This is a genomic window from Marivibrio halodurans, from assembly GCF_017963645.1.
GTDB lineage: Bacteria > Pseudomonadota > Alphaproteobacteria > UBA8366 > Aestuariispiraceae > Marivibrio > Marivibrio halodurans.
Genome location: NZ_JAGMWN010000003.1, coordinates 1 through 112,947, shown reverse-complemented (window position 1 = coordinate 112,947; position 112,947 = coordinate 1). Strand labels below are relative to the sequence as shown.

The following is a 112,947-nucleotide window of genomic DNA, read 5'->3' as shown; positions in this document are numbered from 1 at the left end:
TCGACCAGAGGGTGGCGTCGAATTGAAGCCGTAGCCGATCGGTGCGCGCCCCGAGATGCGCATCCGAGACGCGCATCCTAGACGCGCAAGGGGGCAGGGTCGCATGAGCGATGATGGCCAGTTTCCGGCTTCCCCGCCGCTGGTCCCCGGCGAGGATGACGAAGCGAAGCGCGCCCGGCGCCATTCCGGGGTGCTGGCGGTTTTCGCCTCTTGCGGGCTGGCGGCGCTCGCCATCGTGGGCATGGTGGTCGGCCAGTCGATCCTGTTGCCCTTCGTGATCGCCGTCTTCATCGTCATCCTTTTGGACAGCATGGCGGCACGCTTCTGCCAGCCCTGGCCGGGTGCCCCGCGCATGCCCTTCTGGGCGGGCATGGGGCTCGCCATCCTGATCGTGGTCGGCGGCGTGGTGCTGCTTGGCGATATCGTGGCGAGCAATATCGCCGATGTGACCGAGCGTGCCCCGAAATATCAGGAGAACGTTCAGGCATTGCTGCAAAAGGCGACCGTCCGGCTCGGCATCGACGCGTTGCCGAGTGTCCGGTCGCTGGCGCAGGAGGTGGATGTCGCGAGCGTTCTGCGCACGGCCGCGTCCCAGATCACGGCGGTGGCCGGCAACATCTTCACGATTCTGTTCTATGTCGTTTTCATCCTGTTGGAACAGGCGACCTTCCGGTCCAAGATCAACGCTCTGTTTCGCGATGGCCATCATGCCGACACGGTACATGATACGGTTCGCCGCATCGCCAGCGACATCCAACGCTATATCGGCCTCAAGACGCTGGTCAGCGCGATCACCGGTCTGGTCAGCTATGCCGTGATGGCGGCCGTCGGGGTTGATTTCGCCGGGTTTTGGGCGGTGTTGATCTTCGTGCTCAACTACATCCCCTATATCGGCTCGCTGGTGGGGGTCGCCTTCCCCTCGGTGCTGGCGTTGATCCAGTTCTCGAACCCGATCTATTTCGTGGTGACGCTCGGCGTTCTGGCGACGGTTCAGGTTACCGTCGGCAATGTGGTGGAGCCGAAGTTGATGGGGCGTTCGCTCAATCTGAGCCCGCTGGTCATTCTGCTGGCGCTCGCGGTCTTCGGCTCGATTTGGGGGATCGTCGGCATGGTGCTCTCCATCCCCTTCGTCGTGATCGCCATGCTGATCTGCGCCCAGTTCCGGCCGACCCGCGCGGTCGCGATCCTGTTATCCGCGGAAGGCAAGATCACTCCATCCGGACGGTAATACCAAATCTTGTTGATCATGCCCCATGGGGACGTCCCTTCCGGGTTCTCGGCTAGGAGCGCGGCTTGGACGATGCCCCGCATCGCCCGCGCGTCTCTTCCTGCCCGCCTCCGTCCGTTCAGGGGAAAGCCGAACGCGATCCTCATGGGGCGTGATCAACAAGATTTGGTATAAGGGCACGTTCCCCTCCGTGAGACGGGGAGGGGATACGTGACCCGCCCCTAAAGCGCGACCGCCGCCCCGTCGCTCCGCGGGTCGTTGGCGCCCTCGATCACGCCGTCGGGGCGGGTCGCAACCGCGCCGGCATGGCCCATGGTACTGGTGAAGGGGGGCATCAGTTCGATATCGTGCCCGGCCGCCTCCAATGCCGCCAGGAGGGCCCCGTCGAAGCGATCCTCCAGCTTCAGCGTCGTCGTCTCCGCCCCCCAGGTGCGGCCCAGGAGCCAACGCGGCGCCGTGATCGCTTCCTGCATCGGCTGACCGAACATCACGTGCCGGGTGAAGATGGCTGCCTGGCTCTGCGGCTGGCCCTCCCCGCCCATATTGCCATAGGCGAGGGTGCGCCCGTCCTTGAGCCGGGCCAGCGCCGGGATCAGCGTATGGAAGGGGCGCTTGCCCGGCTTCAACCGGTTGGCATGGCCTGGGTCGAGGCTGAAGCTCGCCCCCCGGTTTTGTAATGCGATGCCGGTACCGGCCGGCACGGTGCCGGAGCCGAACTCCCAAAACGTGCTCTGGATGAAGCTGACGACCCGTCCCTCGCCATCGGCGGCGCCCATCCAGATCGTGTCGCCGGGCAGGGCGGGCCGGGGCCAGGGCAGGGCCCTGGCCGGATCGATCGCGGCGGCCCGTTCGTCCAGGAAGTCGGGCGCGAGCCAGCCGGCCGCGTCGCGATCCATGTGGAACGGGTCGGTGACATGGGCGTCACGCAGAAGGAAGGCCTGCTTCGTCGCTTCCACGAGACCGTGGATGTGCGCGAAACTCTCCGCCTCCGCGACGTTCAGCCGTTGGAACAGGGCCAGGATCATCAGGGCGGAAACCCCCTGGGTCGGCGGCGGCATGTTATAGGCCGTGCCGACGTCGAGCGCTACGCGGAGCGGCGTTGTCTCGATCGCCTGGAAGCCCTCCAGGTCGGCGCGGCGCAGTGGGCTGCCGGCTGCCTCGGCGCCGCTCGTCAGAAGGGCGCCGAGGTCGCCTTCGTAGAAATCGCGCAGTCCCGCTTTCGCCAAATGCTCCAGGCTGGATGCCAGATAGTGTTGTTGCAGCAGACTCGCTTCCGCCGGAACGCCACCCTCGCGCGTCAAAAATATCTCCGCGAATCCGGGTACATCGCGCAGTTCGTCCAGCTTCTCCCGGGTCAGGTTTTCCTGGCCCGCCGTGACGGGGACGCCGCGAATGGCATGGTCGATCGCCGGAGCCAGCAACTCCGACAGCGGAAGCGCGCGGCCCCAGCCGGCGGCGCGCCGAAGCGCCAGACGCCAACCGTCGACGGTGCCCGGCACGGTCAACGCGGCCAGCGGCCCGCGCGGGGGAATCCTGTCCTCATATCCCTGATCGGCGTAGAAGTCGCGATTGGCCAGCACGGCCGCCGGGCCGGAAGCGTCAATGCCGACGGGGTCCTTGCCGGGTTCCGCGATGATCCAGAATCCATCGCCACCGATCGAGTTCATATGCGGATAGACGACGGCGATCGCCGCGGCGGCCGCCACCATCGCCTCTACCGCGTTGCCGCCCCGGCGCAGGATGTCGGCGCCGGCCTCGGCGGCCATGTGGTGCGGTGCGGTGACAAGGCCGTTCAGACCCCGGCGGGTATGGATCATCGATCATAGACTCCTGCAGGTCCCGGGGCGGAATCGGCCCCGAGGTTGATTCGTGGGCGGACTCATGCACATAACCGCCCCGACGAAAAGCCGGAGGTCGCCGCCCATGCCGACAAAAACCGCTTCCCCCGAAAGGCCCATCTATAAGCGCGTGCTGCTCAAGCTGAGCGGACAGGCGCTGGCCGGCGCCACCCAGAATGCGCTGAACCCGGATGCGATCGGGCATATCGTACGCGAGATCCTGTCGGTTCGCGATCTGGGGATCGAAATCGCGATCGTGGTCGGCGGCGGCAATATCTTCCGGGGGAATGTGTCCAAGGAATGGCATATCGAGCGCGCGGAAGCCGACAACATGGGCATGTTGGCGACCGTCATCAACGGCATCATGCTGCGCGCGGCGCTGACCGGCTCCTCCGATCATGAGGTCCGGGTCATGTCCGCCCTGCATACGCCGGAAGTGGCGGAGCCCTTCATTCGCCTGCGTGCCGACCGGCATCTGACCAAGGGATCGATTGTTGTCCTCACCGCCGGCATCGGCCAGCCCTATCTGACGACGGATTACGCCAGCGTCCAGCGCGCGATCGAATTGCGGTGCGATGCGGTGCTGGCGGCCAAGAACGGCGTCAGCGGCGTCTTCAACGCCGACCCAAAACAGGACCCGGATGCGAAACTCTATCGCTCGATCGGTCTCGGCGACGCGATCCGCCAGCAACTCGCCTTCATGGATCTGCCGGCCCTGGTGATGGCCCGGGACCACAGCAAGCCTATCCATGTCTTCGATTTCGATGCGCCGGGCGTGATGCGTCGCATCTGCCTGGGCGAGGAGGCGGGAACCTACCTCGCCAAGGGCGCGAAGACCAAGATCTACGAGCCGGACGAGGGCTGAGGGAAACCGCCGCCCACGGGTGCCGCCCGCCACCTGCCGCCCATAACCGCTATTCCGCCGTTTGGCCGTCGCCGGTATCGAGGATGGAGGGCGGGCGGGCCACGCCGTCCGGATATTCCGCGCGGCGCAGCATCACGATCGAGATTCGGCGGTTGAGGGCGGATGTCGGCTCCTCGGGAACCAGTAATTCGGTGGCCGCCTTGCCCTGCACGGTCTCGAACTTCTGGGGCGGCAGGCCGGTTTCCCGCAGGATGCGGCGCGCGCTGTTCGCCCGCGCGGCGGAAAGCTGCCAAGCCTCGCGCGGGGCCTCCTCCGCATCGGTATAGCCGGTGATGGAGATGCGATTCGGCAGACGCTCGATATATTGCGAGACGAAACGCAGGGCTTGGCGCGCATTCTCCGTCAATTCCGATGTACCGCGCACGAAACCGGACCGGCGCCGGTTGTCCAGGACCTGAATGCGCAGGCCGTCCTCGGTGATATCGACCTTGATGCTTTCCTTCAGGTCCTGAAGCTCGGGCGGCATCTCGTCGAGCGACTTCTCGATCAGATTCTTGGTCGTGTTGAAGGTCTTCTCCTCCGCCTCGAAATCGACCTCGCCCTCGCTGCCGGTACTGGTCTCGTCATTGGCGCCCTCGCCGGGATCGTTAGCGTTCAACTGTCCGGTGGCGGTTGAATCCTCGGTCAGGATCGACGTTTCCTGGTCCTGCTCCACCGGCCCCGGATTGGTGGCCGATGCGCCCCCGAACAACCCACCCGCGCCCGAACTGCCGGATTGCGTCAGGACGGTCGGGGTGAAGTAATTGGATATGCCGTCGAGTACTTCCTGCTCGGTCGCGTTGAGCAGCCAGAGCAGCAGGAAGAAAGCCATCATCGCGGTGACGAAGTCGGCGTAGGCGACTTTCCAGGCACCGCCATGGTGTCCCTCGATCACCACCTTCTTCTTCTTGACGATGACTTCCTGCTTGGCCGCCATGATCGGTTCCCTCGTCCTCGGACCTTATTCGGGCAGCGGCGGCGGAGCCGCCCCGTCCGGCGCGCGCGCGGGCGCCGATTCCTGGGCGCCGCCGGTTCCGTCGGGCCGGGTGGACCGTGGCCCGCCGGGCTCGGCGTCCGGGGCGGGACCGATGGCGGTGGAGACGGGTTGGCTCTCGCGTACGATCAGGATGCTTATGCGTCGATTGGTGGGATCGTTCGGGTCCTCGCGCAGGATCGGTTCGCTGTCCCCCTTGCCGGCGACGATGGCCACCTGCCGGTCCGCCAACCCCGCATCCACCAGCCACTGCCGCGAGGAGGCGGCGCGGTCGGCGGAAAGCTCCCAGTTCGTATAGTTCGGGTCGCCGCCGGGTGGTGGGGTTGCATCCGTGTGCCCGGTGATGGTGATGTCGTTGGGCAGCGTCGCCACGATACTGCCGATCAGCGCCAGCAACCGAACAGCCCGGCGGGTCAATTGGTCGGTCCCCTCCTCGAACATCGGCTTGTCCTGTTGATCGAGGATCTGGATACGCAGCCCCTCGGCCGTATTCTCCAGCATCAGATTCTGTTGAAGATCCGCCATTTCCGGCGAGTCCAGCACCGATTGCTTGATGCGCGCCATCGCCTCGTCGAGCATCTGCTGTTCCTCGAAGTCGGCGCTCGCCTGGCCGCTGTTGACGTTCTCCTCGTCGATGCTGTCGCGGGTCTCGCCGTCGTTCTCGCCCGCCTCCTCCTCGCCGAAGGATGGAATCGCGACGGAGATCGAGGGGCGCGCGGAATCGGAACGCATCGCGCCCTCGGCCGCCACCTGAAGGCCGGCCATCGCCTGTCCCAGACCCTGGTCGCTCTGCGCCACGCTACTCGGCGCGAAATATTGGGAAATACCGTTCATCTGCTCCTCGGTCGTCGCGTTGAGCAACCAGAGCAGCAGGAAGAAGGCCATCATCGCGGTGACGAAGTCGGCATAGGCGACCTTCCAGGCGCCGCCATGGCCGCCGCCCTCGATCTTGATCTTCTTGACCAGGATCAGCGGCGCCTGTTCTTCCTGTCCGAAAGCGTCCGACATCCTTGTCCCTTAACGTCGTTCCGTCGGCCGCGCCGTCCGCGTTCCCCGCGCCGTGATTCTACCGCATGGCCAGACCGGCGGGGATGCCCTTAGATCGGGGGTAGATTCGAGACCGCGTCCTCGACCTCGGTGAAGGTCGGGCGGTTGTGGTCGGCCAATACCTTGCGCGCGAATTCGACCGAGATCGCGGGAGCATAGCCTTGCATGTGGGCGATCAGGCCTGCCTTCATGCTGTTGAAATAGGTGGCCTCCTCCTCGATCAGGGTCTTCACGTGATTCGCGAAGGGCGCGAAGAAGCCGTAACACAGCAGGATGCCGAGGAAGGTGCCGACCAGCGCGCCGCCAATCAACTTGCCAAGAACCTCCGGCGGTTCGTTGATCGACCCCATGGTCTTGATGACGCCAAGCACGGCCGCGACGATGCCGAGCGCGGGGAAGCTTTCCGCCATGCCGGTCAGCGCATGACTGACCTGATGGTCCTGCATGTGCATCGCTTCCAGATCGGAATCGATCAGCGCTTCGATCTCGTGCGGGTTGTCCGTGCCCATGGTCAGCAGGCGCAGATAGTCGCAGAAGAAATCCAGCGCGTGGTGATCGTGGTGAAAGCGAGGGAATTCCTGGAAAAGCGTGCTGTCATGCGGGTTCTCCACATGTTGCTCGATCGCCAGGGCGCCCTTCTGCTTCATGAGCTTGAAAACCTGATACTGCATGGTCAGCAGTTCCAGATAATCGGATTTCTTGTATTTCGGTCCCTTGAAGATGCCGGCGATGCGCCCGAAACCGCCCTTGACCACGCGCATCGGATTGCCGACGACGAAAGCCGAGATACCGGCACCGAAAATGATCGTCACTTCGAACGGCTGATTCAGCACGGCGAGCTTGCCGCCCATCGCGACATAGGAGCCGAGCACACAGACGATTACACTGATGATACCGATAATGACGAACATGGATTTTTAACTGCTCTCCCCGGGACCTTCGACGGTGCCAGGATATTCTTATCCGTTGCCTTAAGTCCATGCCAATCCGGCTAGGGCCTTTGCCCGCCGGAGGAATGGACGCGAATCGGTGCGTACCAGAGATTGAGCGGCCGGCCACCGGTGCCCTCCGGTATGATCCGACGGTCGGGAGGATAGGCCGGGTCGGTAAATTCATTGCTAACGAGGAGCGCGCCCTCCCGTAACTCCCGCCGGGCCTTGGCCATGAGACGCGGCATGGGGGCCGGGCTCAGGAAGGCGTAGACGAGATCGAACGCGGACAGGTCGACCGACCAGATGGAGCGGCAGGCGACCGTCACCCGCCGATCCCCGGCGAGACGCGCCCGCGTCCAGGCGATCGCGAAGGGAAACGGTGCCGTCTCCACGCCCAGGAAGCGGCTGGCGGGATCGCGGTTGGCCGTGGCCATCGCCAACAGCGGACCGCCCAGCCCGCACCCCAGATCGATCGCCTGGATCGGACGGGCCGCGTCGACCAAGCCGCCGAGCGCCGTCCGGCTCGCCCGGCCCGTTAGATAGAGGGGGACCCGTTCACCCGCGCTGTTGTGGAGGGTAAGCAGCGCGGCGACCGCGAGCAGCGCGTAGCTCCAACCCGGCAGCGCCAGCGTTCGTGCGCCGACGAAGGCCGCCGGTGCCAGCGCCAGTACACCCCACCACCAGCGCGGCAAGCGGAAGAGCGCTCCGAACCCGGCGGCCCCCATGCCCGCGCCCACGATTTTCGACCAGAGCGGGGGATCGATTCCCAACCCCTGCCATAGGGCCTGGATCGCGGCCGCCGTCAGCGCGCCCGACAGCAGGAAGGCAAGCACCGCGCGCGATATCGGCGCGCGCGCGACGCGCACGATCGGGCCGGGTGGGGATGGGGCGCGGACCATGGGTGGAAAATATCCTTCGCTCTCGCCAGTTGGGGTCACATGCGCTAGATAGCCCCTCGAACGGGCCGGGGTAGCGTCAGGGCGTCCGGCACCGTCGGGGTCCGGGAGTATAAACGAGATAGTCTGGAAAGGCCGATATGGCGGAGGGTATGACCGACAGCCTGACCGACGAGGGCATCACCGAGGCGGCATTCAAGGCCGCCTGCGGGCGATATGCCACCGGTGTCGCCGTGGTGACGACGCTTGGCGCCGACGGCCATAAGGAGGGGCTGACGGTCAACAGCTTCACGTCGGTCTCGCTCGACCCGCCGCTCGTGCTCTTCTGTCTCGATCGCAAGGCCGGCAGTTTCCATGGCTTCACCGAAGCCGGCCGCTTCGCCGTCAATGTGTTGGGGGAAGATCAGGCCGAACTCTCCACGCATTTCGCCATGGCGGGGGTGCCGGACAAGTTCGCGGGCGTGCGCCACCGGGTCGATCCGGATGGTCTGCCGCTGTTGGACGATGTTCTGGCACGTATCGTCTGCGAGATCGAGCATCGTTATGACGGCGGCGACCATGTCATCCTGGTCGGTCGGGTCGCGCGCATCGATCTCGGCCGCGCGGATGGGCGGCCGCTCACATATTTCCGCGGGGCCTATGGACGTTTCGCCGACGGCGCATGAATAGCGCGCCCGCGCCCGGCGATGCGACGTATCAGGCCGGATAGGGGGGAACGTTCGACATTACCTCCGTTTCCGGCGGAATGAAGCCGCGCGCGCGGGGGTCGGGGATCGTCTCCGACGTGCGGTCATAGACCTGGAATCCCGCCTTTTGATAACCGGCCAGCGCCTTGGGGTGGTCGTGCGTGCAGGTGTCGAGGGTCAGGCGGCGCGGCGCCGGGTCGCGTTCCCACGCGCAGCGTATGCCCCAGTCGAGCAGATAGGGGCCAAAGCCCCGCCCGATGCACCACGGCATGAGGCCGAAGAAATTGATGTTCGCGACATCGGGGGTTCGGCGGAAGTCGAGTTCGATGAAGCCCGCCGGCGCGCCGCCGAGTTGCAGCAGATAAATCTCCACCGCTTCGTCCTTGATGATGTCGGCCAATTCCTCGTTGCTCATGGCACGGCGCGTCCACCAGAGCCAGGGATCGCCCACCGTATGGTGGATGAAGCGATAGTAATCCACGGGCGGATCGATCAGCCGAATGACGTTGACCGGCTTGTCCGCCATCGGCACGGGGCGCGCCGGACGCCTCGGCGGTTCCAGCATCTCCAGCCATGTGATGGTGACGTCGATCGTCGGAAGCGCGCGCGCCGACGGCTCGTCCTGGACGCTCGGCGGGTCGATCAGCCATTTACTGTAGAGGCGCCGCCGCTCCTCGCGATAGCCGATCGCCTCGTAGAAGCTCTGCACGGCCGTATTCTCCAGCCGGACGATCAATTCGACCTTCGGGCAGCCGAGATCGAGCAGATGCGCCTCGCAGGCCTCCGTCAGGGCGCGGCCGACCCCTTCGCCGCGCCGGGCCGGGTCGGCGGCTAGGTAGTAGAGCCAGCCGCGATGGCCGTCGAAGCCCGTCATGGCGCTGCCGATCACGGCGCCACTTTCCTCGTCCAGCGCGACCAGCAGGGCGGTTCCGGCGGTCGCGCGCGCCAGGTCGATATCCGCTGCCGGGTCGTTCCAGGGGCGCGTCAGCCCGCAGGCGTGCCAAAGGGCGATCACCGGCTCCTTGTCCGCGGGCTCGAAGGGGCGGATACGCATGGACGGACCTTTCGTTCGGAACTGCCGGTCGTTCGAAACTGCCGGAAAGGGGAAGGAAGGCGCGGCGTTAGCCGCCGGGCACGCCTGTTTCGACCGGGGTGTCGTCGCGCGCGCCCCATTCGGACCAACTGCCGTCATAGACGGCCACGTTCGTGTCGCCCAGCAGGAACAGTCCGAATGCCAGCGCGCAGGCGGTAACCCCCGACCCGCAACTGGTCACCACCCGGTCGCGGCCGAGTTCGATGCCCGCCGCCTCGTAGAGGGTCTGGAGTTGCTGGACCGTCTTGACCCGCCCCGTCTCCGGGTCGGTCAATTGGGCGGAGGGCAGGCTGAGCGAGTTCGGGATGTGGCCGGCGCGCAACTCGGCCCGTGGCTCCGGCTCCGTGCCGGCGAAACGCCCGGCCGAGCGTGCGTCGAGGACGGTGAAGGCGGACCCCGGCCCCTCCTTCAGATTGTCCAGCATATCGTCCACCCGGCGGACCAGTTCCGGGCGGAAGTGCACGGAAAGCGCACCCGTCGGAGCGTCCGGCGCCGGGCCGCTTTCGGTCGGATAGCCGCAGGCCTTCCAATGTTTCAGACCGCCGTCCAGTACCGAAACCCGGTCGAAGCCGAACAGCCGGAACATCCACCAAGCCCGCGCGGCGGACAATAGACCGTAGCTGTCATAGCAGACGACGGTACTATCGTCGGTGACGCCGAGGGCCTCGGCCGCGCGGCGGAAGGTTTCCGCGTCCGGGATCATGTGAGGCAGGGGATCGTTCGAATCCTTGATCTCGTCGATGTCGAAGAAACGCGCACCCGGAATCCGCTCCGCCTCGAACTCGCTTCGCGCATCGCGGCCCATCGTCGGCAGATGATAGGTCGCATCGAGAATCACGACCGACGGATCGTCGAGCGCGGATTTAAGCCAATCGGGGGAGACGAGGGGGAATGTCGTCATGGGTCGGTTGCTCTCCCGCAAAACCTTGTTGATACGGTGCAAGTCTAACCCGCCCGCCTTCGGAACGGCCAGCCCCGATGACGCCCTATGGCCCCACTGCGTGCGCGATAGTGGCGATTGCCAAGCTGGGTCGGCGGGCGCACTCTAGCCATCGTCATGAGCCATATACCCCCTTCGGAACGATCCTCTTCGATGACCGGGCCCGCGTCGGAAGCGCGCGGCTCCGGGCGCCTCGCGCTCGGCTTCAGCGCCGTCGGCCATTTCCTCTTCCATTATTTCGCGGCGATGTACTTCACCATCGTTCTGGCGATCGCGAAGGACTGGACGGCGAGCGACTACGAGACGCTGATCGCCCTGTGGACGCCGGCCTCCGCGCTGATCGGCCTGGCGGCGCTGCCGGCCGGCCGCCTCGCGGATATGTGGAGCGCGCCCGGCATGCTGGCCATAATGTTCCTCGGCATGGGGGTCGCGACGGCGGCCGCCGGTTTCGCGCCGGATACGGTGATGCTGGGCGTGATGCTGGCGGCGATCGGGCTGTTCGGCGCGATATATCACCCGGTTGGCATTCCTTGGCTGATCAAGACCTCGGCCGGCGCGACGGGGCAGAAACTGGCCGTGAACGGCATCTTCGGCGGCCTCGGTGCGGCGGCGGCCGGTGCCTTGACGGGCGTGCTGATCGACCTCGTCGGCTGGCGCATGGCCTTCATGGTGCCGGGGACGCTGTGCGTCGTGGTCGGCATCGCGCTTGTCTGGTGCATCATGCGCGGCCGGGTCGTGGACGGCACGGCCGCGGCGGGGGAGGCCGTCGGCGGGCGCGACGGGCGCGGGCGGCTCGCCGCCTTCCTGGCATTGCTGTTTCCGATGTTCGCGATCGGGCTGATCTACAATACCACCCAGACCGCCATGCCGAAGCTGTTCGAGGAGAACATGCTGGGCTGGCTCGGCGGCGATATCTCGCGCATCGGCTTCGCCGTCGGCGCGGTCTATACGGCCGGCGCGCTGATGCAACTCGTCGGCGGGCGGCTCGCCGATCGCTATTCCCTGAAGCTCGTCTACTTCCTCGGCTGGCTGCTTATGGCGCCGCTGTTGCTGGCCATGGCCCTTTTCGGGGAGGGCGCGCTGTTCCTGGCGGCGATCGGACTCGTGGTGGTCAACACCTCCGCCCTTCCGGCGGAGAACATGATGCTCGCCCGCTTCGCCCCGGCGAAGCATCAGGGGCTGGCCTTCGGGATCAAGTTCGTGCTCGCCTTCGGGGCGGGGCCGATCGGTGTGTTGCTGATCAAGTACGGGCGCGAGATGACCGGCGATTTCTCGGCCCTGTTGACCGGCCTCGCGGGATTGGCCGCCGTCGCCGTGCTGGTCGTGCTGCTGTTGCCGCGCGACGCGCGGGCACGCGACGCGGCCGCCGCCGGCGCGCCGGCGGAATAGACGGCGGAATAGACGGCGGAATAGACGAGGGACATGGTGGAGGGCGTCGATCTTTCGTTGATCCTGGGGGCGGCTCTTATCGCGTCGGCGAGCCCGGGCCCCGCGACCCTCGCCCTCGCGGGGACGTCGATGGCCGCTGGACGGGCCGCCGGATTGGCCCTCGCGGCCGGGATCATGACGGGATCGCTGATCTGGTCCTGCGTCGCGGCGCTCGGCTTCGGGGCGGTCATGCTCGCCAATGCCTGGATGTTGGAGATCCTGCGCTATGCCGGGGCGCTCTATCTGTTGTTCCTGGCGGTGAAGTCGGCGCGCGCGGCGCTGGGGGACGGCGCGCTCGCCACCCGCGCGATCCGGGCGCCGTCGCGTCCCGCGCTCTATGGCCGGGGGGTGTTGCTGCACCTCACCAACCCGAAGGCGATCCTTTTCTTCGGGGCGCTCTACGCCGTCGGTGTGCCCGCCGGGGCGTCACCCGCGACCCTCGTGACCGTCATCCTGGCGGTGGGGTTGCAGAGTTGCGTGATCTTCCACGGCTACGCGCTGCTGTTCTCCAGCGCCCGCGTCGCGGGGCTTTATCTGCGCCTGCGCCGGTGGTTCGAGGCGGTATTCGCGCTCGCCTTCGCCGCGGCCGGCCTCAAGATCCTGACGACGCGGCTGCACTAGAGCATGATGATATGGACCCGTCCGAGATCGTTTTCCGGGTTTCCGGCCCACGGCCCCATGGGGAGAGGGCGCGCGCGGCGCTCCTAGCCGGAAAACCGAAAGCGGCGTCTCGGATGGGGCCATATCATATCATCAGGCTCTAACGCGCCTTTGGGTCAATGCGCGCTGAGGTTCGATGCCTCGTAGGCCACGCTTTGCATGTTCCTGGCCATGTCGTTGCAGACCGTGCTCTGCTCCTCGACCGCATGCGTGGTGGAATTGACATAGTCGTGAACCGCATCCATCGCGCGCCGGATATCCGCGAGACTGCTCACGACATTGTCGGAGGCCGACCGCATGCCGCCGACATGCGCCATGATCTTCTCCGTCGCTTCCTTCGCCTGGGAGGCAAGGTTCTTTACCTCCGTCGCGACGACGGTGAAGCCCTTTCCGGCCGCCCCGGCACGTGCTGATTCGATCGTCGCGTTCAGCGCCAGAAGGTTGATCTGATAGGTGATCCTGTCGATCATATCGACCACTGAGGTCATGGCCTCCGCCGCTTCCGCCAAGGTGTGGGCGGACTTATCGGCGTCGACGACCAGCGTGAAGGCCTTGCTGGTGGTTTGCTTGGATTGCGACATGCTCTGCGTGATTTCCAGGACGGACTGGCTCAATTCGTCCGATCCTGCGGCCATGGAATCCAGAAGCTCGGAAATGCGTCGGCGCGCGCGCACCTGATCCGTCACGTCGGTCGCGTATTTCACGACCTTGACGGGGTTTCCGCTCATGTCGCGGATCGGATTGTAGGTCGCGACGATCCAAATGGGGTTTCCGTCCTTGCCGATGCGCTTGAACTCGCCGGAGTGGAATTCGCCGCGCCCCAGGCTCTCCCAGAACGCGCGGTAGTCGGCGGTGCCGGCCTGGGCCGGTTCCATGAATATGCGGTGGTGCTGGCCTTTCACCTCGTCCAGCCGATAGCCCGTGGCGGCGAGGAAATTCTCGTTCGCGTCGATGATCGTGCCGTCCAGTTCGAATTGAATGACGGCTTGGGATTTGCTGATGGCGTCGATCTGGCCGGCGAAATCGGCGTCGCGCCGTTTCCGTTCGGTCACGTCGCTCGCATATTTGACGACCTTGTAGAGGCGGCCGGCCGCATCGAAGATCGGATTATAGGACGCCTGAATCCAGATTTCCCGGCCGCCCTTGCCGACCCGCCGGAATTCCCCCGCGTGATAGTCCCCCCGAGAGAGCGCCGCCCAAAAGGCCTTGTAATCGTTCGATCGGCGGGTCGCCTCGTCGACGAACAGGCTGTGATGCTTGCCGCGAATTTCCCCCAGGTCATAGCCCATCGTCTTGAGGAAATTTTCGTTGGCCGTGATGATCGTGCCGTTCGGCTCGAACTCGATGACGGCCTGACTGCGGGAAATCGCTGCGATCTGGCCGGCGCGGTCGGCCTCGCGGCGTGTCTGCTCGGTGATGTCGGTGGCGAGCTTCATGACCCGAACCGTGTGTCCGTCGGCGTCGAGAACGGGGTTATAGGAAGCCTGGATCCATACCTCCGCGCCGGATTTCGCGAGACGCTTGAAGATGCGTGCCTGCGTTTCGCCGCGCGCCAGCCGGGACCAGAAATCGGCGTAGTCCGCGCTCTCCTGCTCCTCGGGATCGACGAACATGCGATGGTGTCGACCTTGGATTTCCTCCAGACGGTAGCCCATCAGCTCCAGGAAGGACGGGTTGGCATCGAGGATCGTGCCGTCGGGTTCGAATTCGATAATCGCCTGCGATCGTCCAATCGCGGTAAGCCGGGCCTCCAACTCGGCGACATGCTCATCCTGATTGTCACGCTTAGTGCCGCCGAAAAGCCCGTTCATGACCATTCCCCGATTTGTTCGACCGGCCGTCGACGCGTGTTTTTCCCGCACCATACGCGCCTTGATCGCGTCAGAGTGTCATGAACTTACTCAAAAAGGGTTAACGGTCGGACGGAATTGGGCCGAAAGGTCCATCCCATTGATGCCGGTGCATGATCACGGCTTCGGGACATCGGGGGCGGCGAGACGCGTTTCATCCTCCGCCCGCCGATAGAAGCAATTGCGATAGCCGACATGACAGCACCCGCCATCGCCGTTGGCGTGGACCTTCATCAGGATCGTGTCCTGGTCGCAGTCGGTGCGCAGTTCGACCACGCTCTGGGTCTGACCGCTGGTCGCGCCCTTGTGCCAGAGTTCCCCGCGCGAACGGGACCAGTAATGCGCCTCGCCCGTGCGCAGCGTCGCGGCGAGCGCGGCCGCGTTCATATAGGCCAGCATCAACACCTCTCCGCTCTCCGCGTCCTGGGCGATCGCCGGGATCAACCCTTCCGTATCGAACCGTGGCGCGAAACGGTCTCCCGTTTCCAGCGTCGCGCGGTCGAGGGTATCGGGATCGGTGAAGGGGCGGGTCATCGGGTCGGGCCTTTCGAAGAAGCGAAACCTGTCGAAGTCCCGTTTATACGTAGGTGCCGGCGAGGGTGAAAGGCTCGCCCCCCAGACCGTGCTTGAAATGCGCGGCGCCGCCGGCCTCGACCTCGTCCAGCCCGCCGAGGTCGAGGCGCCGAATTCCGTCCCGCTTGAGCATGAGAATGCCGCGCCAGAGCAGCAGGTTATGGGCGTGATGCGCGCGCCCGGCCTCCGATGTCCAGCCGACCTCGTAGGTCGCGCTCGCCCCGTGGCGCAGGAACAGGGTGCCGGCGACCGGCGTGTCCATCCCCTCCGCCCGGGCGATCAGGACGCGCATTTCCTCCAGCGGCACGGCGCGCAGCAGCGCCGGCGCCGGTCCGCCATAACGGCCGCCATGGCGGTGCTCGGCATGGCGGGCGATCAGCCAATCGCGGACCGCGTCGTCGCCTTCCTCGATGGTGAGGGGGGCTTCCTCCGCCCGGCTGAGCTGGTTTCGAAAATTGCCGCGTAGTCCCCGGCGCAGCAACCGCGCGTTGGGCGCGATGTCGAGCCAGGCGGAGCTGTATCCCGTCTTCACATGGATGAAGCCCGCCTCGCGCAGATAGCGATCGGCAAGCGGCCCGTCATCCAATTCCGGCGTCAGCGCAAGGACCCGTCCCCGGCTGGGTCTATACATCCGCCGCAACGCGCGCAGCACGAAGGGGGTGGCGATCGCCGTCGCCGCGCCGCTGATGAAGAGCGGCCCCCGGATCAATTGCGCGAAGGTGAGGGCGCCGAGCCAACGCCGCTCGCTCAACTGCAAGAGGCCGATCGGCCGCCCGTCCGCCAGGATCACGGCCCGGCGGTTCCTGTGCCCGTGGGTGACGGCGGTGGCGGCTCCCCAACTCCAGCTCTGGAAGGCGTTGGCGCGGGGGCAGTGGGCGAGCAGTGCCTGCCAACCCTCTTGACCCATGGCGGTTGGCCGGTCCCAATCGAGGCTGATCTCGGTCATCGGGGGGCGCCGTCCCCGCATGGGCGGCGAGGGGTGCGCGGGCGAAGGGGGTGACTGCCGGCATGGGAGAGAGCAAGCGCCGAGCCGCGGCCGATCCGAGCGACCGGCAAGGGGGCGACCGGCAAGGGGGCGACCGGCAAGAAGGCAACCGGCAGGACGGCAACCGGCAGGACGGCGGACGGGCGCGCGCAAAACGCCGCGCCCCGCGCCTGACCAAGCGCACGATCGCCTGGTTCCTGGGCGGGTGTCTGTTGTTGGATATCCTGCTGTGGGCCGTGTTCCATTTCGGGTTCGCCCGCTGCTACGGCATTCTGTGCCTGATCTAGACGGAGACGATGTCAGATCGCGCGTTTCTTCGCGGTGATCACCCGGCTGTTGATGCCATTCCAGCCAAGCTCGCCCGACAGGCGGGCATATTCGATCTTCGGACAGCGATTCATCACCACGCGCACGCCGGCGGCCTCCGCCCGCGCCGCCGCCTCGTGATTGACGACGCCGAGCTGCATCCAGATCACCTTCGGCCGCGGATCGAGGGCGAGCGCCTGATCCACGATCCCGCCGGCGGCCTCGGAATTGCGGAAGATATCGACCATGTCCACCGGATCTTCCAGGCCGGCGAGGTCGCCGACGACCGTCTCCCCCAGAAGGGTTTCCCCGGCGGCCCTCGGATTGACCGGGATCACGCGATAGCCCTTCTGCTGCAGATATTTCATCGCGAAATAGCTGGGCCGGTTCCAATTGGTGCTGGCACCGACCATGGCGATCACCCGCGTATCGCGCAGGATGTCGCGGATATAGGCGTCGGCATAGCGGTCGGCGGCGTGATCGACATCATCGGAGGTAATGGCGGGACCGGAAGCGGAGGCGAGCGTATCGGCCATCCCGGTCATTCCCCCGTCCAGACGGGTTTGCGTTTCTCAAGGAAGGCGCCGATCCCCTCATCCGCGTCGCGATAGCCCATATTCTCCACCATCACGCCGGCGGTGTAGTCATAGGCCTCGGCCAGCGGCATCTCGATCTGACGATAGAAAGCTTCCTTGCCGGTCTTGAGGACCTTGGAGGATTTGTCCGCCACCTTGGCGGCGAGCGTCGCGGTTTCCTCCTCAAGCGCCGCCGCGTCGCCCGGCACCACGCGATTGACGAGGCCGTGAGCCAGCGCCCGGTCGGCGGGAATCATGTCGCCGGTCAAAAGCATCTCCATCGCCTGCTTGCGCGGCACCGCGCGGCTGAGCGCCACCATCGGCGTCGAGCAGAACAGGCCGATATTGACCCCCGGCGTGCCGAACCGCGCATCGGCCGCCGCCACGGCCAAATCGCAACTGGCGACCAACTGGCAACCGGCCGCCGTCGCGATCCCATGCACCTTCGCGATCGTTGGCTGGCGCAGGCCGACGACGGCCTGCATCATGCGCGAGCAGAGATCGAACGTTCGCTCCCGGAAGGTGGTCGAGGGGTCGTCCTTCAATTCCCGCAGGTCGTGGCCGGCGCAGAATCCCTTGCCCGCCCCCTCGATCACCAGAACCTTGATGGCGGGGTCACGGTCGATCGCCTGCAACTCGGCCAGCACGGCCTCCATCAGCGCGACCGAGAGGGCGTTATACGCCTTCGGCCGGTTGAGGGTCAGGCGCGCCACGCCGGCGCCGTCCCGGCGCAGCAGCAGGGGCTCGGCGGTGTCCGGGGGGGTGGAGGTGTCGGCGGTCGCGCTCATGGAGGGGCTTCCTTCGGATTACGGGACTGCCGCTCACTCTAGTGTTCGCTATCTCCCACGTCGAGACGGGGGAGTAAGGAGACACTCACCACGGTCGCGTTCGTGAATGATTTGCACCCATTCCCCGGGGGCGCCAAAATCCGGCCGCCCGCGTCCGGCGCGGCTTTCCCGTATCGGAGGACCCCCAATGCCCGCCAAACTGACCCGTGCCGCCCTGGACCGCATCCTGGCCGAGGAGGCGCCCTTCGCCGACATGCATGGTTTCGTGGTGGAGGAAATCGGGGAAGCGACCGCCCGTTGCCGCTTGCCCTATTCCGATGTCTCCATCCGGCCCGGCGGGACGATCAGCGGGCCGGCGATGTTCGCGCTCGCCGATTTCACGCTGTGGATCGCGGTGATGGCACGGATCGGGCCCGTCCCGCTGGCGGTCACGACCGACATGACGATCCATTTCCTGACCAAGCCGGGGAAGGGGGACGACCTGATCGGCCAGGCGCGCCTGCTGAAGAACGGACGGCGGCTATGTGTCGGGGAAGTCACGATTTTCGGGGCCTCCGATCCCGCCGAAACACCGGTCGCGCATGTCACCGGGACCTATTCCATACCGCCCGATCCGTCCCGGTAAGTCGGAATTTTCTAGCCATATCAAGTGGCTATGGTGTTCTTTCGGCGAGGCGCATTTTTTTGCCGTGTTTCAGAAGGTTATTATCGCGGTAAAATAATACCGCAAACATAAAACATTGAAATTAATAAGAAATTATCGAATTTCGGTCGAAGAAATGAATTGACCGGCTGCGCGCCCGTCCGTATAACCCGCCCCGGTCGGACGGCATGGCCCTTGGCGTGCCGTCCTTTGCAGTCAAACAATGGGACACGGGAACGGGCGATGAAGACCTATTCCATGAAGGCGTCCGAGGTCGATAAGAAATGGTACCTCGTCGACGCCGAAGATCTGGTGCTCGGCCGCATGGCCGCCGAGATCGCCAAGATCCTGCGCGGCAAGCACAAGGCCGGCTTCACCCCGCATATCGATTGCGGCGACAATGTCGTCGTGGTCAATGCGGAGAAGGTGCGCCTGACGGGCCGTAAGCGCACGGACAAGACCTACTACTGGCACACCGGTTATCCGGGCGGCATCAAGAGCCGCACCGCCGAGCAAGTCCTCGACGGCCAGTTCCCGGAGCGGGTGATCGAGAAGGCGGTGGAACGGATGATTTCCCGCGGGCCGCTCGGGCGCCAGCAGATGAAGAACCTGCGGATCTACGCCGGCGCGGAGCATCCGCATGAAGCGCAGCAGCCCGAAAAGCTCGACATCGGCGCGCGCAACGCCAAGAACAAGCGGAGCTTCTGAGATGGCGGACGAACAGCAGACCCTGAATGATCTGTCGCAGCTGGGCGATGCCGTGAGCGGCACGCCGGCCGCCGGGGCCGAGGCCGCGCCCACTTACGAGCCCAAGATCGACGAGCATGGCCGCTCCTACGGCACCGGCCGGCGCAAGAACGCGATCGCCCGTGTCTGGATCAAGCCGGGCTCCGGCAAGATGACGGTCAACGGCAAGGAACTCGGCCAGTATTTCGCCCGGCCGACCCTGCAGATGATCGTGCGTCAGCCCTTCGAGACGGCCTCGCGCGCGGACCAGTTCGACGTGCTGTGCACCGTCTCCGGTGGCGGTCTCTCGGGCCAGGCGGGTGCCGTGCGTCACGGGATCAGCCGCGCCCTCGTCGCTTACGAGCCGGCGTTGCGCGCCAGCCTGAAGCCGGCCGGCTTCCTGACCCGCGACGACCGTAAGGTCGAGCGTAAGAAGTACGGCCGCGCCAAGGCCCGCCGCAGCTTCCAGTTCTCGAAGCGCTAAGGCCTGGGCCAATCGGTTCGGGGAAGGGGTTGGGCCCGTGCCCAACCCCTTTTTCGTGTCCATATCCCGGGCCGGGGTCGGAAAAGCCGGGATGAATTAAGGGTGGGGAGAGGGGAGTACAACTACCACGATTGACCTGCGTGGCGGTGATGCTTAACTATCGAGAGGATAGAGGGGCGGACGCGCTGCGTTGGAGTTTTTGCCATGGTGGGGGCGACATTATCCGATCCCGACCCGGAAAGGACAGGCGGTACAGGTAGCGCCTGCATCCTTGGACCGGAACGCTGTCACCTGATCATCGCGGGCCTCGCCGAACAGGCGGGCGCCCATCATTCGGATATCGCGCTGATATCGGCGCTCCACAATCTTTTCCGGCTCTATTCCGAATGGAACGCGGAACATTCGGTGCGCGTCGGGCATCATGCCCGCGTGCTTGCCGAATCGATGGGGCATGGGCGGCGCGACGCGGGGGCGGTCGGGCTCTGCGCTTGTCTCCACGACATCGGAAAACTCCATATATCGCGGTCGATCCTGGATAAGCCGGGTCGCTTGAGCGCGGATGAACGGGCGATCGTCGAGCAGCACCCGCTCGACGGGCTCTCCTGCCTCGACGAGTTGAGCCACGGCATTCGTCATATCGCGCAATCGGTGACCGCGCTGCATCACGAGAATTATGACGGGTCCGGCTATCCTTATGGGCTGTCGGGCGATGCGCTTCCGGACTCTGCGCAGTTTGTGCGTGTCTGCGACTTCTTCGACGCGTTACGGGCCGATAGACCCTATCGAAGGGGGATGTCGGCCTGGGCCGCGATGGAGGTTCTGAAACAGCGCAAATCCTTCTTCAGGACCGATGTGCTACGTACCTTCGAAGCGGACGTCGCGCCGTCGAACGCTGTTTACGCGTGATCGGGCTATGCGTGATTGGGGGGGCTGGGCCTGACCGTGTTGCCGTTTTCCCGCGACATAGTTCGACCGTCCTGGAAGCGTCGCCTCCTATGCGGGTATGTCCCTACGGAATAGCACGGGCGAATGCGTGCTTGCTCCGGGCGGCGCGGGGTCTAATCGTGGCGGCCATCGATTTCCTCGCGCGCAAATGGGAGTGCCACCGCGATCGAGACGTTCATCGCTCCGAAACCCGACCGACCGGACGGCCGCCCAGCCGACTGCCCAACCGACTGCCCAGCCGACCGCTTGGCCGCCCGCCCGGCCGCCCGGCCATCGTCGCCGCGCGTGGGCATCGCTATTGCCTCGATGGGGGAGGAACTGTGTCACTCGATCATTGGAACCCTGGCGCGGCGCGCGGGGGTTTCGAAACAGGATCTCGCGGTGGTCGCGACCCTGCATGACGCGCTTCGCCTGCATTCATTGTGGAGCGCCGAGCACGGCGTTCGGGTCGGCGTCCATGTTCGGGCGCTCGCGGGGGTCATCGGTATCGCCGCCCGCGAGGCGGCGACCTATGGGTTGTGCGCCTGCCTGCATGATATCGGCAAGCTGAAGGTGCCGATGCACATCCTGAACAAGCCGGACACCCTGACAAAGGACGAGCGCGCGGTGATCGAGCAGCATCCGAGCTTCGGCTTCCGGTGCATCCGGCACCTCTCTCCGGCGCTGCGGATCATGGCGGAGGCGATGATCGAGCTGCATCATGAGAATTACGACGGCTCCGGCTATCCTCTCGGGCTGGCCGGAGAGGAGATTCCAACCTCCGTTCACATCACGCATATCTGCGATGTCTACGACGCCATCCGCGCCGATCGACCCTATCGACGGGGGATGAGCCGCGAGCAAGCCGTTGCCATCATGGAGGAGAACGCGGCACTCTTTCACCCGGGCTATTTCGAGGCGTTCAAAAACAATCTGGAGACGCCGGCCCTGCTTCCGTCCTAGCGATTGGATGTGTGGATGACCCGGATCGCCGATATCGATCTTCTGACGCCGGTTTCGCTTTCGTCCCACAAGAAGGTGATCGAGGCGGCGATGCTGATGGATAAGCATGGTGTCGGCTCGATCCTCATCCTCGCTGGGGAGGGGAAGCTGACCGCCGTGATGACGGAGCGCGACATCGTGCGCGGTATCGCGCGGCACGGCGTCGACTACTCGCACCAGCGGATCGAGGACGTCATCCTGCACGCGCCGATCACGATCCATTCCGGGCGAAGCGTCGGCGACGCGGCCAAGATGATGGCCCGCCACAAGATCCGTCATTTGCCGGTGGTGGATGGGGAGCGGCTGCGCGGCCTGCTCAGCATCCGCGCGCTCCTTCCCTTCATCAAGGATGACGTGCCGTTCGATTTCCAGGACTGAAGGCGTCGCTCGTTTGCCCTTTCTTGTTTCCCGGGCGCCGGGTCCCTGCCGCCTATCGAAGCGGGCCGCTGGCCCTACGCGGCGGCCTGGCCCCCGGATAAAGTCACCGTCCATGGCGGCGTAGAGACGATAGCAAGGGGGACGATGTGAGCGATGATGGACCGGTCGGCAAGGGGGCAAGCGTGACGGCCGGGGAGGGGGTGCTCGTCCTCAATGCCGGATCTAGCTCGATCAAATTCGCGCTTTATCGCGCGAGCGACCTGTCGGTCGCCGCCGAGGGGCAGGTTGCCGGCCTCACCGGCGGGGACGCCCACTTTGCCGCCCGGCTTGGCGACGGCGCGGCCAAGGTCGATGAGGTGCTGGGCCCCGCCGGTCATCGCGAGGCGCTGGCGCGGGTCATCGGCTGGCTGTCCGGTCAGGACGCGGGCCGTCTACCCGGGATTTCCGCCGCCGGTCACCGGATCGTCCATGGCGGCGGCGTCTTCGCCGCGCCGGAACGCGTGAACGATGCGTTGCTGGAGCGGTTGCGCGCCTTCATCCCGCTCGCCCCGCGCCATCAACCGCACAATATCGCCGGCATCGAGGCGATGGCGACCCTCGCGCCGGAATTGCCGCAGGTCGGTTGCTTCGATACGGCCTTCCACGCGGCCATGCCGGAGGTGCGGACCCGCCTGCCGGTGCCGGATCGCTTCCACCGGGCGGGGCTGCGGCGCTATGGCTTCCATGGGCTGAGCTATCAATCGATCGTGGACCGGTTCGAACGAATGACGGGAACCGGCCTGCCGGAGCGGCTGGTCGTCGCCCATCTCGGCGCGGGAGCCAGCCTCGCCGGGGTACGGGCGGGACGCGGGGTCTATACGACGATGGGGTTCTCGCCGCTCGACGGGTTGATGATGGCGACGCGGCCGGGGCGCCTCGATCCCGGCGCGCTGCTTCACCTGATGCGGGAGGAAGGGCTGGACGCGGCGCGCCTGGAACGGCTTCTCTATGACGAATGCGGGCTTCTCGGCGTATCGGACGAGAGCGCGGATATGAAATCCCTGATGGAAAGCGGTACGGCGGGCGCGCGCGTGGCTCTCGACCTCTATCTGGATCGTCTGGTGCAGGAGATCGCCTCGGCCGCCGCGGCGCTTGATGGAATCGACGCGCTGGTCTTCACCGGGGGGGTGGGCGAGAACGCGGTCGGTCTTCGGGCGGAAGCGCTGGAACGCCTTGCTTGGATGGGTTTCCGTCTGGACCCTGCGGCGAACGCGGGCCACGGCCCCTGCATTACCCGGGACGGCGGCGGACCGGCGGCTTACCGCGTGCCGACGGATGAGCAATGGGTGATCGCGGAGGCTTGCCGGACGGTGCTGCGGGAGGGTGCTCTGGAAAAAAGTTGAAATGTGATCACAAATCGGCCCTAATGCTCGGGTCGCCGAAACGACAATTTTCCCAGCGATAGGGGACGGTGACCTTGGGAGACGGCCGGCCGCATGGGGAGGCGCCGGCGATCGACAGGGGGAGCACGGGCTGATCCGATGACGGACTCCGCGGACAACGCGGTGGATGTGGTGGGGGTCTCCAAGATCTTCGGTAGCGGAGATCAGGAGGTTCGCGCCTTGGACGACGTTTCCGTCTCCATTCGCCAGAACGAATTCTTCACGCTGCTCGGACCCTCGGGCTGCGGCAAGACCACGCTGCTGCGCCTGCTCGCCGGGTTCGAACATCCGACGCGCGGCCAGATTTTCCTCAACGGCAAGGACATCGCGGGCCTGCCGCCGAACCGGCGGCCGGTTAACACGGTGTTCCAGAGCTATGCGCTCTTTCCCCATCTGACGGTCGGCCAGAACATCGGCTTCGGGCTGGAGATGCTGGGTAAGCCGAAGGACGAGGTGGAGGACACTGTCGACCGCATGCTGAAGCTGGTGCGGATGGAGGCGCTTAAGAAGCGCCGCACCAGCCAGATTTCCGGCGGCCAGCAGCAGCGCGTGGCGCTCGCCCGCGCGCTCGCCCCGCATCCGGAGGTGCTGCTGCTCGACGAGCCGCTGTCGGCGCTCGACTTCAAGCTGCGCAAGGAAATGCAGCTCGAACTGAAGCGTCTGCAGAATGAAACCGGCATCACTTTCATCTTTGTCACCCACGATCAGGAAGAGGCGTTGACCATGTCGGACCGCGTCGCGGTGATGCGCGACGGCAATATCCTTCAGGTCGGCAGTCCCCGCGACATCTACGATCGCCCGGCGGAGCGGTTCGTGGCCGATTTCATCGGCGATTCGAACTTCCTGCGCGCTGTCATCAAGGATGTATCGGGGGGACGCGCGCGCCTCGCCCTCGATGCCGGCATGGAAACGGAAGCCGAACTGCCAGACGGCATGGCGGAGAGCGGGGCCGTCACCGTCGTCGTCCGGCCGGAACAGGCGCGCTTCCTCGACGGCGAGCCGGGCGCGCGCGAGACGGTACTGGAAGGCCGGGTGGAGACGGTCGTCTATTTCGGGACGGACACGCACTATCATATGACCCTGTCTTCCGGGGAGCGCTTCATCGCCCGCATCCAGAACGACGATCGCGGCGAGCGCGCGCCGGAGCAGGGCAGTGCCGTTCGGGTCGCGATCCCGACCCGCGCCGTCCAGGTGCTGAAGGACTGAGGGCCGAATCCGATGACGGGGACGGACGATATCCGGCAAGACGCGGGGGGCAGGGCCGAGGCGGAGGCCGCGCGCCGGCGGGTCCGCGTCAATTGGCTGCTCTCGGCCCCGGCGCTGGTCTGGCTCGCCTTCGCGGCGAGCGGGCCGCTCCTCATCATGGCGGTGTACAGCTTCCTGACGCCGGGCGATTACGTCGGCGTGATCTGGGATTTCTCGACGGAGGCTTGGTTCCAGGTTCTTTTCAGCCGCGATATCTTCGATCAGACGGTAAGCCTCGCGGACGCCCATCTGACCATCTTCTGGCGGTCGCTCAGCCTGTCGATGTTGACGACGCTCTCGACCCTCGTGCTCGGCTTCCCGACCGCCTATTTCATCGCGACGCGGCCGCGTGATCAGCGCCCGCTCTGGCTTTTCCTGGTGACCATTCCCTTCTGGACCAATCTGTTGATCCGCACGTTCGCGATCATGGAGTTGATCCGGAACGAGGGGCTGATCAATTCCGTGCTGTTGAAGTTCGGCCTGATCGATCAACCGATCCAGATGCTCTTCACGGACGGTGCGACGCTGGTCGGCATGGCCTATGTCTATTTGCCGCTGATGGTGCTGCCGCTCTACGCCTCGATGGAGCGTCTCGATTTCAAGCTGGTCGAGGCCGGATACGACCTTTACGCCACGCGCTTCCAGGTTCTGCGCAAGGTGATTTTCCCGCTGGTGAAGCCGGGAGTCATCGCGGGCTCGATCCTGGTCTTCATCCCCTCGCTCGGCGCCTATGTGACGCCGCGCCTCTTGGGCGGCGGGCGCAACATGATGATGGGTAACTTCATCGAGTTGCAGTTCGGCGCGGGCCGGAACTGGCCGCTTGGCGCCGCGCTCTCCATTACCTTGCTGTTCGTCGTCATGGCGGCGCTGATCGTCTATGTGCGCAATGTCGGGAAGGGAGGGGCCGGTCATGGCTGATCCGCTTTCGACGGGCGTCGGCGGGGCCGGGGAACGGCGGGCGAAGCGGTTCTCCGTTCAGACGATGCCGGGCTTCACGATCATGGCCGCGCTGTGCTTCATCGCGCTCTACGCGCCGCTTTTCCCCATGGTCTTCTATAGCTTCAACGCGGGCGAGAGCATCGCGGTTTGGCAGGGCTTCTCCTGGCGCTGGTATGAAAGCGCCTGGGGGAACGAATTGGTGAAGGACGTCACCATCCGCTCGCTCGTGGTTGCCTGCTTCGCCTCCGCGATCGCGACGACGCTGGCGACGCTGGCCGCGCTCGGCACCACCCGGACGGAGGCGTTCAAGGGCCAGACCTTCATCTATGTCATCATCAACCAGCCCCTGATGGTTCCGGAGATCGTGACCGGCGTCGCGCTGCTCGTCTTTTTCGCCATGATCAAGGTGGCGACGGGCTATACCGGACTGGCCTATCTGATCGCGGCGCACACGGCTTTCTGCATCCCCTTCGCCTATCTGCCGATCCGCGCGCGGCTGGAAGGGATGGATAAGACGCTGGAGGCGGCCGCCGCCGATCTCTATGCCACGCCGTTTCAGGCCTTCCGCCGTATCACCCTGCCGTTGATGGCGCCCGGCATCGTGGCCGGCGCGATGCTGGCCTTCGTCATCTCGCTCGACGACGTGGTCATCACCGAATTGGTGAAGGCGGCCGGGCAGGACACGCTGCCCACCTATATGCTGGGCCAGCTTCGCCGGGCCATCACGCCGGAAATCAACGCGATTTCGACCGCGTTGCTGGCGATCACGGTGGTGCTGCTCACCGCCATCTTTTTCCTGACCCGCAAGAAGGAGTGAGCGATACTGAACGGGGATCGCGCGGGCAGGGTCGACCCATTATCGAGTGCACGGAATAGGGCCAACACCAAAACAGGGAGAGTACCGATGAAAGCCAAGTTGATCGGCGCCGTCGCCACGGCGGCTCTGCTCGCCACCAGCGGCCAGGCACTGGCCGAGGGTACGCTGAATATCTTCAACTGGGGCAATTACACGAACCCCGACCTGATCGAGAAATTCGAGAAGGAATACGACGTCGAGGTCACGCTGACCGATTATGACAGCAACACCACCGCGCTCACCAAGATCAAGGCGGGCGGTCATGGTTTCGACATCGTGGTGCCGTCGGCGAGCTACATCCAGGTCTATGTCAAGGACGGCCTGCTGATGGAGACGCGCCCGGACCAGATGGAGAATTTCAAGCACATGGAGGAGCGCTGGGTCGATGTCGAGTTCGACCCGGGCCGGCACTATACCGTTCCGTGGCAATGGGGCACGACCGGCGTCGCCGTCAACACGACCGCCTATTCCGGCGATCCGAACACGGCGGAGATCTTCCTGAAGCCGCCGGCGGAGCTGGAAGGCAAGGTCAATGTCGTGCCGGAGATGAACGACGTCATGACCATCGCCGAGCTCTATGTCGGTGACGAACAATGCACCGCCGACATGGATGTGCTGAAGGAAGTGCGCGACCTGCTGATGGCCGCCAAGCCGAAGTGGATCGCCATGGACTACGGCACCACCGAGAAACTGGCCAAGGGCGACCTGATGGCGAGCGTCAACTGGAACGGCTCCACCTTCCGTGCCCGCCTGGAGAATCCGAACGTCGTCTATGGCTATCCGGCGACCGGCTATCCGATCTGGATGGATAACGTGGCCGTCCTCGCCGATGCGCAGAACGTGGAGAACGCGAAGCTCTTCCAGAACTTCATCATGGCGCCGGAGAACGCGGCCCTGATCTCGGAGTTCGCGCGCTACGCCAACGGTATCAAGGGCTCGGAGGAGTTCATGCCGGAGGAAATGAAGACCGCGCCGGAGATCGTCGTGCCGGAGGAATTCGCGGACGCCGGTGTCTTCACCAAGGAATGCCCGCCGGAGGTCCAGAAGCTGCGGACCGCGATCTGGACGGAACTGACGAAGTAAGTCGCCGCCCCCGGGGGGAAGCGATTTGGAGCCCGGTGCGGGGAACCGCGCCGGGCTTCCTTCTTATTCGACCGCTTAATTAACGGGCGGCGGGTTTCAACGTGGCGGCCGGCGCTGTTCCCCGATGAGGGCGGCGAGCTTGGCGATCCCCGGCTCGATCTTCTCGTCCGCGATGGAGGAAAAGCCCAGGCGGAAGAAATTGCGCGGTGGCCGATCGCCGGCGAAATTCACGCTGCCGGGCTCCAGTACCAGCCCCTCGTGCAACGCCCGTTCGGCGAGCGCGTCGGCGTCGAGTTCCGCCGGTCCCTCGACCCAGAAGCTCGTGCCGCCGAAACCGGGCGCCTGCGACGTGCCGGGCAGGTGACGGTCCAGCGCCTCGCTCATCAGCCGCCAGCGGCGCTTATAGGTCTTGCCCAGCCGCTTCACATAGGTGTCGTGATGGCCTTGCGCGATGAAAAGGCCGGCGATCCGCTGCACCTCCGTCGGCGGATGGCGCAGCATCAGGCGGCGCAGCGCGCGCAACTCGTCCACCACCGGGCGGCTCGCCACCAGATAGCCGAGCCGAAGGCCCGGAAAGAGCGTCTTCGAGAGGCTGCCGACATAGATCACGCGCCCGTCTCGATCCATCGATTTCAGGGCCGGTGTCGGTTCCGCGACATAGTTCGCTTCCGGCTCGTAATCATCCTCGATCAGGATGCAGTCATGCTCGGTCGCGTAATCCAGCAGCGCCTGCCGCCGCGCCAGCGGCATGGTGACGGTCGTCGGAAAATGATGGCTGGGGGTGACGAAGATATAATCCGCCCCGTCCAGCCGCCCGTCGACCGGCAGACCGCCCGCGTCGACGGCCAGCGTGCGCAAACGGTTGGTGCGAAGCTGCGCCAGATTGCGGAAATCGGGATAGCCGGGGTCGGCCATCACGACCGTGTCGCTGGGTTGCAGGAAGAGGCTGGCCAGCAGATAGAGTGCGTTCTGCGCGCCCAGCGTGATGAGAATCTCACCCGCGCTGGCCGTGACCCCGCGCCGGGGCAGGAGATGGGTGCGGATCTGCTCGACCAGGACCGGGTCGTCCTCGCCCAGCATATCGTGGGTGACCTCGTCGAACATCCGGCGGCCGAGCACCTGGCGGCTGCAATCGCGCCATTCGGCGAGCGGGAACAGCGTGGTGTCCGTCTGCCCGTAAATGAAGGGGTAGGGCAGGCTGCGCCAATCCTTGGGCTTGCGGATATTCTGTTGGCGCGAGGGGCGAATGCGGAAACGCCGCTCCATATCCGGCGCATCGCCGGCGGGAATCTCGCTGATCGGCGTCTCGCGCGCGGGGGGCTGCACGCGGCCCTGCATCACGTCGTCGGCGACGTAGAAGCCGCTGCGCTCCCGCGCCACCAGGAAGCCGTCGTCGACGAGCCGTTGATAGGCATAGACGACCGTATTGCGCGAGACGCGCAGACGTTTCGCCATCGCCCGGCAACTGGGGAGCGGATCGCCCGGCGGCAACTGGCCGGACAGGACGGCATCAACAATCAATTCCCGGATCTGGGCTTGAATGCTCAGCGGAGAATCCGGCCTTATATGGAACAGTGCGTCTCGCATGGACGTTATGAAACTCCCGTACCGCGCCCCACCTTCCGGGGGCCTGTTATTGGACTGATCGACATGGATCGTCTGGCCCTAGTGTTGGGCCAATCTCGACGCTACGGTAGGGATGGATCGGTGACAAGGGCGGACGGCGGCGGGTCGCGCGTCAGGGCCCGTCACGAGGAACGAGGATAGTAGGGTAAGCCGATGAAATACGAGGCGAATTCGCTTGAGAATCTATGGATGCCCTTCACCGCCAACCGGGATTTCAAGGCAAGTCCCCGTCTGGTCGTGAAGTCGGAGGGCGTCTATCTCTGGAATCACGAAGGCGGCCGGCTGATCGACGGCTCCTCCTCGCTCTTCAATGTCGCCTGCGGTCATGGCCGCAAGGAGATCGCCGAGGCGGTGAGCCAGCAGTTGCATGAATGCGACTATTCCCCCTCCTTCCAGATGGGCCATCCCTGGAGCTTCGAACTGGCCCAGAAGGTGACGCGTCTGACGCCGGACGAGATCAACCACGTCTTCTTCACCAACTCCGGTTCGGAATCGATCGACACGGCATTGAAGATGGCGATGGCCTATCACCGCGCCCGGGGCGACGGCCAGCGCCTGCGTTTCGTCAGCCGGGAGCGCGCCTATCACGGTGTCAACATGGGGGGCGTCTCGCTCGCCGGCATGGTGAAGAATCGGGAAACCTTCCAGGCCGTCCTGCCGAATGTCGTGCATATGCGCCACACCTGGCTGGACGCGAATCGCTATCAGTGGGGCCAGGGCGAGCATGGCGCCGATCTGGCGGAGGATCTGCAGCGCGCCGTCGACACCTATGGCGGTACCACCATCGCGGCCTGCTTCGTCGAGCCGATCGCGGGCTCGACCGGCTGCCTCGTCCCGCCCAAGGGCTATCTGGAGCGGCTGCGCGAGATTTGCGACGCCAACGGCATCCTGCTTGTCTTCGATGAGGTGATCACCGGTTTCGGTCGCCTCGGCAAGCCCTTCGCGGCTCAGGCCTTCGGCGTGACGCCGGACATCATGACCATGGCCAAGGCGATCACCAACGGCGCGCAGCCGATGGGCGCCGTCGCGGTCAAGGACAGCCTTTACGAGACGATCACCGAGGCCGCGCCGGAGGACGCGATCGAGTTCTTCCACGGCTATACCTATTCCGGCCATCCGGCGGCCTGCGCGGCCGGCATCGCGACCATGGATATCTATGAGCGCGAGGGACTCTTCGATCGGGCGGCGAAACTGGCGCCCTATTTCGAGGAGAAGATGATGGGGCTGAAGGATATCGACGCCATCACCGATATTCGGGGTTACGGCCTGATGTCGGCTTTCGACATCAAGGGCGACGGCAATGCCATGCAGAAGATCTTCTTCAAGAACGGCCTGCATGTGAAGTTCACCGGCAATGCCGGCATCGTCGCCCCGCCGTTGGTCGTCGAGGAGGCGCAGATCGACGATTTGGTCGCCGTCATCCGCAAGTGCCTGACGGAGAACTGATCCGCGTTCCGGCGATTGTCGGATAAGCTGTTACGGGAGAACCCCGCCGCCCCTCGGGCGCGCGGGGTTTTTCTTTTGGAAAGGCGCGGCGCGCGTGCCGGGAGGGGGCATGAACAAAACCCCCGCCGACCGGCGGTCGGCGGGGGAGGGGCACAGGGTCGACAGGGAGCGCCAGGGGTCCTGTACGCGCCGGTCCTATCGACCCGATAGCGATCGGCGCGCCTGTTACGCGAACGCATCCTCCCAGGTGCCCTGGGTGGAGGCCTTGGAATATTCGGTCGCCCGGTTCTCGAAGAAATTGGCGTGCTCCACGCCGTTCAGGATCTCGTCCATCCAGCGCAGCGGGTTCTTCTCCACGCCGTAGAGCGGGTCGAGGCCGAGTTGGCCGAGCCGCCGGTCGGCGATATAGCGGATATACTGCTTCACCTCCGAGGCCGAGAGCCCCTGCACGTCACCATGCTCGAAGGCGAGGTCGATGAAGGCGTCCTCATGGGTGACGATGGTGGCGCAGGCGTCCTGCAGTTCCGTCTGGAAATCCTCGGTCCAGACTTCCGGGTTCTCCGCCACGAAGCTCTTGAACAGGCGGATGATCGAGGTGGTGTGCAGCGACTCGTCGCGCACCGACCAACTGACGATCTGACCCATCCCCTTCATCTTGTTGTTGCGTGGGAAGTTCATCAGCATGGCGAAGCTGGCGAAGAGCTGCAGCCCCTCGGTGAAGGCGCCGAAGACCGCCAGCGTCTTGGCGATATCCGGCTTGGTCTCCATGCCCCAGCCCTGCATGTAGTCGTACTTGTCCTTCATCTCCTTGTATTTGAGGAAGGCCTGGTACTCGACCTCAGGCATGCCGATCGTGTCCAGCAGGTGGCTGTAGGCCGCGATATGCACCGTCTCCATGTTGGAGAAGGCGGCCAGCATCATCTGCACCTCGGTCGGCTGGAACACCTGCGCGTAACGCTTCATGTAGCAGTTGTTCACCTCGACATCCGCCTGAGTGAAGAAACGGAAAATCTGGGTGAGGAGATTCCGCTCCCCCTCCGTCAGGTTGCGGTGCCAGTCCTTCACGTCGTCGGCCAGCGGCACTTCCTCCGGCAGCCAATGGATACGCTGCTGGGTCAGCCACGCATCATAGGCCCAGGGATAGCTGAACGGCTTGTAGACGGGGCTGGCGTCGAGGAGGCTCATATCGTTCCGGTATCCTGGTTTTCCCGTGTTGCGTCTCGTGGCGCCGCGCGGCTGTCGGGGGTTACTGACAGCTCAGGCATTCCTCGTAATCCGGCGGGTCCTGCGGCTTGCCGCCGCCGACCCGGCCCATCATGGGCACGGCAACGGAGCCCCCCATCTGACCGGCCGACGTGTCGGAGCGCGGCTTCAGGATGGAGGCGTCGGCCTCCGCCCGCTGGATCGACTTGGAGCGGCAGTAATAGAGGCTCTTGATCCCCTTCTTCCAGGCCTGGAAGTGGAGTTGGTGCAGCTCCCGCTTATGCACGTCGGCCGGCAGGAAGACGTTCAGCGACTGCGCCTGGCAGATATGCGGCGCGCGGTCGGCCGCATGCTCGATCAACCAGCGCTGGTCGATCTCGAAGGCGGTCTTGAAGACGTCCTTCTCCTCGTCGGTGAGGAAGTCGAGATGCTGGACCGACCCCTCGTTGATCGAGATCGAGGACCAGGTGTCGTCGTCGTCCTTGCCCTTCTCCGCCAGCAGCGCCTTCAGATGCTTGTTGCGTACCGAGAAGCTGCCGGACAGCGTCTTGTGCGTGAAGCTGTTGGCCGCGATCGGCTCGATCCCCGGGCTGGCGCCGCCGCAGATGATCGAGATCGAGGCCGTCGGCGCGATCGCCATCTTGTTGGAGAAGCGTTCCTCGATCCCGAATTCGGCCGCGTCGGGGCAGGCCCCGCGCTCGCGCGCCAACGCCACGGAGGCCGCGTCCGCCTTGGCCCGAACATGGCGGAACATCCGGTTGTTCCAGACCTTCGCCATCACCCCTTCCCAGGGGATCATCTGGCTTTGCAGGAAGCTGTGGAAGCCCATGACGCCGAGCCCGACCGAGCGTTCCCGCATCGCCGAATACTTGGCGCGCACGAAATCATCGGGCGCGTTGTCGATGAAATCCTGGAGCACGTTGTCGAGGAAGCGCATCACATCCTCGATGAAGCGCTCATCGCCCTCCCATTCCAGATATTTCTCCAGATTGAGGGAGGAAAGACAGCATACCGCCGTGCGCTGCATGCCCCAGATATCCTCGCCGGTCGGCAGCGTGATCTCGGAGCAGAGATTGGAGGTCTTCACCTCCAGTCCCGCGAGCTTCTGATGCTCCGGCCGGGCGTTGTTCACATGGTCGATATAGATGACATAGGGCTCGCCCGTCTCGATCCGCGCGGTCAGGATGCGGATCCACAGATCGCGCGCGCGCACCTTGCGGATGGTGCTGCGGTCCTTCGGGCTTTGCAGCTTCCACTCCAGATCTTCCTCGACCGCGCGCATGAAATCGTCGGTCAGCAGCACGCCGTGATGGAGGTTGAGGGCCTTGCGGTTCGGATCGCCGCCGGTCGGACGGCGGATTTCCAGGAACTCCTCGATCTCCGGGTGCCAGATCGGCAGATAGACGGCGGCCGAGCCCCGGCGCAGCGACCCCTGGCTGATCGCCAGCGTCAGCGAATCCATCACCCGGATGAAGGGAACGACGCCGGAGGTCTTGCCGTTCTGCCCGACCGTCTCGCCGATCGAGCGCAGATTGCCCCAATAGCTGCCGATGCCGCCGCCGCGCGCGGCGAGCCAGACATTCTCGTTCCACAGGCCGACGATGCCCTCCAGGCTGTCATTGGCCTCGTTCAGGAAGCAACTGATCGGCAGGCCGCGCTTCGCCCCGCCATTGGACAGCACCGGCGTCGCGGGCATGAACCAGAGCTTGGAGATATAGTCGTAGAGCCGCTGGGCATGGGCGCTGTCGTCGGCGAAATGCATCGCGACGCGCGCGAACATGTCCTGGGGCTCCTCTTCTGGGAGGAGATAGCGGTCCTCGACCGTGGCGAGGCCGAAGGGGGTCAGGTTCCCGTCGCGCTCCCGGTCGACCACGACGCTGATACCGCGGTCGTTCTGTTTATGGTCGCGCGCCTCGATATCGAGGTCGCCCTCCAGATCGAGAACACCGCCTTCCGTCGCAACCCGCGCGCGCAGACGCAGGAGCGCCTCGTCCACGTCGCGTTTCGCGTTGGCGCGGGTTTCGTCGCTCGCCTTGTAGGACCCATCAGGCATCGCTGTCTTTCCCCAGTTCGGACCATCGGACGGGCCATGCCCCAATATCTTGAAGCGGCCCGTCATGCTCGTTCACTTGTTCGCCGACTATTCGGCACTTATCCACAGGGGTTCCTCGCGGCCCCACCGTCGACGGCCTCCCAACTCGGGACATGCCGGTCGCGCGAGAAATTTGTCCCCGACTTCCACAGGTCGCTATCGCCCCGGTGACTGTGGATTAACACCATATGAGCACCATATATCGTGTCACCGGGTCAGCGAGCACCAAGATATAGCGAAGCCCTTTCCCCGTCAAAGGAAGATGTCCCGGTTTCGCCACAATCGGACGCGTCGGGCGTGGGATCATGGATGCGCGGCGGCCCCGGCCAGGGCAGAGTGGCGGGTAACGGCTCCCATACGGAGGGTCAACAGGACCGATGTTGGACAGCGCGGCGCGCAGGCTGATCGATCCCCCGCTCGACCGGGCCGGGGCGATCCTGGCGCGTCTCGGGGTTTCCGCGGACTGGGTGACGCTCGCCGGTCTGGTTCCGGGCGCGGGTGCCGTCTGGGCCTTGGGCGCGGGCGAATTCGCCATCGCGCTCGTCCTGATTCTCCTGAACCGTCTGGCCGACGGGCTGGATGGGGCGGTCGCGCGGCACACGCGGCTGACGGATTTCGGCGGCTATCTCGACATCGTCTCCGATTTCGTCTTCTACGCGGCCGTGCCGGTCGGCTTCGCGCTGGCCGACCCGGCGCGCAACGCGTTGCCGGCGGCCGTGCTGCTCCTCGCCTTCATGGGCACGGCCTCGGCTTTCCTCGCCTTCGCGACGATCGCGGCGAAGCGGGGACTTTCCACGCGCGCGCGGGGGCGCAAGAGCTTCTATTACCTGGGCGGCTTGGCGGAGGGGACGGAGACGATCCTCGTCTTCCTGGCGGCCTGCCTTATGCCCCGGTATTTTCCCTGGATCGCCTATGGCTACGCGCTATTGTGCGCCGCGACGGTCGTGGGTCGGGTGGCGATGGCCCGGCGGCATTTTCGCGATCCGGATGATGGGGGCGACGCCAGGGGCGGGGGCAGCGGGGCCGGCGGCCCGGGAAGACGGGATGGATGAAGGACGATGTGCGGACGCTATTCCCTGAAAACGCCGGTCGACGGCTTGCGCGAGTTGTTCGGGTTCAAGGAACTGCCGAATCTGCCGCCACGCTATAATATCGCGCCGGCGCAGGCGGTGCTGGCGGTTCTGCGTGGCGACGGGCTGCGCGACCAGGATGCCTATGAGGGCGGGCCGCGCGCGGCGATCCAGCGCTGGGGATTGGTGCCGGGTTGGGCAAAGGATACGAGCATCGCGTCCAAGATGATCAATGCCCGCGCCGAGACCGTGCGCGAGAAGCCCGCCTTCAAGAAGGCGTTCCAGCGCCGGCGCTGTCTTCTCCCCGCCGATGGGTTCTATGAATGGAAGACGATGAAGGGCGGCAAGCAGCCTTTCCGAATCCGTTTCGCCGACGGTGGTCCCTTCGCCTTCGCCGGCCTGTGGGAGCGGTGGCAGGGCGCCGACGGCAGCGAGTTGGAGACCTGCGCCATCGTCACAACCGATGCGGCGCCCGCGATCGCGGAACTGCATCACCGCATGCCGGTGATCCTGGACCCGGCGGCGTTCGACACCTGGCTCGGCGGCGGGCAGGGGGAGGCGGAGGCATTGCTGACCCCCTATGCGGGCGGCCGGATGCTGGAGTTCTTCCCCGTCGACCGCGGGCTCAACGACGTGCGTAACGACGATGCCGGCCTTCTGGAGCCGATCGAGCTAGACCGCGCGCCGCCAACCGATACGCGCGGGCAGATGTCGTTGTTCTGAGAGAGGAGGGCCGGAGGGGCTGAAAGAACGGGCGCCGTTCAACTATTCCGCCAGCGCAGCGACAGGCAGGAAAGACCGGCATCCAGCTTCGCCATTTCCGCCACCGCCAGTATCTCGACCGCGCAGCCGGTGCCGGCCAATAGATCGGCCGTGCGCGGAAAGCCCTCGGCCACCAGGATCGTCCCGTTGAGGCGAAGCGCGTTCGCCGCCGGCTCCTCCCCCTCCGGCACTGTCAGGACATCGAGGCCCCGGAAAACGCCGGAGGCGGCCAGGCGCGCCGTGCTCAACACCCGCTCCGGGCCCAACGGCGCGCAGTCCGACTTGAAATGCAGCACATCCTCCGGCGTGCGCACGATCTCGCCTACGAGGCCCAGGCGGTCGAGCGCGGCGACCAGCGCCTCCGCGCCCGCCCGGTCGGTCCTGTCCGACAGGCCGATCATGACGCGATCGCCGAGCCGCAGTACATCGCCGCCGTCCACATGGCCGGGGCCGGGCAGGCGGGTCGTCGGCGCGAACCGGTTTTCCAGCACCGGGGCCAGCGCCTCCGCCTCCGCGAAGCGGCTGGGCGCGCCGGGGCGCAGCAGGATGGCGCCCGTCTCGAACACCAGCGCCGGGTCCTCCAGGAAGAGACTGTCGGGCAGGTCGTCGAGCGGCGGCAGGATCTCGACATCGAGGCCGGCCCGGCGCAGGGCCGCGACATAGGCCGCGTGCTCCGCCATCAGGGCGGCCGGGTCCGGCGCGCCGTGATCGACGGCGCGTAAGCCGTCCGCGACGCGTGCGGGCGGGGTGCGAACCAGGGCATGGGTGAAATCGGTCGACATGGCGGGGTCAGTATCGGGGCAAGCGGCCCTCGATTCCAGGATGAAGACTGATAGACTCGCGATCCGACCAGCCACGCGCGCCAACCGGAAAATGAGGGAGCCCGTTCATGATCGTCTTGTCCGTCGTCTTCACCGTGGAATCGTCCCGGGTGGAGGCCTTCCGCGCCGCCGTCTTGGGGCAGGCGGCCCAATCGCTGGCGAACGAGCCGGGGTGCCTGCGTTTCGACGTGGCCACCGATCCGGAGGACGAGACACGCTTCCATCTCTATGAGGTCTATACCGACGAAAAGGCGGTCGAGGCGCATCGCGCGACCGGCTATTTCGCCGATTTTCGGGGGACCGTCGATCCCTGGACCAAGGGGCGGGAGCTTCAAACCTGGACGCTGATCGGCCCGGAGGCGATCGATCCGCCGCCCAGCGCCCGGGAATAGGCGTCGCGGGCGAGGCCGCCTAGCGGGAGGGCTGGGACGGCCGCCGCGGGCGCGCGTCCGGGACAAGCGCGAAATCGCCGAGGCGGATCGGCTTGCGCTTGCGCCCCCATGTGCCGGGCCGGGCTTCGAAATGGCCGGCGATCGCGGTGCCGCAATTGGTGCAATGGCCGCCCTGACCGATGGCCCACCGGGTCAGTTGGTGCCAGTCGCGCCCGATCACCGGCGCCTCGCAGCAGGGGCAATAGGTGGTCGCCGTCGGCTCGTGATGGATGTTGCCGGTATAGGCATGGTGAATGCCCGCGCTCCGGGCGATGCGGTGGGCGCGGAACAGGGTTTCGGCCGGCGTGCGCTCCTTGTCCCGCATGCGGTAATCCGGGTGGAAGGCGGTGAAGTGAATCGGTACGTCGGGGCCGAGGCGCTCCATCACCCATTGGCACAGCGCCTCCAATTCGGCTTCGGAATCGTTCTCGCCCGGGATCAGCAGCGTCGTCAGTTCGACCCACACATCGGTTTCGTTGACGAGCCAGTCTACGGTTTCCAGCACATTGCCGAGCTGCCCGGTGCAGAGCTTGCGATAGAAATCCTCCGTGAAGCCCTTGAGGTCGATATTGGCCGCGTCCATGGCGCCGAAGAAATCCTCCCGCGCGGCCTCCTTCACGTAACCGGCGCTGACCGCGACGTTCTTGATTCCCCGCGCGCGGCAGGCCGCCGCGACATCCGTCGCATATTCCAGGAAGATCACCGGATCGTTGTAGGTATAGGCGACGGATCGGCAGCCGGTTCGCCGCGCGGCCTCCGCGATCGCTTCCGGCGGGGCCTGGTCCATCAGTCTGTCCATCTTCCGGCTCTTGGAGATGTCCCAATTCTGACAGAACTTGCAGGTGAGATTGCAGCCCGCCGTCCCGAAGCTCAAAACCGGGGTGCCGGGAAGGAAATGATTGAGAGGCTTTTTCTCAATAGGGTCAATGCAGTATCCGGAAGACCTTCCGTAAGTTGTTAGAACAAGGCGGTCGCCAGTCCGCGCCCGGACGAAGCACAGACCCCGTTGGCCTTCCTTCAGTTTGCATTCGCGCGGGCAGACGTCGCATTGAATGCGCCCGTCCGCCAGCCACTGCCAGTGGCGCGCCGGAACGCCCTCTATCGCCTCGTCGGGTAGAATGACCGCTTGATCGGACATCGCCTGCCTCGCCGGTCGCTCGCGTGCGGGGCCGCTCTTAATGGAGGCCCCTCGCATTCGGGACGCTTCATACGATATCATGGAAAGAGGCCCGCTGACAGGAGGAGGCCCGCGATGACCCAGCTCCGCGCCCCGGACTCGGAAAACCCCGACGCGCCGTCGATCCGTCCGGCCGCCGTCGCCGGGATGTTCTATCCGAAGGAGCCGACGGCGCTGGCCGCGATGCTGGACCGGATGCTGGCGGAGGCCCCGGCGCCTACCGGCCCCGCGCCGAAGGCGATCATCGCGCCGCATGCGGGCTATGTCTATTCCGGCGCGCTGGCGGCGGCGGCTTATAAGCGTCTTCAGCCGGCGGCGGGGGAGATCGAGCGGATCGTCCTGCTCGGCCCCTGTCACCGGGTGTCGGTCGAAGGGCTGGCCACCAGTTCGGCGCGGGCCTGGGAGACGCCGCTCGGCCCCGTGCCGTTGGCCAGGGCGCAGTTGGACGCGGTGGCTGCATTGCCGCAGGTCACCGTCTCCGATCCGGCCCATGCCCAGGAGCACAGCCTGGAAGTCCATCTTCCCTTCCTGCAACGGCTGTTGCCGAAGGGCTTCACGCTTGCCCCCTTCGCGGTCGGCCGTGCCGATGCTGCGGCGGTGGCGGCGGTGCTGGAGGCCCTGTGGGGCGGACCGGAGACGCGGATCGTGATCTCCAGCGACCTCAGCCACTATCTGGACTATGAAACCGCGCGGGACCTCGACGGCCGGACCGCCGCCGCGATCGAGGCGCTGGACTGGCGATCGATCGGGCGGGAGCAGGCGTGCGGCCGGGTGCCGGTTTCCGGGTTGCTCGACCTCGCGCGCCGCCGGGGCATGGGGATCGAGCGGGTGGGGCTCTGCTCCTCCGGCGATACCAAGGGGCCGAAGGACAGGGTGGTCGGCTATGGCGCCTGGGCCCTGAGCGACGGCGCGGCCACGCCCACGGAAACGAAGACGATGGCGGAGATCGGCCGCACGCAAGGCGTTCGGCTTTTGAACATCGTCGATGCGGTGATCGACCGGACGCTGGAAACCGGCAAGGCGCCGGCGGTCGATGTGGCGAGTTTCGCGCCCGAACTGCGCGCGCCCGGCGCGACCTTCGTGACGGTCGAGAAAGGGGGGCGGTTGCGCGGTTGCATCGGCAGCCTGGAGGCGCACCGGCCGTTGATCGAGGATCTGGTCAAGAACGCCCACGCCGCCGCCTTCAAGGACCCGCGCTTCCCGCCGGTCACGAAGGCGGAGCGGGGGGCGCTCTCCTGCTCGATCTCGCTGCTTTCCCCGGCGGCGGAGATTACGGGACTGGAGAAGGAGGCCGACCTGATCGCGGCCCTGAGGCCCGGACGGGACGGCCTCATCATCCAGGACGGCAGGCGCCGCGCGACCTTCCTGCCGCAGGTGTGGGAGCAGATCCCGGAGCCCGCCCAATTCCTCGCCCAGTTGAAGCGCAAGGCGGGCCTCGCCCCCGACCACTGGTCACCGACGATGAAGGCGTGGCGCTATTCCGTGACGAAGATTGCGCGGCGGGCGGCGCCGGAGGGCGGCGCCTCCTGACCCGGACCCCGCCGGTGGCTATTCGGGGCGTGTGTCAGAGGGTTTCCAGCAGCGCGCCGATGCGCGTCATCGCCTCCTCGATATTCTCGGTCGAATTGGCGTAGGAGAAGCGCAGATAGCCCTCCGCATGAACGCCGAAGCTCGGCCCCGCGATGGCGGCGACGCCGGCCTCCTCCAGCAGGCGATCCTGGGCCTGCTTGGCGGTCAGGCCCGTGCCCTCGATATTGGGGAAGGCATAGAAGGCGCCGCCGGGCTCCACGCATCGGAAACCGGGCAGGGCGTTGAGGCGCTCCAGGATCACGCGGCGGCGTGCGTCGAAGGCGGTCAGCATCTCCTGCACCGCGTCCTGTGGTCCCTCCAGCGCGGCGATCCCGGCGAACTGGGTCGGCGCGTTGACGCAGGAATGATCATTGACGCACAGCCGCACGACGCTTTCGACCAATGCCTCCGGCCAGACGGCATAGCCGAGGCGCCATCCCGTCATGGCATAGCGTTTCGACCAGCCGTCGAGCATGATCGCCTGATCCTTCAATGCGGGATAGCTCAGGATCGAGCGGTGTTCCCGCCCGTCATAGAGCATGGTCGAATAGATCTCGTCGGACAGGATGGCGACGTCCGGGCGCTCCGCCAGCGCGGCGGCGAGCTTGTCCATCTCCTCGGCCGGGGTGACGCCGCCGGTCGGGTTGGCCGGGGAATTGACGATGACGAGTCGCGTGCGCTCCGTCATCCGGGCGATCACGTCATCGGCGCGGAAGGCGAAGGCGTTCTCCTCCAGCAGCGGCAGGGGCACGGCCTTCGCGCCGGAATATTCGATGGCGGATCGATAGATCGGGAAGCCCGGATCGGGATAGATGATCTCCGCCCCCGGCTCGCCGAACATCAGGATCGCGAAGAACATGGTGGGCTTGCCGCCGGGCACGACGACGACGCGCTCCGGGTCGACCTCGACCGAATGGCGGGCATTCAGGTCGGCGGCCACCGCCTCGCGCAGCGCCGGGATGCCTTGCGCCGGGGTATAGCCGTGATGGCCGTCGCGTAGCGCCTTCACCGCCGTCTCCACGATATGCGCCGGCGTCGGGAAATCCGGCTGGCCGATGCCCAGATTGATCACCGGCGCCTCGCCCTTGGCGCGCCGGGCTTGATCCAACCGCGCGGCGCGGGCCAGCACGTCGAAGGCGGTTTCCGTGCCCAGGTTCTGCAGGTTCGCGGCGGTTTTCAGCATCTCGGCCTCCCGATCCTCGGATTTATTCCCGTTTGGTTAGGCGCTCGCGCGGGATTCGGCAAGAGCGTGTCCGCTGTGAGGGGCGCGTGAACGAGCGATGCTTGACGCTCGCAAACGAACGGCGTAGAAGCGCTCCCGCCCGGCCCGGTCAGGGGCGGCGCCTTCATCGTGGTGGCTGTAGCTCAGTTGGTTAGAGCGCCTGGTTGTGGTCCAGGAGGTCGTCGGTTCGAACCCGATCAGCCACCCCATTTTCCCGCCATTCTCTCCTTTCCCCTACGCCCTATCGGTACTTTCCCCATCCGTCTCGCGCGAAAGTGAGTGACGAACCGGCCTCCTTTTCGTTTTAATGGGGCCAACCGATGCCCAGTTTCCGGTCCAGGGCAATGAGATCCGGATGGGCGCCACCCCGCTAAATGGCCGCGGGGTTGGTAGGGATGTTGAAGAGGTTACAATAACCCTCTGACGAAACAGGGAAAGGGGATATCATGAAGAAGTCTATGGCACTGGCCCTCGCGGCCGGCGTCGCGGTCTCGTCCTGGGGCCTGACGGGGCCGGGCACGGCCGAGGCGGAGACGCTGCGCTGGGCGCGCGCGGGCGATTCGCTGACGCTCGATCCGCACGCGCAGAACGAGGGGCCGACGCACACCCTCTCTCATCAGATTTACGAGCCGCTGCTTCATCGCGACATGGAGGGCAAGGTCGTTCCGGCGCTGGCGACGGAATGGGCGCCGACCGATGACCCCTCGGTCTGGCGCTTCACGCTGCGCGAGGGGGTGACGTTCCACGGTGGCGAGACCTTCACGGCCGATGACGTCGTCTTCTCGATCGAACGGGCGATGAAGCCGACCTCGGGCATGAAGGAGCTTCTCAACTCGATCGCCGAGGTGAGGAAGGTCGACGATCTGACGGTCGATTTCGTGACCGACGGGCCGAACCCGCTGCTGCCGAACAACCTGACCAACCTCTTCATCATGGATGAAGGCTGGACGACGGAGAACGACGCGGCCGATCCGCAGGACTTCGCCGCCGGCGGCGAGAACTATGCCGTGCGGAACGCCAACGGCACCGGCGCCTACATGCTGGAAAGCCGCACGCCGGACGAGCGAACCGTCCTCAAGGCGAACCCGGATTATTGGGGCAAGGATAGCTTCCCGCTGGAGGTCACGGAGATCGTCTATACCCCGATCCAGTCGGCGGCGACCCGCGTCGCGGCGTTGCTGTCGGGCGAGGTGGACTTCATCCAGGACGTGCCGGTCCAGGATCTGGGCCGCGTCGGCGAGCAGGATGGCCTCAAGGTCGTCACCGCCCCGCAGAACCGCACGATCTTCTTCGGCCTCAATGTCGGCGGCGACGATCTGACGAGCGACAATGTCGAGGGCGCGAATCCCTTCGCCGACGTGCGCGTGCGCCGTGCCATGAACATGGCGATCAATCGCGAGGCCATCCGTCAGGTCGTGATGCGCGAGCAGTCGATCCCCGCCGGCGTCATCATGCCCCCGTTCGTCAACGGCTGGACCGAGGAACTCGACGAATACCCCGCGCACGATGTGGAGCAGGCCAAGGCCCTGATGGCGGAGGCCGGCTATGGCGACGGCTTCTCGGTCACGCTGAACTGCCCGAACGATCGCTACATCAACGACGAGGCGATCTGTCAGGCCGCCGTCGGCATGCTGGGTCAGATCGGCATCGACGTCGCCCTCGACGCCAAGCCGAAGGCGCAGCATTTCCCGCTGATCAGCAAGTGGGAGACGGATTTCTACATGCTGGGCTGGGGCGTGCCGACCTTCGATAGCGAGTACATCTTCAACTTCCTGGTCCACACCAAGACCGACGAGTTGGGGAGCTGGAACGGCACGCGCTATTCCAATCCGGAGCTGGACGAGAAGATCGTCTCGCTCGCGTCCCAGACCGATCTTGCGGCGCGCGATGCCACGATCGCCGAGATCTGGGCGCAGTTGCAGGAGGATCGCATCTATCTGCCGATCCACCATCAGGTGCTGAACTGGGGCATGAAGGATAATGTCGCCTTCGACGTGCAGCCCGAGGATCAGCCGCACTTCAAGTACATGACCTTCAACTGACGGTCCGGTGAACCCGGGCCGCCCCGGCGCGCGTATCATGCGCGCCGGGGCGGCCCCGTTCCCCGTCCAAGCCCTATCGCGTCGCGCCTTCCCCAGGGGGCAATGGTTGACGCGATCGGCCTTGGACCATAGGGACCGTGCCCGCGATGCTGGCTTTCATCATCAGACGTGTCGGACAGGCGGTCGCCGTGTTGTTCACGGTGGGGCTCGTCGCCTTCTGCATTTTCCGCTTCATGGGGGACCCGGTCGAGAATCTGCTCGGCCAGGAGGCGACCCAGGCGGACCGCGAAGCGTTGATCGAGCGCCTCGGCCTCGATGATCCGATCCCGGTGCAATATGTCCGCTTCGTCGGCAATGCCTTGCAGGGGGAGTTCGGGATTTCCTACCGGCTCGGCCGGCCGGTCTCCGAACTGATCGCGGAACGCCTGCCGGCAACCCTTGAACTCGCCATGGTTTCCGCGTTGTTCGCGCTGGTCTTCGGGGTGCTGTTCGGCGTCTATACGGGCATCAGGCGCGACGGCGTGCTCGCCAATATCGTCATGTCCGTCTCCCTGGTCGGGGTTTCGTTGCCGACCTTCCTGATCGGCATCCTGTTGATCTGGATCTTCGCGGTGGAACTCGGCTGGCTTCCTTCCTTCGGGCGGGGCGACACGGTGGCGATCACGGAGAATTGGGACAGTGTCCTGCTGACCGCCTCGGGGCTGAAGTCGTTGATCCTGCCGGGTATCACGCTCGGCCTCTATCAGATGACGCTGATCATGCGCCTCGTGCGCTCGGAGATGCTGGAGGTGCTGCGCACCGACTATATCCGCTTCGCCCGCGCGCGGGGCTTGCGGCGCCAGGCGATCTATTTCGGGCACGCGCTCAAGAACACGCTGGTCCCGGTCATCACGGTGACGGGGCTGCAACTCGGCTCCATCATCGCCTTCGCGATCATCACGGAGACGGTGTTCCAGTGGCCGGGGGTGGGGCTGCTTTTCGTGAACGCCATCTTCTTCGTCGATATCCCGGTGATGGCGGCCTATCTGCTGCTGGTCGGCACGGTTTTCGTCACCATCAATCTGATCGTCGATCTGCTCTATTTCGCGATCGACCCGCGGCTGCGGTTCGATGCGCCGGGCAAGGGGGCTTGAGGGAGACGCCATGACGGATCACGACGGCACCCGAACGCGGAACGGCGACGCGACCGGCGCGGAGGCGCTGGTGGCGGAGCCCAATTGGCTGAAGGACAAGGCGGTCCGCTTCCTGGACTCGGACGTCTATTTCTCCTTCAAGCGCTCGCCGGTGACGATCGTTGCCTTCTCCCTCGTCATGCTGTTGGTCCTGGGCGCCTTGTTAGGGCCGCTGATCGCGCCGCAGAACCCGCACGATCCGGCGCAACTGAACCTGATGGACGGCTTCACCCCGCCCTTCAGCGCCAATCAGTTCACCGGCAGTTTCTATCTGCTCGGCACCGACGATCAGGGGCGCGATATCTTCTCCGCCATTCTCTACGGCCTGCGCATCTCGCTCTTCGTCGGCGTCGTCTCGGTGCTGTTCGCGGGGGTGCTGGGGGTGACGCTCGGCCTCGTGTCGGGCTATTTCGGCGGGTGGATCGATACCCTCATCATGCGGATCGCGGATATCCAGCTCACCTTTCCCTCCATCCTGATCGCGATGTTGATTTTCGGCATCGCGCGCGGTCTCGTGCCGGTCGAGATGCGCAATGACGCGGCGCTCTATATCCTGATCCTGTCGATCGGCCTGTCCGAATGGGTGCAGTTCGCGCGCACCGTGCGCGGCGCCACCCTGGTCGAGCGGGAGAAGGAATATGTCCAGGCCGCGCGCCTGATCGGCCTGGGGCGCATCCCGATCATGGTGCGGCACGTCCTGCCGAACGTGATGGGGCCGGTGCTGGTGATCGGGACGATCGGCCTCGCGCTCGCCATCATCGCGGAGGCGACCTTGAGCTTCCTCGGCGTCGGCGCGCCGCCGACCACGCCATCGCTCGGCACGTTGATCCGGGTCGGGCAGGATTTCCTCTTCTCCGGTGAATGGTGGATCATCCTGTTTCCGTCGCTGACGCTTCTCGTGCTCGCGCTGTCGGTCAATCTGCTGGGCGATTGGCTGCGCGACGTCCTCAATCCGAAACTGCGCTAGCGCGGGAGGGACGCGCCATGATCGACCGACCGCTCTTGTCGATCCGCGATCTGGTGGTGGAGTTCACGACCCGTCGCGGCGTGCTGCGCCCGGTGGACGGTGTCGGCTTCGACATCGCGCGGGGCGAGATTCTGGGCGTCGTCGGGGAATCCGGCGCCGGCAAGTCGATGATGGGAAGCGCCGTCGTCGGGTTGATCGACCGGCCGGGGCGGATCGCCTCGGGCGCGGTGCTGCTGGATGGGGAGCCGATCCATCGTCTCTCCGAGGAAGCGATGCGGCGCATCCGGGGACGCCGCATCGGCATGGTTTTCCAGGACCCGCTGACCAGCCTCAACCCCCTGCTGCGGATCGGCGACCAGATCGTCGAGACCATCCGGACCCACCTTCCGGTGGGGGAGGCGGAGGCGCGCCGCCGGGCGATCGCCGCGCTGGACGAGGTCGGCATTCCCGCCGCCGCCCGGCGCATCGACAGCTATCCGCATGAGTTCTCCGGCGGCATGCGTCAGCGGGTGGTGATCGCCCTGGCGCTCGCCGCGGAGCCGGATCTCGTCATCGCGGACGAGCCGACGACGGCGCTCGACGTCTCCGTCCAGGCGCAGATCATCGCGCTGCTCAAGCGGCTGTGCCGGGAGCGCGGCGCCGCCGTCATGCTGATCACCCACGATATGGGCGTGATCGCGGAGGCGACGGACCGCGTTGCGGTGATGTATGCGGGCCGTCTGGCGGAGATCGGGCCGACGCCGGATGTCCTGACCCGTCCGAAGCATCCCTATACGGTCGGCCTGATGCGCTCCACGCCCTCGACGCTGGGCGCGGGGGGGCGGCTGCATCAGATTCCCGGTTCCATGCCGGGGCTGCGCGCGATCCCCAGCGGCTGCGCCTTTCATCCGCGTTGTCCCAAGGCGTTCGCGCGCTGCGACCGGGAGCGGCCGGACCCGATCCCGACGGCGGCGGGGGCCGTCGCCTGTTGGCTCTACGACCCGGAGGACCCCGCGCTTTCGGGGGCAGGCGAAGCGGAGGGGACGGCGACATGAGCGATCCCGGACCCTTCGTCAGCACGCGCGGCCTCGGCCGGGTCTTCGATGTCTCCAAGCCGTGGCTGAACCGGATGATCGAACGGGAGGAGAAGGTCTTCCTGACGGCGGCCGAGAACGTGACCTTCGATATCCCGCGTGGCGAGACCTTCGCCCTGGTCGGGGAATCCGGATCGGGCAAATCGACCATCGCCAAGATGATCGTCGGTCTGCTGCGGCCGAGTTCGGGGACGGTCACGGTGGATGGTGTCGACCTCTTCGCGCAGGGCGATCTGGCCGGGCAAACGGCCCTGCGCCGGCGCATTCAGATGATCTTCCAGGACCCCTATGCCAGCCTCAACCCGCGTTGGCGCGTCGGCGACATCATCGCCGAGCCGGTTAGGGCCTTCGGCTTGGAGGCGGACGCCCGCGCGATCAAGCGCCGCGTCGGCGAGTTGCTGGAGCAGGTCGGTCTCTCCGCCCTCGATGGCATAAAATATCCGCATGAATTCTCCGGCGGGCAGCGCCAGCGCATCTGCATCGCCCGGGCGCTCGCCTCCAAGCCGGAATTCATCGTCTGCGACGAGCCGACGAGCGCCCTCGACGTCTCGGTACAGAGCCAGGTGCTCAACCTGATGCGCGATCTGCAACGCGATCTGGGGCTCACCTATCTGATGATCAGCCACGATCTGTCCGTCGTGCGCTATATGGCGGATCACATCGGCGTCCTCTATCTCGGCCGTCTGGTGGAAACGGCGCCGCGCGCGGCGTTGTTCGACGCGCCACGCCATCCCTATACGCGCATGTTGCTGGACGCGGCGCCCCGGCTGGATGCCTTCGGTCGCACGGCGGAGACGGTGGTGGGGGAGATACCCGATCCGATCGACAGGCCGAGCGGCTGTCACTTCCACCCCCGCTGCACGCACAATGACGGTACCCGATGCGTGGGGGAGGCGCCGGAACGCCTCGACCTCGGGCGGGGCCGTGCCGTCGCCTGTCACGGCGTCGAGGAAGGACGTATCGGGGAGGGGCGGCCATAGGGGCCGCGCGACGGGTCATGCTGCATATCCGCCGTTTCCGTCCGGACGACGACGCGGCGGCGACCGCGCGTCTCTTCCATGCCAGCATCCGCGAGGGCGCCGTCGGGGCCTATTCCGAGGAACAGCTCGCCGCCTGGGCGCCGGCTCCGCCGGAGACGGCGGAATGGGCGGCGCGCCTGGGCAGCATGACCACGCTGATCGCGGTCGAGTTGGCGGCCTCGGACGATGAAGAGGATGGGGAGGGCGATCCGCTCGGTTTCATGAGCCTGACCGACGCGGGGCATATCGACCTTGCTTATGTCCGGCCGGATCGGTTCGGGACCGGCGTGTCGGATGCACTCTATAATGCGGTTTTGAGCGTTGCGCGAACGTCGGGGCTCCGCCGCCTGACGACGGATGCCAGTCATTTGGCACGGCGTTTCTTCGAGAAGCGGGGCTGGCATGTGCTGCGTGAGCAACGGCCGGTGCGCCATGGAATAGCGCTGACCAATTTCCGCATGGTCATCGACTTGGACGGGTAATACCGAATCTTGTTGATCACGACCCATGGGGACGTCCCTCCCGGGTTCTCGGCCAGGAGCGCATCGCCCGCGCCACCCTTCCCACCCGACCAAAGCCGAACGCGATCCGCATGGGGCGTGATCAGCAAGATTTGGTATAAGGGGAAAAGGGGCGGGATATCCCGTCGGATCCCGCCCCTTCGATCACCCTACATTGATTACCACTGATAGCGGGCGGCGGTTACCGTCGGCAGGTTGGCCGCGCGCCATGCCGTCACGCCGCCGCGATACCAATAGACATTGGTATAGCCCAGGACGACCGCGCGCCGCGCGGCGTTCCAGGAAAGCCAGCAACTCGAATCCTGGCAGAAGAATACGAGATACCGATCCATCTGGCCGCCCGTCAGGGTTTCCAAGGTATCGGCGAAGCGCTCCTCGCGCTCCGGCGTGAATATGTCGCCGGAAAGTCCGCCGCCTTTGACCCAGGCGGCGCCCGGGATGGTCGGATGCGGATCGCCGCCCAGCACGTCGACCAGGACCGGCGGCGTCGGTTGCTGAACGCGCAGCAGTAATTCGGACGTCAGAAGGGTCGTCGCGCCGGGCACCGTCATCGGCGTCGGGTGGTGATAGCTCTCGGACATATAGCCGTCCGGAGCGTTGATCCCCCAATCCTTGTCCTCCTGCGCGACGGGCGCGGGAGGCGGGTTCGCCGTGGCGAGCCTGTTGGCGGGAACATTGTGCGGCGCCGCGCACGCGGCGAGAAGGAACAGGGCGGGTATCGCGTGGAAGAGTCTCATTGAAACCCCCGAAATGGTTTGGCAAACGAAATAATTACTTCGGGTGCCGGCAGGATATTGCAAGTCCCTGCACGATCCGCGCTCGGGGCGGCGCGAAGAGAATGCGTTGGATGGTGGGTTAATCGGTGCGACGGACGGTGCATCCTGAGCGCCGCCCGCCGCCCGTTGCCTGCCGACGCTCTTTACCGCTTGCGGCAGAGCGTCAGCCCGTCGGCGATCGGCACCATGGAAAGGGAGACCCGCTCATCCTCCTTGAGGCGCGCGTTGAGGGCGCGGATCGCCTCGGTATCCTTATCCTTCTTCTCGGGATAGGCGACGGCGCCGTCCCAGAGGACATTGTCGATCATAATAAGCCCGCCGGGGCGCATCAGTTCCAGGCAGGCATCGTAGTAGGCCTGATAATTCGTCTTGTCGGCATCGATGAAGGCGATATCGAAGCTGTCCTGCTCCCCCGCTTCCAGCAGCGCGCTCAAGCTCTCCATCGCGGGTGCGATACGAAGGTCGATCTTGTCGGCGACGCCGGCTTCCTCCCAGTAACGGCGGCCGATCGCGGTCCATTCCTCGCTGACGTCGCAGGCGATGAGACGCCCGTCCGCCGGTAGGGCCATCGCGGTGGTCAGGGCGCTGTAGCCGGTGAAGGTTCCGATCTCGATCGCCCGGCGCGCGCCGGTCAATTCCACCATAAGGGCCATGAATTGGCCCTGTTCCGGCGCGATCTGCATCATGCGCAAGGGCAACTCGGCCGTCTCCTCGCGCAGGCGGCGTTGGATGTCGCTCTCCCGCAAGCTGACGGACAGAAGATAGGACTGAAGGGCCGGGTCGAGGCCGAGCGAACTTTTGGTCATGAGGGGGGAATCTCCTGAATCGACATAATCGACGGTCGGTGATGACGGCTTCCGACCGCGCGGGCGACCGCGCGGGCAGCCTCGCGCGGCCCGGCGGGATAGGCAAGCCACCGATCATGGTGTCAATTTCTTGCGTGAGAGTGGCGCGAATTTGGCATATATGGTAGCTATACCAAGCTTGGTGTCGAAGTATCTAGGAACCGAGGGACCGCACGATGGGTCAACATGGAACGGATGGCGTCATGTCCGGACGGCAGGGGCGGAGGCTCCGTGCAGAGGGCGGGACAGAGCGCGGGGCGAAGGGCGGGGCAGGGTGCATGCCGAACGCCGCCGCGCGGGCCGGGCGCGCTGTACTTTCCGCCCTGGCGCTCGCGACGCTCGCCGGATGTTCCGGGCTTGAGCATGATCCCTATTTCAATCCGGAACTCATGGTCCGCCAAGCGCCGATGGTCGCCGGAAACACCTATGACCGCCAAAATGCGCTGCAGATCATTTTTCCCGATTCGGAGCGGATCAATATCTCCTATGAATATGAGTTGGATGGGGAAGTGTCGATCGATGCGCCGGGCATGTTCGGCGGTTCGGGATGGCTCTATTACGATATACAGCCGTCGGTTCCCGCGCGCTTCGTCATCCTGCACCTGATCGAATCGGAGGAAGGGTACGAGATACCCCGGGGCGATACATTGCGGCTTGGCCAACGACGGTTCTACGCGCTCGACTACTGCATCTCGGGTTGGCATGGGGACGTGGAGGAAACGGCTGATATCGAGGTGGATCAAGCCGAACCGGACGGCGCCGAAACGGGTGGGGCTGAATCGGACCGGACCGCCGGAAGCGGGATCGGTCCAGACCCGCAGATCGTGCCCTATCTCCGCAAGATCGAGGAAGAGGGGTATCCGCTTTCGCGCGATATTTATGTGCGCCGGTTCATTCCGCGCAACGCTGATAGCGGTGGGCGGCGCACGGTGATCGTGGTCGTCCGGGACATCACGCGCGACGGCTATAGCTGCGAGCGTATCGGCGATATCCGGGCACCGGAGTCGGAGTCCATGACGGAGACCATTTCCAATTTCCAGAAGGACGCCTCCGGCAGCTTCGAGATCATGGGCTGAACCGAGCGCGCGTCCACCCTCACGCCGGCCTGCACGGCATGGTTCCATCCAGACCCCGTCTTGGCGCCGTCCAGGCGGTCGTCACGGTACTTTCGGTTCTACGTAAGAATCCTAGGTTCTGCCGTCTGGAACGGCTAAACTCCCTCGACTTGGCGGACGGTCCGACCTTGAGGGGGAGCGCTTTCGCGTGTTGATCTGCGTGGTCGATGATGATGCGATGTTGCGCGATGCGCTCGACGCCCTGTTGAGCGAGGCCGGCCACGAGGTGCGATGCGTGGCGGACGGGCTCGAGGCGTTGGATGTTCTGGAGGTGTGGCCCGCGGACCTTATTCTGTGCGATCTTCTGATGCCGGGGGCGGAAGGATTCGAGCTCCTGCGCACGGTTCGTCGCAAACGGCTGGGCATGTGGTTCATCATGATGTCCGGTGCCCAGGGTGAATTGGCCCACTTCTTGAACCATGCCCCGGTTCTCGGCGCCGACGCGACGATCAGAAAGCCGTTCAAGCCGAACGCATTGTTCGAGACGATCGAGACCGTGAGCCGGACGGACCGACCTTCCGGCATCGGTCATTCCGATGAGGAGCATGATGACGGGCAACAGTGATCAAACCGGCTCCGCCTACGCTGGTGTGTCTGGGTGGATCGAACGGCGGAATTCTTCCTCGGATCGGACCATGCATGATCTCAACAACGCGATGGCGAGCCTGTTGGCGAATCTCAGTCTCGGGCTTGAGAAGGTCGACGAGAACCACCCTGCGCGCGCGCGTCTCGCCGCGGCCAATCGCGCGGCCAACCGAATGCAGGAACTTCTTGCCGACTATGATCCCGATCGCTCGAAATAGCGGGGCGAGGGGGCCGTGCCGATCATACGTGCGGGCGGGTCGTCGTCCCGGGGTCAAGGGCGCGCGGGGCGCTCGTCGATCCATCCCGCCGCGATGCGGGGCCTGTCCCCTTCATCGGGAAGCGGCCGCGCCGCGTCGAGCAACGCGGCCTTAAGTTCCGGTGCCCGCCAGTCCGGGTGGTCGCTTTTCAGCCGCGCGGCCAGCCCGGCGGCGATCGGGACGGCGAAGCTCGACCCGGAAACCGGACGTTCCCGGCCGCTTGGGTCGCGGGCGATCAGATGTTCCGCCGGCAGACCGATATCCACCGCCCGCTTTCCCCAGTTCGAGCCGACCGCGATCCGCCCCCCTTCGGTCAGCGATGTAACGACGAGTAGATTGGGCAGATCGAATGCCGCCGGGAAGACCGGGGTGCGATCGATATCCCGCCCGTCATTGCCGGCCGAGACGATGAAAAGGATATCGGGATGCGCCTCGACCGCCCGCTTGAATGCCTCCCAGTCGCCCGGACTGTCACTCCCCATGGCCAGGGTCGCGATGGCGGTCCCCTGTTCCGCGAGAAACTCGACCAACGGTCCGAAGCGCGTCATGTCCGGGCGCGGATAGCGCAGCGGGATCAGCCGAACCGGCCCCGCGACGCGAAGCAGGATGTCCGCGACCAGCGTTCCATGGCGCCGCGCCACGAAGGGGGAGCCGGTCGCGTCCTGATCATAGGGTAGCGGATCGAGATCCCAGAAATCCCGGCCGATCAGCCGCCCCGTCGCATCCCGCGCCAGCCGCTTGGCGATATCCGGACGGTCATAGGCGATGCCGGAATCGATCACCGCGACCGTCACTCCCTTCGCGTCGACGCCTTCCGGCACCGGCGGGTTGAGCGGTTCCTCGCCGAGCGTCGTCACGAGGTCTGGGCCCACGATGCGCAGGCTCCGGGCAAGCCCATCGGTCCCATAGACGATCTCGCGCGCCTGGGCGGGGCTGCAATTGGGTGCGACGAACAGCGCGGCGGCGGGAACCGATGTGCCGGACGGCAGGGCGTGCCAGGATTCGATCGCGATGCGGGCGAGGTTCCCCGCGTTCAGTATTGCCTCCAGGCTATAGCGGGTATCGCTTCCCGGACGTTGCAGATAGAGACTCCGCACCGTCATGCCACCGCCCGCGGCCCGTTCCGGGTTGACGGCGGTCATCGCATCCGGAAACCGGGCGGTGAAATAGTCGGCGTGTGTGGGATCGCCGGTCTCGACCAGCGCGTCGCAGGCCGCGTCCATCATCGATTCAAGATGGGTGAAGGCCGTTCCGTCACCCGTTCCGGCGGCTCGTGCCGATGTCGCGGCGACGATGAGGAGGGAGAGGAACAGCAGGGCGAGACGGACGGACACGCGGATAGGCCGCCGGACCGGATCGCGTTTCATGACCATGGCGGTCAGTTACCGCTCTTGGCGGCCCGGGCCTCCAGCCGCTTGATATGATCGAGGCCCGGCATGATCTCGCTGATGCAGAATTCGATCCGTTGTTGCGGGCCGCCGGAATTCCGGTCGGGAAAGCGCTCCTGCCAGAGGTCGAGCTTGAGCGTGAGTCCGCACAGAACACCGCCCACCGTGACGTGATGCGCGGTGACCAGGTCGCGCACCTCCTTGAACCGCTCGGCCGAGATGTCCGTCCAGAAATCCTGCGTCTTGCGCTCGAAACTCTCGAACCGGCCGGTGATCGAGCCGGAGATGTCGGAGAGGTCGGCAACGATCGTGTCCAGGATTCGGTCCTGGGAACGATCATTGCGCACCTGCCAGCTCTGGCGGAGGTCGGCGACCCAGCCCAGGAAGGTGTTGAGCGTCGGAACGACCTCGTCGAGCTTGTCCTGGAAGAAAGCGAGGGAAAGGAAGACGTCGCCGTAATCCTCCACGAAACGCGGGATATCCTCCAGCGAGACATTCAGCTTCTCCGCCAGCATGGTGAGCCGGCGCAGCGCCTCTTCCTTATCCGGGTTGCGCAGCATGGCGCTGAGGTCGCCCGCATCCGCCACGTCCTTGGTATCCTGACCGTAGACATTCTTGATCAGCGGCGCCGTGAAGGCCTTCATCCGTTCGGTAAGTTCGGATTTCTTCGTGTCGGACAATTGCAGGTGCGTGTGCTCGTCGACCTGGATGCCCAGAGCGCGCAGGGATATTCGGCAGGAATAGACGTCGAAACTCGGAATACGAGCGAGCGCGCCGATCTTGTGGATATCGCTCTTGAAGGCGGCCTCGTTGGCCGTGGGGAAGAAGCCCGGCAGGTCGCGCAGCGTGACCTGGCCGCTGCCGCTGCCGCTCGCCTTGAACAGCTCGATCATGGTCTCGATCCGGTTGTTCTTGACGAGCCGCGCGCGTCGAAGCCCCGGCGTTTCGAGAGGCACGATGCATAGCGGCAATATATGCAGGCTGTCCCGTTCCTTGTCGGTGGGAACGAGCTCCGCTTGATCCGTCATCGTTTCGTGTCTTCCCGTTCGTTGAACCGCCTGGCGCCCCGCCCGCCGCACCGGGATTCTTGCTTGATCGTCACCTCGTTGAAGGAAAACGGCTAACCTGTATCATCGCATGGACGTCGAGAGTGGAAAACCGACCTGCACCCACGTCCTTATTAAACGGGAATGGATGAAGCGTTAACCTCCAAAAAAGGAATTTGAGGCATGATAGTACCTGAGAGAATACGGAGTTACGTGCGTTCGGGCGCGGTTCTCCGGCCATGGTAATCGTCGAACCGGCGACTTAATCGAACGAGCATCCTCATCATGACGCAATCCTCTCCCGGATCTCTTGGCAGAAAGCGCTTCCGCGCGGAGCGGGACTTGTCCCTCGACCCTTCCGTGCCATCGGTGTCCGCCGGCCCCGCCGCGCCGGAAAGGTCGCGCGCGCCTTTGGATGATGGCGACGAGACGGGGGATCGCGATCACGCCGACGGCGACGGTGCCGGCGTGCCCCGGTCCGCGGCGACGGGTGCCGAACTGGACGCCATCCGCGCGGAACTCGGCGAGATGCATTCGATGATGGGCAGGATTCTGCGGGCGACGACGGGGGAGGAGGCAAGCCCGGAGATGTCGGTGGGGCGCGCCGATTCGGGGGGCGATTCCGAATTGGCGGTTCGTATCGAGATCGCGCGCATGGTCAAGATGATCGGCAAGGCGAAGGCCGAGATCGCGCATATCAAGCATCCGGGCGCCGACAATAACCGGATGGAGGATGCGCGCAGCGAGCTTGACGCGATCATCCACGACACGGCGACCGCGACCGACGAGATCCTGGGCCAGGCGGAGGCTCAGATGGACCTCCTGACCCGTCTCGCGGGCACGATCGCCGGCGACACCGAGGCCGAGGCGCTGTGTTCCCGGATCGAGGCCGCGACGATCAAGATCATGGAGGCCTGCAATTTCCAGGACCTGACCGGCCAGCGGACCTCCAAGGTGATCGCTACGCTGCGCCATATCGAGGAACGGATCGTCGCGATGATCGGCATCTGGGGGATCGAGGCGTTCGAGGATCTGCCGATCCCGGAGATCGAGCGCGACGAGGATGCGGCGTTGTTGAACGGCCCCGCCCGCGCGGGTGAGGGAATCTCTCAGGCGGATATCGACGCGCTGTTCGACTAGCCCTATTCTCCCCGCTGATCGGCGGCGGGACCTTTTCCCGCGCCTTCGGCGAGGAAAGGCGGCGACGCGTGAAGACGATCTATACCGACGACCACAAGCTCCGGGACGCCAAGACGGAACTCTATGGCGGTACCCTCGTTCCCCCGTTCGAATGCCCGGAACGGATGGATTTCGTGCTGGAGCGGCTGGCCGCCGTGAAGCTCGGCCCGGTGGAGGCGCCGACGCGCCACGGCCTCGATCCCGTGCGCCGTATTCATGACGCCGACTATCTCGATTTCCTGGCCACCTGTTGGGAGGAATGGCAGGCCGCCGGTTTCGAGGGGGAGGCGATCGCGGCCAATTGGCCGGCGCGGCGCATGACCGGCCGGCGTCCGCGCCACATCGACGGCAAGATCGGCTATCACTCGCTCGCCTCCGAGACGGCGATCAGCGGCGGTACCTGGGAGGCCGCGCAGGCCAGCGCGGATGTCGCGCTTACCGCGCGCGCCGTCATCGCGGGGGGTGAGCGTGCCGCCTTCGCGCTCTGCCGGCCACCGGGGCATCACGCCACCGGCGACATGTTCGGCGGCTATTGCTTCCTCAACAACGCCGCCATCGCGGCCCAGGCCTTCCTGGACGACGGCGCGTCGCGCGTCGCGATCCTGGATGTCGACTTCCACCACGGCAACGGCACGCAGGATATCTTCTATGATCGCGGCGACGTTCTGTTCCTGTCGCTGCACGGCCAGCCAGAGGACGCCTTCCCCTATTTCTCCGGCTATGCCGACGAGACCGGCGCGGGCGCGGGCGAGGGCTTCACGGTCAATTATCCGATGCCCGAGGGCACGCCCTTCGAGCGCTGGTCCGAAGCGCTGGATGCCGCCTGTGGACGGATCGAGGATTACGGGCCGGATGCGCTGATCATCTCGCTCGGCGTCGATACCTTCGAGGAGGACCCGATCTCCTTCTTCAAGTTGAAGAGCGACGATTACCGGCGCTACGGGACGCGGATCGGGGCGCTCGGCCTGCCGACGCTCTTCGCGATGGAAGGCGGTTATGCCGTCGCCCAGGTCGGGGTCAACACGGTCAATGTCCTGGAGGGGTTCGAGGACGCCTGAGCCCACGGATATCGCGCGGTTCCATCTCGCATGGCTGGGAATCGCCTTATCCTCTCCCCATGGCTTCCAATGACGGCGACGATATCGCCCTTCTGGGCGGTGAGGACGGCTGGAGCGATCCGGCCGCGCGGCGCGTGTTGTTACGCGCGGTCTTCCGTGACGATCCCGAGTTGGGGGAGCGGATCGCGGCGGGCATCGAGCGGAGCGGCCGGGCGACCCGAGACCTCACGGCCCTGCTCACGCTCGCCCATCAGGCGGTGCAGGCGGGGGCCAAGGGGACGGATGCGGCGGGGACGGATGCGGCGCTTGCCGCGCGGTTCCGCGCCCAGGCCGGGGCGCCGCGCGCCTTCATGGCCGAGGGGCAGGCGAGCGCGCGTACCTACGAACCCGGCGAGGGCAAACCGGCGGAGGCGATCTTCTGGCCCAACCCGACGCGCGACCCGGCCCAGGGTCTAGAAACGCTGGCGCCCTTCGCGCGGCGGGTCCCGCTGGTCGATGCGGCGACGCCGCTGGGCAGTGCTGGAAGCTGTTTCGCGTTCGAGATCAGCCACGCCTTCCAACGCCGGGGCTTCAATTATGTGATCGCGGAGAAACAGCCCGACGGCACGGCCGGCGTCCATTCCGAGGGCGCGCGCCCCGATAGGTCGGTGACCGATTTCTGCGCCGCCTGGGGGTTGCTCTTCAACAGCCCCGGCTTCCGGCAATTGGCCGAGCGCGCCTTCGGGGAGCGCTCGTTCGATCCGCTATTGGTCCGCATGACGCACGGCGATCAGTCCTATTGGACCGACCCTTATCGCGAAGGGGTGGGGTTCACCACGCCGGAGGCTTACGAGGCCGACCGGCCTCGTCACCTCGCCGCCGTGCGGGACGCGCTGACCCGCGCCAAGGTCTTCATCGTGACGCTGGGGCTCAACGAATGTTGGCGGCTGTTGAGCGACGGCAGCGTCCTGTCCCGCAATCCGCGCGGTTTCTCCTCCTACCTCACCGCGCGGCCGGAGGTGCTGACGGTGGAGCGCAACGTGGCCGATATCCGCCGTTTCGCGGAGATCGTGCGCGTGCACAACCCCGACTTGGAATTGATCCTTTCCGTCTCGCCCGTGCCCTTCATGGCGACCACGCGGGCGGACGACACCCATGTCGTCGCGGCCAACACCCATTCCAAGGCGGTGCTGCGCGTCGCGGCGGAGGAGATATGCCGCACCGACCCGAAGGCGCATTACTTCCCCTCCTTCGAACTTGTCACCACCTGCCTGAAGGACCCGTGGGAGCCCGACCTCCGCCATGTGTCGCGCGGGGCGGTGGACCGGGTGATGCAGCTTTTCGACGCGATGTTCCTGAAGCGGGAGGCGTAAGGGAGGCGTCAATCGTTCGCGTCGCGTACCGCATCAGTCATCAGTGCGATGAAATCGCCGGGCAATCCGTGCTTGAAGCGCACCCGGCCCTGGCGGAGCAATTCGCGGCGCAGGGGCAGGGCGTTGCCGCCCTTGGCGGTCATGGCCTCGGGCGGGGTCGTCTTTTCCGGCGCGGGCCAATGGCCGGGTTGAGGCTCGGCCCCCTCGGCGACGATGGGAAGCGGCGCGTCGTCCACCACCGCCGGCGCGTCCGCCACGTCCATGAAATTCCAGGTCGCCTCCAACGGAATGTTGTTCGGGTCGTAGAAATAGATCGACCAGAAAAGGCCGTGATCGACCGCGCCATGCACGTCGACGCCGGCGGCTTCCAACTTGTCCTTCAGGGCGAACAGATCCTCGCGGCTTTCCACCGTCATGGAGAGGTGGTCGTAGCCGCGCGGTTCCGACGTCCGGTCGCCTGGAAATTTCCGCGCCATCGGGGTGGCGCCGTCATATTCGAAGAAGGCGATCTGGGTGCGCCCGTCGGCCAGTTTGAAGAAATAATGGCGGAAGCCGTCATGGCCGATCCCGGCGACGAGCCGCAGGCCCAGCAGATCGCGATAGAAGCGTATCGTGCCCACGATATCGTGCGTGATGAAGGCCAGGTGATCGATCCCCGTCAATCTCGTCATGTCTCGCCTCCTCCCCTTGGCGGCTCCCGGAATGCCGGACTTCCGAAGTCTAGCGCGCCCGGTCGACGAAGAGCCAGAGCAGGGCGTCGGTCGGCGGCGCGAACAGGCCTGGGGGGAGGGCGCTCGCCGGGACGTCGGCGAGGCGTTTCGCGCTTGCCGGGCTGATGCCGTAGGTCGCCTGGATCAGCAGGCGCGCCCGCTTCTCCGGCGCCACTCCCTTATGCAATCCCCGGGTCATGGCCAGGAACCGCGTGCCGGCGGGCCCGGTGATCCGGGTCGCGTGGCGGCCGGTATGGCGCGCCACGTCCGCGTCGCTCTTGCGGAGGGTCTGGAACAGCCATTCGAATAGCCGCTTCCGTTCAGTCTCGCCACGGCCCTGGCCGATGATCGCGCCGTAATCCCGGGGGCGGTGGGTGCGCTCGACATAGGCGTGGGGGCCGCTCGTCTCGTCCACGTCGGTCAGGTAGAGGAAATGCTTCACGAAGCGGTGGTCGTCGATGTCGAGATGGAAGCGCTGCGCGTCCCGCGCCTCGTGGCCGGGAAAGCTCCACCAAGCGACCAGCGCGATCAGCATCGGCGGCGCGCCGAGATAGCGTTCCGTGGCGGCGAGCGCCGTCGGTTCCGTCACGAAGGACAGAACCTCCGGCAGGCGGAGCAGATCCTCCGCCTTGTATTCGGCGACGTTGTGGCGCCGTGCGGCCTCCAGGCTCAGCGCCTCGGAGCGCGCCGCCCCCTGCTTCGCGAATACCGGCAGCGGGTCCAGCGCGGCGCGCAGCCGTTCCACCGCCGAATCGTCCCAGGCGGGTAGGGTGCTCCATCCGCGGTCGTCGATCTCGTCGGCGATGGCCTCCCCCTCGTCCGTGGGCGGACATATGGGCATCTTCAGGCGGTCGCGGGCATAGCCGCCGATGGCGGCCGCGATCGCCTGTTCCATCGGCGGGTTCAGCAGGGCCCGGCTCAGTACATGGCGGTGCCGTTCCAGGGCCTGGGCCGCGTCGGTCGGCATGGGGAACATGGCGCGCAGCGGCCGGCCTTCCGGCACCGCCAGCAGATAGTCCGCGAAACCGCGATACCACGCGCCCGGCGTGGCGAGCCGTTGATAGGGCAGCGGTACGGGCTTCGCCGTCTCGGGTTTCGCCGTTTCGGGGTCCTGCGTCATCCCTCGCGGATGTCCTTGGACGCAGTCTTGCCTTGCGTCATCGGCCGTGGCCTACACTATGGCCAGCAAGCAACAAACCTAACGACCCGTCTGCAGGGAGGGAAGCACCATGGCCGAATCGGATCCGAAAACCGGACGCAAAGTGTGGGATAAATCGAAACTGCCGAGCCGCTATGTCTCGATCGGCCCGCAAAGCGCGCCGCACCGCGCCTTCTATTACGCGATGGGCATGACGGACGAGGAGATCAAGCAGCCCTTCGTCGGTGTCGCCACCTGCTGGAACGAAGCCGCGCCCTGCAACATCTCGCTCTCGCGTCAGGCCCAGGCGGTGAAGAAGGGCGTGAAGGCCGGCGCCGGCAATCCGCGCGAATTCACCACCATCACCGTGACGGACGGCATCGCGATGGGCCATGCGGGCATGTATGCCTCGCTGCCCAGCCGCGACCTGATCGCGGATTCGGTGGAACTGACCGTGCGCGGCCATTGCTATGACGCGATCGTCGGTGTCGCGGGTTGCGACAAGTCGCTGCCGGGCATGATGATGGCGATGGTGCGCATGGATGTGCCCTCGATCTTCATCTATGGCGGTTCCATCCTGCCGGGCCGCTACAAGGGCAAGGACATGACCGTGCAGGACGTGTTCGAGGCCGTCGGCCGCCATTCCGGCGGGCAGATCGACGAGGACGAACTGCACGACATCGAATGCGCCGCCTGTCCCTCGGCCGGGTCCTGCGGCGGGCAGTTCACGGCGAACACCATGGCCTGCGTGTCTGAGGCCATCGGCCTGGCCATGCCCGGCTCCGCCGGCGCGCCGGCCCCCTATGAAAGCCGCGACGCGGTGTGCGAGGCGTCGGGTCTGCAGATCATGGACCTGATCGAGAAGCAGATCCGCCCGCGCCAGATTGTCACCCGCAAGTCGCTGGAGAACGCGGCGCGGGTCGTCGCGGCCTCCGGCGGGTCCACCAATGCGGGCCTGCACCTCCCGGCCATCGCGAACGAGGCGGGGATCGACTTCGACCTCAACGATGTGACCGACATCTTCCGAGAGACGCCTTATATCGCGGACCTGAAGCCGGGCGGGCGCTATGTCGCGAAGGACCTTTACGAGGTCGGCGGCGTTCAGATCATCCTGAAGGCGCTGTTGGAGGCCGGCCTGCTGCACGGCGATTGTCTGACCGTCACGGGCAAGACCTTGGCCGAGAATCTGGAGAACGTCACCTTCCCGACCGATCAGGACGTGGTGCGTCCCGTCTCCAACCCGCTGTCGAGTTGGGGCGGTGTCGTCGGGCTGCGCGGCAATCTCGCGCCCGAGGGGGCGATCGTGAAGGTCGCGGGACTGAAGGAATTGGTCTTCAAGGGGCCCGCGCGTTGCTTCGATACGGAGGAAGCCGCCTACAAGGCCGTGGCGGAACGCGATTACAAGGCGGGCGAGGTGATCGTCATTCGCAACGAGGGCCCGAAGGGCGGCCCCGGCATGCGGGAGATGCTGGCGACCACGGCCGCGATCTACGGCCAGGGCATGGGCGATAAGGTGGCGTTGATCACCGACGGGCGCTTCTCCGGCGCGACGCGTGGCTTCTGCATCGGCCATGTCGGGCCGGAGGCCGCGGTCGGCGGGCCGATCGGTCTGCTGCGCGACGGCGACATGATCACCATCGACGCGCATCAGGGGCTGCTGGAGGTCGACCTTTCGGCGGAGGAGTTGGAGCGTCGGCGCGCCGAATGGACGCCGCCGGCACCCGGCAGCGGCTCCGGCGCGTTGTGGCGTTATGCCGAGACGGTGGGCTCCGCCGTCGGCGGTGCCGTCACCCATCCCGGCGCGAAGGCGGAGAAGAAGCCCTTCGCCGAGATCTGATGGAATGATGCGAAGCGCGCGTCCGGGACCGGGCTTTATTCCGTCGCCGGGCGCGCGCAGCGGCCTTCATCCGCCACGCCCGGGTCCTCGCCCTGGCAGGCATAGTAGAGCGCCAGATCGTGCATGGTCCGGCGGGTCAGCGCGTCGGCATAGATCGCCATGAAGACGTGCGGGCGGAATCCGTCGCGGAAGTTGCGCAACTCGTTCAGCAGATATTGCTCGTACTGACCGGCGAGCTTCGGCCAACCGCGCTGGATGCCGAGGCCAGCCCTGCCGTGGCATTCGACGCATTCCAGTTCGATCGCCAGGCGTTCCCCTCGCGCGACATTTCCCAGGTTAGGGTCCAACCGCATGGCGGGCCGTGTATCCGGATGCTGATCGCGCGACATATCGGCCCGCCCTTCGCCGGTGAAAGTCATGGCGGACAGCAGGACGAGGAGAAGGAGCGACGCGGCGGAGATGAAAATCGAATCCACTCTAATCACGATAGCCCGGATCGATGCGGTCGAGCATGCGTAGATAGGCAGGCCATTCCGGCACGTCCTGGTCGGACCCGGAATTGGCTTCGGCGCTGTCCCACTGTCGGGCCGTGTGCTCGCGCACCTCGGGCGCGGGCAGGGTGATCTCGCGCCCGGTCTTCATGACGTCCAGTTGAACCTCGCAGGCTTGCTCCAGGTAATAGATGCGCGAGAAGGTGCGCGCGATGCTGGGTCCGCAGGTCAGCAGGCCGTGATTTCTGAGGACCATCGTATGGTGCCGGCCAAGATCGGCGACCAGACGTTCCCGTTCGCTGAGATCCAGCGCGATTCCCTCATAATCGTGATAGGCGATACGCTGATGGAATTGCAGACCGCCCTGGGTCATGGGCACGAAGCCTTCCTTCAGGCAGGATACCGCGACGCCCGCGCGGCTGTGCGTGTGCAGCACGCAGTGCAGGTCGGGCCGCGCGCCATGGATGGCGCTGTGGATCGTGTAGCCGGCCATGTTGATTCCAAACGATGATCCGTCGAGGATGTTGCCGTCCAGATCGATCTTCACGAGGTTCGACGCGCAGACCTCGTCATAGGCGAGGCCATACGGGTTGATCAGGATTTCATGCCGGTCGCCCGTGTCGGGCACGCGGGCCGTGATGTGGTTATAAATCTGATCCGTCCAGCCGTGATGGTGGATCAACCGATAGCAGGCGGCGAGTTCGACCCGGACGATCCATTCCGCATCCGAGCAATCGAGCGCGCGTGTCGGGGGAGCCAGATCGCCACGTAAATCATAAGGCATTGACTTACCCTCTCCTGTCGTTAGCCCGCGCGGCGCGCCTTGGCGGCGCGGGATAGCGCATGCAGTGCGTCGTCGTCGACCGGGTCCAGCGGAGTCCGGTCGGGATTGTTGAGGAACCAAGCGCGGCCTTGCCCACCTTCCGGTAAATTCTCCACGCTGTTGTAGGCCAAGTACAGGGTGGCGCGCGGCCAGGGACTGACATTATTGGCGGAGCCGTGCACCAGATTGCAATGGATGAAGGCGACGGTGCCGGCCGGTCCCGTCAGCGCCTCTATCCCACCGTCGCGCGCCAAGGCCTCCAGCATGTGCGCGCTGATGCGCATCACGCTGCTGCCCCGGCCGTCTGGTTCCGGGTGCGCTTCCCGCACCTCGCCATGCCGGTGGCTGCCCGGCACGAGGAGGAGCGGGCCGTTCACCGCCGTCGTGTCGTCCAACATGATCGCGGTCATGACGCAATCCGGCCGCTTCATGCCGTCCTCATGACGCCAGACCCCGAAATCCTGATGCCAGTTCCAGGGATCGCCGGTGAAGCCCCGCCTCGGATCAAGGCGGCTTTGATGGATATAGGCGGACGCGCGCAGCAATTGCCGTACGGGTCCAAGCAAGCGGGGCAGACAGGAAAGCAACCGGAAGGGTTCGCAATAGTCATGCGCGCCATAGATAAGGCGGATCGCGCTTGACCCCGGCTCGCGGACCACCTCGGCCCCTTCGCGTGCCTGGAGGTGACGCCGCTCGGTATTGAGCACCGCGACTTCCTCCGCGTCGAGAAGACCGGAGAATTGTAGATACCCCCGCTCGTCGAACTCCTCGACTTGCTGCGACGTCAGATACATGGGCGTCACGGTTCCCGATGCAGAAGACCCGATGAGAGGGCGGAGCCTATCGCAAGCGGGCGGGCCGGGAAAGACGTCGACGCGCGCATGATCATCCTTTTGCTTCCACCGCGGCGCGCACCCGTCGCGCACGTCCCGACCGGCCGTAGAGGAGTAGGCCCAGGACGACGAGCGCGCCGCCAAGATATTGATCCGGCGATAGAACCTCCCCGAGGAGCCAAGCCGCCGCGAGGATGGAGATGACCGGCTCCAGATTGAAGAGAATCGCGATCATCGGCGCGCTGGCGAGCTTGAGCGCCGCGAACTGCAATGCGAGCGCGAGCGTGTAGAAGCCGCATACCGCCAGCATTGCCCAACGCCCGTCCGCCCCGGCCGGAAAATCGAGCCCGCCGAATAGAAGCGGGGCCGTGACCATGCAAAGCAGCACGGTACCGAGATTGGCGTGGAGGCTGACCGTCAGGCTCGACACGCTCTCCAGCGCCTTGCGGGAGAACAGCAGGAAGGCGGCCAATCCCACCGCGCCGAGCAGGGCCAGGGCGATGCCGCGTGGGTCGAGTGTCTCCAGCGACGGGCCGATCGCGAGCGCGAGGCCCGCGAAGGCGATCAGGAAGGCGAGCGCATCCAGCGCGCGCAAACGCGGCCCGCCCAGCAGCGGGTCGATCAGTGCAACCATGATCGGCCAAGTGAAAAAGATCACCGCCGCCAGCCCGACCGGAATATAGGCGACGGAGCCCAGATAGCCGATCCCCTGAAGGAAAAGACTGAGCGTCACCCCGATCAGCCAGGGCCAGGCGGCGCGCGGCACGCGCGGCAGGCGCCGCGTCGCCAACAGCAGAAGCAGCGCCAGCAATCCGGCCGCGCCCGTACGCGCCGTCATCAGGGTCGCGGCATTGCCGCCATCGGCGTAGACGAGGGGCGCGATCGGCGTGTTCATCGCGAAACCGGCGGCTGAGCCGAGTGTGAGCGCGATGCCGATATTTCGGACAGGTAGAGTGGTGGCGGGGGCGGGGGCGCCGGGTCCGCTCACGACAACGCCCGCATCGCGTCGTCCAGCCCCGCCAGTGTCAGGGGGAACATCCGATCCTCAATCTGCTCGCGCGCCATGCGGATCGAGGGGTGGTAGGGCCAGAGCCGTGTCGGCTGCGGGTTGAGCCAGACCGCCTTCTCGAAATGGGCGAGCAGGCGCTGCATCCACACCTGCCCCGGCTCCTCGTTCCAATGTTCGACGCTGCCGCCGGGATAGGCGATCTCATAGGGGCTCATGGTGGCGTCCCCGACGATGATCAGCTTGTAGTCCCGGCCGTAGGTGCGCAGCACATCCCAGGTCGGAACGGCGGTGCGCCAGCGCGCGCGCATGTCCTCGAACAGGTTTTCGTAAACGTAATTGTGGAAATAGAGATGGATCGCGTGCTTGAATTCCCCGCCCAGCGCGTCGAACAGCTTCCGGCTCTCCAGGATGTGGTCGTCCATCGACCCGCCGACATCGTAGAGTACGATCAGCTTCACGGCATTGTGCCGCTCCCGCCGCCATTTGATGTCGACGCTGCCGCCGTTGCGCGCGGTGCTGCGGATGGTGTCGGGCAGGTCGAGTTCGAACTGCGAACCGGTGCGCGCGAAGCGTCGCAGGCGCCGCAACGCCATCTTCATGTTGCGGTTCGACAGCGGCTCGTCGCTATCCAGATTCTGGAAATGCCGTTCGTCCCAGACCTTGACGGCGCGGCGATGGCGGCTCTCGTCCTGGCCGATGCGCACGCCCTCGGGATTATAGCCATGGGCGCCGAAGGGGCTGGTGCCGGCCGTGCCGATCCATTTGCCGCCGCCCTGATGACGTTTCTCCTGCTCCGCCAAGCGTTGCTTCAGCGTTTCCATCAGCTTCTCGAAGCCGCCAAGGGCCTCGACCATCGCCTTTTCTTCCTCGGTAAGGTGCTTCTCGGCGAGTTTCATCAGCCATTCGGTCGGCAAGGCCGTGGCCTCCACGCCCTCCTCGCCGACGACGCCCCGGAAAACCTCCCCGAAAACCCGGTCGAACCGGTCGAGATGCCGCTCGTCCTTCACAAGCGCCGCGCGGGAGACATAGTAGAACTGCTCGACGGATTGCCGCGGCACGTCGCGCGCCATGCATTCCAGCAGACTTAGATACTCCCGCAACGAGACCGGCACGCCGGCCGATTTCAGCTTGTAGAAGAGGGTGGGGAACATGCGCGCTCACGCTCCAACAACGGTTCGGGGGCGGACGATAGGCCAAAGCGGGCGTCGGTCCAAGACGCCACGGCGCATTCGATCGACGCGTGCGTCATCCGGAACCGGGCGTCCCCCGTAGGATGAACCATGATTGTATCCGGCGACAATTTCGGTCGATCCGCCGCCATGCCGCCGACGGGGTGGCGGGGGGCGCATGTCTTCTCCTTCGATCTGAATGACGGCGGACGGCTCGACCTCGCGGCGTGCGCGGGTGGGCCGGTCCTGATCGTCAACACGGCTTCGCGCTGCGGCTTCACCGGACAATATGAGGGGCTTGAGCATCTCCATCGCGATTTCGGGCCGCGCGGGCTTACCGTGATCGCGGTGCCGAGCAATGATTTCGCTGACCAGGAACCCGGCGACGACGCCGCCATTCGTGATTTCTGCGGGGTGCGGTACGGCGTGACCTTTCCGGTCACGCGCAAGATCCGGGTGGCGGGCAGGGGCGCGCACCCGTTCTATCGCTGGGTCAGGAGAGAGGCCGGCTGGTTCGGCCGTCGGCCTTGGTGGAATTTTCACAAATACCTGATCGGGCCCGACGGCATGCTGGTCGATTGGTTCGCGCCGATGACGAAACCGGCCGATCCGGCGCTTACCCGTCGCCTGGAACATTTATTGCCGCGCTGATTCCCTTTCCACCGAAAAGCGCGCGGGCCGGGTGCGGTTGACATTCTTTCCGCCCCGCGAGTAGCCTTTCTTCGGCAACCAAAGTTGTTCATCGGGGTGGTTGCGCGCCCTGGGCGATGAGGCCGGTCGAGCGTGGCGAACGCCACCTGCCGGTCCGCACGTGCCACCGGCCCGCCTGAATGGCCTGCCGGGCAAGGCCAAGAAAAATACAAAGCCAACGAGAAACATGAACAAGGAGGCACAATCCATGAAAGCTTTCGCACGCGCCGCTGGGCGCACGGTCGTCGCCGCGGCGGCGTTCGCCGCCGTGTCCGCGAGCGCACAGGCCGATACCTGGCGCTACGCCTTCGAGGAGGCGATGGACGACGTCCAGGGCAAGTTCGCGCAGAAATTCAAGGAGGAGGTCGAGAAGAACTCCGACCATACGGTCAAGCTCTTCCCCTTCGGAACCCTTGGCGAGTCGGCCGACATCATGGAGCAGGCGCGCGCCGGCATTCTACAGTTCGTCGACCAATCCCCGGGCTTCACCGGCTCCATGATTCCGGAGGCCCAGGTCTTCTTCGTCCCCTATCTGATGCCGACCGAGCCGGAGGTGGTGAATACCTTCTTCAGCGAGAGCGAGGCGATCAACGAGGATTTCGAGGATCTCTACGAGGAGAAGGGCCTGGAACTCCTTAAGATGTTCCCCGAGGGCGAGGTGGCGATGACCACCAAGGAAAAGGTCACGTCGCCGGAGGACCTCAATGGGGTCAAGTTCCGGACCATGACCAACCCGCTTCTGGTGGAATCCTACGACGCGTTCGGCGCCACGCCGACGCCGCTGCCCTGGGGCGAGGTGTTCGGCGCCTTGCAGACCGATATCATCCAGGGGCAGGAAAACCCGGTCTTCTGGGTCTGGTCGACGAAGATGTACGAGGTGACGGATTATATCACCTTCGCCGGCCACAACATCTTCACCACGGCGGTCATGGCCAATAACGACTTCTTCGAGGGGCTGCCCGAGGCGGAGCAGGAGATGGTCGAGGACGCGATCGACGTCGCCTTCGACTATATCCTCGAATACCAGGAAGGCCTGACCGAGAAGTCGCTGGAACAGATCAAGGAAGCCAAGCCCTCGATCAATATCGTCCATCTGACGGAAGAACAGCGCGAGCCCTTCAAGCAGGCGGCCGCGCAGGTCGAGGAACGCTTCATCGAGATGACCGGAGAGAGCGGCAAGGCGATCCTCGAACAGTTGAAGGAGGATCTCGCCGAGGCGCGTGAAGCCGTCGCGGCTAACTGATCCGGGCCTCCCGGAGCTAGATGCAACGCCCATCCGGCTCGTCCTTCCAGGGCGCGCCGGATGGGTTGTCGCCGTTCACGGAACCGCGGGGGGCGGTCCTTTACGGCGCGCCGGCGGGCTTCCGCCGGCTGGGGACGAGGGGGAGCCGGATGGCAGACCAAGAGTCGGACGGGCAGCACGGGGGAAAGGGCGAGCCGCCCTCGACCCTGCCCGGATTTCTCGGCGTGATCGATACCGCGATCAGCCGGATCGAGGCCCTGGCGCTTGCCGCCGGGGTATTGTTGATGGCGTTCAACACGATCGCCAATGTAGTGAGCCGCTTCGTCTTCCAATACGGGCTCTATTTCAGCGGCGAGCTTAACCGCATCCTGATCATCCTGATTACCTTCGCCGGTCTCGGCTATGCCGCGCGGCACGGGCGGCATATCCGCATGTCGGCGCTGTTCGACGCGCTCAACGTGCCGGGCCGCAAGATGATGATGATCGTGATCACCGCGGTGACCGCGATCGCCATGTTCGCGCTCTGCTATTTCTCCATCGGCTATATCCTGCAGGTGGCCAGCTCCGGGCGCATCCTTCCCGCCCTGCAGATCCCGGTCCATTGGATCTATCTCTGGGTCCCGGTCGGATTCTTCGTCACGGGTGTTCAGTACGCGCTGACCACCGTCAAGAATATCACCGCGCGCGACGTCTATCTCTCCACCCATGTGCTGGAGGGGTACGAGGAAGACGAGCGGGAAATCTGAGGAGCGGGGATCATGGGAACAAAACTTTTCGTCATCATGGTCGTCCTGCTGCTGGCGGGCTTTCCGATGATGGTGCCGCTGATCATGGGCGCGGCCTATGGCTTCTACGAGTTGTTCGGCGGCTTGCAGAAGATGGACTTCATGGTGCAGCAGATGATGGCCGGCATCCGACCGGCCTCGCTGATCGCCGTGCCGATGTTCATCCTGGCCGCCGACATCATGACGCGCGGCGAAAGCGCCAGTCGCCTGATCGATATGGTCATGCGCTTCATCGGCCATATCAAGGGCGGGCTCGCGGTCTCCACGGCCGCCGCCTGCACGTTGTTCGGCGCGGTGTCCGGCTCGACCCAGGCGACGGTGGTCGCGGTCGGCAGCCCCTTGCGCCCGCGCATGCTGAAGGCGGGCTATAATGATAGCTTCGTCCTCGGTCTGATCATCAATGCGAGCGATATCGCCTTCCTGATCCCGCCCTCGATCGGCATGATCATCTATGGGGTGATTTCCTCCACCTCGATCTCGGAGCTATTCATCGCGGGCGTCGGGCCGGGGCTGCTGCTGCTCGTCCTGTTCTCCGCCTATTCGATGTTCTATGCCCATATGAAGGGTGTGCCGACGGAAGAGAAGGCGAGCTGGTCGGAGCGGCTGGTCGCCATGCGCCGCGCGCTTTTCCCGCTCGGTTTCCCGGTCATCATCGTGGGCGGCATCTATGGCGGCATCTTCAGCCCGACCGAGGCGGCGGCGGCCTGCGTGCTCTATGCGCTGATCCTGGAATTCCTCGTCTTCCGCTCGCTGACGGCGGGCGATATCTATCGCATCGCCAAGTCCACGGGCCTGATCACGGCGGTGGTCTTCATCCTGGTGGCGGCCGGGGCGGGTTTCTCCTGGGTCATCTCCTTCGCGCAGATCCCGCAGGAGATCCTGGGCGCCATCGGCATCGCGGACATGGGGCCGAAGGGCGTGCTGGCGGTCATCTCGATCGCCTTCTTCATCGGCTGCATGTTCGTCGATCCGATCGTGGTGATCCTGGTGCTGGTGCCGATCTTCGCGCCGGTGGTGGAGAATGTCGGGCTCGACAAGGTGCTGGTCGGGACCGTCATCACATTGCAGGTGGCCATCGGGTCGGCGACGCCGCCCTTCGGGTGCGACATCTTCACCGCGATCGCGGTGTTCAAGCGGCCCTATATGGACGTGATACGCGGGATTCCGCCCTTCACGATCATCCTGGTCGGCGTGGCGGTCGCGCTGATCTTCGTGCCGGAGATCGCGCTGTTCCTGCGCGATCTGGCCTTCAGATGAGCCCAGGAGGGGGATAGGATCATGAGCGCGTTATTCACCCGCATCCTCTGCCCCATCGACGGCTCCGCCAATGCGGAGGCCGCGATGGAGATGGCCGTCGGTCTTCAGAAGGCGCATGGCGCCGAGCTTTGGCTGGTGACGGTGTTCCGCCATCACAGTCTTCTGGAGGCCTCCATGTCGATGGTCCGGCCGGAGGATCCGGGCAATGTCGACGATTCCCTGAGGGACTATGCGAGCGAGGTAAGCGAGGCCGGCAAGAAGCGCGCCATCGAGTTCGGTGCCGATCCGGTGCGCGCCTTCGTCAAGCGCGGGCCGCCCGCGCGCACGATCGTCGCCTTCGCGAAGGACCATGATTGCGATCTGATCGTGCTCGGCAGCCGGGGGTTGGGGGATATCGAATCCTATCTCCTCGGCTCCGTCTCGCACAAGGTGACCAGCCTGTCGGAGTGTCCGGTCCTGGTGGTGTGACGACCGCCCACGCCGCATGCCCCAGGTCGGGCATCGCCCAACGAAGAAGCCCCGCCGGTGACGGCGGGGCTTCGACGGTCGTGTGGAACCCTTTGGCTTAAGGGCGGTGCCTTACCAGCTCGTCTCCATCTTCTCGCGCAGGCCCTGGTCGAGCTTGTCGAGGAACTGGGTCGTGGTGAGCCAGGGCTGCTTGTCGCCGATCAGCAGCGCGAGGTCCTTGGTCATGTGACCGTTCTCGATGGTCTCGATGCAGACCCGCTCCAGAAGCTGGGCGAAGCGGACCACGTCCGGCGTTTCGTCGAACTCGCCGCGCGACTTCAGGCCGCGCGTCCAGGCGAAGATCGAGGCGACCGGGTTGGTGGAGGTCTCCTTGCCCTGCTGGTGCTGGCGATAGTGGCGGGTGACCGTGCCGTGCGCGGCCTCGGCCTCGACCACGTCGCCGTTCGGCGTCATCAGCACCGAGGTCATCAGGCCGAGCGAGCCGAAGCCCTGCGCCACCGAATCCGACTGCACGTCGCCGTCATAGTTCTTCGCCGCCCAGACGAAATCGCCCGAGGATTTGAGCGAGAAGGCGACCATATCGTCAATCAGCCGATGCTCGTACCAGATCTTGTTCTTCTCGAACGTTTCCTTGAACTCGGCCTCGTAGACTTCCTGGAAGATGTCCTTGAAGCGGCCGTCATAGGCCTTGAGGATCGTGTTCTTGGTCGAGAGATAGACCGGGAAGCCGCGCATCAGGCCGTAATTCATGCAGGCGCGCGCGAAGCCGCGGATGGAGCTGTCCAGATTGTACATGCCCATCGCGATGCCCGGACCGTCGAACTTGAAGACCTGGTGGCGGATGGTCTCGCCTTCCGGGTCCTCCGGCGTGAAGGTGATCGACAGCAGGCCGGCGCCCGGAACCAGGAAGTCGGTGGCGCGGTACTGGTCGCCGAAGGCGTGGCGGGCGACGATGATCGGCTTGGTCCAGGAAGGGACCAGCTTCGGTACGTTGTCGCAGACGATCGGCTCGCGGAAGACGGTGCCGTCCAGGATGTTGCGGATCGTGCCGTTCGGCGAGCGCCACATCTTCTTCAGGCCGAATTCCTCGACCCGCTGCTCGTCCGGCGTGATGGTGGCGCACTTGACGCCGACCCGATGCTCCAGGATCGCATTGGCGGCATCGACCGTGATCTGGTCGTCGGTCTCGTCGCGCTTCTGGACGGAGAGGTCGTAATATTTCAGGTCGATGTCGAGATAGGGCAGGATCAGCTTGTTCTTGATGAAGTCCCAGATGATCCGGGTCATCTCGTCGCCGTCGAGCTCGACGACCGGATTCTTGACTTTGATCTTGCTCATGGGTGTCGGGCTCCCCTGGCCGTTCGTTTCGATCATGTCGGTAGAGGCCGCCGTCCATCGCCATCCCTTCGGGCGGGACGCCGTGGCGCGCGACCGGGCGGGGGCGTGCCGGCCCCAATCGGTTTCGGCCCCCCGCGAAATCGCCGCGACCATACAGTGGCCGGCCCGGCCCGGCAATATCGGGGGATGCGCACGCATCCCGGGCGATGCCGCGCCCTTCCCATTCCGCCGAAGGATGCTATCTAGGAGATATGACGATCCATCTCGCGCTCGCCTCGGCGCTCTTCGGGGCCATGCTCTTTTTCGCGGCCGTGGTCGCGCCCTGCGTTTTCCGGTTTCTGGAGGGAGAGACCGCGGGGCGTTTCCTGCGCGGTTTCTTCCCCATCTATTATATCGCCGGTCTGGCTGTCGCCGGTCTGGGCGTGCCCGTCGCGATCTGGGAAGGAGGCTTCGTCGGCGCGGGGATCCTGGCGGCCGTGGCGAGCGGCTTCGCGCTCTCCCGTTTCGTCCTGGTCGGGCGGATCAACGCCGCGCGTGACGCGGAACTCGCAGGCGGGGCGGAAGGCAGCGGCGGAAAGGCGGCGGCCAAGCGGTTCAAATGGCTGCACCGCGCGAGCGTGATGATCAATCTGGCGCAGATGGTGCTGCTTCTACTGCTGATCCTGCGCGCCTTGGCGGTGATTTGAGGAGGCTCGGTGTCAGCATGTCTGACTATCTCGGTACCACCGAAACACCCAACTCCAGTTTCTGGTTTAACAAATTGTTCAAGCGGTTCAGAACATCCAAAGATTTATCGTAATCTTTTTTGCATCTTTTACGAGTGTCCGTGACTAGTGCATTTAACTCAGCCATTTTTGGTTGCACATGCTGGGCTTGGTCTTCTGGCAGCGAAATCCTCCCGACCAAGCCGGTCATGTTTGCGGGCAACTTTTCGAGCAACGCGCCTCGCTCCGCCCCGTACATTCGGAAAAGTCCAATCGTGCTGTTATGGACAGAATCCAAAGCGACGAGGTCATTGAAAAGGTTATTGTCCTTCAATGATAACAACATTGCCATTTCTTCGTTGGCAAAATGAACCTTGTCCAACGGATTGGCGATAGGAAGCAGTACGGCCCATGGTTCCAAGTGTCCGTGGCCTTGTTCGCGAGCGCGAGTAAAGCACTCCTCTACATGGTTGTGCATGGTAGCTAAGCCACTGTATATTCGCACCATTTTGAACAACAGTGAATAACCCAAAGAACGTTGGCGATCTTTTGCCGTGTCAACTCGCTCATTCTCTGCTGCCTTTAAGGACATTCGCTGTATACCGAATGTTATAAGGCCACCAATTACCGAGCCAACGATTGCCCCAGTGATCGCTGCCCAAAACTCGTTGGTCATTTCCGGCAGGAAGCTCCAAAGCGGATGCTCAGGGTCGGATAATTTTTCCAAGATCTCCTCCAACGACTTAAAGTACCTGTATCATATACTACAATAATAGACTGACCAAGAGAGGGGATTGTTGTTTATTATAATAAAAAATCATTAAGCTAAGGAGTGTCAAAAATATGCAATATAATGATGAACGTCATGTGAGTTACACATGAGTATAAACGCTAATTTGCACGACCCTGACTATCTAATTCTAAAAGAAAATGGCGCGCCCCGGCGTCAATCGAACAGTTTGTCGATATCCGATTGACCGAGAGTCGTCGCACCCTCCCGGTGGACCGGTGCGTCACGCCCTTCGGCCACATGCTCCGCCCCGTCGGCGAGCGCCCGGGCTTCTTCCGCCGATATGGCGGCATTGATGATGGCGCTCATCGTCTCGATATGGCGGACCAGATCGCGGGAGAGCGCGGGCGCTTCCACCGCGATCGCCGCCGTCTCCCCCCCGGCGCGAAGACGGTCCAATCGCGGCAGTCCGGCCTCGATCCGTTCGCGCGCCGCCGCCGTGCAGCGGTCGAACGGCTCACGCCAGATGTCCGGCGCATGCTCGTAAGCCCAGACCGCCAGATCCTTGTGCTGGAAGACACTGTCCGCGAAATGCTGCTGATAGGACTTGAAGCGCCAGGCGCCGGCCTCGTCCAGCATCTCCGGCATGTCGCCCACCATCTCCAGCATCATCACCAGTTCATTGAAATGGTTCAGATAATCCGTCGAGAGCAGACTGGTGTCGTTGATCGTGGTGTCGCGAACGAGGCGTCTATATGTCTTGGTCAGCTTCACCGATACGTCCTTGGTTCCGGTCGTCGAAGCCCCGCGCCCCCATCCCGCGTCAGGTCCACTTGCTGCGGATATCTCCCCGGTCCGCGGGTTGCCGCGCGAGCGCGGGGATCACCTGTTCCGGCGTGTCGACGACTTGGAAGAGGTCGAGATGCGCCGGTTTGACGAACCCCTCGTTCACCTGATGCTCCAGCAGATGCACGAACAGATCCCAATAGCCGGCGATATTCAGCAATACGATCGGTTTGTCGTGCAGTTGCAGTTGGCGCCAAGTCAGAATCTCGAAGGTTTCGTCGAGCGTGCCAAGGCCGCCCGGCATCACGACGAACCCGTCGGACAACTCGGCCATGCGTTGCTTGCGCTCATGCATGCTCTCGGTTTTCTCGATCTCGGTCAGGCCTTCCATCCCGACCTCCAGGCGATCCAGGAAATGTGGAATGATCCCGGTCACTTGTCCGCCCGCGTCGAGACAGGCCCCGGCCATCGACCCCATTAGCCCGATGCTGCCCCCGCCATAGACGAGGCGAATACGGCTTTCGGCCAGCAAACGGCCGAGGGATTGGGCGCCCTCCAAGTAATCCGGGCGGTTGCCTTTGGAGGACCCACAATAGACGCAGATACTGCGGAGGGGAGGTTGCACGGTTATCTCACCTGTCATCGTGCCGCCGGGCTTGGCGGCTTTCGTCGCCTCTCACGCGATAGCCTATTCCCCCCCTGGCGTCCAGCCGGGGCGTCCAGCCGGGACGTCCAGCCGGGGCGCCCGGTGGAAGCGCCCGGGACTCTCGCCTTGTCGGTGCGACCTCGCGTTGCGCCGCGCGGCGCGGAGGCGTAGGATCGGGCGCGAAACGTGAACGCGGCGGCGTGCATGGGGGATCGGCACAGCGGCGCGGGCGACAAGGATGAACGATCGCGCCCATGGCGCGAATCGCGGGCCCGCGTCGATAACGAGCAGTGAGGGGCACTTGAACAGGACCGTACTGATCGGCATAGCGGGAGCGGTGATCGTTCTGATCGCCTTGATTCTCAACAACGTTCTGAATCAGGCTCCGATCGAGGAGGAAACGGCGCCGTCCCAGACCGAGGCGCCGGGCGATAGTGACGGTGGCGCGGACGGCCGATCCGCATCCTCCGACGGTCAGGGCGACGCGATCGACAAGGCCGGGCAGGTCGCCGACCAATTGTCCGGCGCCTCCTCCCCTCAGGAGGAGCCGGCGGACCCCAACACCCCCACCTTCGACGTCGTGCGGATCAGCAAGAGCGGTGATACCGTAATCGCCGGCCGGGCCAAGCCGGGCAGCGAAGTGCTGATTTTCGACGGGGACAAGCAGATCGGCGCCGTCACGGCGGATGAGCGCGGGGAATGGGTCTACCTCCCGGACCAGCCGCTGGAGCCGGGCTCGCACGATCTATCGTTGCGCGCCAGAACGCCCGAAGGGGTGGAGCGCGAGTCGGACAGCAAGGTCGTCCTCGTCGTGCCCGAAACCGGTAAGGATATTGCGGGCCGGCCGACCTCGACCCCGCAGGAACCGCTCGCCATGCTCGTGCCCAAGGAAGGCAAGGGCAGGGGGGAGCATAAGACCCTCGGCGCGCGCGTTCTGCAGAAGCCGTCCGTGCCGGGCAGCGTCGAATCGGACACGGGCGAATTGGCCCTCGACAACGTCGATTATGACGAGACCGGGCGGGTCAGCCTGGGTGGTCGCGGTCTACCGGGAACGGAAGTGCGTGCCTATCTCAATAACGAGCTGGTCGGCCGCGCGGAGGTGCCTCCTACCGGCCTGTGGCGGGTGACGCCGGAGGGCACGGTCGAGCCCGGGTCCTATCAACTCCGGCTTGACATGGTTGGCGAAGGCGGCGACGTCACGGCGCGCATCGAACTGCCCTTCAGCCGGGCGAAGCCGATGCGCGACCTCGCGGGCGGCGCCTTCGTGGTCGTCCAGCCGGGCAACAGCCTATGGCGGATCGCGCGTCGAACACTGGACAGCGGCTATAGTTACACGGTCATCTACGAGGCCAACAAGGAACAGATTCGCGATCCGGACTTGATCTATCCCGGTCAGATATTCGAGGTTCCGGCGAACTGACCGCGGGTGGCCGATGGTCGCATTGAAAGGCGCGCGGCGCGTCCGGGACGCGCGGAGGTAGCATGAGCGATACGTTGAAATCCGTCCTGGTGCCGATCAACCGCGAGGGGCTGGCCTTCATCGCACTGTTCGCGATCGCCACCATCGTGCTGGGGTTGTTCTGGCCGCCTTTCTTCGTGCCGGGGGTCGTGCTGACCGCGTGGTGCGCCTATTTCTTCCGCGATCCGCCCCGGGTGACGCCGGTGCGCGAGGGGTTGGTGGTCAGCCCCGCGGACGGTGTCGTGCAGAAGATCGTCGAGACCAAGCCGCCGGAGGAGCTCGGCATGGCCGATCGTTCGGTCCCGCGCGTTTCGATCTTCATGAATGTCTTCGATGTCCATGTGAACCGCGCGCCGGTCGACGGCACCATCCTCAAGATGGACTACCGGCCGGGTAAGTTCCTGAACGCCAGCTTGGACAAGGCCAGCACCGACAACGAACGCCTCAGCTATCGCATCGAGGCGGCGGGGGAAAAGGAACTGGCGATGGTTCAGATCGCCGGGCTCGTTGCCCGCCGCATCGTTTCCGACGTGCAGCAGGGGGATGATATCCGCACGGGCGAGCGCATCGGCATGATCCGTTTCGGTAGCCGGGTGGACGTTTACCTGCCGCGCGGGACCCCCATCCTGGTCTGCGAAGGGCAGCGCGCGGTCGCGGGCGAGACGGTGCTTGCCGACCTCGGCGGCGGCCCCCGGGGCAAGGAGAAGATGCGCAAGGGCGAGGTTCGCTGATGCTGCGCGCGCGCCGTCATAAGCGCCGGGATGCCAAGCGCACCCCGCGCCTGAAGGGCATGACGCTCACCAAGATGATCCCGAACATGATCACGGTGGCGGCGACCTGCGCCGGGCTTACGGGGGTGCGCTACGCCATCGACGGGCGGTGGGAATTCGCCGCCGGGGCGATCATCGTGGCGGCGATCCTGGACGGGCTCGACGGGCGGATGGCGCGCATGCTGAAGGCGCAGAGCGATTTCGGCGCCCAATTGGATTCGCTCTCCGATTTCGTGTCCTTCGGCGTTTCGCCCGCGCTGATCGCCTGGTTCTGGGCGCTCAACGAGTTGGGAGGGTTCGGCTGGGTCGCGGGACTGTTCTTCGCGGTCTGCTGCGGCCTGCGTCTCGCGCGGTTCAACAGTCGTCTCGATACGCTGCCCCCCTATGCCTATAATTATTTCCAGGGCGTGCCGGCGCCGATGGGGGCGGCGCTCGGCCTGTTGCCGATGATCATCAGCTTCGAGACCGGCATTCTTCCGGTCCATCATCCGGCCGCCGTCGCGATCTGGATGATCCTGATGGCCTTGCTGATGGTGAGCGAGGCACCGACCTTCAGTTTCAAGAAATGGAAGCTCGCCCCGCGCTACATGCTGCCCTTCATGGCGGGGGTCGCGTTGGTGCTCGCCGGGATCGCGGGCGCGCCCTGGCTGACGCTTTCGATCGCCTGCGGCCTCTATCTGCTGACGATTCCCTTGTCCGTGCGCAGCTTCTCGAAGCTTAAGGCGGAAGCGGCGCGGCTCGCCGAATTCGAGGAGGCGGAAGGTGCCGCTACCGGCGGCGAGAACGCCGCGGAGGGAAGCGGCGACTCCTCCGGACGCGTGCGCAGCTTGCGCCCGTCCCGCTGACAGGCGGAGCCAGGTGGTGGCGGCGGCGGCGGCGTACGCCATGACGATCCGCGACGCGCGGGCGGAGGATTTGGACGCGATCGTCCGACTGCTGGCCGAGGATTCCCTGGGGGCGGTGCCGGAAGAACCGGGCGCCGATAGCTACCGACGGGCCTTCGCGGCGATCGAGGAAAGTCCGGACAATCGCCTTCTGGTCGCGGAACATGATGGCGCGGTCGTCGGAACCTTTCAGCTTACCTTCATTCCGAATTTGAGCCTTCACGGCGGCCCGCGCGCGCAGATCGAGGCGGTGCGCGTCGCCTCCGCCCTGCGTGGACGGGGGATCGGGGAGGCGATGATGCGCTGGGCGATCGAGCGGGCCGGGGAAGCGGGATGCGTCCTTGTCCAACTGACCAGCAATGCGCGACGCGCCGATGCCCGCCGCTTCTATGAACGCGTCGGTTTCGTCGCCAGCCATGTGGGGTTCAAGTACGTTCCGCCGCAAGACCGATAGGGCGGGGGACGGAAGGCATCCGTATGGCGAAGCCGCTGCTGCGCGTCAGCCGCTGCCGCACGTCATAAGTGCCGTTCCCGATCCGGCATTGCCGTCGCGCTCTCGTGCACTAAAGTGTCGACCAGCGAGGAAGCACTGTTCGAGGAAAGAAAAAACATGGCACCCGATGGACACCAGGACCCCGTGGCCGATATCGGCTATCTGGGCGAGGCGGATGCGGCGGAGATCGATACCCTGGAGGCGATCGAGCGCAAGGTGCGCTGGCTCTCCGCCTGGACGATTCATAACGCGAACCATCTGCGCGAGAGCCGCGACGGCCTGAAGGTCGGTGGGCATCTCGCCTCCTGCGCGTCGGTCTCGGCGATCATGACGGCGCTTTATTTCCACGAGCTGACGCCGGCGGACCGGGTCGCGGTCAAGCCGCATGCCAGCCCGGCCTTCCACGCCATCCAGTATCTGATGGGTGAGCAGAAGCTGGAGAAGCTCAAGAATTTCCGCGCCTATGGCGGCGCCCAATCCTATCCTTCGCGCACCAAGGACGGGGAAATGGTGGACTTCTCCACCGGCTCGGTCGGGCTGGGCGCGGCACTTACCAATTTCGCGGCGCTGACGCAGGATTATCTGCGCCTCAAGGGCTGGGGCCGCAAGGATCGGGACCGCGGCCGGATGATCGCGCTGGTCGGCGACGCGGAACTGGACGAGGGCAATGTCTATGAAGCCCTGATGGACACCTGGAAGCACGATGTCCGCAATGTCTGGTGGGTGATCGACTATAACCGCCAGAGCCTGGACGGCGTCGTGAACGAGAACCTGTTCCGCATCATCGGCCGGTTCTTCCGGGCGGTCGGATGGAACGTGCTGACGCTGAAATACGGCTCCAAGCAGATGGCCGCCTTCGCCCGACCGGGTGGCGAATCGCTGAAGCGCTGGATCAACACCTGCCCGAACGACGTCTATTCGGCGTTGAGCTTCCAGGGTGGCCCGGCCTGGCGCAAGCAGATCAAGGCGGACACGCCGGATGACGCGGCGTTGCACCGGCTGATCGATTCCTACGACGACGCGGCCCTGCATGACGTGATGTGCAATCTGGGTGGCCACGACATCAAGGCCTTGCTTCATACCTTCAAGTCGGTGCCGAACGACAAGCCGACCTGCATCATCGCCTATACGATCAAGGGCTGGGGCCTGCCGCTGGCCGGGCACAAGGACAACCATGCCGGCCTGATGAACCCGCAGCAGACCGAGACGCTGCGCCAGTCCATGGGTATCGCCGAGGGCGAGGAGTGGGAGCGTTTCGCGGGCCTGGACCAGTCGCCGGAGGCGCTGGAACGCTTCATCGCCGATGTGCCGTTCCTGAAGGATCGCGCGCGCGTGCTGGAGGCCGAGCCCGTGCCGGTGCCGGAGAAGCTGACCTTCAAGCGGGCGGAGCGCGGCTCCACCCAGGAGGCTTTCGGCAAGCTTCTGCATGAGATCGCGCGCGAGAACGGCCCGCTGGCGGAGCGGATCGTCACCACCTCGCCCGATGTCGCGCAGTCGACCAATCTGGGTGCCTGGATCAATCAGCGCGGTCTTTTCAGCCGCGAGGAACGCGCGGACGAGTTCAAGGAACGCAAGGTGCCGTCGGCCCAGAAATGGGTCCGTTCGCCCCAGGGGCAGCACATCGAGCTTGGCATCGCCGAGAATGATTTGTTCCTGAATCTGGCGGCCCTCGGCCTCTCCGCGAAGCTGTTCGGGGAGCGGCTGCTGCCCATCGGCACGCTCTACGACCCCTTCATCCAGCGTGGGCTGGATGCGCTGAATTACGGTTGCTATCAGGACAGCCGCTTCATCCTGGTGGCGACGCCCTCCGGGGTCTCGCTGGCACCGGAAGGAGGCGCGCACCAGTCGATTTCCACGCCGATGATCGGCATGGGGCAACCGGGCCTGATGTCCTTCGAGCCGAGCTTCGGCGATGAGGTCGCCGTCATCCTGCGCTGGGCGTTCGCGCATATTCAGGACGAGGAGAAGGGCTCCGCCGTCTATCTGCGCCTTTCGACCCGGCCGATCGACCAGCCGGATCGCGAGATCGACGACGATCTCGCCGACCAGATCGTCAAGGGTGGCTACTGGGTGCATCCGCCAAGGAACGGCGCCAGGACCGCGATCGTCTATGTCGGCGCGGTCGCCCCGCAGGCGCATGAGGCGTTCGCGCGGTTGCGCGCGGATTTCCCGGATGCCGGGCTGCTCGCCATCACCTCGGCCGACCGGCTCTATAATGATTGGCAGCGGTTGGAGCGTGCGCGCCTCGACGGTACGGACGACGGCCGCATGGCCCATGTTGAGGATCTGTTCGAGCCGTTGGCGGGGGATGCCCGTCTCGTGTCCGTGATCGACGGGCACCCGGCCGCCGTCGCCTGGATGGGCGCGGTGCGCGGCCATTCGGTGGCGCCCTTGGGGGTCGAGACCTTCGGCCAGTGTGGCGATCTGATCGACGTTTACGGCCATTACGGTATCGACGCGGATCACATCGAACGGGCGGCGCGCCGCATGCTCTAGGCGCGTTGGCGACCCGTGTGGAAGGCGGCCTCGGGGGGAAGCCGAACCGGCATTCGGCTTGACTCCCAACGGGCTGCCTGTCCATATCCCGGCGATGTCACGGCCGGTGGGCCGGGCCCAATCCCACGGCGTGTATCGGGGAAAGCATGGATCAGAAGTCACCAGACCCGGCATCGGCGGATGGCGTGGACGAGACGGATCGACCGGCCCAGCAGCCCGGTGGCGGCGGGTTCGGCGAGACGCTGCGCACAATCCTCTACGCCCTTCTGATCGCGGTGGTGGTCCGGACCTTCCTTTACGAGCCGTTCAATATCCCGTCCGGCTCGATGATCCCGACGCTGCTGGAAGGGGACTATCTCTTCGTTTCCAAGCTCAGCTACGGCTATAGCCGCTACAGCTTTCCCTTTTCCGCCGGGCCGTTCGACGGCCGCGTGATGGGCGATCAGCCGGAACGCGGCGACGTCGCCGTCTTCCGCAAGCCGACGGACACGGATATCGATTTCATCAAGCGTATCGTCGGCCTGCCCGGCGACCGCATCCAGGTCGTGCGCGGCGTTCTCCACATCAATGGGGAGCCCGTGACGCGCCGCCGGGTCGAGGATTTCGAGCTCTCCTCCGGCCGGCGGGTTCCGCAATATGTGGAAACCCTGCCCAACGGCGTTCAGCACCGTATCCTTGAGGAACGGGGCGACAACGGCGCCCTCGACAATACGCCGGTCTATACCGTGCCGGCGGGCCATTATTTCGCGATGGGCGACAATCGCGATAACTCCCGGGACAGCCGCGTTCTCGGCGTTGTCGGCTATGTGCCGTTCGAGAACCTGATCGGCCGGGCCGAGATTCTGTTCTGGTCGGTCGAGGAGGATGTCGTCCTCTGGTTCCCCTGGACCTGGCCGAGCGGCATAAGATTCGGCCGCCTGTTCGATGCCGTCGAATGAGCCCGACCTGGGCGCCGTCGAGGCGCTTCTCGGTCATCGCTTCACGGATCGCGCGCTGCTGACCCGCGCGCTGACTCATCGCAGCGCGGCGGCGGACGACGCCTCGGCCTATGAACGGCTGGAGTTCCAGGGTGATCGGGTGTTGGCCCTGCTGGTCTGCGACATGTTGATGGCGGCCTTTCCGAAGGAACCGGAAGGTGCGCTCTCCAAGCGTTTGCACCACCTCGTCAGCCGGGAAACCCTGGCCGGGATCGCCGGCGGGATCGGCATCGCCGGGCACATCCGCCTCGGCGGCGGGATGGAGGTGGAGGCCGATGCGCGGCGCAACCCCTCCATCCTGGCGGATGTGGTGGAGGCGTCGATCGCCGCGCTCTATCGCGACGGGGGGCTGAAGGCGGCGCGGGCCTTCGTCGAGGCGCATTGGACGGCGCGCCTGGATACCTCCGGCAAGCCGCCGAAGGACCCGAAATCGGCCCTGCAGGAATGGGCGATGGCGCGCGGCCGCGACCTCCCGACCTATCGCGAGGTGTCGCGCGATGGGCCGGCGCATGCACCCGTCTTCACCATCGAGGTGGCGGTCGACGGCGCCGCGCCGGTGCGCGCGGAAGGCACCTCCAAGCGCGTGGCGGAGCGCATGGCCGCGGAACGACTTTTAAAGGAACTCGGTGCGTGACGATGGATAAGAATTTGGAAGACACGCAAGACAGCCGCACCCGCGCTGGTTTCGTCGCCGTCATCGGCGCGCCGAACGCGGGCAAGTCCACGCTGGTCAATCAACTGGTCGGCGCCAAGGTTTCCATCGTCACCCACAAGGTGCAGACGACGCGCGCCCGTGTGCTCGGCATTGCCCTCAGGGGGGAAAGCCAGATCGCGTTGATCGACACGCCCGGCATCTTCACGCCGAAGCGCCGTCTGGATCGCGCCATGGTTTCCGCGGCCTGGGACGGCGCGGGCGATGCGGATGCGGTGCTGCTCGTGGTCGATGCCACCACGGGGTTCGAGGGGGAGGTGGAGACGATCCTAAACGGGCTGCGCAAGGCCGGGTACGGCCCCAGGGACCCGGATGACGAGGGGACGGGCGGACGCCGGGCGCTATTGGCGCTCAACAAGGTGGACGCGGTGAAGCGGCCGGCCCTCCTGGCGCTCGCGGATCGGGCGCAGCGGACCGGGATGTTCTCGGATATCTTCATGATCTCCGCGCTGACCGGCGACGGGGTGGGGGATTTGGCGGACCATCTGGCGGGGCTGATGCCGCTTGGCCCCTGGCTCTATCCGGAGGATCAGCTTTCCGACATGCCGCAACGCCTGTTGGCGGCCGAGGTGGTGCGCGAGAAGCTCTATCTCAACGTCCATCAGGAAGTGCCCTATGCGCTCACCGTCGAGACGGAGAGTTGGGAGCCGCGCAAGGACGGCAGCGCCAAGGTCGAGGCCGTGATCTATGTCGAGCGGGAAAGCCAGCGCTCCATCATCCTGGGCAAGGGCGGCCAGCGCATCAAACGCATCGGTCAGGCCGCGCGCGAGGAACTGGCCGAGATGCTGGAGCATCCGGTTCACCTCTTCCTCTTCGTGAAGGTCCGCGACGGCTGGCAGGACGACCCGGAGCGGTATCGGACGTGGAATCTGGATTTCAACGTCTAAGGTCGGCTCCTAAACGTCCACATCCTCCACGAAACGCGCGTTTTCCTGGATATATTTGAAGCGGAGTTCCGCTTTCTTGCCCATCAGGGTCTCGACCAGCTGGGCGATCTGGCGGGCGGCGCCGAGATTTTCCTCGCGCGTGCGGTCGGGCAGTTGGACCTGGAGGAGCGCGCGGCGCTTCGGGTTCATCGTCGTCTCGCGAAGCTGCTGCTGGGGCATCTCGCCCAGGCCCTTGAAGCGGCTGATCTCCACCTTCGCGCCCTGCTTGAAGGCGGATTTCATGATCTCGTCCTTATGCCGGTCGTCGCGGGCATAGAGCGTCTTGCCGCCCTGGGTCAGGCGGTAGAGCGGGGGTAGGGCGAGATAGAGCCGGCCGGCCTCGATCAGCCCCGGCATCTCGCGATAGAAGAAGGTCATGAGCAGGCTGGCGATATGGGCGCCGTCCACGTCGGCGTCGGTCATGATGATGACCCGCTCATAGCGCAGCTTCTCCAGGCTGAAATCGCCGCGCGTGCCGCAGCCGAGCGCCTGGCACAGGTCCTTGATTTCCTGGTTCTGCTGCAGCTTGTCGGCGCTGGCGCTGGCGACGTTCAGGATCTTGCCGCGCAGTGGCAGGATCGCCTGGGTCGTGCGCTCGCGCGCCTGCTTGGCGGAGCCGCCGGCGCTGTCGCCCTCGACCAGGAAAAGCTCGGTGCCTTCCTGACTGCCGGAGGTGCAGTCGGCGAGCTTGCCCGGCAGGCGCAGCTTGCGCGTCGGCGCCTTGCGGCGCTGTTCCTTCTGCTGGCGGCGCTTCAGGCGCTCGTCCACGCGCTCCAGCGTGCGTTCCAGCAGGTCGTTGGCGCTGCGCGGGTCCTCGGACAGCCAATGATCGAAGCGGTCCTTGATCGCCATCTCGACCAGCTTGCCGGCCTCCGGGCTCGCCAGTCGCTCCTTGGTCTGACCCTGGAACTGCGGATCGGCGATGAAGACGGACAGCATGATCGCCGCCTCGCCCGTCACATCCTCGCCCGTGATGTCCTTGGCCTTCTTGTTGCCGACCAACTCGCCATAGGCGCGGACCGATCGGCCGAGGGCGGAGCGCATCGCGCTTTCATGGCTGCCGCCCTGAACCGTCGGCACGGTGTTGCAGTAGGTCTGGCAGAAGCCGTCGCCGTCGGCCGGCCAATGGATCGCCCATTCGACGCGGCCGGCGCCTTCCTCCGCCTTCATCTGGCCGGCGAAGGGGCGCGGCGTGATGGTCGCCCGGCTGCCGATCTGAAGCGTCAGGTAATCGAGGATGCCGCCGGGAAAATGCAGCGATTCCTGCTCCGGAACCTTCGCCTCCCGGTCGGCCTCGGCCAGCAGCGCGGGCGCGCATTTCCACCGGATCTCGACACCCTTGAAGAGATAGGCCTTGGACCGCGCCATGCGGTAGAGCCGCCCCGGCCGGAACCGCATGGCGCCGCCGAAGATCTCCGCGTCCGGCACGAAGGTGACACTGGTACCGCGCCGGTTGGGCGCGTCGCCGGCCGCCTCCAGCATGCTGGTCGGCACGCCGCGGGAGAAGCTCTGCCGCCACAGCTTACGGTCCCGCGCGACCTCGACCACCAGCCTCTCCGACAGGGCGTTGACGACGGAGATGCCGACACCGTGCAACCCGCCGGAGGTCGCATAGACCTTGCCCGAGAATTTGCCGCCTGAATGCAGCGTCGTCAGGATTACTTCCAGCGCCGATTTGTCGGTATATTTCGGGTGCGGATCGGTCGGGATACCGCGCCCGTTGTCGGTGATCGTGACCGCGCCGTCCTCGCAGAGCGTCAGCTCGATCCGGCTGGCATGGCCGGCCACGGCCTCGTCCATGGCATTGTCCAGAACCTCGGCCACCAGATGGTGGAAGGCCCGTTCGTCGGTGCCGCCGATATACATGCCGGGCCGGTGGCGGACGGGCTCCAGCCCCTCCAGCACCTCGATATCCTTGGCGGTGTAGCCCGCGCCGGCCTTGTCGTTGTTCTGGAACAGGTCGCTCATCGTCCTGGAATCGCTCACTTCGATCTGGATGGCCCGGAATAAGGCGGATAGAGTAGGGGATCGCGGGGGCGCACACAAGATGTTGAGTGTTCGTTCGCGCTCACCGACCAGATCGAGAGTAGCGACCATGAGCGACGAGGCAAGCCGCGCGACCGGCCCGAACGGAACCGACGAGGGGGAGACCCGGCGCGCGCCCAGGGGCGAGTTGGCGATCCGCACGATCGCCATGCCGGCGGACACCAATCCGGCGGGCGATATCTTCGGCGGCTGGGTCCTGTCGCAGATGGATGTCGCCGGCGGGATGGAGGCGCGCCGCGTCGCCAGGGGGCGCGTCGCGACCGTCGCGGTCGATGCGATGACCTTCCATCTGCCGGTCTTCGTCGGGGATATCGTCTGTTGCCATGCCAGCATGAAGCGCGTGGGCCGCACCTCCGTCTGCATTCATGTGGAGACATGGGCGCTGCGCGACGGGGAAGGGGAGCGCGTGCTGGTGACCGAGGGCCTCTTCACCTACGTCGCCATCGGCGAAGACCGCCGGCCCCGGGAGATCGGGCGCGGCTGATCCGACCGCCCGCTCCCCCAGGGCCATTCTCCCAGGGCCGTTCTCCCGGGGCCGCTCCGTCAGGTCGTCGGGCAGGTGGTCGTCTTGACCTTCTCGCCGTGCTGATAACAGATCGTCGAGGCGGGCACCGTGTAGCCGTTCTCGGTATAGCTGTGTATCTTGTACCAACCGTGCAGGCGGCCATCCTTCAGGCCGTAGGTGTAGCGCAATTCGGCGCCGTTGAAATTGGTCCCGCTAACGCTGCCGTCCCCCCGTGGTTCCTCGACATATGTCGCGAAGTCATTGGTCTCCGGTTGCCGGCGGAAGGTGATCTTCAGCGCGCTGTCGGGCGCCGCGCCGTCATTGACATAGGTGTAGATGCCCGTCGGCGACACCAACATGGGGTCCGGCTTCCCCTCTCCACCGTCGTACACTTCGAATTCTCCGGACTCGCCGCGTTGCATCAAGGTGGTGACAAGACTTTCGATCGTCCGGAAGGGGACGGCGGCACGCTCCCCGTCCCGCATGGTTCCCGTGACCCGAAAGACGGACTCGCGAAGACGCAGAGCTGTACGTTGGCCGCCCGCATCGCCGTGGCGTCGAACCGCGCTCATGTCGGCGACGAAGGTGACCTCCCCGCCCGTGCGCAGCATCTCGCAGGTGCCCGAGACCATTCGGATGCGGATCGAGTCCAAGTCCGCCACATAGGTCACGTTGTTGACGCTCTCCATGCGCTTCTTGATCCGCGCGAGGCTTTCGCCGGTGATCCAACGATAGGCGCGTTGCCGATCCTCGATCGGGCAGACCTCGGCGCCGGCGCCGACGGCGATCCGATCGGGCGTTCGGCCGAAGCGCTGATAGTCGCTTTCGAACCGCTGGACGATCGCGGCCTTGGCCGGATCGTCGAACCGTGGATTGCCCTGCGCGGCGAGCCGCTGGCCGGTCTGTTCGTGGGCGCTTCCACCCTGGCTCTGGGCCCATTGCGTGGTAGCGCCGTTGCACGCGCCGATGGCCAGCAGGGGGGCGAGCAGAAGAAGCGCCCGCGCGGTGGTCGTTCGCCGTGCGATCCTGTCTCTATAATGCATCGGCATCTACTTCCTTATTCATGTTTGTCGTCGCCGTCATCATGTCGGCTGGTCCCGGCCGGGGCCGCGGGCGGTGTAATGGGCCGCCGCCCGTTTCTCGATCAACCGGTCGGACAGGTGGTCGTCTTGACCTCCTCGCCGTGCTGATAACAGGTCGTCGAGGCGGGCACCGTGTAGCCGTTCTCGGTATAGCTGTGGAGCTTGTGCCAACCATGCAGGAGGCCATCCTTGATGCCGTACTGCGTGCGCGGTTCGTTGCCGTTGTAGGTTGACCCGACGATGCTGCCGTCGCCGCGCGGTTCCTCGACGACGGTCGCGAACTGGTTGGTCTCCGGTTGCCGTCTGAAACTCATCTTCAGCGCGCTGTCGGGCGCCGCGCCGTCGTCCACATAAGTGTAGATGCCCATCGGCGATTGCATCATGCGGTTCAGATGCTCCCAGTCGCTCTCCAACACTTCGAACTGGCCGGATTCATCGCGGGTCATGCTGGTGGAGACGACGCTTTCGATCGTTCGAAAGGGGCCGGCACGCCCCCCATTTCGCATCGTGCCGGTGACCCGGTAGACGGAATCGCGGAGTTGCACGGCGGTATGCCGACCCTCGGCGTCCCCGATGCGCCAGACCGCGCGCATGTCGGCGACGAAGCTTACATCGCCGCCCGCGCGCAGCATGTCGCAGGTGCCGGAGACCATCCGGATGCGAATCGAGTCCAAATCGGCCACGTAGGTTATGTCGGCGCCCTCCATTTCCTTCACGGTCCGCGCGAGGCTCTTCCCGGTGATCCAACGGAAGGCGCGTGTCCGGTCCGCGATCGGGCAGACCTCGGCGCCGGCGCCGGCGGCGACCCGGTCGGCGGTTCGGCCGAAGCGCTGGTAATCGCTTTCGAACCGCTGGACGATCGCGGCCTTGGCCGGATCGTCGAACCGCGGATTGCCCTGCGCGGCGAGCTGCTGTTGGGTCTGTTCGTGGGTGCTTTCAACCTGACTCTGGGCCCATTGCGTGGTCGCCCCGTTGCACGCGCCGATGGCCAGCAGGGGGGCAAGCAGAAGAAGCGCCCGCGTGGTGGTCGTTCGCCGAGCGGATCCCTCGGTCCAACGCATCATCATCATCAAATTCCTTTCATCTCATCATGACATTCGTTTCCGCCGGCCGCGTGGGAAGGGCGCGCGTGACCCGCACGCCGCTTCCCCCGTTTCGGGTCGGGTGAAGCCTATTGTTGCGTGATGGCGTTCAGCATGCCGTCCATCGCCTGATTCAGGCCCGGGGTCTCGAAGACCTGATTGCCGGAAAAGACGCCTGTTCCGCCCGCGCTCACCCCCATCCGGGACATGGCATCGTCGAAAACGGCCATCCCGTTACCGCCACTGGTGATGTCGGTCAGGAAGGTTTCCGCCAGATCCATCTTGTCGAGGTGCGAGAGATTGGAGCCGCCGATCAGCGCGGCGCCCAAACCGAGACTCAACATGGCCCCGAATCCGGACCCGCCGCCGGAGTTGGCCTCGGCCAGCCGGCGCTTCTGACGCGCGACCGCCTGGGCGTGCCGTTGCTCGAATCCCTCCAGGAAGGCGGGCGTCGCCTTGAGCGGATCGAGATTCCAGCCGGATATGACGTTCTCGGCGATGAAGATGCCGTTCTCCAACTGGCCGTCCCAATTCAGTTTCTTGCCGACGATGACATAGCTGCCCCTGATGCTGACCGAACGGACGAGTTCGCCGGAGCCGATGTCGCGCTGGGGAAAATAGGTGAAGTTGCCGATATAGGCGGCCTCGCCCGGAATCGCGTAGACGCCTTCGTCGAAGGCGACCACCTGGCGATCGACGAAGGGGTGATAGATGATTTCGTGGCTGCCCTCGAAATAGGGCAGGCGGTCCGGCGGGAGGGTCAACGCCTTGCGAACGTCGATTCCGTTCAGGCCGCCGCCACCACCGGAGCGAAGGAATCGTTGGTAGTCCGCCTTGCCCAGCGTCTCGCGCGGGGTGGGATGAAGGAATGCGCGTCGACGCTGGTATTCGGGGGAAGCTTCCCGCTTGGCATCATGTTCTTCCAGAATGCTCAGCGCGTCGTTGACGGCGGCCGCGTTGCTGTCCGATGTCGATTGAGCCCAGGCATGCGGCCCGAAGCCCATCAGGACCAATGCGATCGTCGCGACGCCCTTCCCCACTTCGGCGATCATCCCTTCTCCTCCATATCCCTGGCTCGAACCAATCCGGCTGACCAATTCGTCCGCAGGCTAGACCGGCATGAACCCGGGTTCCATTGATTTCTTTCGCGAATTGTCGTGGAAGACCATGGCGGTACGCGACCGGCCACATAGCGGTACGCGACCGGCCAATGGCATCGCGCGCGGATTTCGCCGGGCCTATCGACCCGCGCCGCCTTCGCGTTACATCCAAGGAACAGGCTTGGGACCGTAAGGAAGGACGTGCCATGCGCCGTATAGCGCTACCGATCGCCGCCGCCATCCTGGCGCTCGCCGCCGCGCCGGTGTTGGCCGGCGGCGCCGATGTCAGTGGGGTGGAGATATTAAGGACGGGCGACAACACCTACCGCTTCACCGTCACCGTGCGCCACGACGACGAGGGCTGGGACCACTATGCCGACGCCTTCGTGATCGAGAGCATGGACGGCGAGGAACTCGGCCGGCGCACGCTGCATCACCCGCATGTGGATGAACTGCCCTTCACCCGCTCGCTCTCCGGCGTCACCATCCCGGCGGATCACAATACCGTCACCGTGCGCGCCCATGACAGCGTCCATGGTTTCACCGGCCGGGGTTCGACGGTCATCCTGCCGGATTGAGGGGTCCGCTCGGCAACAGGCTTTCCGGCAGGAAATCCCGGAAGGCGCCGGTCCGCACCAGTTCCGTGATCGCGGCCAGGTCGGGCGCCCAATAGCGGTCGCGGTCATAGGGCGGCACGCGCTCCCGGATCAGCGACAGGGCGCGGGCGAGCGCCGGCGAGCTTTCCAGCGGCGCATGGAAGCCGATCGCCTGCGCCGCCGCCAGCAGTTCCACCGCCGCGATTCCCGCCACGTTCTCCGCGATGTCGCCGAGGCGCCGCGCGGCGAAGGTCGCCATGGAGACGTGATCCTCCTGATTGGCGGAGGTGGGTAGGCTGTCGATGCTCGCCGGATGGGCCAGCGTCTTGTTCTCGGAGGCGAGCGCGGCGGCCGTCACCTGCGCGATCATGAAGCCCGAATTGACGCCGCCATCGGCCACCAGGAAGGCGGGCAGGCCGCTCAAGGCCGGGTCCATCAGCAGCGCGACCCGCCGTTCCGCGATGGCGCCGACCTCGCTGAGCGCGATCGCCAGCAGGTCCGCCGACTGCGCCACCGGCTCGGCATGGAAGTTCCCGCCGGACAGCACCTCGCCCGTCTCCGGGAAGACCAGCGGATTGTCGGAGACGGCGACCGCCTCCGTCGCGAAGGTGCCGGCCGCCATGCGCAGATGGTCGAGACAGGCGCCCATCACCTGCGGCTGACAGCGCAGCGAATAAGGGTCCTGCACCCGGTCGCAGTCCAGATGGCTTTCCCGGATGCGGCTGCCGGCCATCAGGTCCTTATAGAGGGCCGCCATTTCCCGCTGGCCCGCATGGCCTCGGATGGCGTGAATGCGCGGATCGAAGGGCGCGTCGGAGCCCTTGGCCGCATCGACGGACAAGGCCCCCGCGACGGCCGAGGCGGCGAAGGCGTCCTCCGCCTGGAACAGCCCGGCCAGCGCGAGCGCGGTCGAGACCTGGGTGCCGTTGAGAAGCGCCAGCCCCTCCTTCGGACCGAGGGAGAGCGGCGCCATCCCCGCCGCCGCCAACCCGTCCGCCGCCGGCATCTCCACCCCGCCGCGCCGGACCGTGCCGACCCCGATCAGGGCGCAGGCCATATGCGCGAGCGGGGCCAGATCGCCCGAGGCGCCGACCGAGCCCTTGGCGGGGATCACCGGATAGGTTTCCGTCTCGATCAGGCGGACCAGCGCCTCGATCGTCGCCCAGGCGGTGCCGGAGTGTCCGCGCGCCAGCGATGTCGCCTTGAGCGCCAGGATCAGCCGCACCGTTTCGTCGGGCAGCGGCGCGCCCGTGCCCGTGGCATGGCTCATCACCAGGTTATTCTGGAGGTCCAGCAGCTTATCGCCGGGGATCGTCGTCCTGGCCAGTCGCCCGAAACCGGTATTGATGCCATAGACGGTGCGTCCGTCCGCGATGATCCGGGCGACGGTCGCTTGCGCCGCCTCCACCGCCGGTCGTTGGGCGGTGTCGAGGGCGACGGACGCGCCGGCCCGGATCGCGCGCCAATGGGCGAGCGTCAGATGCGGCGTCAGAAGGATCGGCTTATCGGTCATGATCTTCGTCCCACCAGTCCGTGAAAAGGGTAAGGGGCCTCACTCGCCCAGCATCGGCAGGTCCAGCCCCTGCTCGCGCGCGCAGGCGATGGCGTCCTCGTAGCCCGCGTCGGCATGGCGCATCACGCCGGTCGCTGGGTCGTTCCAGAGCACGCGGGCGAGGCGCCGGTCCGCGTCGGCCGTGCCGTCGCAGACGATCACCATGCCGCTGTGCTGCGAATAGCCCATGCCGACGCCGCCGCCGTGATGCAGGGAAACCCAGGTGGCCCCGGAGGCGGTATTCAGCAGCGCGTTCAGCAGCGGCCAGTCGCTGACCGCGTCGGACCCGTCGATCATCCCCTCCGTCTCCCGGTTGGGCGAGGCGACGGAGCCGCTGTCCAGATGATCGCGCCCGATCACGATCGGGGCTTTCAACTCACCCCGGCGCACCATCTCGTTGAAGGCGAGGCCGAGGCGGTGGCGCTGCCCCAGCCCGACCCAGCAGATGCGCGCCGGCAGGCCCTGGAAGCTGATCCGCTCCCGCGCCATGTCGAGCCAGTTGTGGAGGTGCGCGTCGTCCGGGATCAGTTCCTTCACCTTCGCGTCGGTGCGGTGGATATCCTCCGGATCGCCGGACAGCGCGGCCCAGCGGAACGGCCCGATACCCCGGCAGAACAGGGGCCGGATATAGGCCGGGACGAAACCGGGGAAGTCGAAGGCGTTCTCCAACCCCTCGTCCTGGGCCATCTGGCGGATGTTGTTGCCGTAGTCGAGCGTGGGCACCCCTTGCGCATGGAAGTCGAGCATCGCGCGGACGTGATCGACCATGGACCGCTTGGCGGCCTTGGCCACGGCCTTGGGGTCGCTCTCGCGCTTGGCCTCCCACTCCGCCAGGGTCCAGCCGGCGGGCAGATAGCCGTTGGCCGGATCATGGGCGGAGGTCTGATCGGTCACGACATCCGGCCGCACGCCGCGCCGGACCAGTTCGGGGAAGATCTCGGCCGCGTTGCCGAGCAGGCCGATCGAGCGTGCCTCGCCCTTCGCCGTCGCGTCCTCAATCATGGCCAGCGCCTCGTCCAGCGTCTCCGCCCTGGCGTCGAGATAGCGGGTCTTGAGGCGCATCTCGATCCGGCTCGGCTGGCATTCGACGGCCAGGACGCAGGCCCCTGCCATGGTGCCGGCCAGCGGTTGCGCGCCGCCCATGCCGCCAAGGCCCGCGGTCAATATCCACTTGCCCTTGAGCGCGCCGTCATAGTGCCGCCGCCCGACCTCCACGAAGGTCTCGTAGGTGCCCTGCACGATCCCTTGGCTGCCGATATAAATCCAGCTTCCGGCCGTCATCTGGCCGTACATCATCAGCCCCTTGCGATCGAGTTCGCCGAAATGATCCCAATCCGCCCATTTCGGCACCAGGTTGGAATTGGCGATCAGCACGCGCGGCGCGTCCGCGTGGGTGGGGAAGATGCCGACGGGCTTGCCGCTTTGCACCAGCAGGGTCTGGTCGTCCTCCAATCGGCGAAGGCAATCGACGATGCGGTCGTAGCTCTCCCAATTGCGCGCGGCGCGCCCGATTCCGCCATAGACGACGAGATCCTCCGGCCGTTCCGCCACGGCGGCGTCCAGATTGTTCATCAACATGCGCATCGGCGCCTCGGCGAGCCAGCTCTTGCAGCTGAGCGCGGTGCCGTGCGGGGCGGCGATGGTGCGGCTGTTGTCGCGGCGCGTGGGGCGGGTCGTCATCGGATCGTCTCCCTTCCGGTCAAAGCGGGGATACGCGGTCGGTCGGCGGCCGGCCGGCGGTCAGTCGATAGCGGGTGCCGGGGTGGATCAGGCGCGCGACACTGGCCACCCGCGGGCCTTCCGTGCCGTCGACCCAGGTTCGGCGGTCGACGGCGAGGCACGGCGCGCCGGGCGCGAGGCCCAACGCCTCCGCCAGCGTGCCGGGGCAGGCGATCGCCTCCACCGCATGCTCCACGGCCCGGGCCGGGGCGATGCGGGTGAGGTAGGCGTTCGGCGTCTCCCGCGCGAGGTCGAGGGCCGGATAGTCCGGGGCCACCAGCGGATTGACCAGCCGGTCCTCCAACTGCACCGGACGCGCGTCGGCGCGATGCAGCAGGACGGAATGGAAGACCGGGGCGCCTTTCCGCAGGCCGAGCCGCGCGGCTTCCTCCGGCTGGGCCGGACGCTCCGTCAACGTCAGCAGCCGCATATCGTGCCGATGGCCGCGCGCGGCGATCTCATCGGCGATGTTGCGCAGTTCCATCAGGTCGCTCGCCGGCTTGGGCTCCGCGACGAAGCTGCCGGCCCCCTGGATGCGATGAATGCGTCCTTCGTCCGCGAGTTCGCGCAGCGCCCGGTTCACCGTCATGCGGCTCGCCCCGGTTTCCGCGACGAGGGCATGTTCCGTCGGGATGCGATCGCCGGGATTCAGGTCTCCACGCTCGATCCGGTCGAGGATCGTGCGCTTCACCCGCGCATAGAGCGGCCGGGTGGGGACGTGATCGGGGGGCGGGCCATCCATCGGCATGTCTCTCCTGTTATCGAAATTGTATATACAAATTCGACCTCATGCCAAAATCTTTTTCCGATGAAGGGCGTTGCAGCCAGGGCTGGGACAGGTACCATCCGTGCGGGAATAGATAATCGGGACGCGGCCCGCCCGGCGAGCAGGGTGGGCATGATCCGGAACAGTCAAGGCGGGAGCGCGAAGGCGATGAAATTCGTGCGCTATGGACAGGCCGGGGCCGAGAAGCCCGGCTTCATTGACGTGGACGGTACGCTGCGCGACCTCTCCGGAGAGATCGCGGATCTGGCGGGCGCGACGCTCGACCCCTCTGCTCTCGCCGCGCTGATGGACCGCCCGGCGGCAGACTTTCCGGCGGTCGACGGCAAGCCGCGCCTGGGGCCGCCGGTCGGCGCGATCGGCAAATATGTCTGCATCGGCCTCAACTATAAGGATCATGCGCGGGAAGTCGGTGCGGAACTGCCGAAGGAACCCGTCGTCTTCCTGAAGGCGACGAGCGCGATCTGCGGTCCGCGCGACGAGATCGTGCTGCCCCGCGATTCGGAGACCACCGATTGGGAGGTCGAACTGGCCGTCGTCATCGGCCGGAAGGCCAAATATGTCGATAAGGCCGACGCGCTTTCCCATGTCGCGGGCTATTGCGTCACCATCGACGTCTCCGAGCGCAGCTATCAGAATGAGCGCGGTGGCCAGTGGACCAAGGGCAAGAGCTGCGACAGCTTCGGGCCGCTCGGCCCCTGGCTGGTTCCGGCCAGCGCCGTGAAGGACCCGCAGAATCTCGGCATCTGGCTGGAGGTCGACGGGGATCGCAAGCAGTTCGGTTCGACCGAGTTGATGGTCTTCGGCGTGGCCGACCTGATCGCCTATCTCTCCAATTTCTTCACGCTTCACCCCGGTGATGTAATCGCGACCGGCACGCCGCCGGGTGTCGGCCACGGCATGGACCCGCGGCAATATCTGCGGGCCGGCCATAAGGTGGAGTGCGGCATCGACGGTCTCGGCGAACAGCAGCATTTCGTTACGACGGACTGAACGACGCGCGTCGCCGCCACGGTTTCTTTCTCACCCCCCCCCTTTCCGGGGGGGGGGGGGTCGATTCCTTCGGCCCGGTCCGGAAGAATTATTTTCCGGGCCTTTACCGATCGTTCAGCATTTCTCCTCCATATATCGGGCCGAAACCGGTTCCGGGGTGTCGATCCGCGGCGTTTCGGGCTAATGGGAGAACTGAACGATGTTTGGTATGGGTACCATGACGAAAGGGCGCGCGCTGGCGCGGGACGCGACGGTCGATTCGTTGGCCGCCGAGACGATCGATGCCCTTAACGCCTCTCAAGCGATGATCTCCTTCACGCCCGATGGGACGATTCTCGACGCGAACGCGAATTTTCTGAACGCGGTCGGGTATACGTTGGGGGAAATCGCCGGCCAGCATCATCGGATGTTCATGGAAGCCGACGACATCGCTTCGCCGGAATACCGCACTTTCTGGGAAGACCTGGCGAATGGCCAATTCAAGGCCGCACGCTTCAAGCGTATCGGGAAGGGCGGGCGTGAGATTTGGCTCCGCGCCTCCTACAACCCGGTGCGTGATCGTCAGGGCCGGGTCGTCAAGGTGGTTAAGATCGCCACGGACGTCACCGACGACACGGTTGAGAACGCGCTGAACAAGGGGCAGGTCGAGGCAATCTCCCGCTCGCAGGCGGTGATCGAGTTCGAGTTGGACGGCACGATCGTGCGCGCCAACGAGAATTTCCTGAAGACGATGGGGTACCGCCTGGAGGAGATCGTCGGTAAGCACCATCGGATGTTCGCCGATCCCGCCGATGCGAATTCTCCCGACTACGCGAAATTCTGGCAGGATCTGCGCGGCGGGGCGTTCCGTGGCGGCGAGTTCCGGCGTTTCGCCAAGGGGGGACGGGATGTGTGGCTGCAGGCCACCTACAATCCGATCCTCGATCCGAAGGGACGTCCTTTCAAGGTGGTCAAGTTCGCCATCGACATCACCGCGTCCGTCCTCGCGCGCCGGGAAGCGGAGCGTGTCGCCGCCGAGGTCGACGCGAAATTGGAACAGATCGTCGGCCATGCGCGGAGCGTGAGCCAAATGGCCGCTGATGTAAGCGCGTCGACCGACAGCATGCGTGAGGTGTCGCAGACCCTCGCCTCCGCGTCGGAGGAGTTGGACGCGGCCGCGCGCGAGATTTCGTCCAATGTCGCCATGTCGCAATCCGAAGCCATGACGGCCAAGAACCAGGCCGAGACGGCCGGCGGAGCGACGCAGCGGTTGAGCGAGGCGACGGCGTCCATGACCAAGATCGTGGATATCATCCAGGACATCGCCGGGCAGATCAATCTGTTGGCCCTCAACGCCACGATCGAGGCGGCGCGGGCGGGCGAATCCGGCAAGGGCTTCGCGGTCGTCGCGACGGAGGTGAAAAGCCTTGCCCGGCAGGTCGCCGACGCGACCGATAAGATATCGTCCGAAATAACCGGAATGCAGTCGATCTCCGGCGAGGTGGTTGATCAACTCCATGGTATCCGCGGCGCGATCGACCGTGTGGAGGCAAGTTTCTCCGGAGTCGCGGGCGCGGTCGAGGAGCAGAGCGCGACCACGCATGAGATCGCCGACGGCATGCAAGCCTCGGCGGCGGCCGTAGAAGTGGCCACGGAACGCCTGCAGGTCCTGACCGGAGCCTCGGAACAGGCGGAGAATACCGCTCGCGAAGGGATCGCGCTCTATCGCGCGCTTCAGAAGTAGTTTCTCTTTCGCTTCCGGTCGCGATTGCCGGTTAAACGATGCGGGACGATATCGGTCGATGTCGTCCCGCATTTGTTGCGCCCTCTTTGCCGGACGATTTCGAGATAGCGCATCTTGCCCCGTTTCCTTGAAGCCCCCAGGCCGTTTGTCATTTACAAGCCGTCGGGCGATTGCAATGAATTCCCTTGCGCGCCGGGGGACGACGGATGCGGGATGGCATGATGTCGGCCACCGTGATGTCGGCCACTGGGAACCCGGCGTGCCGGATATAGGAGGATCAGGGGATGTGGGGCAGGAGTAATCGGGACCTCGAGCGCAAGGCCGCTCGGGCAATGGATCGTGTCGTCGATCCGTCGGATCTGGTCGATGCGTTCAACGCCTCGCAGGCCCTGATCGTGTTCGAACCGGATGGCACGATCGTTCACGCCAATGCCAATTTCCTCGATGCGGTCGGCTACACGCCGGAGGAAGTCACCGGCCACCATCACCGGATATTCTTGGAGGCGGCGGAGGCTCAATCCGACACCTATAGGACATTCTGGGCGGAACTCTCGGCGGGGGAGTTCAAGACCGGGCGGTTCAAGCGCATCGCCAAGGGCGGGCGGGAGATTTGGCTTCAGGCATCCTACAATCCCATCAAGAATCGGCAGGGGCAGGTAACCCGTGTCGTCAAGATCGCCGCCGAGATCACCGAGGCGATCGCCGCCGATGCCCTGAAGAGCGGCCAGGTCGACGCGATCTCGAAATCCCAGGCGGTGATCGAATTCGAACTCGACGGTACGATCGTGCGGGCCAACGATAATTTCCTCGACGCGGTCGGTTATTCGCTGGAAGAGGTCCGGGGCAAGCATCATCGTATTTTCGTCGACCCGGCCGAGGCGGCGGGCCCGGATTACGCGGCCTTTTGGGAGAAACTCCGTGCCGGCTCGTTCGAGGCGGGTGCGTATCGGCGTATCGGCAAGGGCAAACGCGAAATTTGGATCCAGGCGACCTATAACCCGATCCTCGATCCCCAGGGGCGGCCCTTCAAGGTGGTCAAGTTCGCCACCGACATCACGGACGAGGTGCGCGCGCGTCAGGAGGCCGAGCGCGTCGCGGAACGCATCGACGGTAATCTGGAAACCATCGTGGGATCGGTACGAACGGTCGGCGATCAGGCCGCCGTCGTCGGCACCGCCACGGACGAACTGCGTGAGGTGGTGCGCTCCCTCGCCTCCGCGGCGCAGGAGCTGGATGCGACGACACGGGAAATCTCCGACAATGTCGGGACGTCCCAGTCGCAGGCGGTTTCCGCCCGTGAACTGGCCCAGGAAGCCGACGGCGCGACCCAGCGTCTGCGCGTGGCGACGGAATCCATGACCCAGATCGTTGATATCATTCAGGACATCGCGGGCCAGATCAATCTGTTGGCTCTCAACGCGACGATCGAAGCCGCGCGGGCCGGCGAGGCCGGGAAAGGTTTCGCGGTCGTCGCGACGGAGGTGAAGGGGCTGGCCAATCAGGTGGCTCAGGCAACGGACAAGATTTCTAATGAAATCAATGAAATGCAATCGATATCCGGTGATGTGGTGGAGCATCTGACCGGCATTCGGGGCACTATCGACAATGTGGAGGCGAGCTTCTCCCACGTCGCGGGGGCGGTGGCGCAGCAAGGCGCGACCACGAGTCAGATCGCGGACGGCATGCGAACCGCGACCGGCGCCATCGAGGAATCGACGGAGAAACTCCGGGTGCTGGGCGCCGCCGCCGATCAGGCGGACACCGCCGCCCGCGAGGGGATAGAACTCTATCGCGCGAGGCGCGGAGACTGAGGCACGCGAACCGAGGAACGCGGACCGGCCGGGATGGTTGTCGGCCCCGGATGGTCCGTGCCTTTCATCGTCCCGCTCCCGTTACCTCCCGGCCTACCAACCCTTGATGTTGCCCTGGCGGATCAGGGCTTCGGCCATGACCCGGCCCCCTTCGTCTACGAGGGTGAAGGTGCCTCCGTCGGTCTCGCGCAGGAAGGCGCATTGCCAGCCCCCCGGCTCCGGCTGCTCGACCTTCCAGCACCGGCGTCCGTCCTGCAGCACGTTCCAGCGGCCATCCTCGGGGCCTTCCTTGAAGCTTCCGTCGCCACGAAAATAGGTTGTGACGGTGTTCTTCGCGCCGCTGCTGTCCCGCGCGCGTTCGCGCCGCTCCTCGGTATGGCCGGCGGTTACCTCGGCCACCATCGAGGGGGGAAGCACATCGGCGACCCGCGCGACGAACAGCCCCTGTGGATTGCCGGGTACGAAATCCAACATCGCGCGCACATGGCCGATCGGCTTGCCGTCGACCGCTTCCATGAGCGCGTAATCGCCTTTCGAATTCCGGACGATCGTGCTGCAGCGCCACCCCGCCGTCGGCGCCAGTTCGACGCAATAGGTACCGTCCGCCGCGACGCGCCACGTGCCCGTATCGACGGATTCCGATCCGGTTACCTTCCCGGAGAAGAGCCGATCCGGTGCGTGATAGGACCGATAGGGCGCGCGGCCGTCCAGCGGTTTCATCACGAGCGTCGAATCCTCCAAGAGCCGGGTGACCGCCGTGCGGTTCAAACGCTCGAAGGAGGGCAGGCGCGGGCGGATATCGAAGGTCGCCTTGCTTCGTGTCGGGTAGACGCGAAGCGCCGCTTGATCGCTCTCGATGCCGGTATCGATGCCGTAGGCTTTGTCCGGACCGGCCGGATCATAGTCCTTGAAGGCATGTTGGACGGTGCGCGTCACGACCTTCTCCGCGCTCCCCCATTCCGGGCGCAATGTGGCGGTGACCATGACGATGGCCTCCGTCACGGAGAGTTGGTTGATGGTGCCGTTGTCGCTGATCTCCATCACCAGGCGCGCGATCTTCGGCGTACCGTCATGGTCGAAGCCGAGCTGTATCTGTTGCGGGCCGACCCGCGTCGGCTTGGACAGGCGATAGACCGCGCCGTGGGTGCCGCGCTTCACCTCCTCCGCCGTGAAGCCCTGCACGAACTCGAAGAGATTGACGAGCATCGGCCGGCTAGCCGCGTCGGGATCGACGGCCTTGTCGAGGTCCGGGGCCATGATCTGGGCTGCCGGGGCGTTGAGGGTGGGGAGGAAAAGAAAAAGGGTCAGCACCGTCAGGATCGCGCCCGCGCGCGGGGCCCGGAACCGGACCTTCGACGATCGATATCGGGTTCGCAACGAGATCGTCACGCCACTTCCTCAAGAACGCTTGGTTTATCCACTCGTGGAGACGAGGGGCGGGCAGTCTATGACGCGTCCAGGGGCTCTCTCAAGAACCAACCGCCCGCCCCAACCCACCCCAACCGCCGGAACAAACCGCCGGAGGCGAACACGCGTCTCAGCGTCCCCGAAAGATGGGGGCTCTTTTCTCGTTGAAGGCCGAGATGCCTTCCGTCACATCCGCGGTGCCGACCAGCTTGTCATAGCAATCGAGTTCGACCGACAGACCCTGGCTTAGACTCGTGCCCATGCCCTCGTCGATCGCGTGCAGCCCCTGGGCGACGGCAAGCGGCGCGTTTCCGGTGATCCGCTCCGCCGTCGCCAGGACCTCGGAAAGCAGGTCATCCCGCGTGCACAGTCGGTTGACGAGGCCCCATTCCAGCGCATCCTCCGCCGTGAAGGGGCGGCCGGTCAATATGATCTCCTTCGCCCGCGCGGGGCCGACCCGGCGCGGCAGATTCTGCGTGCCGCCGATCCCGGGGATTAGACCGATCGTCACCTCCGGTAGGGCGAAGCGGCTCTCCGTCGTGGCGTAGGCGAAATCGCAGGCCAGCATCAACTCGCACCCGCCGCCATAGGCCACGCCGTCCACGGCGGCGATTACCGGTACGGGACAATCCATGACGGCCCCGGCCATATGTTCGAACACCGTATGCTGGCGGCGCCATGTTTCATCGTCCATCCCCTGCCGTTCCTTGAGGTCGGCCCCGGCGCAGAAGGCGTGCTCCCCGGCGCCGGTGAGCACGACCGCGCGCACGCCCTCTGAGGCCCGGGCCAGGGCCTGAAAGACGTTCAACATCTCCGTCGCCATGCGGGTGTCGAAGGCGTTTCGGACATTCGGGCGGTTCAGCGTGACGACCAGGATCTCCGGGGACGGACGCTCCAGCAGGATCGTTTCGTATTGGCCGGCGAGGGCGCTCATCCGATCTCTCCCGGCTCGGTCAATCGGCGCCGCGCGCGATCGTCGGCGCCCCTTGCTTCGGGCGGAATATCCGCTGGATGAAGAAGGTGGCGGCCGCGACGCCGATTCCGATCAGGTCGGTGACGAGTCCCCCCTCGATCATGAACAACGCCGCGATGGCGAGCGCGATGCGCAGGAACCATGCCGCGCCGCTTCCCAGGAACCAGCCCTGCACGGCGGAGGAAAGCAGGAAGACCCCCACGACCGCCGTCGCCCCGGCGCGCAGGATCTCGACCGTGCCGCCCTCCATAAGGAGCGCCGAGTTGTAGAAGAACATGAAGGGCACGATGAAAGCTGCGATGCCGATCTTGAAGGAGGCGACCGATGTCTCCATCGCATTGGCGCCGGATATCCCGGCGGCCGCGTAGGAGGCGAGCGCGACCGGTGGCGTGATGGCCGAGACGACGGCGAAATAGAAGACGAAGAAATGCGCCGTCAGCGCGGGAATACCAAGCTCGATGAGCCCGGGCGCCACCACCGATGCCGCGACCGCGTAGGCCGCCGTCGTCGGCATGCCCATGCCCAGCAGGATGGCGATGCACATGGCGAAGACGAGGGCGAGAAGCTGCGAATGCTCGGCCAGCCCTAACAGCAGGTTGGAGAAGCGCGCGCCCACGCCGGTCAGCGAGATCACGCCGACGATGATGCCCGCGCAGGCGCAGACCGCGATGATCTGGATCGACATGGATCCCGCGATCTCGAAGGCCTTGAAGACCGAACGCGGTCCCATGCGGTAGGGGGTCAACCAACTGACCACGGCCGCCGCGACGGTGGCGAGCGTGCCGGCCCGGATCACCGAATAGCCCATGAAGAGCGCGATGATGAGGATGACGATCGGCAGGAAGAGGAAGACCTGCTTGGCCATCGCCTTGAGGCGCGGCAGTTCGTCGTCGCGCATGCCGCGCATGCCGAGCTTCGCCGCCTCGAAATCGACCATGAAGTAGATCGACACGAAATAGAGGACGGCCGGAATGATCGCGGCGAAGGCGATCTCGGTATAGGGGATGCCGGTGATTTCGGCCATGATGAAGGCGCCGGCGCCCATGATCGGCGGCATGATCTGGCCGCCGGTGGAGGCCGCGGCCTCGATCGCGCCGGCCGTGCGGGGTTTGTAGCCAACCTTCTTCATCAAGGGGATGGTAAGCGACCCCGTTGCGACCACATTGCCGGCCGAGGTGCCGTTGATCATCCCCATCAGGCCGGAAGCGAAGATCGCCACCTTCGCCGGTCCGCCGCGCGCGCGGCCGGCCAGCGCGAAGGCGAAATTGACGAAATAATCACCCACCCGGGAAGCCTGGAGAAAGGCCGCGAAGATGATGAACAGGATGATGTAGGTGGAGGAAACCGCCGTCGTGGGCCCGAGGATGCCCGCATCGGTATAGACTTGGCTGAAGAAACGCTGCCAGGTGATCGCCGGGGACTGCAGGAAGCCCGGCAGATATTCCCCGACGAAAACATAGATCAGGAAAAGCGTCGCGATCACGATGAGCGCCAGCCCCGCGACGCGCCGCGTCAGTTCCATGATCAGCAGGGTACCGGCGACCGCCGCGATGCTGATGCCGATCGGCGCGAAGGGCGTGCCGGTCGAGTTGCGCATCAACGTGCCGTAGATGGTGATCAGATAGACCGCCACGGCGGTGCCGCAGACGATCAGGACGAAATCCGGCGCGGCGATGCGCTCCCGGGGCGTGCGATGCGCCCAGCCCAGCAGGATACCCCCCACCGTCGCCAGCATGAGCGGTGCGCCGAACACCCAGGTCTCGTTGAACTTGATGGCGGCGTCCATGCCGTTCCAGGACACGCCGTTGGCGATCTGGATCGCGAACCAAATCGACGCGCCCAACGACAGGAAGGCCGGGATGAGCAGCAGATAGGCGATGAGGGAAAGCAGGGTCGAGGCGCGCGTGCGTTCCTGGACGAAGCCGGCGCCCGCGTACCACAGGAAGCCGAGCGCCAGCGCGCCCGCGATATGGACGATCCGGAAATTCCAGGTTTCCATCGGGAAATCGGGCAGGAAATCCGGTGCGATCAAGCCGCCGGTCAGCGCGGAGAGGCCGAGCCCGTTGAGCGCGGCCATATGGAAGAAGGCATAGAGCGCGGCCCCGAGCATGATGATCTTGATCATCGGCCCGTCGAAAATTCGGCGGTTCTCCTCGACCGGCACCTCGTCGACGCCTTGGGCGATCACGAGGGTATCGTCATCCCCGCTCTTGCCGCCGCCCTCGTTCCCGTCCGCATTATTGCCGGTTCCGGCCGTCTCGTTACTGGCCATGCCCTTGCCCCCGAAAAATCGCCGCGAACGCGGCCTATCGCCCCCGTATCCGCCGAAACAGGCCGCACCCCGTATCGGAATGCGGCCTGTTCAGCGTAGCGATCGCGCGGCGGGATTATCCGCCGTGGATCATGTCGGCGCCGATCGAGGCGCCATTCTCGTTGAACCACTTGGCGGCGCCCGGATGCCACTTCATGACCTTGTTCTTGTCCCAGTTCTCCGGAACGGTCGAGCGGGCGGCGCGGTGGATGGAGACCATGCGCTCGTTATCCGACATCACGACCTCGGTCGCGGCATAGACGAAGCTCTCCGGCAGATCGCAATTGGCGATCGCGAAGTTCCACATCGAGACCGAGCGCGCGGGCTCCGTCAACGTGGTGTAGGTGTCCGCCTTGATCTCGAATTCGGAGACCGGGAAGGCATCCATGATCTTCTGCTGCTCTTCCTCGGTGAACTCGACGATATTCACCTCGGTCTGGACCTCGAGCTGGCTGACCGCCGGGACCGGCACGCCGGCCGCGAAGGCGATGACGTCGAGCAGGCCGTCCTGAAGCTGACCGCCCAGGTCGGACCAGCCGCCGTTGCGCCGCTCGAAATCGACGCCGAGCGTCTCGAGCATGCGCGGGAAATAAGTGTCGGAGGTCGAGCCCGCCGGGCCGAAGCCGATCTTCGCGCCGGCCGGGATCTCCGAAACGGACGTGATGCCCGAGGACTTCAGCGTCGTGATCGAGAACGGCGTCTGATACATCGGGAACATCGCGCAGGCGTTGGTCATCTCCAGGCCCGGGGCGATCGGGTTGGTGCCGGCGATCGATTCCGCCGCCGGACCCATGGTGGTCATGCCGAAGGCGGCCTCGCCGGTATGAACCAGCGCCATGTTCTGCATCGGGCCGCCGGTAACCTCGCCGCCGCCGGAGATGCCGAGTTCCTCGGCCACCAAGTTGGCCCAGCCGGAGCCGTAGGCGAAATAGGTGCCGCCCTGCGAGGCGGTGCCGACCGTGAAGCTGTCGGGCCAGCCCTCGCGATCCTGGGCGGCGGCGGGCGTCACGGCGGATGCCGTGCCGATGGTCAACGCGAGCGCTGCGCCCGCGAGGAGTTTATAGGTCATGGAAGTCCTCCACTGTGCGGTTGTTCTTCAACCGGGGCGCGTCCCCGTTCGTGCAACTAACAATATGGCGCAACCTGCGCCACGCAAGAGGTAATACCATTGGCGAGGCCGTGATTCGCGTCGTCTTCCCTTTCCGGCCATGTCCCGGACACGCCGGATGCCCCCGCGCGGATGACGATAGCCGCTTCCTAGACCTGACTGGGCAACCAGAGCACGATCCAGGGGAAGGCCAGGAGCAGCCCGATCGTCACCGCATCCGCGATGAAGAAGGGCATCACCCCCTTGAAGACGTCCTGGACGGTAAGGTCGTCGCGCACACCGGCGACGACGAAGCAGTTGAGGCCGATCGGCGGGGTGATCAGGCAGAATTCCGCCATCTTGACCACCAGGATACCGAACCACACGGCGCAGAGCGGCCCCGACATCCCGAAGGCCGAATCCGCCGCGGAGACCATTTCCCCGCCATTCAGCGCCATCACCGCCGGATAGACCACCGGCAGCGTCAGCAGCAGCATGCCGATGGCGTCCATGAACATGCCGAGCACCGCATAGGCCAGCAGGATCATGATCAGCGTCAGCATCGGCGAATGCTCCAGACCGGAAATCCACTCGGCGAAGGCGGCCGGCAGTTCCGCGAAGCCCAGGAAGCGCACGAAGATCAGCACGCCCCAAATGATCGTGAAGATCATGACCGAGAGTTTCGCCGTCTCCAGCAGCGCGTCCTTCAGTTCCTTCCAGCGCATGCCGCGATAGAGCGCCATGCACAGCACCACGAAGGCGCCCAGCGCCCCGCCCTCCGTCGGCGTGCCCCAGGCATCGCCGCCGAAGGGATTGTAGATGAAGAAGATGATGATGAAGACGACGAAGAAGATCGGCAGCGCGCCCGGCAGGGCCGAAAAGCGCTCGCGCCAGCTATAGCCGCCGACGGGCGGGCCGAACCCCTTGATCGTCAGCGCCATGCCGATGATGAGCGCGGCATAGACCACGGCCGAGAAAAGACCGGGAATGAACCCCGCGAGGAGGAGGCGGCCGACATCCTGTTCCACGATGATGGCATAGATCACGAGGATCGCCGAGGGCGGGATCAGCGAGGCGAGCGTGCCACCCGCCGCCACCACGCCGGCCGCGAACTTGCGATTATAGCCGATCTTCAGCATCTCCGGGATGGCGATCCGCGCGAACACCGCCGACGTCGCGACGGAGGCGCCGGAGACCGCCGAGAACCCGGCGGTGGCGAAGACGGTGGAAACGGCGAGCCCGCCCGGAACCCAGGCGATCCAGCGCTTCGCGGCCTCGAACAGCGCCTTCGTCAGACCGGCGTGATAGGCGAGATAGCCGATCAGCACGAAGGTCGGGATCAACGAGAGCGCCTGGGAGGAAAGCTTCGAATGCGGCACCTGACCCGCGATCTTGACCGCGACGGTCAGCGCCCAGGTGAATTCCTCCCCGGCGAAGTCCTTCTTGGACCAGAAAATCCAGATCAATCCGACGAGCCCCGCCGTCGCGGACGCGAAGGCGACGCGCATGCCGCACACGACCAGGACCAGAAGGCCGCCGGTCACCCAAAGTCCGATATCGAGCGGTTCCATGGCGCGGCGTGTCCCCTAATCGTCCCGACCGGACAGTGAATCGGCTTCGTGGCGTGCCTGGGTCGCCACATCCTCGATCATCGGGACCGCGACGGGGCGCGTCGTGCCGCTGATCAAGGCCCACCCAAAACCCCAGACCTGCAGCACGAGCCGGACGCAGAGCACGGAGAAGGCGATCGGCGCCAGAAGCTTCGCCGGCCAGATCGGCAGCGCGATATCCATCGAGCTGTCGCGGCTCCAAAGCGGCGAAGCGAAATCGAAGCTGCGATCGAAATGCGCCCAACTGCCCCAGACGAGACAAAGCATCAGCACCAGGATCGCGATGGTCGTCGCCAGCTCGGCCAGATAGAGCGGCCGCCCCTTGAGCTTGCCGACCACGATATCCATGCGGATATGGCCGCCGTCGCGCTGGGTGAAGGCGATGCCCATGAAGGCGATCAGCGGCATCGCCTGCTCGATCCAATCGACATAGCCGGGCAGGGGTTGGTTGAAGAAATTGCGTCCCCCGACCGAGATCACGGCAAGGACCATGAGCGAGAGGACCGCCACGCCGCTGACGAGGGCGAGCACCCGCTCCAGCCTGTAAAGACCGTGGTCGAGACGGCTGAGCACGCTGTCGTCGGAAAGAACACTGCCGGAAATGGCCATGCAAGCTCGCTCCCGGAAGAATTAGGGCGGAGAGATAGCTCCGTCCGCCGCCGGCAGGCACGCGGTCATGCCGCGCGTCCGTCCGGCGACGGACGGAGATCGGGCCGATCGGCCGAGCTTACTCGGCGTATTCCTCGATCTTCTCCCGGGCGAAGTCGTAGAGTTCCTGCGCGGGCAGACCCTTCGCCTTGTTCTTCTCGATCCAGTCCTGCGCGGCCGGGCCCGCGACCTTCTCGCGGAAGGCGTTCAGCGCCTCCTCGCTATAGGTGATCCGCTCGATCCCCTTCTCGTCGAGCAGCGGCCCCCAGCGTTTCATCGTCTTGTTTTCGTAATTGTCGACGTAATAGTCGAGCGCCTCGCCGACCGAACTCATCAGCGCCTCGCGATGGGCCTCCGGCAGGTCGTTGAGCGCATCCGTATTGACCACGACCGGGCAATTGACCGTTCCGGGGTTCAAGTTGGTCGTCCACCAGTCGGCGTTCTCGGTCGTGCCGAAGGACATATGGGCGTGCGGGGCGAAGGACGCGGCCTTGATGACGCCGCTGTCCAGAGCCTGACGCACCTCGGTCGCCGACATCGAGGTCGGGACGGCGCCGATGGCCTCCATCGCCTTGCCGATGCCGCCCGTGGCGCGGACGGTCAGGCCCTCGAACTCGGGGAGGGAACGCGGGGCCTCGCCCATGCCGATGATGTTGTACTGCGGCATCGGGGAAGGCATCAGCAGCGTCGCGTTCCAGCGCGCCAGATCCTCCTTCACCGCCGGGTGGTCATAGAGCGCCATGGAAATCTTGCGCTCCTGCTCCAGCGAGGTGACGCCGAGGAACGGCAGTTCCAGCACCGTGATCGAGGGGTTCTTGTCCTCATGGTAGCCGGCGCAGAACTGCGCCATCTCGAAGGCGCCGATCGAGATTCCGTCGAGATTCTCCCGGTTCTTCGAAAGGCCGCCATAGGAGATGTTCAGCGTGAATTCGCCGTTGGTCTTCTCCTTTACCAGTTCGGCCAGCTTTTCCGTGTTCTCGGTGAAGGCGCGCCGCTTGCCCCAGAGCGAGACGTTCCATTCGGTCGCCGACGCGACCTCGCCCCCGATGAAGGTGAATGCGATACCGGCCAGCACGGCCGTCTTCCAGGATCGGACTGTCATTGTCTATCTCCTCCTGTCCCTGATGATTATGGTTGATTGTCCCGGTTATACGCGAAATCGGCTGGGGTCCGAAAGTCCCGATACGTGTAATCGACGCATCATGCCAACGGACGGGCTGGGTCGGATGGTCCATGCTGCTATAGTCGTGGCGGAAATGGCATGGGGGTGGGCGAGCAAACGCGGGCGTCGATGGGGATCAGTGAACGCGAGGATGCGACGGACGCGTACGCCGCGGCGCTCGACGCCCTGCGGCGTGGCGATGCGCGGGAGGCCCTCGTCCGCGCGGAAACGGTGCCGGCGGAACATACGCACGGCGACGCGGCCGTCCATGTCCGCGCGGTCGCCTTGCAAAGGCTGGGGCGATTGGAGGAGGCGCTCGCCCTTCTCGAAACCATGGTCACCGGCACCGGGCGCCGGGATGGGCCGATCCTCAATACCTACGGCTTCATGCTGCGGCTCGCCGGACGGGCGGGGGAGGCGTTGCCCCTGCTGGAGGAGGCGCTCTCCCTCATGCCCGGCAGTCCCGAGGCGCTCAACAATCTGGGCGTGACATTGACCGATCTGGGACGGGTCGCGGAGGCGGAGGCGGCCTATGAGCGGGCGATCGCGGCGCGCGCCGATTTCGCCGAACCGCATGCCAATCGCGGCGCGCTTTTGGCCCGGGCGGGGCGGTGGGAAGAGGCGATCGCGTCCTTCGATCGCGCGCTCGCGCTGTCCCCCGATTATATCGAGGCCGTGCGCGGCAAGGTGGAGGTGCTTGCGGCGCGGGCCGACCGTGCCGGCGATGTGGCGACCGGAAGGGCCGCGCGGACGGAAGCCGTCCAATTGCTGTCCCGCGCCCTGGACGCGTCGGAATCCGGGGCAGGCGGTTGGGCGGAGGGGTGGCTGCGTCTTGGTAACCTGCTTTACCAACTCGACCGGGACGGGGAGGCGGTGCGCGCCTTCCTGCGCTGCCTGACGCTTGCGCCGGGGACGGTGCGCGCGCATGTCAATCTCGCGGCCGCGCTGGAGCGCATGGGCCGGGCGGAGCGCGCGGCCAGCCATCTGCGCCAGGCCCTGCTGATCCAACCGAATCATCCGGGGGCCTTGAAAGGGCTCGGCCATATCACCCTGAAGCTCGGCAATCCGGTCGAGGCGATCGCCGTGCTGGAACAGGGGCTGCGCCAGATGCCGGCGGACCCCGACCTGCTCTATAGCTACGGTAATGCCCTGATGCGGTGCGAGCGGTATCAGGCCGCCGCCGACGCCTATAAGCGCGTGCGGGCCTTGCAGCCGGGCGCCGCGCGGGGCCTGTTCGCACCGGCGGCGCTATTGTTGATGGACGGGCAGTACGAGACCGGCTGGGCCGCCTATGAGAGCCGCTTCGCGATGCCGAGCTTCAAGGCCAATGTGCCGGACGTGACCAAGGCCTTGTGGGATGGGCGGCCGCTGTCGGGCAAGCGGCTGCTGGTGCATGTGGAGCAGGGCTTCGGCGACACGATCCAGTTCTGCCGCTATCTGCCGCTATTGCGCGAACGCGCGGGCGCCGGGGCCGAAATCACCTTCCTGTGCGAGACGGCCCTCTATCCCCTAATGGTGGAGAAGGCGCGGGACGCCGGTATCGATCGCGTCGTGCATCTGGGCGAGCGCGATGTCTCGATCGGCTATGATGCGCAATTACCCCTGCTATCCGCCCCGCACCGAATGGGTACCCGGGTGGAGACGATCCCGGCGGAGTGCCCTTATCTGCGCGTTCCCGGCGGCCGCGCGGCGCCGGTCGAGCGGACCCCGGGACGCCCGGCGGTGGCGGTCGTCTGGGCCGGCCGGCCCAATCATTCGGACGATCGCTACCGGTCGGTGCCCTTCGATCTGTTTTCCCGGCTTTTCGCGGTGGAGGGCGCGGATTTTCACAGTGTGCAACTGGGCGCCCGCGCGGCCGACCTCGCCCGCCTGCCGGGCGCGCGCGCCGTCACCGATCATGCGGGCGATATCGGGGATTTCGCCGATACGGCGGCGATTCTCGATGCCTGCGACCTGACCATCGCGGTCGATACGGCGGTGGCGCATCTTGCCGGCGCGCTGGGGCGGCCGGTTTGGACCCTGATCCCCCATGGCGGCGAGTGGCGTTGGCTTCGCGGCCAGGAAACCACCCCGTGGTATCCCACCATGCGGCTCTTCCGGCAGCGGGTGATCGGCGATTGGACCGGCGTGATCGCGCGGGTCGGGGAGGCGCTGGGGCGCTTCACCCCGTAATGGACGGGAATGCCGTCGTGCCGCGTTACTTGGAGGTCGCGATGAAGACGCCGTCCCAATCCTCGGGTGGCGGCTCCTCCCGGAAAATGGCGATTCGCTCGCGATAGATGGCATAGAAGCCGTCCAGCACGCCGTCGAGTTGCCCTTCGCAGCGCCCGATCAGCGCCTCCGCCTCGTCGAAGCGCTTGGCCCTATAGGCGGCCAGCATCGCGTCGTGATCCGCCAACAGGGTGGCGAAGTCCGCGCCCTCCCGCAATTCCGGCCCGCCCAGGATGGTGAAGATGCGAACCGCCTCCGTCTTGCCCTTGACCGCGATCAGGTCGAGCTCGGCCACCGGCAATTCGTCGCGCACCGAGGCCGCGGTCCCGTCGCCGATCACGGTGCCGACGCCATAGCTCTTGCTCTGTCCTTCCAGGCGGCTCGCCAGATTGACCGCGTCGCCCAGCACCGAATAATCGAAACGCTGGTCGGAGCCCATATTGCCGACCACGCATTCGCCGGTATTGATGCCGATGCCGATATTAAGTGGCAGGAACGTGAAACCGCCTTCCTCGGCCTCCTTCCGGCGCTCCTCGTTGAGCGCTTCCAGCGACGCGAACATGGCGAGCGCGGCCTCGCACGCATGGGCCTCCTGCCGCTCATCCTCCAGCGGCGCGTTCCAGAAGGCCATGATGCAGTCGCCCATATATTTGTCGATGGTCCCTTGCCGCGTCAGGATTTCGTTCGTGAGCGGCGTCAGCAGCCGGTTGATCAGACGGGTCAGGCCCTGCGGATCGGCGCGGAAGCTTTCCGAGATCGTGGTGAAGCCGCGCACGTCGCAGAACAGCAATGTCATCTTCTTGGTCTCGCCGCCGAGGCGAAGCTGATCCGGATTCTCCGCCAATTGCTCGACCAGGTCGGGTGAGAGATATTGGCTGAAGGCGCCGCGAACCTGGCGCTTCTCGGCCGCGTCGCGCGCATAGTTGGAGAAGGCGAGCACCGCATAGACCGCGAACACCATGCCGGCCGGATAGCTGACATCGAGGAAGATCTTCTCCTCGATGAAGAGATACCAACTCGTCGCCGCGATGCCGCCGCCCGCCACCAGCAAGCCGGCCAGTGTCACTACGGGGCCGACGCGGGGCACGAAGACGATCAGCGCCACGCCGGCGACGAAGATCGCGATCATCTCCCACAGCACCATGGTGAAGGGGTAGCGGACAAAGTTCTGTTCCAGGATGTTTTCCAGGATGTTGGCGTGGACCTCCACGCCCGGCAGCCGTGGTTCGATCGGCGTCGCGCGGATATCGAGCAGCCCGACCGCGGAGGTGCCGACCAGCGCCAAGGTGCCCTGCAGCCGTTCCTTCGGGACAGTGCCGTCGAGAATGTCGGCGGCGGAGATATAAAGGCGCCCGCTGTTGTTCGGCGTATTGAAGTTGTCCGGTTCCGCGTAATAGACCCAAAGGCGTCCGCGCCCATCGACCGGAATCGGGAAGTTGCCCCCGGGGGTCTGCAGACGGATTTCATGCATGCCGCCCGGGTCGACGACGGTAACGATGCTGTTGCCGCTGAAACCGACGCGCAGCATCTCCACCGACAAGGTCGGTTTCACCACGCCCGCGATTTCCATCACCAGGGGCACCCGGCGGACGACGCCGTCCACCTCCTCCTCGACCGAGAAGAAGCCGAGGCCGCTGGCGGAGCCTTCCAGCACCTCCAGATTGTGGACCAGGGTCGGCTTTCGGAAGAGATATTGGCGCGGGTCCGTGTCGGTCGCGCCTAGCGTGCCGAGATGCGCGCGCACGCTGGTATATTTCGCGGTTTCCGTCGGCGCGGTCACGGCGGCGCTGTTGCTGCTGGCCTGCCCCATGACGACGCGCATGGTGCGCATCGTCTCCGCCATGACTTCCTCGTTCGAGGGCAGCGCCTTCAACTGGCCGGTCACTTCCGGGCCCGCTCCGCGCAGGGTTTCGGCGATTCGGCCCGGGCTGGTCCGGTCGGGTTCGGCGAAGACGACGTCGAAGCCGATCACGCCGACGCCATAGTCGCGCAGGGCCGCGATCAAATCCGCCACCACCGTACGCGGCCAAGGCCATTGCCCGATCCGGGCGAGGCTCTTCTCATCGATATCGACGATCACGACCTTCGCGCCGGGGACGACGCGGGCGGCGGGGTCAGGCTCGCGCGGTTCCATCCGGTTATAGGCGTCGAACGCCTTCACCCGGACGAATTCGACGAACCACGGATCGAGATAACGCAGGAACAATCCGCCGCCGATCACCGCAAGCGCGATCAGCGTGGCGATGCCCGGCTTCCACCAAGGACCACGTTGACGCCGCCGGCGTTTCCTTCGGCCGGACGTTCCCAGCTTCTTTTCGTCTTGAGCCGCTTCCCCCATGGGCGGGAGTGTAGCGGCAGCCCCCGCGTCTTGTCTTCTTAGAAATTGAATGGTGCACGGTGCGAATCGGTTGACCCGGGCAGGCGGGGCCCGGCCATGCATTCGATTTAGAGGCGGTTCTATAAATAATTGATATATATTGATAATTTCTTGTGAAATCTGCGAAGGTGAAGCGGGAGACGGTTTCCGATAGCGTTTCACGATGACTGGACCGCTTGATGAACGATCGGGAGGAGAACGGGGCACGCGCCGGGTGGCGCGCGCCGGCTTGGTTCTGGGTGGTTTGTTGATGCTTTCCGCCTGCAGCAGTTCGGGCGGTTTCTTCGATTTCAGCTTCCTCGAGGATTGGTTCTCCGGCGGCGAGGAGACGGGCGCCGCGATGGAAGGCGCGATGCCGACGGCCCCCGATATCGAGGATTTGGCTGCCGTGCCGCCAAAGCTGGTGGTCGGGGATCGGTTCAGCTTCGATAATCCCGACGTCACCTGGGAGGTGAAGCGGATCGAGGGTGACCGTATCTTCTGGCAGGCCGATTCGGGGGATGAGCAGGTCACCGCGCTCAATCCGATCCTGCCGGCCTTGGCATGGCGCAGCGCGGGGCAGGGACAGGGACGGCGCCTCATCACCGACATGAGCGAGCCCTTCTTTCCGCTGCGTGTGGGTAAATCATTGACCTTTCAATCAACGGTCAGCACCGATACCCCCCCTTATGCCTGGGAGTTCATCTGGAGTTGCGAAATCCTGGGGACGGAAGCGATCACCGTCCCCGCCGGGTCGTTCGAGACCTATCGCATCCAATGCGGACGCCAGCGGGCGGATGAACTCATCTTCTCCTATGCACCGCGCGTCGGACATTATGTCCGGATGGTAAGCCACCCCGGGGCGGGGCAAGAGCGGGTCGTGCGGGAGTTGACCGGTTTCCGCAGTCGGAACTACATCGCCTATGTCGATCCGATGACGACCGCGATGGCCGAGGGGCAGGCGATTGGGGACGGTGCGAATGGCGAGATACGCAGGCCCGGAGGCGCGGGCACGGTCACCATGGTGCCGCTGCCCCCCATGGAAAATCCGATGAATAGCCCCGATTCCCGCTTCGACAACACGGAACAACCCATGATGGTGGTTCCCCAGGATGGGACGGCGCCGAAATCGGGGCTCAGCGATGAGGGCAGGGCGCGGCAAGCCCAATCCCAGACCAAGCCCCGCACCGATACCGCGTCCGTCGAAGCACCGGACTCCGCGCAAGGGCTGCCGGGCGCGGCGGTCGGCAAGGGAGCGATCGCGTTGCATCTTGCTTCCTACAAGAATCCGGCGAACGCGGAACGCGGCTGGATGCAATTGAGCGAGGCCAATACCGATCTCCTCGGCGCGCAACGGCCGATCGTCCGGCGTGTCGATCTTCCGGGGAAGGGAATATTCTACCGACTTCACGCCGGTCCGGTGGCATCCATGTCGGATGCCAAGGCACTCTGCGCGGCCTTGAAGGCGCGCAATCTCTACTGCGTGCCGATGCAGCTTTAATACCAAATCTTGTTGATCACGCCCCATGAGGACGTCCCTCCCGGGTTCTCGGCCAGGAGCGCGTGCCGTGGCGATG

104 protein-coding genes and 1 tRNA gene are annotated in these 112,947 nt (G+C 65.4%); 57 read left to right on the top strand and 48 right to left on the bottom strand.

Annotated elements, in window-relative coordinates; all coding sequences use genetic code 11:
- Window positions 1–103 precede the first annotated feature (103 nt).
- Window positions 104–1,228, top strand: a complete 1,125-nt coding sequence (locus KAJ83_RS07275) for an AI-2E family transporter (protein WP_210681395.1) — start codon at window positions 104–106, stop codon at window positions 1,226–1,228.
- A gap of 221 nt (window positions 1,229–1,449) precedes the next feature.
- Here the strand turns inward: KAJ83_RS07275 and KAJ83_RS07270 are convergent, their stop codons facing one another.
- Window positions 1,450–3,045, bottom strand: coding sequence for a gamma-glutamyltransferase family protein (locus KAJ83_RS07270; RefSeq protein ID WP_210681394.1), 1,596 nt, complete (start codon window positions 3,043–3,045; stop codon window positions 1,450–1,452).
- 106 nt (window positions 3,046–3,151) lie between these two features.
- Between KAJ83_RS07270 and pyrH the strand changes: the two genes are divergently transcribed.
- Window positions 3,152–3,931: a UMP kinase gene (pyrH, locus tag KAJ83_RS07265; protein ID WP_210681393.1), complete on the top strand. Its 780-nt coding sequence runs from the start codon at window positions 3,152–3,154 to the stop codon at window positions 3,929–3,931.
- A gap of 49 nt (window positions 3,932–3,980) precedes the next feature.
- Here pyrH and KAJ83_RS07260 read toward each other — a convergent pair whose 3' ends face one another.
- The 4 genes from KAJ83_RS07260 to KAJ83_RS07245 all read right to left on the bottom strand — a co-directional run bounded on the left by KAJ83_RS07260 (window position 3,981) and on the right by KAJ83_RS07245 (window position 7,842).
- On the bottom strand, window positions 3,981–4,907 hold the full coding sequence (locus tag KAJ83_RS07260) for a flagellar motor protein MotB (RefSeq protein ID WP_210681392.1): 927 nt from the start codon (window positions 4,905–4,907) through the stop codon (window positions 3,981–3,983).
- A 24-nt stretch (window positions 4,908–4,931) separates the two neighbouring features.
- Window positions 4,932–5,972: a flagellar motor protein MotB gene (locus KAJ83_RS07255; RefSeq protein ID WP_210681391.1), complete on the bottom strand. Its 1,041-nt coding sequence runs from the start codon at window positions 5,970–5,972 to the stop codon at window positions 4,932–4,934.
- An 89-nt stretch (window positions 5,973–6,061) separates the two neighbouring features.
- A complete protein-coding gene (motA, locus tag KAJ83_RS07250) occupies window positions 6,062–6,922 on the bottom strand; it encodes a flagellar motor stator protein MotA (RefSeq protein WP_210681390.1) in 861 nt (286 codons plus the stop codon).
- A gap of 80 nt (window positions 6,923–7,002) precedes the next feature.
- Window positions 7,003–7,842 carry a hypothetical protein gene (locus tag KAJ83_RS07245; protein ID WP_210681389.1) on the bottom strand — a complete coding sequence of 280 codons (840 nt, stop codon included), beginning with the start codon at window positions 7,840–7,842 and terminating at the stop codon, window positions 7,003–7,005.
- 137 nt (window positions 7,843–7,979) lie between these two features.
- Here KAJ83_RS07245 and KAJ83_RS07240 point away from each other — a divergent pair, with 137 nt between their 5' ends.
- Window positions 7,980–8,504, top strand: coding sequence for a flavin reductase family protein (locus KAJ83_RS07240; RefSeq protein ID WP_246484306.1), 525 nt, complete (start codon window positions 7,980–7,982; stop codon window positions 8,502–8,504).
- Window positions 8,505–8,535: 31 nt separating this feature from the next.
- Here the strand turns inward: KAJ83_RS07240 and KAJ83_RS07235 are convergent, their stop codons facing one another.
- Entirely contained in the window at window positions 8,536–9,579 is a 1,044-nt protein-coding gene (locus KAJ83_RS07235) for a GNAT family acetyltransferase (RefSeq protein WP_210681388.1), read from the bottom strand.
- A gap of 67 nt (window positions 9,580–9,646) precedes the next feature.
- The gene (sseA, locus tag KAJ83_RS07230; protein ID WP_210681387.1) at window positions 9,647–10,519 is read right to left on the bottom strand and encodes a 3-mercaptopyruvate sulfurtransferase; all 873 of its coding nucleotides are present in this window, start codon (window positions 10,517–10,519) and stop codon (window positions 9,647–9,649) included.
- Window positions 10,520–10,711: 192 nt separating this feature from the next.
- Between sseA and KAJ83_RS07225 the strand changes: the two genes are divergently transcribed.
- Both KAJ83_RS07225 and KAJ83_RS07220 read left to right on the top strand, forming a co-directional pair.
- A complete protein-coding gene (locus tag KAJ83_RS07225; protein WP_210681386.1) occupies window positions 10,712–11,947 on the top strand; it encodes an MFS transporter in 1,236 nt (411 codons plus the stop codon).
- A 33-nt stretch (window positions 11,948–11,980) separates the two neighbouring features.
- Window positions 11,981–12,607 (top strand): LysE family translocator, encoded by a 627-nt coding sequence (locus KAJ83_RS07220; RefSeq protein ID WP_210681385.1) that lies wholly within the window; start codon window positions 11,981–11,983, stop codon window positions 12,605–12,607.
- A 155-nt stretch (window positions 12,608–12,762) separates the two neighbouring features.
- Here KAJ83_RS07220 and KAJ83_RS07215 read toward each other — a convergent pair whose 3' ends face one another.
- The 3 genes from KAJ83_RS07215 to KAJ83_RS07205 all read right to left on the bottom strand — a co-directional run bounded on the left by KAJ83_RS07215 (window position 12,763) and on the right by KAJ83_RS07205 (window position 16,015).
- Window positions 12,763–14,457 (bottom strand): methyl-accepting chemotaxis protein, encoded by a 1,695-nt coding sequence (locus KAJ83_RS07215; RefSeq protein ID WP_210681384.1) that lies wholly within the window; start codon window positions 14,455–14,457, stop codon window positions 12,763–12,765.
- Window positions 14,458–14,613: 156 nt separating this feature from the next.
- Window positions 14,614–15,030 carry a phosphoribosyl-AMP cyclohydrolase gene (gene hisI, locus KAJ83_RS07210; RefSeq protein WP_210681383.1) on the bottom strand — a complete coding sequence of 139 codons (417 nt, stop codon included), beginning with the start codon at window positions 15,028–15,030 and terminating at the stop codon, window positions 14,614–14,616.
- A 43-nt stretch (window positions 15,031–15,073) separates the two neighbouring features.
- Window positions 15,074–16,015: a lipid II:glycine glycyltransferase FemX gene (locus KAJ83_RS07205; protein ID WP_210681382.1), complete on the bottom strand. Its 942-nt coding sequence runs from the start codon at window positions 16,013–16,015 to the stop codon at window positions 15,074–15,076.
- A 62-nt stretch (window positions 16,016–16,077) separates the two neighbouring features.
- On the opposite strand from KAJ83_RS07205, the gene KAJ83_RS07200 reads away from it, so the two are divergent.
- Window positions 16,078–16,341 carry a hypothetical protein gene (locus KAJ83_RS07200; protein ID WP_210681381.1) on the top strand — a complete coding sequence of 88 codons (264 nt, stop codon included), beginning with the start codon at window positions 16,078–16,080 and terminating at the stop codon, window positions 16,339–16,341.
- Window positions 16,342–16,353: 12 nt separating this feature from the next.
- On the opposite strand, the gene KAJ83_RS07195 is transcribed toward KAJ83_RS07200, so the two are convergent.
- Window positions 16,354–16,896, bottom strand: a complete 543-nt coding sequence (locus tag KAJ83_RS07195; protein ID WP_210681380.1) for a CoA-binding protein — start codon at window positions 16,894–16,896, stop codon at window positions 16,354–16,356.
- A 5-nt stretch (window positions 16,897–16,901) separates the two neighbouring features.
- On the bottom strand, window positions 16,902–17,723 hold the full coding sequence (locus tag KAJ83_RS07190) for an enoyl-CoA hydratase (RefSeq protein WP_210681379.1): 822 nt from the start codon (window positions 17,721–17,723) through the stop codon (window positions 16,902–16,904).
- Window positions 17,724–17,910: 187 nt separating this feature from the next.
- Here KAJ83_RS07190 and KAJ83_RS07185 point away from each other — a divergent pair, with 187 nt between their 5' ends.
- The 11 genes from KAJ83_RS07185 to KAJ83_RS07135 all read left to right on the top strand — a co-directional run bounded on the left by KAJ83_RS07185 (window position 17,911) and on the right by KAJ83_RS07135 (window position 27,424).
- Window positions 17,911–18,348 carry a PaaI family thioesterase gene (locus KAJ83_RS07185; RefSeq protein ID WP_210681378.1) on the top strand — a complete coding sequence of 146 codons (438 nt, stop codon included), beginning with the start codon at window positions 17,911–17,913 and terminating at the stop codon, window positions 18,346–18,348.
- A gap of 261 nt (window positions 18,349–18,609) precedes the next feature.
- Window positions 18,610–19,074, top strand: a complete 465-nt coding sequence (gene rplM, locus KAJ83_RS07180) for a 50S ribosomal protein L13 (protein WP_210681377.1) — start codon at window positions 18,610–18,612, stop codon at window positions 19,072–19,074.
- Between the two features lies 1 nt (window position 19,075).
- Window positions 19,076–19,576, top strand: a complete 501-nt coding sequence (gene rpsI, locus KAJ83_RS07175; protein ID WP_210681376.1) for a 30S ribosomal protein S9 — start codon at window positions 19,076–19,078, stop codon at window positions 19,574–19,576.
- A 204-nt stretch (window positions 19,577–19,780) separates the two neighbouring features.
- Window positions 19,781–20,482, top strand: coding sequence for an HD-GYP domain-containing protein (locus KAJ83_RS07170; RefSeq protein WP_210681375.1), 702 nt, complete (start codon window positions 19,781–19,783; stop codon window positions 20,480–20,482).
- A 345-nt stretch (window positions 20,483–20,827) separates the two neighbouring features.
- Window positions 20,828–21,463, top strand: a complete 636-nt coding sequence (locus KAJ83_RS07165) for an HD-GYP domain-containing protein (RefSeq protein WP_210681374.1) — start codon at window positions 20,828–20,830, stop codon at window positions 21,461–21,463.
- Window positions 21,464–21,478: 15 nt separating this feature from the next.
- The gene (locus tag KAJ83_RS07160) at window positions 21,479–21,880 is read left to right on the top strand and encodes a CBS domain-containing protein (RefSeq protein WP_210681373.1); all 402 of its coding nucleotides are present in this window, start codon (window positions 21,479–21,481) and stop codon (window positions 21,878–21,880) included.
- Between the two features lie 146 nt (window positions 21,881–22,026).
- Window positions 22,027–23,262, top strand: a complete 1,236-nt coding sequence (locus KAJ83_RS07155; RefSeq protein ID WP_210681372.1) for an acetate/propionate family kinase — start codon at window positions 22,027–22,029, stop codon at window positions 23,260–23,262.
- 138 nt (window positions 23,263–23,400) lie between these two features.
- Entirely contained in the window at window positions 23,401–24,507 is a 1,107-nt protein-coding gene (locus KAJ83_RS07150) for an ABC transporter ATP-binding protein (protein WP_210681371.1), read from the top strand.
- 12 nt (window positions 24,508–24,519) lie between these two features.
- Window positions 24,520–25,464, top strand: a complete 945-nt coding sequence (locus tag KAJ83_RS07145) for an ABC transporter permease (protein ID WP_210681370.1) — start codon at window positions 24,520–24,522, stop codon at window positions 25,462–25,464.
- Window positions 25,457–26,302 carry an ABC transporter permease gene (locus KAJ83_RS07140; RefSeq protein ID WP_210681369.1) on the top strand — a complete coding sequence of 282 codons (846 nt, stop codon included), beginning with the start codon at window positions 25,457–25,459 and terminating at the stop codon, window positions 26,300–26,302. Before KAJ83_RS07145 ends, KAJ83_RS07140 begins: the two co-directional genes overlap by 8 nt.
- An 87-nt stretch (window positions 26,303–26,389) precedes the next feature.
- Window positions 26,390–27,424 carry an extracellular solute-binding protein gene (locus KAJ83_RS07135; RefSeq protein WP_210681368.1) on the top strand — a complete coding sequence of 345 codons (1,035 nt, stop codon included), beginning with the start codon at window positions 26,390–26,392 and terminating at the stop codon, window positions 27,422–27,424.
- Window positions 27,425–27,520: 96 nt separating this feature from the next.
- Here the strand turns inward: KAJ83_RS07135 and pdxR are convergent, their stop codons facing one another.
- Window positions 27,521–29,011 carry a MocR-like pyridoxine biosynthesis transcription factor PdxR gene (gene pdxR, locus KAJ83_RS07130; RefSeq protein WP_281413105.1) on the bottom strand — a complete coding sequence of 497 codons (1,491 nt, stop codon included), beginning with the start codon at window positions 29,009–29,011 and terminating at the stop codon, window positions 27,521–27,523.
- Window positions 29,012–29,203: 192 nt separating this feature from the next.
- Here pdxR and aptA point away from each other — a divergent pair, with 192 nt between their 5' ends.
- On the top strand, window positions 29,204–30,496 hold the full coding sequence (aptA, locus tag KAJ83_RS07125) for an omega-aminotransferase AptA (protein ID WP_246484305.1): 1,293 nt from the start codon (window positions 29,204–29,206) through the stop codon (window positions 30,494–30,496).
- 225 nt (window positions 30,497–30,721) lie between these two features.
- On the opposite strand, the gene KAJ83_RS07120 is transcribed toward aptA, so the two are convergent.
- Entirely contained in the window at window positions 30,722–31,681 is a 960-nt protein-coding gene (locus tag KAJ83_RS07120; protein WP_210681366.1) for a ribonucleotide-diphosphate reductase subunit beta, read from the bottom strand.
- A 61-nt stretch (window positions 31,682–31,742) separates the two neighbouring features.
- Complete coding sequence (locus tag KAJ83_RS07115; protein WP_210681365.1) at window positions 31,743–33,752, bottom strand: ribonucleoside-diphosphate reductase subunit alpha; 2,010 nt, start codon at window positions 33,750–33,752, stop codon at window positions 31,743–31,745.
- A 416-nt stretch (window positions 33,753–34,168) separates the two neighbouring features.
- On the opposite strand from KAJ83_RS07115, the gene KAJ83_RS07110 reads away from it, so the two are divergent.
- Together KAJ83_RS07110 and KAJ83_RS07105 are read left to right on the top strand one after the other, a co-directional pair.
- Window positions 34,169–34,843 carry a CDP-alcohol phosphatidyltransferase family protein gene (locus KAJ83_RS07110; protein WP_210681364.1) on the top strand — a complete coding sequence of 225 codons (675 nt, stop codon included), beginning with the start codon at window positions 34,169–34,171 and terminating at the stop codon, window positions 34,841–34,843.
- A gap of 6 nt (window positions 34,844–34,849) precedes the next feature.
- Complete coding sequence (locus KAJ83_RS07105; RefSeq protein ID WP_210681363.1) at window positions 34,850–35,584, top strand: SOS response-associated peptidase; 735 nt, start codon at window positions 34,850–34,852, stop codon at window positions 35,582–35,584.
- Between the two features lie 38 nt (window positions 35,585–35,622).
- Here KAJ83_RS07105 and KAJ83_RS07100 read toward each other — a convergent pair whose 3' ends face one another.
- A complete protein-coding gene (locus tag KAJ83_RS07100; protein ID WP_210681362.1) occupies window positions 35,623–36,405 on the bottom strand; it encodes a dimethylarginine dimethylaminohydrolase family protein in 783 nt (260 codons plus the stop codon).
- 107 nt (window positions 36,406–36,512) lie between these two features.
- Between KAJ83_RS07100 and KAJ83_RS07095 the strand changes: the two genes are divergently transcribed.
- Window positions 36,513–36,836: a putative quinol monooxygenase gene (locus tag KAJ83_RS07095; protein ID WP_210681361.1), complete on the top strand. Its 324-nt coding sequence runs from the start codon at window positions 36,513–36,515 to the stop codon at window positions 36,834–36,836.
- Between the two features lie 19 nt (window positions 36,837–36,855).
- Here KAJ83_RS07095 and amrS read toward each other — a convergent pair whose 3' ends face one another.
- Window positions 36,856–38,013 (bottom strand): AmmeMemoRadiSam system radical SAM enzyme, encoded by a 1,158-nt coding sequence (gene amrS / locus KAJ83_RS07090; protein WP_210681360.1) that lies wholly within the window; start codon window positions 38,011–38,013, stop codon window positions 36,856–36,858.
- 114 nt (window positions 38,014–38,127) lie between these two features.
- Here amrS and amrB point away from each other — a divergent pair, with 114 nt between their 5' ends.
- Window positions 38,128–39,582 (top strand): AmmeMemoRadiSam system protein B, encoded by a 1,455-nt coding sequence (gene amrB / locus KAJ83_RS07085; RefSeq protein ID WP_210681359.1) that lies wholly within the window; start codon window positions 38,128–38,130, stop codon window positions 39,580–39,582.
- A gap of 34 nt (window positions 39,583–39,616) precedes the next feature.
- Here amrB and KAJ83_RS07080 read toward each other — a convergent pair whose 3' ends face one another.
- Window positions 39,617–40,804, bottom strand: a complete 1,188-nt coding sequence (locus tag KAJ83_RS07080) for a pyridoxal phosphate-dependent aminotransferase (protein ID WP_210681358.1) — start codon at window positions 40,802–40,804, stop codon at window positions 39,617–39,619.
- Between the two features lie 171 nt (window positions 40,805–40,975).
- Between KAJ83_RS07080 and KAJ83_RS07075 the strand changes: the two genes are divergently transcribed.
- The 7 genes from KAJ83_RS07075 (at window position 40,976) to KAJ83_RS07045 (ending at window position 47,598) form a co-directional block, all read left to right on the top strand.
- Window positions 40,976–41,052: transfer RNA gene (locus KAJ83_RS07075), tRNA-His, on the top strand.
- A gap of 237 nt (window positions 41,053–41,289) precedes the next feature.
- A complete protein-coding gene (locus KAJ83_RS07070; protein ID WP_210681357.1) occupies window positions 41,290–42,885 on the top strand; it encodes an ABC transporter substrate-binding protein in 1,596 nt (531 codons plus the stop codon).
- Window positions 42,886–43,031: 146 nt separating this feature from the next.
- The gene (locus tag KAJ83_RS07065; protein ID WP_210681356.1) at window positions 43,032–44,018 is read left to right on the top strand and encodes an ABC transporter permease; all 987 of its coding nucleotides are present in this window, start codon (window positions 43,032–43,034) and stop codon (window positions 44,016–44,018) included.
- A 10-nt stretch (window positions 44,019–44,028) separates the two neighbouring features.
- Complete coding sequence (locus KAJ83_RS07060; RefSeq protein ID WP_210681355.1) at window positions 44,029–45,024, top strand: ABC transporter permease; 996 nt, start codon at window positions 44,029–44,031, stop codon at window positions 45,022–45,024.
- 17 nt (window positions 45,025–45,041) lie between these two features.
- Window positions 45,042–46,058 (top strand): ABC transporter ATP-binding protein, encoded by a 1,017-nt coding sequence (locus KAJ83_RS07055; RefSeq protein ID WP_210681354.1) that lies wholly within the window; start codon window positions 45,042–45,044, stop codon window positions 46,056–46,058.
- Window positions 46,055–47,077: an ABC transporter ATP-binding protein gene (locus KAJ83_RS07050; RefSeq protein ID WP_210681353.1), complete on the top strand. Its 1,023-nt coding sequence runs from the start codon at window positions 46,055–46,057 to the stop codon at window positions 47,075–47,077. Before KAJ83_RS07055 ends, KAJ83_RS07050 begins: the two co-directional genes overlap by 4 nt.
- Window positions 47,078–47,094: 17 nt before the next feature.
- A complete protein-coding gene (locus KAJ83_RS07045; RefSeq protein ID WP_210681352.1) occupies window positions 47,095–47,598 on the top strand; it encodes a GNAT family N-acetyltransferase in 504 nt (167 codons plus the stop codon).
- 197 nt (window positions 47,599–47,795) lie between these two features.
- Here KAJ83_RS07045 and KAJ83_RS07040 read toward each other — a convergent pair whose 3' ends face one another.
- Window positions 47,796–48,374 (bottom strand): rhodanese-like domain-containing protein, encoded by a 579-nt coding sequence (locus tag KAJ83_RS07040; protein WP_210681351.1) that lies wholly within the window; start codon window positions 48,372–48,374, stop codon window positions 47,796–47,798.
- A 182-nt stretch (window positions 48,375–48,556) separates the two neighbouring features.
- A complete protein-coding gene (locus KAJ83_RS07035) occupies window positions 48,557–49,219 on the bottom strand; it encodes a class I SAM-dependent methyltransferase (RefSeq protein ID WP_210681350.1) in 663 nt (220 codons plus the stop codon).
- Window positions 49,220–49,536: 317 nt separating this feature from the next.
- On the opposite strand from KAJ83_RS07035, the gene KAJ83_RS07030 reads away from it, so the two are divergent.
- The 3 genes from KAJ83_RS07030 to KAJ83_RS07020 all read left to right on the top strand — a co-directional run bounded on the left by KAJ83_RS07030 (window position 49,537) and on the right by KAJ83_RS07020 (window position 51,176).
- Window positions 49,537–50,334, top strand: a complete 798-nt coding sequence (locus tag KAJ83_RS07030) for a hypothetical protein (protein ID WP_210681349.1) — start codon at window positions 49,537–49,539, stop codon at window positions 50,332–50,334.
- Between the two features lie 187 nt (window positions 50,335–50,521).
- Window positions 50,522–50,938 carry a response regulator gene (locus KAJ83_RS07025; RefSeq protein ID WP_210681348.1) on the top strand — a complete coding sequence of 139 codons (417 nt, stop codon included), beginning with the start codon at window positions 50,522–50,524 and terminating at the stop codon, window positions 50,936–50,938.
- A 70-nt stretch (window positions 50,939–51,008) separates the two neighbouring features.
- On the top strand, window positions 51,009–51,176 hold the full coding sequence (locus KAJ83_RS07020) for a hypothetical protein (RefSeq protein ID WP_210681347.1): 168 nt from the start codon (window positions 51,009–51,011) through the stop codon (window positions 51,174–51,176).
- A 53-nt stretch (window positions 51,177–51,229) separates the two neighbouring features.
- On the opposite strand, the gene KAJ83_RS07015 is transcribed toward KAJ83_RS07020, so the two are convergent.
- Window positions 51,230–52,582, bottom strand: a complete 1,353-nt coding sequence (locus KAJ83_RS07015) for a S8 family serine peptidase (RefSeq protein WP_210681346.1) — start codon at window positions 52,580–52,582, stop codon at window positions 51,230–51,232.
- Window positions 52,583–52,593: 11 nt separating this feature from the next.
- Window positions 52,594–53,631, bottom strand: a complete 1,038-nt coding sequence (locus KAJ83_RS07010; RefSeq protein ID WP_210681345.1) for a hypothetical protein — start codon at window positions 53,629–53,631, stop codon at window positions 52,594–52,596.
- A gap of 429 nt (window positions 53,632–54,060) precedes the next feature.
- Here KAJ83_RS07010 and KAJ83_RS07005 point away from each other — a divergent pair, with 429 nt between their 5' ends.
- The 3 genes from KAJ83_RS07005 to KAJ83_RS06995 all read left to right on the top strand — a co-directional run bounded on the left by KAJ83_RS07005 (window position 54,061) and on the right by KAJ83_RS06995 (window position 57,238).
- Window positions 54,061–54,789 (top strand): protein phosphatase CheZ, encoded by a 729-nt coding sequence (locus KAJ83_RS07005; protein WP_210681344.1) that lies wholly within the window; start codon window positions 54,061–54,063, stop codon window positions 54,787–54,789.
- Between the two features lie 68 nt (window positions 54,790–54,857).
- Window positions 54,858–55,886 (top strand): histone deacetylase family protein, encoded by a 1,029-nt coding sequence (locus tag KAJ83_RS07000; protein ID WP_210681343.1) that lies wholly within the window; start codon window positions 54,858–54,860, stop codon window positions 55,884–55,886.
- Window positions 55,887–55,945: 59 nt separating this feature from the next.
- On the top strand, window positions 55,946–57,238 hold the full coding sequence (locus KAJ83_RS06995; protein WP_210681342.1) for a GSCFA domain-containing protein: 1,293 nt from the start codon (window positions 55,946–55,948) through the stop codon (window positions 57,236–57,238).
- 8 nt (window positions 57,239–57,246) lie between these two features.
- Here the strand turns inward: KAJ83_RS06995 and KAJ83_RS06990 are convergent, their stop codons facing one another.
- Together KAJ83_RS06990 and KAJ83_RS06985 are read right to left on the bottom strand one after the other, a co-directional pair.
- Window positions 57,247–57,909, bottom strand: a complete 663-nt coding sequence (locus KAJ83_RS06990; RefSeq protein WP_210681341.1) for a VOC family protein — start codon at window positions 57,907–57,909, stop codon at window positions 57,247–57,249.
- 49 nt (window positions 57,910–57,958) lie between these two features.
- Complete coding sequence (locus tag KAJ83_RS06985; protein WP_210681340.1) at window positions 57,959–59,068, bottom strand: phytanoyl-CoA dioxygenase family protein; 1,110 nt, start codon at window positions 59,066–59,068, stop codon at window positions 57,959–57,961.
- Window positions 59,069–59,177: 109 nt separating this feature from the next.
- Between KAJ83_RS06985 and ilvD the strand changes: the two genes are divergently transcribed.
- On the top strand, window positions 59,178–60,923 hold the full coding sequence (gene ilvD, locus KAJ83_RS06980) for a dihydroxy-acid dehydratase (RefSeq protein ID WP_210681339.1): 1,746 nt from the start codon (window positions 59,178–59,180) through the stop codon (window positions 60,921–60,923).
- Between the two features lie 35 nt (window positions 60,924–60,958).
- On the opposite strand, the gene KAJ83_RS06975 is transcribed toward ilvD, so the two are convergent.
- From KAJ83_RS06975 to KAJ83_RS06955, 5 genes are all read right to left on the bottom strand, one after another.
- Complete coding sequence (locus KAJ83_RS06975; protein ID WP_210681338.1) at window positions 60,959–61,408, bottom strand: c-type cytochrome; 450 nt, start codon at window positions 61,406–61,408, stop codon at window positions 60,959–60,961.
- Window positions 61,401–62,198: a class II aldolase/adducin family protein gene (locus KAJ83_RS06970; protein ID WP_210681337.1), complete on the bottom strand. Its 798-nt coding sequence runs from the start codon at window positions 62,196–62,198 to the stop codon at window positions 61,401–61,403. The genes KAJ83_RS06975 and KAJ83_RS06970 overlap by 8 nt, the downstream gene beginning before the upstream one ends.
- Before the next feature lie 20 nt (window positions 62,199–62,218).
- Window positions 62,219–63,031, bottom strand: a complete 813-nt coding sequence (locus tag KAJ83_RS06965) for a phytanoyl-CoA dioxygenase family protein (protein ID WP_210681336.1) — start codon at window positions 63,029–63,031, stop codon at window positions 62,219–62,221.
- 91 nt (window positions 63,032–63,122) lie between these two features.
- The gene (locus KAJ83_RS19625) at window positions 63,123–64,058 is read right to left on the bottom strand and encodes a DMT family transporter (RefSeq protein WP_210681335.1); all 936 of its coding nucleotides are present in this window, start codon (window positions 64,056–64,058) and stop codon (window positions 63,123–63,125) included.
- Window positions 64,055–65,230, bottom strand: coding sequence for a vWA domain-containing protein (locus KAJ83_RS06955; RefSeq protein WP_210681334.1), 1,176 nt, complete (start codon window positions 65,228–65,230; stop codon window positions 64,055–64,057). The genes KAJ83_RS19625 and KAJ83_RS06955 overlap by 4 nt, the downstream gene beginning before the upstream one ends.
- A 129-nt stretch (window positions 65,231–65,359) precedes the next feature.
- Here KAJ83_RS06955 and KAJ83_RS06950 point away from each other — a divergent pair, with 129 nt between their 5' ends.
- From KAJ83_RS06950 to KAJ83_RS06930, 5 genes are all read left to right on the top strand, one after another.
- Window positions 65,360–65,899 (top strand): glutathione peroxidase, encoded by a 540-nt coding sequence (locus KAJ83_RS06950; protein WP_210681333.1) that lies wholly within the window; start codon window positions 65,360–65,362, stop codon window positions 65,897–65,899.
- A gap of 247 nt (window positions 65,900–66,146) precedes the next feature.
- Window positions 66,147–67,181, top strand: coding sequence for a TRAP transporter substrate-binding protein (locus KAJ83_RS06945; protein ID WP_210681332.1), 1,035 nt, complete (start codon window positions 66,147–66,149; stop codon window positions 67,179–67,181).
- A gap of 149 nt (window positions 67,182–67,330) precedes the next feature.
- Entirely contained in the window at window positions 67,331–67,927 is a 597-nt protein-coding gene (locus KAJ83_RS06940) for a TRAP transporter small permease (RefSeq protein ID WP_210681331.1), read from the top strand.
- A gap of 12 nt (window positions 67,928–67,939) precedes the next feature.
- The gene (locus KAJ83_RS06935; protein ID WP_210681330.1) at window positions 67,940–69,223 is read left to right on the top strand and encodes a TRAP transporter large permease; all 1,284 of its coding nucleotides are present in this window, start codon (window positions 67,940–67,942) and stop codon (window positions 69,221–69,223) included.
- A 21-nt stretch (window positions 69,224–69,244) separates the two neighbouring features.
- The gene (locus KAJ83_RS06930; protein WP_210681329.1) at window positions 69,245–69,691 is read left to right on the top strand and encodes a universal stress protein; all 447 of its coding nucleotides are present in this window, start codon (window positions 69,245–69,247) and stop codon (window positions 69,689–69,691) included.
- Between the two features lie 111 nt (window positions 69,692–69,802).
- On the opposite strand, the gene KAJ83_RS06925 is transcribed toward KAJ83_RS06930, so the two are convergent.
- Window positions 69,803–71,029, bottom strand: a complete 1,227-nt coding sequence (locus KAJ83_RS06925) for an NADP-dependent isocitrate dehydrogenase (protein ID WP_210681328.1) — start codon at window positions 71,027–71,029, stop codon at window positions 69,803–69,805.
- A gap of 251 nt (window positions 71,030–71,280) precedes the next feature.
- On the opposite strand from KAJ83_RS06925, the gene KAJ83_RS06920 reads away from it, so the two are divergent.
- The gene (locus KAJ83_RS06920; RefSeq protein WP_210681327.1) at window positions 71,281–71,715 is read left to right on the top strand and encodes a DUF4149 domain-containing protein; all 435 of its coding nucleotides are present in this window, start codon (window positions 71,281–71,283) and stop codon (window positions 71,713–71,715) included.
- 25 nt (window positions 71,716–71,740) lie between these two features.
- Here KAJ83_RS06920 and KAJ83_RS06915 read toward each other — a convergent pair whose 3' ends face one another.
- The 3 genes from KAJ83_RS06915 to KAJ83_RS06905 all read right to left on the bottom strand — a co-directional run bounded on the left by KAJ83_RS06915 (window position 71,741) and on the right by KAJ83_RS06905 (window position 73,874).
- Complete coding sequence (locus KAJ83_RS06915; RefSeq protein ID WP_210681326.1) at window positions 71,741–72,472, bottom strand: hypothetical protein; 732 nt, start codon at window positions 72,470–72,472, stop codon at window positions 71,741–71,743.
- A gap of 207 nt (window positions 72,473–72,679) precedes the next feature.
- On the bottom strand, window positions 72,680–73,237 hold the full coding sequence (locus tag KAJ83_RS06910; protein WP_210681325.1) for a hypothetical protein: 558 nt from the start codon (window positions 73,235–73,237) through the stop codon (window positions 72,680–72,682).
- Between the two features lie 49 nt (window positions 73,238–73,286).
- A complete protein-coding gene (locus tag KAJ83_RS06905) occupies window positions 73,287–73,874 on the bottom strand; it encodes an LOG family protein (protein WP_343221967.1) in 588 nt (195 codons plus the stop codon).
- Window positions 73,875–74,196: 322 nt separating this feature from the next.
- Between KAJ83_RS06905 and KAJ83_RS06900 the strand changes: the two genes are divergently transcribed.
- The 8 genes from KAJ83_RS06900 (at window position 74,197) to era (ending at window position 82,573) form a co-directional block, all read left to right on the top strand.
- A complete protein-coding gene (locus KAJ83_RS06900; protein ID WP_210681323.1) occupies window positions 74,197–75,315 on the top strand; it encodes a LysM peptidoglycan-binding domain-containing protein in 1,119 nt (372 codons plus the stop codon).
- Between the two features lie 62 nt (window positions 75,316–75,377).
- Window positions 75,378–76,085, top strand: coding sequence for a phosphatidylserine decarboxylase (locus KAJ83_RS06895; protein ID WP_210681322.1), 708 nt, complete (start codon window positions 75,378–75,380; stop codon window positions 76,083–76,085).
- Window positions 76,085–76,969, top strand: a complete 885-nt coding sequence (locus tag KAJ83_RS06890; RefSeq protein ID WP_210681321.1) for a CDP-alcohol phosphatidyltransferase family protein — start codon at window positions 76,085–76,087, stop codon at window positions 76,967–76,969. Before KAJ83_RS06895 ends, KAJ83_RS06890 begins: the two co-directional genes overlap by 1 nt.
- Window positions 76,970–77,009: 40 nt before the next feature.
- Complete coding sequence (locus tag KAJ83_RS06885; protein WP_210681320.1) at window positions 77,010–77,462, top strand: GNAT family N-acetyltransferase; 453 nt, start codon at window positions 77,010–77,012, stop codon at window positions 77,460–77,462.
- Window positions 77,463–77,618: 156 nt separating this feature from the next.
- Window positions 77,619–79,997 carry a transketolase gene (locus KAJ83_RS06880; RefSeq protein ID WP_210681319.1) on the top strand — a complete coding sequence of 793 codons (2,379 nt, stop codon included), beginning with the start codon at window positions 77,619–77,621 and terminating at the stop codon, window positions 79,995–79,997.
- 146 nt (window positions 79,998–80,143) lie between these two features.
- On the top strand, window positions 80,144–80,935 hold the full coding sequence (lepB, locus tag KAJ83_RS06875; protein WP_210681318.1) for a signal peptidase I: 792 nt from the start codon (window positions 80,144–80,146) through the stop codon (window positions 80,933–80,935).
- Window positions 80,922–81,608, top strand: a complete 687-nt coding sequence (gene rnc, locus KAJ83_RS06870) for a ribonuclease III (RefSeq protein ID WP_210681317.1) — start codon at window positions 80,922–80,924, stop codon at window positions 81,606–81,608. Before lepB ends, rnc begins: the two co-directional genes overlap by 14 nt.
- A gap of 2 nt (window positions 81,609–81,610) precedes the next feature.
- A complete protein-coding gene (gene era / locus KAJ83_RS06865) occupies window positions 81,611–82,573 on the top strand; it encodes a GTPase Era (RefSeq protein ID WP_210681738.1) in 963 nt (320 codons plus the stop codon).
- A 9-nt stretch (window positions 82,574–82,582) separates the two neighbouring features.
- Here the strand turns inward: era and parE are convergent, their stop codons facing one another.
- Entirely contained in the window at window positions 82,583–84,580 is a 1,998-nt protein-coding gene (gene parE, locus KAJ83_RS06860; protein WP_210681316.1) for a DNA topoisomerase IV subunit B, read from the bottom strand.
- Between the two features lie 127 nt (window positions 84,581–84,707).
- Here parE and KAJ83_RS06855 point away from each other — a divergent pair, with 127 nt between their 5' ends.
- Complete coding sequence (locus tag KAJ83_RS06855; protein ID WP_210681315.1) at window positions 84,708–85,142, top strand: acyl-CoA thioesterase; 435 nt, start codon at window positions 84,708–84,710, stop codon at window positions 85,140–85,142.
- 59 nt (window positions 85,143–85,201) lie between these two features.
- Here KAJ83_RS06855 and KAJ83_RS06850 read toward each other — a convergent pair whose 3' ends face one another.
- The 3 genes from KAJ83_RS06850 to KAJ83_RS06840 form a co-directional block, all read right to left on the bottom strand.
- Window positions 85,202–86,206 carry a hypothetical protein gene (locus KAJ83_RS06850; protein ID WP_210681314.1) on the bottom strand — a complete coding sequence of 335 codons (1,005 nt, stop codon included), beginning with the start codon at window positions 86,204–86,206 and terminating at the stop codon, window positions 85,202–85,204.
- Window positions 86,207–86,307: 101 nt separating this feature from the next.
- Complete coding sequence (locus KAJ83_RS06845; protein ID WP_210681313.1) at window positions 86,308–87,315, bottom strand: hypothetical protein; 1,008 nt, start codon at window positions 87,313–87,315, stop codon at window positions 86,308–86,310.
- A 101-nt stretch (window positions 87,316–87,416) separates the two neighbouring features.
- Entirely contained in the window at window positions 87,417–88,379 is a 963-nt protein-coding gene (locus KAJ83_RS06840) for a hypothetical protein (protein ID WP_210681312.1), read from the bottom strand.
- Window positions 88,380–88,633: 254 nt separating this feature from the next.
- On the opposite strand from KAJ83_RS06840, the gene KAJ83_RS06835 reads away from it, so the two are divergent.
- Window positions 88,634–89,005, top strand: a complete 372-nt coding sequence (locus KAJ83_RS06835; RefSeq protein ID WP_210681311.1) for a hypothetical protein — start codon at window positions 88,634–88,636, stop codon at window positions 89,003–89,005.
- Here the strand turns inward: KAJ83_RS06835 and hutH are convergent.
- Genes hutH through hutC form a run of 3 tightly spaced genes read right to left on the bottom strand, consistent with a single transcriptional unit; the run spans window position 88,989 to window position 93,036 of the window.
- The gene (gene hutH, locus KAJ83_RS06830) at window positions 88,989–90,536 is read right to left on the bottom strand and encodes a histidine ammonia-lyase (RefSeq protein ID WP_210681310.1); all 1,548 of its coding nucleotides are present in this window, start codon (window positions 90,534–90,536) and stop codon (window positions 88,989–88,991) included. The two genes, KAJ83_RS06835 and hutH, sit on opposite strands and share 17 nt — an antisense overlap.
- A gap of 39 nt (window positions 90,537–90,575) precedes the next feature.
- On the bottom strand, window positions 90,576–92,255 hold the full coding sequence (gene hutU, locus KAJ83_RS06825) for a urocanate hydratase (RefSeq protein ID WP_210681309.1): 1,680 nt from the start codon (window positions 92,253–92,255) through the stop codon (window positions 90,576–90,578).
- A gap of 19 nt (window positions 92,256–92,274) precedes the next feature.
- The gene (gene hutC / locus KAJ83_RS06820; RefSeq protein WP_210681308.1) at window positions 92,275–93,036 is read right to left on the bottom strand and encodes a histidine utilization transcriptional repressor HutC; all 762 of its coding nucleotides are present in this window, start codon (window positions 93,034–93,036) and stop codon (window positions 92,275–92,277) included.
- Window positions 93,037–93,228: 192 nt separating this feature from the next.
- Here hutC and KAJ83_RS06815 point away from each other — a divergent pair, with 192 nt between their 5' ends.
- The 3 genes from KAJ83_RS06815 (at window position 93,229) to KAJ83_RS06805 (ending at window position 97,605) form a co-directional block, all read left to right on the top strand.
- Complete coding sequence (locus KAJ83_RS06815) at window positions 93,229–94,071, top strand: fumarylacetoacetate hydrolase family protein (protein ID WP_210681737.1); 843 nt, start codon at window positions 93,229–93,231, stop codon at window positions 94,069–94,071.
- Between the two features lie 208 nt (window positions 94,072–94,279).
- Window positions 94,280–95,794: a methyl-accepting chemotaxis protein gene (locus KAJ83_RS06810; RefSeq protein WP_210681307.1), complete on the top strand. Its 1,515-nt coding sequence runs from the start codon at window positions 94,280–94,282 to the stop codon at window positions 95,792–95,794.
- A gap of 332 nt (window positions 95,795–96,126) precedes the next feature.
- Window positions 96,127–97,605 (top strand): methyl-accepting chemotaxis protein, encoded by a 1,479-nt coding sequence (locus tag KAJ83_RS06805; RefSeq protein ID WP_210681306.1) that lies wholly within the window; start codon window positions 96,127–96,129, stop codon window positions 97,603–97,605.
- 93 nt (window positions 97,606–97,698) lie between these two features.
- Here KAJ83_RS06805 and KAJ83_RS06800 read toward each other — a convergent pair whose 3' ends face one another.
- The 7 genes from KAJ83_RS06800 to KAJ83_RS06770 all read right to left on the bottom strand — a co-directional run bounded on the left by KAJ83_RS06800 (window position 97,699) and on the right by KAJ83_RS06770 (window position 106,743).
- The gene (locus KAJ83_RS06800; RefSeq protein WP_210681305.1) at window positions 97,699–98,994 is read right to left on the bottom strand and encodes a hypothetical protein; all 1,296 of its coding nucleotides are present in this window, start codon (window positions 98,992–98,994) and stop codon (window positions 97,699–97,701) included.
- A 148-nt stretch (window positions 98,995–99,142) separates the two neighbouring features.
- Window positions 99,143–99,946 carry an enoyl-CoA hydratase/isomerase family protein gene (locus tag KAJ83_RS06795; protein WP_210681304.1) on the bottom strand — a complete coding sequence of 268 codons (804 nt, stop codon included), beginning with the start codon at window positions 99,944–99,946 and terminating at the stop codon, window positions 99,143–99,145.
- A gap of 19 nt (window positions 99,947–99,965) precedes the next feature.
- A complete protein-coding gene (locus KAJ83_RS06790) occupies window positions 99,966–102,257 on the bottom strand; it encodes a TRAP transporter permease (RefSeq protein ID WP_210681303.1) in 2,292 nt (763 codons plus the stop codon).
- Window positions 102,258–102,372: 115 nt separating this feature from the next.
- Window positions 102,373–103,365, bottom strand: a complete 993-nt coding sequence (locus KAJ83_RS06785; protein WP_210681302.1) for a TAXI family TRAP transporter solute-binding subunit — start codon at window positions 103,363–103,365, stop codon at window positions 102,373–102,375.
- A gap of 188 nt (window positions 103,366–103,553) precedes the next feature.
- The gene (locus KAJ83_RS06780) at window positions 103,554–104,954 is read right to left on the bottom strand and encodes a TRAP transporter large permease (protein ID WP_210681301.1); all 1,401 of its coding nucleotides are present in this window, start codon (window positions 104,952–104,954) and stop codon (window positions 103,554–103,556) included.
- A 15-nt stretch (window positions 104,955–104,969) separates the two neighbouring features.
- Window positions 104,970–105,602: a TRAP transporter small permease subunit gene (locus KAJ83_RS06775; RefSeq protein WP_210681300.1), complete on the bottom strand. Its 633-nt coding sequence runs from the start codon at window positions 105,600–105,602 to the stop codon at window positions 104,970–104,972.
- A gap of 118 nt (window positions 105,603–105,720) precedes the next feature.
- Complete coding sequence (locus tag KAJ83_RS06770; protein ID WP_210681299.1) at window positions 105,721–106,743, bottom strand: C4-dicarboxylate TRAP transporter substrate-binding protein; 1,023 nt, start codon at window positions 106,741–106,743, stop codon at window positions 105,721–105,723.
- A 189-nt stretch (window positions 106,744–106,932) separates the two neighbouring features.
- On the opposite strand from KAJ83_RS06770, the gene KAJ83_RS06765 reads away from it, so the two are divergent.
- Window positions 106,933–108,975, top strand: a complete 2,043-nt coding sequence (locus KAJ83_RS06765) for a tetratricopeptide repeat protein (RefSeq protein WP_210681298.1) — start codon at window positions 106,933–106,935, stop codon at window positions 108,973–108,975.
- Window positions 108,976–109,000: 25 nt separating this feature from the next.
- Here KAJ83_RS06765 and KAJ83_RS06760 read toward each other — a convergent pair whose 3' ends face one another.
- Window positions 109,001–111,235, bottom strand: coding sequence for a CHASE2 domain-containing protein (locus KAJ83_RS06760; RefSeq protein WP_210681297.1), 2,235 nt, complete (start codon window positions 111,233–111,235; stop codon window positions 109,001–109,003).
- Window positions 111,236–111,605: 370 nt separating this feature from the next.
- On the opposite strand from KAJ83_RS06760, the gene KAJ83_RS19620 reads away from it, so the two are divergent.
- A complete protein-coding gene (locus KAJ83_RS19620; RefSeq protein ID WP_210681296.1) occupies window positions 111,606–112,871 on the top strand; it encodes an SPOR domain-containing protein in 1,266 nt (421 codons plus the stop codon).
- Window positions 112,872–112,947 lie beyond the last annotated feature (76 nt).

Bases quoted from the DNA above. Each gene is read 5' to 3' on its own strand.
- KAJ83_RS07275 (WP_210681395.1), top strand. From the start codon at position 104: ATGAGCGATGATGGCCAGTTTCCGGCTTCCCCGCCGCTGGTCCCCGGC.
- KAJ83_RS07270 (WP_210681394.1), bottom strand. From the start codon at position 3,045: ATGATCCATACCCGCCGGGGTCTGAACGGCCTTGTCACCGCACCGCAC.
- pyrH (WP_210681393.1), top strand. From the start codon at position 3,152: ATGCCGACAAAAACCGCTTCCCCCGAAAGGCCCATCTATAAGCGCGTG.
- KAJ83_RS07260 (WP_210681392.1), bottom strand. From the start codon at position 4,907: ATGGCGGCCAAGCAGGAAGTCATCGTCAAGAAGAAGAAGGTGGTGATC.
- KAJ83_RS07255 (WP_210681391.1), bottom strand. From the start codon at position 5,972: ATGTCGGACGCTTTCGGACAGGAAGAACAGGCGCCGCTGATCCTGGTC.
- motA (WP_210681390.1), bottom strand. From the start codon at position 6,922: ATGTTCGTCATTATCGGTATCATCAGTGTAATCGTCTGTGTGCTCGGC.
- KAJ83_RS07245 (WP_210681389.1), bottom strand. From the start codon at position 7,842: ATGGTCCGCGCCCCATCCCCACCCGGCCCGATCGTGCGCGTCGCGCGC.
- KAJ83_RS07240 (WP_246484306.1), top strand. From the start codon at position 7,980: ATGGCGGAGGGTATGACCGACAGCCTGACCGACGAGGGCATCACCGAG.
- KAJ83_RS07235 (WP_210681388.1), bottom strand. From the start codon at position 9,579: ATGCGTATCCGCCCCTTCGAGCCCGCGGACAAGGAGCCGGTGATCGCC.
- sseA (WP_210681387.1), bottom strand. From the start codon at position 10,519: ATGACGACATTCCCCCTCGTCTCCCCCGATTGGCTTAAATCCGCGCTC.
- KAJ83_RS07225 (WP_210681386.1), top strand. From the start codon at position 10,712: ATGACCGGGCCCGCGTCGGAAGCGCGCGGCTCCGGGCGCCTCGCGCTC.
- KAJ83_RS07220 (WP_210681385.1), top strand. From the start codon at position 11,981: ATGGTGGAGGGCGTCGATCTTTCGTTGATCCTGGGGGCGGCTCTTATC.
- KAJ83_RS07215 (WP_210681384.1), bottom strand. From the start codon at position 14,457: ATGAACGGGCTTTTCGGCGGCACTAAGCGTGACAATCAGGATGAGCAT.
- hisI (WP_210681383.1), bottom strand. From the start codon at position 15,030: ATGACCCGCCCCTTCACCGATCCCGATACCCTCGACCGCGCGACGCTG.
- KAJ83_RS07205 (WP_210681382.1), bottom strand. From the start codon at position 16,015: ATGACCGAGATCAGCCTCGATTGGGACCGGCCAACCGCCATGGGTCAA.
- KAJ83_RS07200 (WP_210681381.1), top strand. From the start codon at position 16,078: ATGGGAGAGAGCAAGCGCCGAGCCGCGGCCGATCCGAGCGACCGGCAA.
- KAJ83_RS07195 (WP_210681380.1), bottom strand. From the start codon at position 16,896: ATGGCCGATACGCTCGCCTCCGCTTCCGGTCCCGCCATTACCTCCGAT.
- KAJ83_RS07190 (WP_210681379.1), bottom strand. From the start codon at position 17,723: ATGAGCGCGACCGCCGACACCTCCACCCCCCCGGACACCGCCGAGCCC.
- KAJ83_RS07185 (WP_210681378.1), top strand. From the start codon at position 17,911: ATGCCCGCCAAACTGACCCGTGCCGCCCTGGACCGCATCCTGGCCGAG.
- rplM (WP_210681377.1), top strand. From the start codon at position 18,610: ATGAAGACCTATTCCATGAAGGCGTCCGAGGTCGATAAGAAATGGTAC.
- rpsI (WP_210681376.1), top strand. From the start codon at position 19,076: ATGGCGGACGAACAGCAGACCCTGAATGATCTGTCGCAGCTGGGCGAT.
- KAJ83_RS07170 (WP_210681375.1), top strand. From the start codon at position 19,781: ATGGTGGGGGCGACATTATCCGATCCCGACCCGGAAAGGACAGGCGGT.
- KAJ83_RS07165 (WP_210681374.1), top strand. From the start codon at position 20,828: ATGGGGGAGGAACTGTGTCACTCGATCATTGGAACCCTGGCGCGGCGC.
- KAJ83_RS07160 (WP_210681373.1), top strand. From the start codon at position 21,479: ATGACCCGGATCGCCGATATCGATCTTCTGACGCCGGTTTCGCTTTCG.
- KAJ83_RS07150 (WP_210681371.1), top strand. From the start codon at position 23,401: ATGACGGACTCCGCGGACAACGCGGTGGATGTGGTGGGGGTCTCCAAG.
- KAJ83_RS07145 (WP_210681370.1), top strand. From the start codon at position 24,520: ATGACGGGGACGGACGATATCCGGCAAGACGCGGGGGGCAGGGCCGAG.
- KAJ83_RS07140 (WP_210681369.1), top strand. From the start codon at position 25,457: ATGGCTGATCCGCTTTCGACGGGCGTCGGCGGGGCCGGGGAACGGCGG.
- KAJ83_RS07135 (WP_210681368.1), top strand. From the start codon at position 26,390: ATGAAAGCCAAGTTGATCGGCGCCGTCGCCACGGCGGCTCTGCTCGCC.
- pdxR (WP_281413105.1), bottom strand. From the start codon at position 29,011: ATGCGAGACGCACTGTTCCATATAAGGCCGGATTCTCCGCTGAGCATT.
- aptA (WP_246484305.1), top strand. From the start codon at position 29,204: ATGAAATACGAGGCGAATTCGCTTGAGAATCTATGGATGCCCTTCACC.
- KAJ83_RS07120 (WP_210681366.1), bottom strand. From the start codon at position 31,681: ATGAGCCTCCTCGACGCCAGCCCCGTCTACAAGCCGTTCAGCTATCCC.
- KAJ83_RS07115 (WP_210681365.1), bottom strand. From the start codon at position 33,752: ATGCCTGATGGGTCCTACAAGGCGAGCGACGAAACCCGCGCCAACGCG.
- KAJ83_RS07110 (WP_210681364.1), top strand. From the start codon at position 34,169: ATGTTGGACAGCGCGGCGCGCAGGCTGATCGATCCCCCGCTCGACCGG.
- KAJ83_RS07105 (WP_210681363.1), top strand. From the start codon at position 34,850: ATGTGCGGACGCTATTCCCTGAAAACGCCGGTCGACGGCTTGCGCGAG.
- KAJ83_RS07100 (WP_210681362.1), bottom strand. From the start codon at position 36,405: ATGTCGACCGATTTCACCCATGCCCTGGTTCGCACCCCGCCCGCACGC.
- KAJ83_RS07095 (WP_210681361.1), top strand. From the start codon at position 36,513: ATGATCGTCTTGTCCGTCGTCTTCACCGTGGAATCGTCCCGGGTGGAG.
- amrS (WP_210681360.1), bottom strand. From the start codon at position 38,013: ATGTCCGATCAAGCGGTCATTCTACCCGACGAGGCGATAGAGGGCGTT.
- amrB (WP_210681359.1), top strand. From the start codon at position 38,128: ATGACCCAGCTCCGCGCCCCGGACTCGGAAAACCCCGACGCGCCGTCG.
- KAJ83_RS07080 (WP_210681358.1), bottom strand. From the start codon at position 40,804: ATGCTGAAAACCGCCGCGAACCTGCAGAACCTGGGCACGGAAACCGCC.
- KAJ83_RS07070 (WP_210681357.1), top strand. From the start codon at position 41,290: ATGAAGAAGTCTATGGCACTGGCCCTCGCGGCCGGCGTCGCGGTCTCG.
- KAJ83_RS07065 (WP_210681356.1), top strand. From the start codon at position 43,032: ATGCTGGCTTTCATCATCAGACGTGTCGGACAGGCGGTCGCCGTGTTG.
- KAJ83_RS07060 (WP_210681355.1), top strand. From the start codon at position 44,029: ATGACGGATCACGACGGCACCCGAACGCGGAACGGCGACGCGACCGGC.
- KAJ83_RS07055 (WP_210681354.1), top strand. From the start codon at position 45,042: ATGATCGACCGACCGCTCTTGTCGATCCGCGATCTGGTGGTGGAGTTC.
- KAJ83_RS07050 (WP_210681353.1), top strand. From the start codon at position 46,055: ATGAGCGATCCCGGACCCTTCGTCAGCACGCGCGGCCTCGGCCGGGTC.
- KAJ83_RS07045 (WP_210681352.1), top strand. From the start codon at position 47,095: ATGCTGCATATCCGCCGTTTCCGTCCGGACGACGACGCGGCGGCGACC.
- KAJ83_RS07040 (WP_210681351.1), bottom strand. From the start codon at position 48,374: ATGAGACTCTTCCACGCGATACCCGCCCTGTTCCTTCTCGCCGCGTGC.
- KAJ83_RS07035 (WP_210681350.1), bottom strand. From the start codon at position 49,219: ATGACCAAAAGTTCGCTCGGCCTCGACCCGGCCCTTCAGTCCTATCTT.
- KAJ83_RS07030 (WP_210681349.1), top strand. From the start codon at position 49,537: ATGCCGAACGCCGCCGCGCGGGCCGGGCGCGCTGTACTTTCCGCCCTG.
- KAJ83_RS07020 (WP_210681347.1), top strand. From the start codon at position 51,009: ATGCATGATCTCAACAACGCGATGGCGAGCCTGTTGGCGAATCTCAGT.
- KAJ83_RS07015 (WP_210681346.1), bottom strand. From the start codon at position 52,582: ATGAAACGCGATCCGGTCCGGCGGCCTATCCGCGTGTCCGTCCGTCTC.
- KAJ83_RS07010 (WP_210681345.1), bottom strand. From the start codon at position 53,631: ATGACGGATCAAGCGGAGCTCGTTCCCACCGACAAGGAACGGGACAGC.
- KAJ83_RS06995 (WP_210681342.1), top strand. From the start codon at position 55,946: ATGGCTTCCAATGACGGCGACGATATCGCCCTTCTGGGCGGTGAGGAC.
- KAJ83_RS06990 (WP_210681341.1), bottom strand. From the start codon at position 57,909: ATGACGAGATTGACGGGGATCGATCACCTGGCCTTCATCACGCACGAT.
- KAJ83_RS06985 (WP_210681340.1), bottom strand. From the start codon at position 59,068: ATGACGCAGGACCCCGAAACGGCGAAACCCGAGACGGCGAAGCCCGTA.
- ilvD (WP_210681339.1), top strand. From the start codon at position 59,178: ATGGCCGAATCGGATCCGAAAACCGGACGCAAAGTGTGGGATAAATCG.
- KAJ83_RS06970 (WP_210681337.1), bottom strand. From the start codon at position 62,198: ATGCCTTATGATTTACGTGGCGATCTGGCTCCCCCGACACGCGCGCTC.
- KAJ83_RS06965 (WP_210681336.1), bottom strand. From the start codon at position 63,031: ATGTATCTGACGTCGCAGCAAGTCGAGGAGTTCGACGAGCGGGGGTAT.
- KAJ83_RS06955 (WP_210681334.1), bottom strand. From the start codon at position 65,230: ATGTTCCCCACCCTCTTCTACAAGCTGAAATCGGCCGGCGTGCCGGTC.
- KAJ83_RS06950 (WP_210681333.1), top strand. From the start codon at position 65,360: ATGATTGTATCCGGCGACAATTTCGGTCGATCCGCCGCCATGCCGCCG.
- KAJ83_RS06945 (WP_210681332.1), top strand. From the start codon at position 66,147: ATGAAAGCTTTCGCACGCGCCGCTGGGCGCACGGTCGTCGCCGCGGCG.
- KAJ83_RS06940 (WP_210681331.1), top strand. From the start codon at position 67,331: ATGGCAGACCAAGAGTCGGACGGGCAGCACGGGGGAAAGGGCGAGCCG.
- KAJ83_RS06935 (WP_210681330.1), top strand. From the start codon at position 67,940: ATGGGAACAAAACTTTTCGTCATCATGGTCGTCCTGCTGCTGGCGGGC.
- KAJ83_RS06930 (WP_210681329.1), top strand. From the start codon at position 69,245: ATGAGCGCGTTATTCACCCGCATCCTCTGCCCCATCGACGGCTCCGCC.
- KAJ83_RS06925 (WP_210681328.1), bottom strand. From the start codon at position 71,029: ATGAGCAAGATCAAAGTCAAGAATCCGGTCGTCGAGCTCGACGGCGAC.
- KAJ83_RS06920 (WP_210681327.1), top strand. From the start codon at position 71,281: ATGACGATCCATCTCGCGCTCGCCTCGGCGCTCTTCGGGGCCATGCTC.
- KAJ83_RS06895 (WP_210681322.1), top strand. From the start codon at position 75,378: ATGAGCGATACGTTGAAATCCGTCCTGGTGCCGATCAACCGCGAGGGG.
- KAJ83_RS06890 (WP_210681321.1), top strand. From the start codon at position 76,085: ATGCTGCGCGCGCGCCGTCATAAGCGCCGGGATGCCAAGCGCACCCCG.
- KAJ83_RS06885 (WP_210681320.1), top strand. From the start codon at position 77,010: ATGACGATCCGCGACGCGCGGGCGGAGGATTTGGACGCGATCGTCCGA.
- KAJ83_RS06880 (WP_210681319.1), top strand. From the start codon at position 77,619: ATGGCACCCGATGGACACCAGGACCCCGTGGCCGATATCGGCTATCTG.
- lepB (WP_210681318.1), top strand. From the start codon at position 80,144: ATGGATCAGAAGTCACCAGACCCGGCATCGGCGGATGGCGTGGACGAG.
- rnc (WP_210681317.1), top strand. From the start codon at position 80,922: ATGCCGTCGAATGAGCCCGACCTGGGCGCCGTCGAGGCGCTTCTCGGT.
- era (WP_210681738.1), top strand. From the start codon at position 81,611: ATGGATAAGAATTTGGAAGACACGCAAGACAGCCGCACCCGCGCTGGT.
- parE (WP_210681316.1), bottom strand. From the start codon at position 84,580: ATGAGCGACCTGTTCCAGAACAACGACAAGGCCGGCGCGGGCTACACC.
- KAJ83_RS06855 (WP_210681315.1), top strand. From the start codon at position 84,708: ATGAGCGACGAGGCAAGCCGCGCGACCGGCCCGAACGGAACCGACGAG.
- KAJ83_RS06850 (WP_210681314.1), bottom strand. From the start codon at position 86,206: ATGCATTATAGAGACAGGATCGCACGGCGAACGACCACCGCGCGGGCG.
- KAJ83_RS06845 (WP_210681313.1), bottom strand. From the start codon at position 87,315: ATGATGATGATGCGTTGGACCGAGGGATCCGCTCGGCGAACGACCACC.
- KAJ83_RS06840 (WP_210681312.1), bottom strand. From the start codon at position 88,379: ATGATCGCCGAAGTGGGGAAGGGCGTCGCGACGATCGCATTGGTCCTG.
- KAJ83_RS06835 (WP_210681311.1), top strand. From the start codon at position 88,634: ATGCGCCGTATAGCGCTACCGATCGCCGCCGCCATCCTGGCGCTCGCC.
- hutH (WP_210681310.1), bottom strand. From the start codon at position 90,536: ATGACCGATAAGCCGATCCTTCTGACGCCGCATCTGACGCTCGCCCAT.
- hutU (WP_210681309.1), bottom strand. From the start codon at position 92,255: ATGACGACCCGCCCCACGCGCCGCGACAACAGCCGCACCATCGCCGCC.
- hutC (WP_210681308.1), bottom strand. From the start codon at position 93,036: ATGGATGGCCCGCCCCCCGATCACGTCCCCACCCGGCCGCTCTATGCG.
- KAJ83_RS06815 (WP_210681737.1), top strand. From the start codon at position 93,229: ATGAAATTCGTGCGCTATGGACAGGCCGGGGCCGAGAAGCCCGGCTTC.
- KAJ83_RS06810 (WP_210681307.1), top strand. From the start codon at position 94,280: ATGGGTACCATGACGAAAGGGCGCGCGCTGGCGCGGGACGCGACGGTC.
- KAJ83_RS06805 (WP_210681306.1), top strand. From the start codon at position 96,127: ATGGATCGTGTCGTCGATCCGTCGGATCTGGTCGATGCGTTCAACGCC.
- KAJ83_RS06795 (WP_210681304.1), bottom strand. From the start codon at position 99,946: ATGAGCGCCCTCGCCGGCCAATACGAAACGATCCTGCTGGAGCGTCCG.
- KAJ83_RS06790 (WP_210681303.1), bottom strand. From the start codon at position 102,257: ATGGCCAGTAACGAGACGGCCGGAACCGGCAATAATGCGGACGGGAAC.
- KAJ83_RS06785 (WP_210681302.1), bottom strand. From the start codon at position 103,365: ATGACCTATAAACTCCTCGCGGGCGCAGCGCTCGCGTTGACCATCGGC.
- KAJ83_RS06780 (WP_210681301.1), bottom strand. From the start codon at position 104,954: ATGGAACCGCTCGATATCGGACTTTGGGTGACCGGCGGCCTTCTGGTC.
- KAJ83_RS06775 (WP_210681300.1), bottom strand. From the start codon at position 105,602: ATGGCCATTTCCGGCAGTGTTCTTTCCGACGACAGCGTGCTCAGCCGT.
- KAJ83_RS06770 (WP_210681299.1), bottom strand. From the start codon at position 106,743: ATGACAGTCCGATCCTGGAAGACGGCCGTGCTGGCCGGTATCGCATTC.
- KAJ83_RS06765 (WP_210681298.1), top strand. From the start codon at position 106,933: ATGGGGATCAGTGAACGCGAGGATGCGACGGACGCGTACGCCGCGGCG.